General features: G+C 69.8%; 110 protein-coding genes, 3 tRNA genes and 1 pseudogene (1 of these 114 only partly in view). 46 read left to right on the forward strand and 68 right to left on the reverse strand.

The features are described from left to right. Positions 1-570: 570 nt before the first annotated feature. On the forward strand, positions 571-786 hold the full coding sequence (locus ACQ0O7_RS16485; protein ID WP_430782955.1) for a hypothetical protein: 216 nt from the start codon (positions 571-573) through the stop codon (positions 784-786). A 26-nt stretch (positions 787-812) separates the two neighbouring features. On the opposite strand, the gene ACQ0O7_RS16490 is transcribed toward ACQ0O7_RS16485, so the two are convergent. The 6 genes from ACQ0O7_RS16490 to ACQ0O7_RS16515 all read right to left on the reverse strand — a co-directional run bounded on the left by ACQ0O7_RS16490 (position 813) and on the right by ACQ0O7_RS16515 (position 6,257). Next, complete coding sequence (locus ACQ0O7_RS16490; protein WP_430782956.1) at positions 813-1,607, reverse strand: carbon-nitrogen hydrolase family protein; 795 nt, start codon at positions 1,605-1,607, stop codon at positions 813-815. Between the two features lie 173 nt (positions 1,608-1,780). Then, positions 1,781-3,073 (reverse strand): ATP-dependent Clp protease ATP-binding subunit ClpX, encoded by a 1,293-nt coding sequence (gene clpX, locus ACQ0O7_RS16495; protein ID WP_430782957.1) that lies wholly within the window; start codon positions 3,071-3,073, stop codon positions 1,781-1,783. Between the two features lie 217 nt (positions 3,074-3,290). Then, complete coding sequence (locus ACQ0O7_RS16500) at positions 3,291-3,947, reverse strand: ATP-dependent Clp protease proteolytic subunit (RefSeq protein WP_430782958.1); 657 nt, start codon at positions 3,945-3,947, stop codon at positions 3,291-3,293. A gap of 11 nt (positions 3,948-3,958) precedes the next feature. Continuing rightward, a complete protein-coding gene (locus tag ACQ0O7_RS16505) occupies positions 3,959-4,597 on the reverse strand; it encodes a ClpP family protease (RefSeq protein WP_430782959.1) in 639 nt (212 codons plus the stop codon). Between the two features lie 205 nt (positions 4,598-4,802). Next, positions 4,803-6,146 carry a trigger factor gene (gene tig, locus ACQ0O7_RS16510; RefSeq protein ID WP_430782960.1) on the reverse strand — a complete coding sequence of 448 codons (1,344 nt, stop codon included), beginning with the start codon at positions 6,144-6,146 and terminating at the stop codon, positions 4,803-4,805. A 37-nt stretch (positions 6,147-6,183) separates the two neighbouring features. After that, positions 6,184-6,257, reverse strand: a tRNA-Pro gene (locus ACQ0O7_RS16515). 130 nt (positions 6,258-6,387) lie between these two features. Between ACQ0O7_RS16515 and ACQ0O7_RS16520 the strand changes: the two genes are divergently transcribed. Beyond that, a tRNA-Gly gene (locus ACQ0O7_RS16520) sits at positions 6,388-6,461 on the forward strand. A 90-nt stretch (positions 6,462-6,551) separates the two neighbouring features. Here ACQ0O7_RS16520 and ACQ0O7_RS16525 read toward each other — a convergent pair. From ACQ0O7_RS16525 to ACQ0O7_RS16560, 8 genes are all read right to left on the reverse strand, one after another. Continuing rightward, a complete protein-coding gene (locus ACQ0O7_RS16525) occupies positions 6,552-7,172 on the reverse strand; it encodes a tyrosine-type recombinase/integrase (RefSeq protein ID WP_430782961.1) in 621 nt (206 codons plus the stop codon). A 49-nt stretch (positions 7,173-7,221) separates the two neighbouring features. Next, a complete protein-coding gene (locus tag ACQ0O7_RS16530) occupies positions 7,222-7,785 on the reverse strand; it encodes a DUF2637 domain-containing protein (protein WP_430782962.1) in 564 nt (187 codons plus the stop codon). Next, positions 7,782-9,188, reverse strand: coding sequence for an FtsK/SpoIIIE domain-containing protein (locus ACQ0O7_RS16535; protein ID WP_430782963.1), 1,407 nt, complete (start codon positions 9,186-9,188; stop codon positions 7,782-7,784). The genes ACQ0O7_RS16530 and ACQ0O7_RS16535 overlap by 4 nt, the downstream gene beginning before the upstream one ends. 223 nt (positions 9,189-9,411) lie before the next feature. Further along, entirely contained in the window at positions 9,412-9,636 is a 225-nt protein-coding gene (locus tag ACQ0O7_RS16540; protein ID WP_430782964.1) for a hypothetical protein, read from the reverse strand. A 100-nt stretch (positions 9,637-9,736) separates the two neighbouring features. Continuing rightward, complete coding sequence (locus tag ACQ0O7_RS16545) at positions 9,737-10,156, reverse strand: hypothetical protein (RefSeq protein WP_430783309.1); 420 nt, start codon at positions 10,154-10,156, stop codon at positions 9,737-9,739. A gap of 121 nt (positions 10,157-10,277) precedes the next feature. Further along, entirely contained in the window at positions 10,278-11,003 is a 726-nt protein-coding gene (locus ACQ0O7_RS16550; protein ID WP_430782965.1) for a GntR family transcriptional regulator, read from the reverse strand. A gap of 86 nt (positions 11,004-11,089) precedes the next feature. Next, complete coding sequence (locus tag ACQ0O7_RS16555) at positions 11,090-11,347, reverse strand: hypothetical protein (protein WP_430782966.1); 258 nt, start codon at positions 11,345-11,347, stop codon at positions 11,090-11,092. A gap of 30 nt (positions 11,348-11,377) precedes the next feature. After that, positions 11,378-11,575 (reverse strand): hypothetical protein, encoded by a 198-nt coding sequence (locus ACQ0O7_RS16560; protein WP_430782967.1) that lies wholly within the window; start codon positions 11,573-11,575, stop codon positions 11,378-11,380. Between the two features lie 485 nt (positions 11,576-12,060). Here ACQ0O7_RS16560 and ACQ0O7_RS16565 point away from each other — a divergent pair, with 485 nt between their 5' ends. Next, positions 12,061-12,825, forward strand: coding sequence for a GntR family transcriptional regulator (locus ACQ0O7_RS16565; RefSeq protein WP_430782968.1), 765 nt, complete (start codon positions 12,061-12,063; stop codon positions 12,823-12,825). Positions 12,826-12,834: 9 nt separating this feature from the next. Then, on the forward strand, positions 12,835-13,497 hold the full coding sequence (locus tag ACQ0O7_RS16570; RefSeq protein ID WP_430782969.1) for a YdcF family protein: 663 nt from the start codon (positions 12,835-12,837) through the stop codon (positions 13,495-13,497). A 15-nt stretch (positions 13,498-13,512) separates the two neighbouring features. Here ACQ0O7_RS16570 and ACQ0O7_RS16575 read toward each other — a convergent pair whose 3' ends face one another. From ACQ0O7_RS16575 to ACQ0O7_RS16590, 4 genes are all read right to left on the reverse strand, one after another. Continuing rightward, on the reverse strand, positions 13,513-15,045 hold the full coding sequence (locus ACQ0O7_RS16575; RefSeq protein WP_430782970.1) for a hypothetical protein: 1,533 nt from the start codon (positions 15,043-15,045) through the stop codon (positions 13,513-13,515). A 4-nt stretch (positions 15,046-15,049) separates the two neighbouring features. Continuing rightward, positions 15,050-15,796: a hypothetical protein gene (locus tag ACQ0O7_RS16580; RefSeq protein WP_430782971.1), complete on the reverse strand. Its 747-nt coding sequence runs from the start codon at positions 15,794-15,796 to the stop codon at positions 15,050-15,052. 250 nt (positions 15,797-16,046) lie between these two features. Further along, positions 16,047-16,400: a hypothetical protein gene (locus tag ACQ0O7_RS16585; protein ID WP_430782972.1), complete on the reverse strand. Its 354-nt coding sequence runs from the start codon at positions 16,398-16,400 to the stop codon at positions 16,047-16,049. Positions 16,401-17,043: 643 nt separating this feature from the next. Next, the gene (locus tag ACQ0O7_RS16590) at positions 17,044-18,000 is read right to left on the reverse strand and encodes a hypothetical protein (RefSeq protein ID WP_430782973.1); all 957 of its coding nucleotides are present in this window, start codon (positions 17,998-18,000) and stop codon (positions 17,044-17,046) included. 130 nt (positions 18,001-18,130) lie between these two features. On the opposite strand from ACQ0O7_RS16590, the gene ACQ0O7_RS16595 reads away from it, so the two are divergent. From ACQ0O7_RS16595 to ACQ0O7_RS16605, 3 genes are all read left to right on the forward strand, one after another. Next, positions 18,131-18,451: an ArsR/SmtB family transcription factor gene (locus ACQ0O7_RS16595; RefSeq protein ID WP_430782974.1), complete on the forward strand. Its 321-nt coding sequence runs from the start codon at positions 18,131-18,133 to the stop codon at positions 18,449-18,451. Further along, positions 18,448-18,954, forward strand: a complete 507-nt coding sequence (locus tag ACQ0O7_RS16600; RefSeq protein ID WP_430782975.1) for an SRPBCC domain-containing protein — start codon at positions 18,448-18,450, stop codon at positions 18,952-18,954. The genes ACQ0O7_RS16595 and ACQ0O7_RS16600 overlap by 4 nt, the downstream gene beginning before the upstream one ends. A gap of 145 nt (positions 18,955-19,099) precedes the next feature. Beyond that, complete coding sequence (locus ACQ0O7_RS16605) at positions 19,100-19,897, forward strand: SDR family oxidoreductase (protein WP_430783310.1); 798 nt, start codon at positions 19,100-19,102, stop codon at positions 19,895-19,897. 58 nt (positions 19,898-19,955) lie between these two features. Here the strand turns inward: ACQ0O7_RS16605 and ACQ0O7_RS16610 are convergent, their stop codons facing one another. Then, the gene (locus tag ACQ0O7_RS16610) at positions 19,956-20,612 is read right to left on the reverse strand and encodes a DNA-directed RNA polymerase II (RefSeq protein WP_430782976.1); all 657 of its coding nucleotides are present in this window, start codon (positions 20,610-20,612) and stop codon (positions 19,956-19,958) included. A 101-nt stretch (positions 20,613-20,713) separates the two neighbouring features. Between ACQ0O7_RS16610 and ACQ0O7_RS16615 the strand changes: the two genes are divergently transcribed. Then, positions 20,714-21,937 (forward strand): GNAT family N-acetyltransferase, encoded by a 1,224-nt coding sequence (locus ACQ0O7_RS16615; RefSeq protein ID WP_430782977.1) that lies wholly within the window; start codon positions 20,714-20,716, stop codon positions 21,935-21,937. Positions 21,938-22,304: 367 nt separating this feature from the next. Beyond that, on the forward strand, positions 22,305-22,592 hold the full coding sequence (locus tag ACQ0O7_RS16620; protein WP_430783311.1) for a hypothetical protein: 288 nt from the start codon (positions 22,305-22,307) through the stop codon (positions 22,590-22,592). Positions 22,593-22,919: 327 nt separating this feature from the next. On the opposite strand, the gene ACQ0O7_RS16625 is transcribed toward ACQ0O7_RS16620, so the two are convergent. The 4 genes from ACQ0O7_RS16625 to ACQ0O7_RS16640 all read right to left on the reverse strand — a co-directional run bounded on the left by ACQ0O7_RS16625 (position 22,920) and on the right by ACQ0O7_RS16640 (position 26,494). Further along, positions 22,920-23,405, reverse strand: a complete 486-nt coding sequence (locus ACQ0O7_RS16625; protein ID WP_430782978.1) for a ribose-5-phosphate isomerase — start codon at positions 23,403-23,405, stop codon at positions 22,920-22,922. A gap of 13 nt (positions 23,406-23,418) precedes the next feature. Next, on the reverse strand, positions 23,419-24,336 hold the full coding sequence (locus tag ACQ0O7_RS16630) for an alpha/beta hydrolase (RefSeq protein ID WP_430782979.1): 918 nt from the start codon (positions 24,334-24,336) through the stop codon (positions 23,419-23,421). Beyond that, positions 24,336-25,532 (reverse strand): DUF1015 family protein, encoded by a 1,197-nt coding sequence (locus tag ACQ0O7_RS16635; RefSeq protein WP_430782980.1) that lies wholly within the window; start codon positions 25,530-25,532, stop codon positions 24,336-24,338. Before ACQ0O7_RS16635 ends, ACQ0O7_RS16630 begins: the two co-directional genes overlap by 1 nt. 329 nt (positions 25,533-25,861) lie before the next feature. After that, positions 25,862-26,494 (reverse strand): disulfide bond formation protein DsbA, encoded by a 633-nt coding sequence (locus tag ACQ0O7_RS16640; protein WP_430782981.1) that lies wholly within the window; start codon positions 26,492-26,494, stop codon positions 25,862-25,864. Positions 26,495-26,594: 100 nt separating this feature from the next. On the opposite strand from ACQ0O7_RS16640, the gene pepN reads away from it, so the two are divergent. After that, positions 26,595-29,153, forward strand: coding sequence for an aminopeptidase N (gene pepN, locus ACQ0O7_RS16645; RefSeq protein WP_430782982.1), 2,559 nt, complete (start codon positions 26,595-26,597; stop codon positions 29,151-29,153). 82 nt (positions 29,154-29,235) lie between these two features. Further along, a complete protein-coding gene (locus ACQ0O7_RS16650; RefSeq protein WP_430783312.1) occupies positions 29,236-29,787 on the forward strand; it encodes a Uma2 family endonuclease in 552 nt (183 codons plus the stop codon). 1 nt (position 29,788) lies between these two features. Here ACQ0O7_RS16650 and ACQ0O7_RS16655 read toward each other — a convergent pair whose 3' ends face one another. Together ACQ0O7_RS16655 and ctaJ are read right to left on the reverse strand one after the other, a co-directional pair. Continuing rightward, positions 29,789-30,184: a DUF5130 family protein gene (locus ACQ0O7_RS16655; protein WP_430782983.1), complete on the reverse strand. Its 396-nt coding sequence runs from the start codon at positions 30,182-30,184 to the stop codon at positions 29,789-29,791. Beyond that, positions 30,171-30,413, reverse strand: a complete 243-nt coding sequence (ctaJ, locus tag ACQ0O7_RS16660; RefSeq protein ID WP_430782984.1) for an aa3-type cytochrome oxidase subunit CtaJ — start codon at positions 30,411-30,413, stop codon at positions 30,171-30,173. Before ctaJ ends, ACQ0O7_RS16655 begins: the two co-directional genes overlap by 14 nt. 231 nt (positions 30,414-30,644) lie before the next feature. On the opposite strand from ctaJ, the gene ACQ0O7_RS16665 reads away from it, so the two are divergent. After that, on the forward strand, positions 30,645-31,121 hold the full coding sequence (locus ACQ0O7_RS16665; protein ID WP_430782985.1) for a hypothetical protein: 477 nt from the start codon (positions 30,645-30,647) through the stop codon (positions 31,119-31,121). A gap of 11 nt (positions 31,122-31,132) precedes the next feature. Then, positions 31,133-31,942 (forward strand): class F sortase, encoded by an 810-nt coding sequence (locus ACQ0O7_RS16670; protein ID WP_430782986.1) that lies wholly within the window; start codon positions 31,133-31,135, stop codon positions 31,940-31,942. A 7-nt stretch (positions 31,943-31,949) separates the two neighbouring features. Here ACQ0O7_RS16670 and ACQ0O7_RS16675 read toward each other — a convergent pair whose 3' ends face one another. After that, complete coding sequence (locus ACQ0O7_RS16675) at positions 31,950-32,489, reverse strand: HNH endonuclease (protein ID WP_430782987.1); 540 nt, start codon at positions 32,487-32,489, stop codon at positions 31,950-31,952. Positions 32,490-32,737: 248 nt separating this feature from the next. Here ACQ0O7_RS16675 and ACQ0O7_RS16680 point away from each other — a divergent pair, with 248 nt between their 5' ends. The 3 genes from ACQ0O7_RS16680 to ACQ0O7_RS16690 all read left to right on the forward strand — a co-directional run bounded on the left by ACQ0O7_RS16680 (position 32,738) and on the right by ACQ0O7_RS16690 (position 35,500). After that, a complete protein-coding gene (locus tag ACQ0O7_RS16680) occupies positions 32,738-33,760 on the forward strand; it encodes a mechanosensitive ion channel family protein (RefSeq protein ID WP_430783313.1) in 1,023 nt (340 codons plus the stop codon). Between the two features lie 9 nt (positions 33,761-33,769). Continuing rightward, positions 33,770-34,171, forward strand: a complete 402-nt coding sequence (locus tag ACQ0O7_RS16685) for a globin (RefSeq protein WP_430782988.1) — start codon at positions 33,770-33,772, stop codon at positions 34,169-34,171. 63 nt (positions 34,172-34,234) lie between these two features. Continuing rightward, positions 34,235-35,500: a PKD domain containing protein gene (locus ACQ0O7_RS16690; protein WP_430782989.1), complete on the forward strand. Its 1,266-nt coding sequence runs from the start codon at positions 34,235-34,237 to the stop codon at positions 35,498-35,500. Positions 35,501-35,553: 53 nt separating this feature from the next. Here ACQ0O7_RS16690 and ACQ0O7_RS16695 read toward each other — a convergent pair whose 3' ends face one another. The 5 genes from ACQ0O7_RS16695 to ACQ0O7_RS16715 all read right to left on the reverse strand — a co-directional run bounded on the left by ACQ0O7_RS16695 (position 35,554) and on the right by ACQ0O7_RS16715 (position 39,639). Next, positions 35,554-36,144 (reverse strand): YbjN domain-containing protein, encoded by a 591-nt coding sequence (locus ACQ0O7_RS16695; protein WP_430782990.1) that lies wholly within the window; start codon positions 36,142-36,144, stop codon positions 35,554-35,556. 129 nt (positions 36,145-36,273) lie between these two features. Then, positions 36,274-36,933: a hypothetical protein gene (locus tag ACQ0O7_RS16700; protein WP_430782991.1), complete on the reverse strand. Its 660-nt coding sequence runs from the start codon at positions 36,931-36,933 to the stop codon at positions 36,274-36,276. Between the two features lie 16 nt (positions 36,934-36,949). Continuing rightward, positions 36,950-37,360 (reverse strand): acyl-CoA thioesterase, encoded by a 411-nt coding sequence (locus ACQ0O7_RS16705; RefSeq protein ID WP_430782992.1) that lies wholly within the window; start codon positions 37,358-37,360, stop codon positions 36,950-36,952. Next, positions 37,353-39,029: an energy-dependent translational throttle protein EttA gene (gene ettA / locus ACQ0O7_RS16710; RefSeq protein ID WP_430782993.1), complete on the reverse strand. Its 1,677-nt coding sequence runs from the start codon at positions 39,027-39,029 to the stop codon at positions 37,353-37,355. Before ettA ends, ACQ0O7_RS16705 begins: the two co-directional genes overlap by 8 nt. Before the next feature lie 97 nt (positions 39,030-39,126). Beyond that, the gene (locus tag ACQ0O7_RS16715; RefSeq protein WP_430782994.1) at positions 39,127-39,639 is read right to left on the reverse strand and encodes a hypothetical protein; all 513 of its coding nucleotides are present in this window, start codon (positions 39,637-39,639) and stop codon (positions 39,127-39,129) included. Positions 39,640-39,777: 138 nt separating this feature from the next. On the opposite strand from ACQ0O7_RS16715, the gene ACQ0O7_RS16720 reads away from it, so the two are divergent. After that, entirely contained in the window at positions 39,778-41,172 is a 1,395-nt protein-coding gene (locus ACQ0O7_RS16720) for an alpha,alpha-trehalose-phosphate synthase (UDP-forming) (RefSeq protein WP_430782995.1), read from the forward strand. A 68-nt stretch (positions 41,173-41,240) separates the two neighbouring features. Here the strand turns inward: ACQ0O7_RS16720 and cobA are convergent, their stop codons facing one another. From cobA to cobC, 3 genes are read right to left on the reverse strand one after another with little or no spacing between them, the layout of a single operon-like run. Further along, entirely contained in the window at positions 41,241-42,449 is a 1,209-nt protein-coding gene (cobA, locus tag ACQ0O7_RS16725) for a uroporphyrinogen-III C-methyltransferase (RefSeq protein WP_430782996.1), read from the reverse strand. Next, positions 42,446-43,498: a nicotinate-nucleotide--dimethylbenzimidazole phosphoribosyltransferase gene (gene cobT / locus ACQ0O7_RS16730; protein WP_430782997.1), complete on the reverse strand. Its 1,053-nt coding sequence runs from the start codon at positions 43,496-43,498 to the stop codon at positions 42,446-42,448. Before cobT ends, cobA begins: the two co-directional genes overlap by 4 nt. A 13-nt stretch (positions 43,499-43,511) precedes the next feature. After that, positions 43,512-44,564 (reverse strand): Rv2231c family pyridoxal phosphate-dependent protein CobC, encoded by a 1,053-nt coding sequence (gene cobC, locus ACQ0O7_RS16735; protein ID WP_430782998.1) that lies wholly within the window; start codon positions 44,562-44,564, stop codon positions 43,512-43,514. 84 nt (positions 44,565-44,648) lie between these two features. On the opposite strand from cobC, the gene ACQ0O7_RS16740 reads away from it, so the two are divergent. Beyond that, on the forward strand, positions 44,649-46,793 hold the full coding sequence (locus tag ACQ0O7_RS16740; RefSeq protein ID WP_430782999.1) for a transglycosylase domain-containing protein: 2,145 nt from the start codon (positions 44,649-44,651) through the stop codon (positions 46,791-46,793). Between the two features lie 247 nt (positions 46,794-47,040). Here ACQ0O7_RS16740 and ACQ0O7_RS16745 read toward each other — a convergent pair whose 3' ends face one another. Both ACQ0O7_RS16745 and ACQ0O7_RS16750 read right to left on the reverse strand, forming a co-directional pair. Next, on the reverse strand, positions 47,041-47,643 hold the full coding sequence (locus ACQ0O7_RS16745) for a TIGR03086 family metal-binding protein (RefSeq protein ID WP_430783000.1): 603 nt from the start codon (positions 47,641-47,643) through the stop codon (positions 47,041-47,043). Between the two features lie 189 nt (positions 47,644-47,832). Continuing rightward, entirely contained in the window at positions 47,833-50,958 is a 3,126-nt protein-coding gene (locus ACQ0O7_RS16750; protein ID WP_430783001.1) for a cobyrinate a,c-diamide synthase, read from the reverse strand. A gap of 137 nt (positions 50,959-51,095) precedes the next feature. Here ACQ0O7_RS16750 and ACQ0O7_RS16755 point away from each other — a divergent pair. Then, a pseudogene (locus tag ACQ0O7_RS16755) lies at positions 51,096-51,914 on the forward strand (SURF1 family cytochrome oxidase biogenesis protein); the annotation flags it as partial. A 280-nt stretch (positions 51,915-52,194) separates the two neighbouring features. Further along, positions 52,195-52,632 carry a hypothetical protein gene (locus ACQ0O7_RS16760; RefSeq protein ID WP_430783002.1) on the forward strand — a complete coding sequence of 146 codons (438 nt, stop codon included), beginning with the start codon at positions 52,195-52,197 and terminating at the stop codon, positions 52,630-52,632. On the opposite strand, the gene ACQ0O7_RS16765 is transcribed toward ACQ0O7_RS16760, so the two are convergent. From ACQ0O7_RS16765 to ACQ0O7_RS16805, 9 genes are all read right to left on the reverse strand, one after another. Then, entirely contained in the window at positions 52,601-54,148 is a 1,548-nt protein-coding gene (locus ACQ0O7_RS16765; RefSeq protein ID WP_430783003.1) for an ATP-dependent DNA ligase, read from the reverse strand. The genes ACQ0O7_RS16760 and ACQ0O7_RS16765 overlap by 32 nt on opposite strands. Positions 54,149-54,408: 260 nt before the next feature. Beyond that, positions 54,409-54,606 (reverse strand): hypothetical protein, encoded by a 198-nt coding sequence (locus ACQ0O7_RS16770; protein WP_430783314.1) that lies wholly within the window; start codon positions 54,604-54,606, stop codon positions 54,409-54,411. A gap of 182 nt (positions 54,607-54,788) precedes the next feature. Continuing rightward, on the reverse strand, positions 54,789-56,264 hold the full coding sequence (locus tag ACQ0O7_RS16775; RefSeq protein WP_430783004.1) for an FAD-dependent monooxygenase: 1,476 nt from the start codon (positions 56,262-56,264) through the stop codon (positions 54,789-54,791). A 14-nt stretch (positions 56,265-56,278) separates the two neighbouring features. Further along, positions 56,279-57,625, reverse strand: coding sequence for a dipeptidase (locus ACQ0O7_RS16780; protein WP_430783315.1), 1,347 nt, complete (start codon positions 57,623-57,625; stop codon positions 56,279-56,281). 57 nt (positions 57,626-57,682) lie between these two features. Continuing rightward, positions 57,683-58,762, reverse strand: a complete 1,080-nt coding sequence (locus tag ACQ0O7_RS16785; RefSeq protein ID WP_430783005.1) for a M48 family metallopeptidase — start codon at positions 58,760-58,762, stop codon at positions 57,683-57,685. 112 nt (positions 58,763-58,874) lie between these two features. Beyond that, a complete protein-coding gene (locus ACQ0O7_RS16790; RefSeq protein WP_430783006.1) occupies positions 58,875-60,401 on the reverse strand; it encodes a cobyric acid synthase in 1,527 nt (508 codons plus the stop codon). Beyond that, the gene (locus tag ACQ0O7_RS16795; RefSeq protein ID WP_430783007.1) at positions 60,395-61,342 is read right to left on the reverse strand and encodes a cobalamin biosynthesis protein; all 948 of its coding nucleotides are present in this window, start codon (positions 61,340-61,342) and stop codon (positions 60,395-60,397) included. The genes ACQ0O7_RS16790 and ACQ0O7_RS16795 overlap by 7 nt, the downstream gene beginning before the upstream one ends. 60 nt (positions 61,343-61,402) lie before the next feature. Then, positions 61,403-61,867: a hypothetical protein gene (locus ACQ0O7_RS16800; protein ID WP_430783008.1), complete on the reverse strand. Its 465-nt coding sequence runs from the start codon at positions 61,865-61,867 to the stop codon at positions 61,403-61,405. 308 nt (positions 61,868-62,175) lie between these two features. Further along, positions 62,176-62,781, reverse strand: a complete 606-nt coding sequence (locus ACQ0O7_RS16805) for a single-stranded DNA-binding protein (RefSeq protein WP_430783009.1) — start codon at positions 62,779-62,781, stop codon at positions 62,176-62,178. A 176-nt stretch (positions 62,782-62,957) separates the two neighbouring features. On the opposite strand from ACQ0O7_RS16805, the gene ACQ0O7_RS16810 reads away from it, so the two are divergent. From ACQ0O7_RS16810 to ACQ0O7_RS16820, 3 genes are all read left to right on the forward strand, one after another. Beyond that, positions 62,958-64,040, forward strand: a complete 1,083-nt coding sequence (locus ACQ0O7_RS16810; RefSeq protein ID WP_430783010.1) for an alpha/beta hydrolase — start codon at positions 62,958-62,960, stop codon at positions 64,038-64,040. Between the two features lie 13 nt (positions 64,041-64,053). Further along, positions 64,054-64,126: transfer RNA gene (locus tag ACQ0O7_RS16815), tRNA-Arg, on the forward strand. Positions 64,127-64,747: 621 nt separating this feature from the next. Continuing rightward, positions 64,748-65,719: a hypothetical protein gene (locus ACQ0O7_RS16820; RefSeq protein WP_430783011.1), complete on the forward strand. Its 972-nt coding sequence runs from the start codon at positions 64,748-64,750 to the stop codon at positions 65,717-65,719. A 4-nt stretch (positions 65,720-65,723) separates the two neighbouring features. Here the strand turns inward: ACQ0O7_RS16820 and ACQ0O7_RS16825 are convergent, their stop codons facing one another. Then, positions 65,724-66,614, reverse strand: coding sequence for a hypothetical protein (locus tag ACQ0O7_RS16825; protein WP_430783013.1), 891 nt, complete (start codon positions 66,612-66,614; stop codon positions 65,724-65,726). A 79-nt stretch (positions 66,615-66,693) separates the two neighbouring features. After that, on the reverse strand, positions 66,694-67,461 hold the full coding sequence (locus ACQ0O7_RS16830) for an SAM-dependent methyltransferase (protein WP_430783015.1): 768 nt from the start codon (positions 67,459-67,461) through the stop codon (positions 66,694-66,696). A 140-nt stretch (positions 67,462-67,601) separates the two neighbouring features. Between ACQ0O7_RS16830 and ACQ0O7_RS16835 the strand changes: the two genes are divergently transcribed. After that, entirely contained in the window at positions 67,602-68,537 is a 936-nt protein-coding gene (locus tag ACQ0O7_RS16835) for an aminoglycoside phosphotransferase family protein (protein ID WP_430783016.1), read from the forward strand. Positions 68,538-68,686: 149 nt separating this feature from the next. Next, positions 68,687-69,916 carry a phosphoglycerate dehydrogenase gene (gene serA, locus ACQ0O7_RS16840; RefSeq protein WP_430783017.1) on the forward strand — a complete coding sequence of 410 codons (1,230 nt, stop codon included), beginning with the start codon at positions 68,687-68,689 and terminating at the stop codon, positions 69,914-69,916. Between the two features lie 37 nt (positions 69,917-69,953). On the opposite strand, the gene ACQ0O7_RS16845 is transcribed toward serA, so the two are convergent. Together ACQ0O7_RS16845 and ACQ0O7_RS16850 are read right to left on the reverse strand one after the other, a co-directional pair. Then, on the reverse strand, positions 69,954-71,762 hold the full coding sequence (locus ACQ0O7_RS16845) for a hypothetical protein (RefSeq protein WP_430783018.1): 1,809 nt from the start codon (positions 71,760-71,762) through the stop codon (positions 69,954-69,956). An 84-nt stretch (positions 71,763-71,846) separates the two neighbouring features. After that, complete coding sequence (locus ACQ0O7_RS16850) at positions 71,847-72,521, reverse strand: response regulator (RefSeq protein WP_430783019.1); 675 nt, start codon at positions 72,519-72,521, stop codon at positions 71,847-71,849. Positions 72,522-72,729: 208 nt separating this feature from the next. Here ACQ0O7_RS16850 and ACQ0O7_RS16855 point away from each other — a divergent pair, with 208 nt between their 5' ends. The 5 genes from ACQ0O7_RS16855 to ACQ0O7_RS16875 all read left to right on the forward strand — a co-directional run bounded on the left by ACQ0O7_RS16855 (position 72,730) and on the right by ACQ0O7_RS16875 (position 76,418). Further along, positions 72,730-73,215, forward strand: a complete 486-nt coding sequence (locus ACQ0O7_RS16855; protein ID WP_430783020.1) for a hypothetical protein — start codon at positions 72,730-72,732, stop codon at positions 73,213-73,215. Positions 73,216-73,326: 111 nt separating this feature from the next. Then, positions 73,327-73,920 carry a class I SAM-dependent methyltransferase gene (locus ACQ0O7_RS16860; RefSeq protein ID WP_430783021.1) on the forward strand — a complete coding sequence of 198 codons (594 nt, stop codon included), beginning with the start codon at positions 73,327-73,329 and terminating at the stop codon, positions 73,918-73,920. Between the two features lie 60 nt (positions 73,921-73,980). Then, positions 73,981-74,454, forward strand: coding sequence for a MarR family winged helix-turn-helix transcriptional regulator (locus tag ACQ0O7_RS16865; protein ID WP_430783022.1), 474 nt, complete (start codon positions 73,981-73,983; stop codon positions 74,452-74,454). Then, positions 74,451-76,100, forward strand: a complete 1,650-nt coding sequence (locus ACQ0O7_RS16870) for an MDR family MFS transporter (RefSeq protein WP_430783023.1) — start codon at positions 74,451-74,453, stop codon at positions 76,098-76,100. Before ACQ0O7_RS16865 ends, ACQ0O7_RS16870 begins: the two co-directional genes overlap by 4 nt. A gap of 9 nt (positions 76,101-76,109) precedes the next feature. Next, positions 76,110-76,418, forward strand: coding sequence for an antibiotic biosynthesis monooxygenase family protein (locus tag ACQ0O7_RS16875; RefSeq protein WP_430783024.1), 309 nt, complete (start codon positions 76,110-76,112; stop codon positions 76,416-76,418). Positions 76,419-76,490: 72 nt separating this feature from the next. Here ACQ0O7_RS16875 and ACQ0O7_RS16880 read toward each other — a convergent pair whose 3' ends face one another. Next, positions 76,491-77,312: an ANTAR domain-containing protein gene (locus tag ACQ0O7_RS16880; protein ID WP_430783025.1), complete on the reverse strand. Its 822-nt coding sequence runs from the start codon at positions 77,310-77,312 to the stop codon at positions 76,491-76,493. Positions 77,313-77,632: 320 nt separating this feature from the next. Beyond that, positions 77,633-77,884 (reverse strand): DUF6158 family protein, encoded by a 252-nt coding sequence (locus ACQ0O7_RS16885; protein ID WP_430783026.1) that lies wholly within the window; start codon positions 77,882-77,884, stop codon positions 77,633-77,635. A gap of 84 nt (positions 77,885-77,968) precedes the next feature. Here ACQ0O7_RS16885 and ACQ0O7_RS16890 point away from each other — a divergent pair, with 84 nt between their 5' ends. The 3 genes from ACQ0O7_RS16890 (at position 77,969) to ACQ0O7_RS16900 (ending at position 80,047) form a co-directional block, all read left to right on the forward strand. Then, positions 77,969-78,397, forward strand: coding sequence for a hypothetical protein (locus ACQ0O7_RS16890; protein ID WP_430783027.1), 429 nt, complete (start codon positions 77,969-77,971; stop codon positions 78,395-78,397). A gap of 19 nt (positions 78,398-78,416) precedes the next feature. Then, the gene (locus ACQ0O7_RS16895) at positions 78,417-78,737 is read left to right on the forward strand and encodes a DUF3817 domain-containing protein (RefSeq protein WP_430783028.1); all 321 of its coding nucleotides are present in this window, start codon (positions 78,417-78,419) and stop codon (positions 78,735-78,737) included. A 386-nt stretch (positions 78,738-79,123) separates the two neighbouring features. After that, positions 79,124-80,047: an NlpC/P60 family protein gene (locus ACQ0O7_RS16900; protein WP_430783029.1), complete on the forward strand. Its 924-nt coding sequence runs from the start codon at positions 79,124-79,126 to the stop codon at positions 80,045-80,047. Positions 80,048-80,302: 255 nt separating this feature from the next. Here ACQ0O7_RS16900 and ACQ0O7_RS16905 read toward each other — a convergent pair whose 3' ends face one another. Next, positions 80,303-81,304, reverse strand: coding sequence for a sigma-70 family RNA polymerase sigma factor (locus ACQ0O7_RS16905; RefSeq protein WP_430783030.1), 1,002 nt, complete (start codon positions 81,302-81,304; stop codon positions 80,303-80,305). Positions 81,305-81,831: 527 nt separating this feature from the next. On the opposite strand from ACQ0O7_RS16905, the gene ACQ0O7_RS16910 reads away from it, so the two are divergent. Further along, the gene (locus tag ACQ0O7_RS16910; protein ID WP_430783031.1) at positions 81,832-82,521 is read left to right on the forward strand and encodes an SDR family NAD(P)-dependent oxidoreductase; all 690 of its coding nucleotides are present in this window, start codon (positions 81,832-81,834) and stop codon (positions 82,519-82,521) included. Here ACQ0O7_RS16910 and ACQ0O7_RS16915 read toward each other — a convergent pair. Continuing rightward, entirely contained in the window at positions 82,512-83,165 is a 654-nt protein-coding gene (locus ACQ0O7_RS16915) for a dTMP kinase (RefSeq protein ID WP_430783032.1), read from the reverse strand. The two genes, ACQ0O7_RS16910 and ACQ0O7_RS16915, sit on opposite strands and share 10 nt — an antisense overlap. A 139-nt stretch (positions 83,166-83,304) precedes the next feature. Between ACQ0O7_RS16915 and ACQ0O7_RS16920 the strand changes: the two genes are divergently transcribed. From ACQ0O7_RS16920 to ACQ0O7_RS16950, 7 genes are all read left to right on the forward strand, one after another. After that, positions 83,305-83,892 carry a nucleotidyltransferase family protein gene (locus ACQ0O7_RS16920; protein ID WP_430783033.1) on the forward strand — a complete coding sequence of 196 codons (588 nt, stop codon included), beginning with the start codon at positions 83,305-83,307 and terminating at the stop codon, positions 83,890-83,892. 1 nt (position 83,893) lies between these two features. After that, complete coding sequence (locus tag ACQ0O7_RS16925; RefSeq protein ID WP_430783034.1) at positions 83,894-84,142, forward strand: hypothetical protein; 249 nt, start codon at positions 83,894-83,896, stop codon at positions 84,140-84,142. After that, the gene (locus ACQ0O7_RS16930) at positions 84,139-84,882 is read left to right on the forward strand and encodes a metallophosphoesterase family protein (protein ID WP_430783035.1); all 744 of its coding nucleotides are present in this window, start codon (positions 84,139-84,141) and stop codon (positions 84,880-84,882) included. Before ACQ0O7_RS16925 ends, ACQ0O7_RS16930 begins: the two co-directional genes overlap by 4 nt. Positions 84,883-84,922: 40 nt before the next feature. After that, a complete protein-coding gene (locus ACQ0O7_RS16935; RefSeq protein WP_173476724.1) occupies positions 84,923-85,066 on the forward strand; it encodes a GPGG-motif small membrane protein in 144 nt (47 codons plus the stop codon). A 167-nt stretch (positions 85,067-85,233) separates the two neighbouring features. Beyond that, a complete protein-coding gene (locus tag ACQ0O7_RS16940; protein ID WP_430783036.1) occupies positions 85,234-86,175 on the forward strand; it encodes an MHYT domain-containing protein in 942 nt (313 codons plus the stop codon). A gap of 42 nt (positions 86,176-86,217) precedes the next feature. Then, positions 86,218-86,937 carry an HD domain-containing protein gene (locus ACQ0O7_RS16945; protein ID WP_430783038.1) on the forward strand — a complete coding sequence of 240 codons (720 nt, stop codon included), beginning with the start codon at positions 86,218-86,220 and terminating at the stop codon, positions 86,935-86,937. Between the two features lie 27 nt (positions 86,938-86,964). Beyond that, the gene (locus ACQ0O7_RS16950) at positions 86,965-88,572 is read left to right on the forward strand and encodes a glycoside hydrolase family 13 protein (protein ID WP_430783039.1); all 1,608 of its coding nucleotides are present in this window, start codon (positions 86,965-86,967) and stop codon (positions 88,570-88,572) included. Here the strand turns inward: ACQ0O7_RS16950 and ACQ0O7_RS16955 are convergent. The 5 genes from ACQ0O7_RS16955 to xylA all read right to left on the reverse strand — a co-directional run bounded on the left by ACQ0O7_RS16955 (position 88,480) and on the right by xylA (position 95,655). Further along, entirely contained in the window at positions 88,480-89,952 is a 1,473-nt protein-coding gene (locus ACQ0O7_RS16955; RefSeq protein ID WP_430783040.1) for an MFS transporter, read from the reverse strand. The two genes, ACQ0O7_RS16950 and ACQ0O7_RS16955, sit on opposite strands and share 93 nt — an antisense overlap. 124 nt (positions 89,953-90,076) lie before the next feature. Further along, the gene (locus ACQ0O7_RS16960; protein WP_430783041.1) at positions 90,077-91,519 is read right to left on the reverse strand and encodes an RICIN domain-containing protein; all 1,443 of its coding nucleotides are present in this window, start codon (positions 91,517-91,519) and stop codon (positions 90,077-90,079) included. A gap of 2 nt (positions 91,520-91,521) precedes the next feature. Further along, positions 91,522-92,937 carry a pectinesterase family protein gene (locus ACQ0O7_RS16965; protein WP_430783042.1) on the reverse strand — a complete coding sequence of 472 codons (1,416 nt, stop codon included), beginning with the start codon at positions 92,935-92,937 and terminating at the stop codon, positions 91,522-91,524. A 130-nt stretch (positions 92,938-93,067) separates the two neighbouring features. Next, complete coding sequence (xylB, locus tag ACQ0O7_RS16970; protein WP_430783044.1) at positions 93,068-94,468, reverse strand: xylulokinase; 1,401 nt, start codon at positions 94,466-94,468, stop codon at positions 93,068-93,070. A 2-nt stretch (positions 94,469-94,470) separates the two neighbouring features. Next, a complete protein-coding gene (gene xylA, locus ACQ0O7_RS16975; RefSeq protein ID WP_430783045.1) occupies positions 94,471-95,655 on the reverse strand; it encodes a xylose isomerase in 1,185 nt (394 codons plus the stop codon). 146 nt (positions 95,656-95,801) lie between these two features. Between xylA and ACQ0O7_RS16980 the strand changes: the two genes are divergently transcribed. Continuing rightward, the gene (locus ACQ0O7_RS16980) at positions 95,802-96,956 is read left to right on the forward strand and encodes an ROK family transcriptional regulator (RefSeq protein ID WP_430783316.1); all 1,155 of its coding nucleotides are present in this window, start codon (positions 95,802-95,804) and stop codon (positions 96,954-96,956) included. 54 nt (positions 96,957-97,010) lie between these two features. On the opposite strand, the gene ACQ0O7_RS16985 is transcribed toward ACQ0O7_RS16980, so the two are convergent. From ACQ0O7_RS16985 to ACQ0O7_RS16995, 3 genes are all read right to left on the reverse strand, one after another. After that, positions 97,011-98,723, reverse strand: coding sequence for a substrate-binding and VWA domain-containing protein (locus ACQ0O7_RS16985; RefSeq protein WP_430783046.1), 1,713 nt, complete (start codon positions 98,721-98,723; stop codon positions 97,011-97,013). Between the two features lie 248 nt (positions 98,724-98,971). After that, a complete protein-coding gene (locus ACQ0O7_RS16990) occupies positions 98,972-100,030 on the reverse strand; it encodes a lactonase family protein (RefSeq protein WP_430783047.1) in 1,059 nt (352 codons plus the stop codon). Positions 100,031-100,136: 106 nt separating this feature from the next. Beyond that, positions 100,137-100,925 (reverse strand): hypothetical protein, encoded by a 789-nt coding sequence (locus ACQ0O7_RS16995; RefSeq protein ID WP_430783048.1) that lies wholly within the window; start codon positions 100,923-100,925, stop codon positions 100,137-100,139. 145 nt (positions 100,926-101,070) lie between these two features. Here ACQ0O7_RS16995 and ACQ0O7_RS17000 point away from each other — a divergent pair, with 145 nt between their 5' ends. Continuing rightward, positions 101,071-102,642, forward strand: coding sequence for a BTAD domain-containing putative transcriptional regulator (locus ACQ0O7_RS17000; RefSeq protein WP_430783050.1), 1,572 nt, complete (start codon positions 101,071-101,073; stop codon positions 102,640-102,642). A gap of 64 nt (positions 102,643-102,706) precedes the next feature. Here ACQ0O7_RS17000 and ACQ0O7_RS17005 read toward each other — a convergent pair whose 3' ends face one another. The 4 genes from ACQ0O7_RS17005 to ACQ0O7_RS17020 are packed head-to-tail and all read right to left on the reverse strand — an operon-like array spanning position 102,707 to position 106,869. Beyond that, positions 102,707-103,306 carry a GTP-binding protein gene (locus tag ACQ0O7_RS17005; RefSeq protein ID WP_430783051.1) on the reverse strand — a complete coding sequence of 200 codons (600 nt, stop codon included), beginning with the start codon at positions 103,304-103,306 and terminating at the stop codon, positions 102,707-102,709. After that, a complete protein-coding gene (locus ACQ0O7_RS17010) occupies positions 103,287-103,655 on the reverse strand; it encodes a DUF742 domain-containing protein (protein WP_430783052.1) in 369 nt (122 codons plus the stop codon). Before ACQ0O7_RS17010 ends, ACQ0O7_RS17005 begins: the two co-directional genes overlap by 20 nt. A gap of 10 nt (positions 103,656-103,665) precedes the next feature. Then, positions 103,666-104,085, reverse strand: a complete 420-nt coding sequence (locus tag ACQ0O7_RS17015; RefSeq protein WP_430783053.1) for a roadblock/LC7 domain-containing protein — start codon at positions 104,083-104,085, stop codon at positions 103,666-103,668. Then, positions 104,086-106,869 (reverse strand): nitrate- and nitrite sensing domain-containing protein, encoded by a 2,784-nt coding sequence (locus ACQ0O7_RS17020; protein ID WP_430783054.1) that lies wholly within the window; start codon positions 106,867-106,869, stop codon positions 104,086-104,088. 335 nt (positions 106,870-107,204) lie between these two features. On the opposite strand from ACQ0O7_RS17020, the gene ACQ0O7_RS17025 reads away from it, so the two are divergent. Next, a complete protein-coding gene (locus tag ACQ0O7_RS17025) occupies positions 107,205-107,813 on the forward strand; it encodes a hypothetical protein (RefSeq protein ID WP_430783055.1) in 609 nt (202 codons plus the stop codon). Between the two features lie 13 nt (positions 107,814-107,826). After that, entirely contained in the window at positions 107,827-108,795 is a 969-nt protein-coding gene (locus tag ACQ0O7_RS17030; protein WP_430783056.1) for a hypothetical protein, read from the forward strand. Between the two features lie 135 nt (positions 108,796-108,930). Here ACQ0O7_RS17030 and ACQ0O7_RS17035 read toward each other — a convergent pair whose 3' ends face one another. Continuing rightward, complete coding sequence (locus tag ACQ0O7_RS17035; RefSeq protein WP_430783057.1) at positions 108,931-109,422, reverse strand: hypothetical protein; 492 nt, start codon at positions 109,420-109,422, stop codon at positions 108,931-108,933. 277 nt (positions 109,423-109,699) lie between these two features. After that, a complete protein-coding gene (locus ACQ0O7_RS17040; RefSeq protein WP_430783058.1) occupies positions 109,700-112,180 on the reverse strand; it encodes a M48 family metalloprotease in 2,481 nt (826 codons plus the stop codon). 89 nt (positions 112,181-112,269) lie between these two features. On the opposite strand from ACQ0O7_RS17040, the gene ACQ0O7_RS17045 reads away from it, so the two are divergent. After that, entirely contained in the window at positions 112,270-113,541 is a 1,272-nt protein-coding gene (locus ACQ0O7_RS17045; protein WP_430783059.1) for a cytochrome P450, read from the forward strand. Here the strand turns inward: ACQ0O7_RS17045 and ACQ0O7_RS17050 are convergent. Continuing rightward, positions 113,504-113,643, reverse strand: partial view of a family 20 glycosylhydrolase gene (locus ACQ0O7_RS17050; protein WP_430783060.1) — the 3' portion only. It continues 1,210 nt past the right edge of the window; 140 of the gene's 1,350 nt are visible here — the last part of the coding sequence; its start codon lies off the right edge, out of view — the gene reads right to left on this strand; the stop codon is at positions 113,504-113,506. The genes ACQ0O7_RS17045 and ACQ0O7_RS17050 overlap by 38 nt on opposite strands.

Below are 113,643 nucleotides of genomic sequence, written 5' to 3' on the forward strand. Positions count from 1 at the left end.
CAACAAAAAGTTGCCAAAGGAATCTCCAACCCATCCCGAAAGATAGGCCGGGGTATTGCCATAATTGGCACTGGCTTATCAAGCACCCTGTTGAGTTCTCAAAGAACAACCGCACATCAAATTTGAGCCGGTAAAGGCTCGCCTCTGAGGCAACCGCTCAAGTTTACCTGGTCGTTTTCGCCGCGCAAAGTTGAACCCCTGCGAGCAACGCCCAAGTTTGTTTCCCGCTAAGCGAGAAGTGGCTCTAGCAGAACCGGCCTTCGATCACTTTCGTAATCGGACCGCCCGGCTCCCTGCTGGCTTGACCACTCTAGCCGGTCAGCTTCGCGTCTGCAAATCCAATTTCTTGGATCTTTTGTCGCACCACCCGGTGTCGGGATCGAGCATAACTCGCTCTCGACTGCCTTCGTGTCAGCTTCGGGATTGTCGCTTTCGCGTCGTTCCGTACCGCTTTCCCGCTTGCAGAGAGAAAGTTACGCGACCCATGGGTGCGACCGCAAATCGACGTCCATGACCATCCGCGGCGGCGAGCCTGCACACGACGGAGCCGAGCCATGACAGAGTGGGTTCATGGCCACTCCCCCGGCGCTGGCGACCGACGCGGTTCTGAGCCTGATCGCCCCGCTCTGGCAGTGGGTGATCGGCCTACTTGTGCTGGTCACGGTCGTGTTATCAGCCCGCAAACTGCTGATGCGGGGCCCCTCCCGGATGGGCGGGGCCCTTCTCATGGTGGGTGGCGCGGTCGTCGCGCTGACCGCGATCACGTACCTGATCGAGAGTTTGTGACGCCGGATACAAAACGGGTTGCGTGCTCACAAACGCCGGTTGGCGAGGCTCGGAACCTCGGTACGGATCTTCTCCAGACGCTCCAGATCCAGGTCAGCGAAGGTGACGCCGGTGGTGTCCGGCGCCTGGGCCAGGACGGTCCCCCACGGGTCGACGATCATGCTGCGGCCGAAACACGTACGCCCCGGATCGTGGTCACCGATCTGCCCGGCCGCCAGGACGTAACACTGGTTCTCGATCGCCCGGGCCCGCAGCAGCACCTCCCAGTGGTCGCGCCCGGTGTGCAGCATGAACGCGGCCGGCACCACGAGGATTTTCGCGCCGGCGATCGCCAGACTCCGGTACAGCTCGGGGAACCGCAGGTCGTAACAGATGCTCAGCCCGGCCGGCACCCCGTCGACCTCGGCGACGACCGTGCGATCACCGGGCGCCACAGTGCGCGACTCCTGGTACGAGACCCGCCCCGCGATCTCCACGTCGTACAGGTGAATCTTGCGGTAGACCGCGACCCTCTCGCCGTCCGGTGCGAAGAGAAGCGTGGTGTTGAAGGTCCGCCCGGCGTCCGGCCCGGTCTCATGAAAGGAGCCGGCGTGAACCCAGATCCCGAACTCACGGGCCGCGGCGGCGAAGAAGGCGGCGAACTCGCCGTCCACCGCCTCCGGCTCGGGCGCGTCGGCGGAACGCCCGAGAAAATCGACATACTCGGGAAGCACCGCGAACGTCGCCCCACCGGCGGCGGCCCGCCCCAGCAGGTCACGAGCCACGGCGAGATTGTGGGCACGGTCGTCCCGTGAGTTCAGCTGGCAGACGGCGACACGCATCATTCGAGGGTACGGCTACCGAACGCCGCCCGTGACAATCGGCGGGCCGGCCAGGCGCGTCCCCGGGACCCCACCTGGCCGCCGGCTCATGCATGCCCCCACCGGGAAACGACGCTGCCGCCGCCCACAGTGGGCGGCGGCAGCGGACTGGCTGTCGGTGCGAGGGGCCGCTGTCAGGCGGACTTCTCTTCGCGCTCGGGACGACGGCGGCGGCCGACGAACTCGCGCGGGACGATCGTGGGGATCACGTTCTCCACGACGACCTCGCGGGTGATCAGGACCCGGGCGGCGTCCGGGTTGCTGGGCACCTCGAACATCACGTTCTGCAGGACTTCTTCCATGATGGCCCGGAGCCCGCGGGCGCCGGTGCCACGGAGCATCGCCTGGTCGGCGATGGCTTCGAGCGCGCCCTTGTCGAAGTCCAGTTCCACGCCGTCGAGCTCGAACAGGCGCTGGTACTGCTTCACATACGCGTTCCGCGGCTCGGTGAGGATCTTGATGAGTGCCTCACGGTCGAGGTTGCGGACTGTGGTGATCACTGGGAGACGGCCGATGAATTCGGGGATCAGGCCGAATTTCAGCATGTCCTCCGGCATCACCTTGCTGAAGATGTCGTCGGTGTTGCGCTCGGAGATGGAGCGCAGGCGGGCGCCGAACCCGACACCGCTCTGGCCGACCCGCTGCTCGATGATCCGGTCCAGGCCGGCGAACGCGCCACCCACGATGAACAGCACGTTGGTGGTGTCGATCTGGATGAACTCCTGGTGCGGGTGCTTGCGGCCACCCTGCGGCGGGACGTTGGCGACCGTACCCTCAAGGATTTTGAGAAGTGCCTGCTGGACGCCCTCGCCGGAGACGTCCCGGGTGATCGACGGGTTCTCGCTCTTGCGGGCGATCTTGTCGACCTCGTCGATGTAGATGATGCCCTGCTCGGCGCGCTTGACGTCGTAGTCAGCGGCCTGGATGAGCTTGAGCAGGATGTTCTCGACGTCCTCGCCGACGTAGCCGGCCTCGGTGAGGGCGGTGGCGTCCGCGATGGCGAAGGGCACGTTGAGCATGCGGGCCAGGGTCTGCGCCAGGTGTGTCTTACCGCAGCCGGTGGGACCGATCAGCATGATGTTGGACTTGGCCACCTCGACGTCGCTGCCCGCACCGGGCGCGCCGTTCGACTCGGCCTGAATCCGCTTGTAGTGGTTGTAGACCGCGACGGAGAGGGCCTTCTTCGCCTGTTCCTGGCCGACGACGTAGTTGTCCAGGAACTGGCAGATCTCCATCGGCTTGGGAAGCTCTTCCCACTTCACCTCGCCGGTCTCGGCCAGCTCTTCCTCGATGATCTCGTTGCAGAGGTCGATGCACTCGTCGCAGATGTAGACCCCGGGGCCCGCGATGAGTTTCTTGACCTGCTTCTGCGACTTCCCACAGAAGGAGCACTTCAGTAGGTCGCCACCGTCACCGATCCGTGCCACCTACGTTCTCCCGCCGTTCATTGGCCGGCCGTCGACCGGTCCTTGTACGAGGACTGATTGCCTCGTTGCCATCTATCGTCCGCCGACTCGCGTAACTGAGGCTGCGCACTCGACGTTACCCGCAAAGGGGCAGTTCTCCGACCCCCCAAAACGGGCGTGTCAGGGGTCGGCCAGTGTAGCGCTTACCGGCCGGCCCCCTGACACCGCGGACTCGACGTCAGACGCCGGCCGTCTGGAGGCTCTTCTTACGAGTCGCCAGGACCACGTCGACGATGCCGTACTCCTTGGCCTCGTCCGCCGTCATGATCTTGTCGCGGTCGATGTCCTTGCGGACCTTCTCCACCGGCTGGCTGGAGTGATGCGAGATCATCTCCTCCAGCTGGGTACGCATCCGCATGATCTCGCGCGCCTGGATCTCGATGTCCGAGCCCTGGCCGTAGCCGCCCTCGGTGGCCGGCTGGTGGATGATGATCCGCGAGTGCGGAAGCGCCATCCGCTTGCCCGGGGTGCCACCGGCGAGCAGCACCGCCGCCGCGCTGGCCGCCTGGCCGAGGCAGACCGTGCTGATGTCGGGCCGCACGTACTGCATGGTGTCGTAGATGGCCGTCATCGCGGTGAACGAACCGCCGGGCGAGTTGATGTACATCAGGATGTCGCGGTCCGGGTCGGTGCTCTCCAGCGTCAACAGCTGGGCCATCACGTCGTTGGCCGACGCGTCGTCCACCTGCACGCCGAGGAAGATGATCCGGTCCTCGAACATCTTGTTGTACGGGTTCGACTCCTTGATCCCCCACGAGGTGCGCTCGGAGAACGAGGGCAGCACGTAGCGGTTGTGCACCGGAGCGAACCCGGGAGGCATGGAAAGGTCGGTCATGGTTCAGCTCCTCAGTTCAGCGTTCCGGCACCATCCGGAACCTGCGTGGCCCCGGTGATCACCTTGTCGATGAAGCCATAGTCCTTCGCCTCCTCGGCCGTGAACCAGCGGTCCCGGTCGAAGTCGGTGGCGATCTGCTCCTGCGTCTGCCCCGTGTGGTGGGCGATCCGCTCCTGGAACATGCGCTTGGTGTAGAGCATCTGCTCGGCCTGGATGGCGATGTCGGCAGCCGTGCCACCCATGCCGCCGGACGGCTGGTGCATCATGATGCGCGCGTGCGGCAGGGCGAAACGCTTGCCCGGGGTGCCGGCGCAGAGCAGGAACTGCCCCATCGAGGCGGCCATGCCCATCGCGACGGTCTGCACGTCGTTGTCGATGAACTGCATCGTGTCGTAAATGGCCATACCCGAGTAGACAGAGCCGCCCGGCGAGTTGATCCAGAGGTGGATGTCAGCCTCGGGGTCCTCGGAGGAGAGCAGCAGCAGCTGCGCGCAGATGCGGTTGGCGCTCGCATCGGTCACCTCACTGCCGAGGAAGATGATCCGCTCGCGCAGCAGACGATTGAAGACCGAGTCGTCGAGGTTGCCACTCAGGGTGTCACCGCCGCCGCGCCGCGACACGGGCCCGGTAGGGATGTGGAGATCGGTCATGGCAGCCCTTCACAGCTTGCTGTGTCGGCCGAGGATCCGGCCGGCAGGTTGTCCGTCGTACGACCAACCTAACTGGTCGGATGCGCAACAGCTTCCCGCTCGGGCAGGTGTTCGCTGACAGCGCATCACGGGGCCGTACCCCAGAAAAGACAACGGCCACCGCGCATCCGAAACGGTGCGCGGTGGCCGTACCAAAGCAGTGGGGTCAGTGGTTGTGACCCGCGTGGTCGTCAGCGTCGCGAAGGTCGTCCAGCGACAGCGTGTTGTCGTCGGTGTCCTTCATCGTGACCTGCTCCATGACCGAGGCCAGCGCCTTGCCCCGGCGCACGTCGCCGAAGACGGCGGCCGCCGAGCCGGAGCGGACCAGCTGGTCGTAGTACTGCTGAGGCTGCATCTGGGCGCGCTGCGCCCGGTGCACGATCTCGTGACCGAACTCGTCGTCGGTGACCTGAACGTCCTCGGCGTCGGCGATCGTGTCGAGCAGCAGCTGGATCCGGACGCCCTCCTGAGCGGCCTCGGTCAGCTCCTGGTCGATCTGCTCCTCGGTCTTGTCCTCCGAGGCCAGGTAGTCGGCCAGGGTGGCGCCGATCCGCTCGAGCTGGTCGGTCATGGCCTGCTTGCGGCCCTCGACCTCGTCCTTCACGACACCCTCGGGCGCCGGGATCTCCGCCGACTCGACGAGCTGCTTGAGGGCCTCGTCACGGGCCGCGTAGATCTGCTCGACCTTCTTCGCCCGGGAGAGGCGGGTGCGCAGGTCCTCGCGGAGCTCGTCGAGGGTGTCGAACTCGCTCGCCAGCTGGGCGAACTCGTCGTCGATCTCGGGGAGCTGCTTGTCCTTGACGGTCCGGACGACGACCTTCACCTCGGCGTCCTGGCCGGCGTAGTCACCACCGACGAGCTGGGTGGTGAAGTTCGCCTCCTCGCCGGCGGAAAGGCCGACGAGCACCTCGTCCAGGCCGGGCAGCAGCTGCTTGCTGCCGACCTCGTGGGAGATGTTGGTGGCCGAACCGCCCGGGACGTCCTCGCCGTCGACAGTCGCGTTCAGGTCGAGCTGGACGTAGTCACCCTCGGCCGCGGCACGCTCGACCGTCTTCAGGGTCGCGAAGCGCTCACGCAGGCCGTTGATCTGCTCGTCGATCTCGCTGTCACCGATCTCCACGGCCGGAACCGTGACGGTGATGCCGGAGAGGTCCGGGACGGTGATCTCCGGGCGGACGTCGACCTCGGCCGTGAACTTCAGCGGCGCGTTGTCGGCGAACTCGGTGATCTCGACCTCGGGACGGCCGAGCGTCTTGACGTCGTGCTCCTGGACCGCGGCGAGGATCTGCTGCGGGATCGCCTCCTGGACGGCCTCGTTCAGCACGGCGCCACGGCCGACACGCTGGTCGATCACCGCCGCCGGAACCTTGCCCTTGCGGAAGCCCGGCACCTGAACCTGCGCGCCGATCTCCCGGTACGCCTTCTGCAGGCTCGGCTTGAGCTCCTCGAACGGCACCTCGATGGCGAGCTTCACCCGGGTCGGGCTCAGAGTCTCGACGGTGCTCTTCACAGGCGTACTCCTTGTTGCGCGGATAGTTGGTTATCAGTCGGGGTGGCGGGATTTGAACCCACGGCCCCTCGCTCCCAAAGCGAGTGCGCTACCAAGCTGCGCCACACCCCGTGGCGTCGGCCAGTGTATGCGGTCCGCTCGCCTGCGTGTGCGCTGGAGTCACCTGCTGGGGAATCCGGTTCGCGCGGACGGTAGATGATTCAGTAAGGTGTACACGAGCCCGGAGGTTTTCAGGGCTCACGCGGGCGTAGCTCAATGGTAGAGCCTCAGTCTTCCAAACTGATTACGCGAGTTCGATTCTCGTCGCCCGCTCCAACTACAACGGCCCAGGTCACGGGGGATTTTCCCCGGCCTGGGCCGCTGTGTTTCACCCTCTAGTGGATCTTGCGTGCCATTGACGTGCCATTAGCTGCGCTTCTTGGCCTTGCGGGGCTTGGCGCCCTTGGCGATGCGCTTGTCCATGGTGTCGGCGATCTCGCGGTCCCGATCGCTGGTCGCGTGCTGGTAGATCAGGGCGGCCCTCATGCTCGCGTGGCCCATCCGGTGCATCAGTTCGCGGGTGCTGGCACCGCTCGCGGCGGCGATGTTGTTCCCGGTGTGCCGGAGATCGGGGAAGTGGAAACCCTCGGGCATCCCGGCGTCGGCGAGTGCTGTGGACCACTTCACCGCTCGGCGAAAGTTACCAGTTCGTAACGGCGTGTCTTTATCTCCAGTGAAGATCAGCACTGCTGGGGCCCTCGCCGTGAACTTGTCCAAATGGGCGCCGAGAGCCCTCCGGGCAACTGCCGGAAGAGCCACAACCCGTAGCCCGGCGGCCGACTTCGGCGGGCCGAACTCCAGGCCCCCTTTCAGCGCCGCGAGCTTTCGGGGTACGCGCACAGTGCCGGCCTCCAGGTCGGCATCACAGCGCCGGAGGGCGACCAGCTCGCCCCAGCGCAGGCCAGAGAACGCCGCGACAGTGATCAACGCCACAAAGCGAGGCGGCATGTGGGCCGCGAGCGCGAGCACCTGGGCGACAGTCGCCACCGGGCGCTCCGGGGTGTGATAGCGGTCGTAACCAGGGATCCAGTGACGGTCACAGAGCGGCCCCACGTGGTCGAGTGGGAAACGCAGTGACGGGGACGGGCACCAGACCAGGGCGCGACGGAGCCTTGCCGGCCTTTTCGTCGGGCAGCGCTTCGATCGGCTCAGCCGGGACCGGTGGCACGGTCGGCACCGGAACCGGATTCGCGACCGGAGGCTGGGCAGTCACGGCGGGTGGCGTTGCCGGGGCACCAGCCAGGACGAGCTTGGAAAGGCCCAGGAAGGCCAGCGCCGGTACGGCGGACAGCAGCCAACCGGACGGGCCGGGCTTCGCGACGGCGAGCTGTGCCGACAGGGACAGGCCAGCCGCGCAGACGAGCAGGAACATCGGGTAGCCGACCGAGCCGCCGGTACACCGCCGCTGGCGGATCACCAACAGGGCCGCCATCGGGATCAGCTCGGAGATCACCGCATTGGCCCAGCCGAACCACTCCCCCGTACCGGCCGGGGAATTCGCCATCGTCCAGTCCTTGACGTGGGTGAACGACGCTGCGCCCGCGAATCCGCCGACGACCAGCAGGATGGCGACGAGTAGCAGCCCTTCAATCCGCTTCACAGGGCTGCTCCCCGTCCGTAGGTGGCCGCCAGGTCGGACACGTCGGTGTCGTCCAGGTAGGAGAAGCGGACCCGGACCGGTTCCCGGACGCCGTCGAGGACGACGTAACCGACGCCCGGCGAGGTCTCCGGAATCAGGTCGCACATCGCTCCCCGGTCGCGTGCCCCGTCGCCGAGGACCATGTCGGCCTGTTCCGGTTCGGTCATCCGCAGCGCGATCCGGGTCGGGAACAGGTCCCGGAACGGGAGCACGTCCTTGCGTGGGTCCTGCAAGGCTGCGATCACGTGGACGCCGACAGCGCGGCCCTGGGACAGCAGCAGGCCCAGCGATTCCCGGATCCGGTCGCGGACCTTCCGGTCGGTCAGGTAGGCGGTCAGCGCCGCCAGCTCGTCGACGACCACCACGATCAGCGGGTCATCGACCGTCGGCGTGTGCTGGCGAGTCACCCCGCGCAGCCGGGCGGCCCGCAGCCGCATTCGTTTGACGGCCTCTTCCAGGACGCCGGCCATGCTGTCGAGATCGTCGTAGGCGAACCGGGCGAACAGCGGTACGCCCGCCGCCAGCTCCATTCCGCCCTTCGGGTCGAACGCCCACACCTCGACCAGACCCGACGCGATGCCACCGGCCAGCGAGCGCAGCAACGACCAGAGCACCGAGCCCTTGCCCGAGTTCGTGGCACCGGCGATCAGCACGTGTGAGCCGGTCAGGCGTAGGCGATAGGCGGTGCCGTCCTCCCGTACGCCCAGTTGAAGATTGGACATATCCGGCGAAGCCGGGACCGGGAAGGGCTGGACCGTGCCGACCAGCGGATCCCGGCGGACGAAGTGCAGCACCATCCGATCCGGGCGATCCGTCGTGTGGGCTCGCGCTTCGGTCAAGGTGAAGGAGTAGGCGAGGCGCGGCGCCGCTTTAGCCCAGTCGTCCGGGTGCTGGCCGGGCAGGAGCCGGATCGTCACCAGGTCGCCCCATCGGTTGGAACGGACACCGAGCAGGCGCGGCACCCAACGCTCGCCGCCGTGGACGCCGACCAGGCCGCAGGCGGTCATCGCTGAGGTCCAGCCGCGCCGGTAGATCCAGAGTCGGCGGCATCGGCCGACCAGCGGGTACCAGCCGAATCGCAGCCAGGAGGCCGGATGTAGTCGCCACCAGGAGACGCCGCCAGCCACGAGACCCGCGATGACGCCCGCGAGCACCGGCCATCCGTGCTCATCGGCGAGCCACCAGGAGACCGCCACCGGGCCGGTGATCCACCAGTAGCGCGCCATCAACACCAGCGACCGGAACATTCCCCGGCCCAGCCAGACGAAGACGAGCAGCCAGCCGGGGACACGCCAGACCGGAAGCCGCGTGTTCAGAGGCGCGGTGGGGATCTTCTCGCCGGGGATGACGTTGATCAGCGGCATCCGCGCCACCGCCGACCAAGACGAGTGGACCGGCCGAGGGAGCCGACGCACTGACGACATGCCATATGGACGCGGTCGAAGCGACGCGGGGAAACCCAGACCTGACACCAGGAGCAGCGGTACGACCGGACAACAGCCAGGTCGGCCCGACCTGTCATCCAGCGCAGCGCGTAGACGATCTGGGCCGACAACCGGCTGAGCTTGCGGTCGATGCGGCGAGCGTTCATGCCGCGCCGCCCGCACGCAGGTCGGCTGCCGTCATCCGGGCGGCTGTCGCGAGTTCGGCCGCTTCCGAGTCGGTGGCGGCGATTCGCTCCAGCAGTTCGGCCTTGCGGTCGAACCAGTCGGCGCGTTCGGTCGTCGAGGTCTTCGCGTCGGGACGGTCGCGCAGCAGGGCGGATAGGTCGGCGGCGAAGGTGATCAGGTCAGCCTGAACTACGGTGGGCACCAGGCCCTCCTTCTTCGGTTTTGTCGAAGTGGAGCGAGGGTTGCCGCGCGGACGGGCCGGGACTCTTGGCGGGGAAACGGCCCGCCCGCGCGTTCTGTCGTCAGGCAGCGGCACCGACGACGGCCGGGCGGATCGAGGTCGCTCTGAGCGCGTACGCCATCCGGGCCTTGCAATTGCCGTTGGTCTTGCAGCGCTGGGAGTCGACGTAGGGCGTGAGCGTCAGCCCGTCGAACTCGATCGCGGGCGGATAGCCCGGCACGGCCGAGGCCGGGGGAACCGGCTGCTGCGGCGCGCAGATCTTGACCTTGACCTCGGTGGTGCGGCCGAACTTTCCGGCGGCCGGGTCGAGGTCGAGCACCCGGACCACCCAGACCCGTTCGCCGGTCTCCTTGTCGCGGACCTGGCTGTCCGGCTCGTTGCGGCGGTCGAAGTCGACAGCGGCCTCTACGCCCAGGCAGAGCACTCCGGCCGGGAACACGTAGTCGAACGGGACGGGGACTTTCAACGTCAGCGGGACCATCCGGACCTGACCTCCTGATCTCACGAACGTCAACGTGACATCCGCTTATGCTTACAAGTTAAGTCAGCTTGTAAGCACAGGCAATGGCCTATGTCCGAGTTTCAGATGGCGCAATGATCAATCAGGACAGCGGGTACGAGTCCTCGATCTCGTGGCGGCTCCCCGGCATCACGATCAGCGAGGTCATGATCGGCGCGCCGGACGACTGGTGAGCTGTGACGACGACAGAGAGAACGGCCTCGTCGACGGGCACGTCCAGGGCACCGGCTTCCGCCTCGTCGACTCGGCGGGCGGTCAGCCGTTCGGTGGCGAAGTCGGCGCGTAGGCGCTTCTTGGCCTTGATGTGGTCGAGCAGGCCGCCGGAGATCGGATCCGGCTTGGTCACGTCGGTGCCGACTGCGATGTCCACCGGCACGAACGTCGAGATCAGGTCAATCGGGCCGGACGCCGACACGGTGCGCCGCCGCCGCTCGTAGACCGGCGTTCCCTCCGGGATGTTCAGGGCAGCGGACACCCACGGAGCAGCCAGAACCGGGCCGACGTGCAAGATCTCGGTCTCGGCGGTCTCGTCCAGGTCGATGGCGTCCCGCGCGTACTGCGGCGAGGTCCGGCCGGACGGCGGACGACCCCGGACGAAGCTGCCCTTGCCCTGCTGGGATTCGATCCAGCCGTCCTGCTTGAGGATGCCCAGCGCTTTCAGAACCGTCGGGCGGGACACGTCGAATTCATCGCAGAGTTGACTCTCGGACGGAAGGCCGGCGCCGGGCGCGTACATCCCGTCCTCGATGCGGCCACGCAGCGCGTTCAGGACGCGCAGGTATTTCGGCGTCGGAATCTCGTACGCCATTGGGATCCACCCACCAGGGTCAGTTGACGATCTCAGCATGTGCTTACAGGACGATAAGGCTTGTCAGCACTACTGAACAAGATTGGTCAGCCGGTCGAGCCACCGAGCCATCCGGGCCAGGGTTTCGGAGTGCCGACCTGTTCCGGCCGTGAGGCACCGGGAGCGCGGCGCGGCAGTTGCCCATAGCGGGCGAACACATGCGCCGCCACCAGGCGAAGACTGCACGGATCGTCCTCACCGCAGGCGAGGCAGCGTCCGTTCCCGCTGTCGGCCGTGTGCCTGTCGATTTGAGACTGGGCGTAGTCGAGTTGTTCCTGGACAGCGGCGGTCACGAAGACACTCACCGGTAGCTCTCCCCTTGTCTGGGCGCCAGGTCATCGCGGGACGCGGCGTAGGCCCTCGTACTGGACAAAGATCTTTCGGCGCTCGATCGCGTTGCCATCGCGGTCGAGGACATATCCGGTGATCCAGGCCCATCCTTCGTAGGTCGGTTTCGCGCCTATCGAGATGACTCGGAAGACCAGCCCACGGCCCCCGCCGAACTGCACAGACGCGCGCCCGTCGACGATCACGACATCACCGGGACGCGGAATCACAGGACCCTCCACCACGCGGAGTCGAAGGGCACCGAGGCGAGCGGGCATCTGTATCCGGCACCCGCCCCGGTGCCGGCTTATGAGGCCGTCGCCACTCTCGTGCCGCGCCCTCCGCAGTCCATGCAGGAACGGCGAGCCATCAACCGCGCATCCCGGCAGGACTGGGCCACCATCCGCAGCGCGGTCCGGTGGGTCGAGTACTTCCACCCTCGGCCCGAACAGGAGCGACACTCGCCCGCCAGCGCAGAAGTGGTGTCCACCGACGGGACCGAGGATGATCCAGGAACATTTGGAACGTCCGTGGCACCGAGCGCTGGATCCCCCAAGCGACAGACATTAGAGCTAGCTCTATCTGACATGAGGGTGACCGAATCGTCAATAGAGCTAGCCCTAATGCGCAACCTTGGTGACACTGCCTGGTAGAAGATGGCCCAAGACGGCACATGGCTTGGAGGAACGAAGTGAGCATCGGGTACCGGGAGCTGGCCGCGCTCCTGCGCCAGGCCATCCAGCAGGGCGAGTTCCCCGAGGGGAGCACTCTCCCCAAGCAAGACGAGATCGCCACGACCCACGGGGTCAACATCAAGACCGTTCGCCAGGCCGTACGGATGCTCGAAGCCGAAGGACTCGTCACGCCTGTACGCCGTCGCGGCACCGTGATCCGCCCGCGCGTTGCGATGAAGCGACTCGGCACCGACCGCTACGCGAAGAGCAAATGGAAGTCAGGACTCGTCGCGTTCGCCGCCGACCGTGAAGCAACCGGCCGCGCGTGGACGCCAGGCGACCAGACCAACGAAGTCCGCAAGGTCGAGGCTGACGCCGAGATCGCCGAAGCACTCGGTCTCAAGCCCGGCGATGCCGTCTACGAGCGCGCCCGGCTGGTCAAGGAAGCCGACATCCCAACTCACACGCTCACGAGCTATTACCGCCCCGAGGATGTGGCCGGCACGATCCTCGTCGACCCGACGCCGGGACCGGCCGGACGTGGCGGAGGTTTCGCCATCCTGACTGCGCGTGGCTTGGAGCCGGACACGATCACCGAGACGATCCGCGCCCGGATGCCGAGTCCTGACGAAACCGAACTTCTTCAGCTACCCGCAGGCGAGCCCGTGATGGTGCTGCACCGGACAACGTTCACCAGCAGCGGCCGACCGGTCGAGTTCGCCCGCGGAGTCCACTCCGCGTCCCGCTTCACCTGGTCGTACACCTTCAAGATCCCCGACTGAAAGCAAACGATGACTACGACTCCCGCCACGATCCCGTTCGAGCACCGCGAAGACGTCGAACGCCTGTGGAGCTACCACAACATGGGTCACGAGCTCCGCCCGGCAGACGTCGGCATCGGCCTCGGAAGCCACGACCTAGGCGTAGCAAAGATCGCAACCGAGCTGTACTTCAAGAAGATGTACCCATGGCTAGTCTTCACCGGCGCCAACGCCCCCACAACCATCGAGAGGTTCCCCCGAGGCGAGGCCATTCACTACCGCGAGTATGCGATCGATAATGGCGTTCCCGCCGACTCAATCCTCGTCGAGACAGAGGCCAGGAATACCAGCCAGAACATCGAGTACACGCGAGCCATCCTGAAGGATCATGAGATCCAGGCGAATTCCATCATCCTCATGTCACGCCCTTACCAACAGCGCCGCGCTTACGCGACATGTAAGAAGATTTGGCCCAAGATTGATGTTATCTGTATTGCACTTCCAATTTCCCTGGAGGAATATGTAGCAAACATCGGCGATTCAAGGAAGGTTATCGACATGATTGTCGGAGATACTCAGCGGATTGAGGTGTACGCGAAACTTGGGTTCGCAATATCACAACACATCCCAGAAGATGTCAAGGCGGCATTCTCAAGACTAATTGAAGCCGGCTACACAAGTCGCCTAATCTAGCCGATGATGGGCCCACTACCTTTGTGCGCTTCTTGACTGTGGAATCGACCGGTGCTCTCTTCTGCGTTGGGCCCTTTCCTTACCACCTCCTCCGTCGGTCAGCATCGTACGAATAGGTTGCGATCTGCTCATGGCGCGTTGCACCAGGGGCGCAGAGCGAAGGTGGCGCCGTTCCCGCACCTGGTTCGGTCCTTTTAGCATCTCTCCCAGAAGCCGAGTTGCCTCCTTGTGGTCGTCCAAAAGGAGTGCCTTCGTTAGAGCGAAGAAGTTGCTGCCTCGCACATCCCATTCCTTGATTGCATGAGTCGTTGCCAAGTCGGTCGCATTGATTTCCTGCTTGCAGTACCATAGATTGGCCCTCACCATGGAAGATTCGTCAGTTTCTGAGGCGAAGCAATCCAGCGCCGTCTGCGCTACTCGAGCAGCCCCCGCCCAATCTCCCTGCTTCTCAAGCTTGACAATCCTATCGATAAGTTGAGGAAAGTCTGAAATTTGAAAAGGCCGCACTCTATAAGCCCACTTAAGCGCGACTATAACGGCAATGCGCTCCAAGCATAGCACCATTGAGTGAACGTAAAGGCTGTCACTCTGAATAACCTGCCCTACTTTAATTCCGGAACGCACAACGTTCGGAATACTGCCTAAATAATCTACATCTGCACGCCCAGACGAACGACCATATAGACCACTTCGGGCAACCACCTCCTGCAGCGATATCCAATCACTCTCCGCCTCTCGGATGTCGATACCACCCCACTGCAAGAAGAGATCTGCCCATTCAACTGGACCACCTGACGCAAAATCCTCAACACGACGATCAATCGCCCACCGTTCCAAATCCTCAGACTCTCCGCTGTACGCTCGAACCACCTCTATCGGAATAGGGGGAAGGTCTCCTAGTCGCTCCTCGGAGTTGACCAGCAAATCGTTGCGAACCAGGGCAGAGAGAAACTCTTCGAACGCCTTCACGATCATAGGAACCGCAGCACGAGCAATAAACGCTTCCCGACTCTCTGCAGGACCGGCACCAAGCAAGAAGGCTACGTAATACTGGATCGGCGATCCGTTATCAAACTTATTCAGGAAGCCAACATTAACAGCATCCTGAAGTTCACTGAAAAACGACCTTCCAATGGAAGCAACAAATTCGTCGGAATGCGGGTAGCGCGACGAATTATTTTCGAGCTTTTCAAGCCCATGCAAGTCTCCGTATGCTGACCACACGGATTCCATAACACTAGGCAGATCGGTCCAAAATTGATCTACAGCTTCCTCGGCAAACTCCCGTTCCTTGTTTGTTAGAACATCATGGTAGACATCCTGCCAGTCTGAATGCATTATTCGGCCTTCTTTGGCCTGAGGAAGCTTAGCGTCGACCATCAGTCGGCACTTGTCGAACGACGAGATCATGATCTGAAGCGCTGAGAACGTCGTAGAAACCTGAATCTGCTGGCGAACCGCTGGAACGCTTCCATCTATTTTGGGCAGAGGAAGGCGATCCAGCACCGACGCAATAATTTCTGGTGCAGAGAGTCGCGGAATCAACAAGGTCCTACATCCCTTCAGGCTTTCCTTGATCCGCAGTACCAGCGAGCTTCCCGAGGCATACTTGCCCAAAGCTGGTAAGCGACCAAAGATTCTCGTCGCCATAATGCATCGAACTAACAAGTCCAAGTGACTGCAATTTCGCGGCAATAGCCGGGAACGCCACAGAAAGTCCCACGTCTTTCTGGACTATCCTCTCTTCGGGCCAGTGCCTCAGAAGCTTTCGCCTCTCAGAGGCTGCGGTCCGCCAAACCGGCGAGCGATCCAAGAGAATCACTAGCATCCTGAGGTGTGGTGTTTCAAGTTGAGCGAGAGCATCCATTGCAAGAATTTCTTCATCAACGCTGGCGTCATCTTTCCTCAAGGCACCCGACGCGAGGACATTAGCCAAGAGAGCGATCTTTAGTAAGGTATTCGCGTTTGCCGCCGCATCCAAGGCGCGGGATAGGAGTGCCAAACGTGAAGGGTCATCAGATATTGCGGCTACTAATTCGTCTACCGAAATATCTCCTTGGATTGACGCAGACTCAATTAGCACTTGAGCCCTTCGTTCCTTAATACCAAGGAACTTCCGCAGCGCGAAGGATATTTCCTCACCCAGAGGTGCGGCCATCGCACCGATCGCGGCCCCCGACTCAGGCGAACCCGTGGCCTGCGTGACGTAAGTCGTGACGCCCGCGTTGGCAAGGTTTCCAATCAATCGGTCGAACGCGTTACCCGCACGCTCGTTCGCCTCACTCAGTTGATCATCCAACGTCGACTCAACTCTCAATTGCAGTGATAGAGCTAGCCAGCCAGGTCACTCTATCCTCAACATAATTCGCTTCGGTAGATGACAACTTGAAGACCTCTATCGTCCTACAGGAAGTTTCGTGCGCGTCCAGGATCTGCCGAATTGATCTCTTCTGGATCAAGGCGCCGCGCAAGCACGGCGCGGCCGGACGCGCTCGGCCTGCTGGCGGGCTCCGCCCGGCATCGGCCGGCGCACCGGCCGACTCGTTCAGTCAGGTGTTTCGTGCCAAGCAGGTCAGGATCCGATCGTTCTCAGCGCTCAGCACCACGATAAAGCGCATCTGCTCCACGACCGGCCCTCGCACGAACACCACGCCCACGTCTCCCGACTGTCGTTCGAGGGTGTCGAAGAAGTCCACCCATCCCCGCCACGAGTCTTGGAGCTCTCGATAGCAGTCGAAGCGGAAGCGCCAAACATCAAGGAAGCCCGCTGCGGCTAGGGATCCGAACTGAACCGTTGCATCGGGCGTACGGGCCAAGTAGTCGCGAAGCCCCCACGTCAGGCCGTCGAGCGATGCTTCTCGTGTTGCCGCGGTCGCCAGGTCCAGAATCTCGGCGTACTCCACGCTGTACCTCCACGTCGGGCGTACGGCCCTGGGCAGGGTAACGGAGTCGTCGCGGTGGTCGGGGGTCACGACTGTTAAGTTGCTGCCGCGCCGCTTCGCGGCTTGCCCTCGACTCCGGTGGTCGCTGTAGGCGGGGCACCGGGAAGGGGTCCAGGTTTGCGTGGACGTGCCAGCTACGTGCCATTAGGCCGTGCCACCAGCGGTTCCAAGCGGTCATGATCGGGCAACTGGTCACCGCTCCTGACCAGGCAATCCGGGCGGATCATGACAGCGGGCAGCGATCTTCCAAACTGATTACGCGAGTTCGATTCTCGTCGCCCGCTCCAGTTATGAAGGCCCAGGTCACCGGGGATTTTCCGGCGCCTGGGCTGTTGTGTTTCACCCTCTGGTGGATCTTGTCGGTGGTGTTCGGCGACCGTTGCGTGCCGGGACCGCGCCGAGTCGTTGTGGGGGAGACCCGGCGGGTGGACCGTGGCCCGGATCCGGTTCCGTGGCCCCCGCCGGCCGGGCTTCGGAGCCGGCCTCGCCACGCCGGGGCGCCGGATTCGCCCGCACGCAACCCGGCAGCGACCACAGTGATCAAAGCCACAGCTCCCTCCACATGCGGCCGGCCGCCCGCGGAGGGAGCTCCCGCACCGGGGACTCAGGCGCCGGCCTGCTCCGCCCGTACGAAATCGCGGATCTTCAAGAAGTTCGACATCGAATTCCACGGTGACCGGGTGATCCACTCGTCCTCGATCACGTCGAACAGGCTGGCCGCCGCCTCGTCCTGGCCGCCCAGCGCGAGGGCGTAGGCGAAGTGGTTCCAGGCGATCGGGGTCAGCAGGGTCTCCTGGTAGTCGTCGTGGAACACGGAGAGTTGCGACGCCTCCCAGATGTCGTCGACCACCTCGTCCTGCCGCAGATGTTCCTGCAGCTCCGCCGAACTCCTGCCGCGGCAGAGTTCGAGATGGGCCATCGGCACCAGCACCGGGATGTGGGTGGCGGGGCTGGCCGCGGCCCGGCTCCGGGCGAAGTCGAACATCGCCTCGTCGCTGCCGCCCCACTTACGCATCAGGCCCTCCTGCATCTGCCAGTGGCCGTAGTAGTGGTGCGGATCGGCTTCGATCAGCCCGGCGAACCGGCGGTGCAGTTCCTCCTGGGACAGCTGGCGCGCCCGGCCCAGGGTGATCAGATACCGCCAGGCCTCCGCCGATCCCGGCTCGCGTTCCACCACCTCGTCCAGGCAGTCCTCGGCCCGCCGCAAGCGGTTGAACCAGACTTTCCAGTCATCCTCACTCACCGTGTCCGAGGTGCCCGACCCGCGGGCCTCCCAGGCCCAGGAGACCATCCGGGCGCCCCGGATCAGGAGCGGCAGTGCCGAGTCCGGCTCGTCGCGGACCGGGCCGTCGATCCACTCCTCGACGCCCCTGGTGCCGGCCGCGACGATCAGGTAGTAGGAGCGTTCCTCGGGCGCCGCCCCGGTGAGGATCTCGCGGGAGGTCGCCCAATCACGTTTGATCAGGGCTTCTTCGAGGCGTTCGGCTTCTGGGTCGCCGAGGTGAGTGACGAATTCCGGCGTATCGGGAGCGGGTTCCCCGCTTTTCTTGAATGGCCACACGGCTGCCGAGCCTAGGCCCGCGCGCCCGCTCAGCGAAAGATCAATATCCATGACACCACCGCTTGCCGGTACGGGCGGCGAAGGCGTCCACGGCTTGACAGGTGACCAAATGGTCACCTAACTTAGTGTGATGACCGACGACGATCGGGTGTTCAAAGCTCTTGCCGACCCGAGCCGGCGTCTCCTGCTCGATCTGCTCTTCGCCCGGGACGGCCGCACCCTGACCGAGCTGGAGAGTGAGCTGGAGATGACCCGGTTCGGTGTCGCCAAGCACCTGCGAGTGCTCGAGGAGGCGGGTCTCGTCGTCACGCGCCGGTCCGGCCGGGAGAAGCTGCACCATCTCAACGCGGTGCCGATCAGGCAGATCCACGACCGGTGGATCGACAAGTACACCGAGAAGCACGTGACCACACTCATCGATCTCAAGCGAACGCTGGAGGAAGAGTCATGAGCGACACCCAGGTCTTCCGCATCTGGATCAAGGCACCGGCCGAGAAGATCTGGACGGCCATCACCGATCCGGCGTGGAACGAGAAGTACGCGTATGCCGCGCCCCAGTTCTACGAGCTGACCAAGGGCGGGAGGTACTACTCGACCGCCAACCAGGGGATGAAGGACTACGCGGCCGCCAACGGCTTCGACATGCCCGAGATCATCCTGGACGGTGAGGTGCTGGAGGCCGATCCGCCCCGGCGTCTGGTGCAGACCTGGCGGTTGCTGATGGATCCGAGCACCGCGGGCGAGCCGTTCACCACGCTCACCTACGAGATCGAGGAAGCCGGTCCCGGCGTGCAGCGGGTCACCGTCACCCATGACACCCCGGGCGCCCCGGCGACCGCCACGGTGATCCGCGGCAGTGCGAAGGCCGGCGACGAGAGTGGCGGCGGCTGGGCCTGGGTGCTCAGTGACCTCAAGTCGCTGCTGGAGACCGGCAAGGTCATGTCCGACGTGTAGCAAAGCCCGGTTAGCCGGTCCTGATCGGGGAATGCCGGTGTCATCCGTACCCCGATCAGGAGGAGACCACGTGAACCCCGTCGACCTGTACCCGAAGCCCGAACTCGACGGCGGCGACCTGCGGCCACCGGGCCTGACCTCGGACATGCCGGACCGTCCCGACCACGGCGAGGAGACCTACCGGGGCAGCGGGCGGCTGACCGGCCGCAAGGCGGTGATCACCGGTGGCGACTCGGGGATCGGCCGGGCGGTGGCCATCGCGTTCGCCCGGGAGGGCGCCGACGTGCTGATCTCCTACCTGCCGGAGGAGGAGTCGGACGCCGCCGACACCGCCCAGTGGATCGAGAAGGCCGGCCGTAAGGCGGTGCGGGTCCCGGGTGACATCCGGGACGAGGCGCACTGCCGGACGATCATCGACCGGGCCCGGACCGAACTGGGCGGGATCGACATCCTGGTGAACAACGCCGCCTACCAGATGGCCCAGCCGGGCGGGATCACCGAAATCAGCGACGAGCAGTTCGACCGGGTGATGAAGACGAACCTGTACGCGATGTTCTGGCTGTGCCGGGCCGCGGTGCCGCACCTGCCGCCGGGCGCGGGGATCATCAACACCGCGTCGATCCAGGCCTACCAGTCGTCGAGCGCTCTGCTCGACTACGCCACCACCAAGGGTGGCATCGTCGCGTTCACCAAGGCGCTGGCCGAGGACCTGGCCGAGAAGGGCATCCGGGTCAACGCGGTGGCGCCCGGCCCGATCTGGACCCCGCTGATCCCGGCCACCATGCCGGAGGAGAAGGTGAAGTCGTTCGGCGGCGACACCCCCATCGGACGGGCCGGGCAGCCCGCCGAGCTGGCCGCCGCCTACGTCCACTTCGCCAGCCACGAATCCAGTTACACCACCGGTGAGGTGCTCGGCGTCACCGGCGGCAAACCGGTCAGCTGACGGCCGGTTCGGGTGGCCATCCGCGGCTCGACGCGAGCCGCGGATGCCCCCACGGAATCTAGAAGCTGCCGGTCACCCAGTTCACCGCGGTCATCACCCAGTCGGTCTGGCGCAGGAAGGCGAACCCGACACCGGCCAGGAAGACGCCGGCGACCACGTGCGCGCCGCGGGCGGTGTGCCGGCGGCGGCCCATCCGCTGCTCCAGCACCAGCCGGCCGACCAGGCGGGCCAGGGCGAACACGCCCACCGCGACCAGCAGCGTCACCACGAAGATGATGAAGGCGCTGCCCAGGTCGCCACCGGACGACAGCGACCAGATGCCCCAGCAGACGAAGGCGAACAGCACCGCGGCGCTGCTCCACTCGCCGCCCCGGCGCAGATCGCTCAACTGGGCGCTGAGGCTGCGCGGCGGCTCCCGGTGCTCCTCCTCGGGCCAGCCGGTGCCGGTCGGCTCGTGGCGGCCGGTGAACTGGCCGGTGAACTGCTGGGTCCGCTGGGTGACCCGGGCCCGGCCCTTGCTGAAGGGCGACTGGTCCGGCTGCCCCTGGCCCTGCTCGGGGGCGGGCCCCGGCGACGTGGGGGCGCCGGCCGGCCCGGGCGAGGTGGGCGCGGCGGCGGTGCCGTCCGGCGTCACCCGGGAGGTCGGCTCCTCGGCCCACGGGTCTTGCGGTGGCATGTCGAGCGTCCGCTCGGACCACTGCGGTTGCTCCGGCATGTTTCCCCTCTCGGTGTGCGGTCGGCGACCGGCGACAGTTCGAGCGTAGCGAGCCAACAAATCGGTCGCCGCAGCCACACGCGGTCCGTTACACACAAGCCATGAAGGAAGAGATACGACTCCGCCCCGGCCGTGCCGACGATTTCGCGTCGATCTGCGATCTACTCGGCACGGTATTCCACGAGGACTACTCCGGCGATCTCCAGCAGCTGGAGGCCGAGGTCTTCGAGGTGGACCGGTCCCTGGTCGCCGACGACGCGGGGCTGGTGGCCGGCCATACGGTGGCGTACACCAGGGATCTGACCGTGCCCGGCGCGGTCGTCCCGGCCGCTCACGTCTCCTGCGTGGGGGTGCTGCCCACACATCGGCGCCAGGGCATTCTCACCCGGATGATGCACCGCCAGCTGCGCGAGATCGCCGGTGCCGGGCGGGAGTCGCTCGCGGTCCTCTGGGCCACCGAGACATCGATCTATCCGCGGTTCGGCTACGGCCCGGCCGCCTCCCGGCTCGTCCTGAACGTGATGAATCGTGAGGTTCGTCTCCCCGCCCCGCCCGCCGAGCCGTCCGGCCGGCTCCGGATGGTCGATCCGGCCGGGGCACTCGCCGACCTGACCAAGGTGTACGAGCAGCTCCGGCCGTCCCGGGTCGGCTGGTCGAACCGGGACGATCGGTGGTGGCGCTACGTCCTGGCCGACCCGAAGGACCACCGGGACGGCGCCACCCGGCAGTACGCGGTGGTGCGCGAGGGCCCGGACGGCCCCACCGGGTACGCGTTGTGGCGCGTCAAGCAGGGCTGGACCGGGCACGGGCCGAACGGCGAGGTGTCGGTCCGGGAGGTGGCCGCCACCGATCCGGAGACCTATCAGGCGCTCTGGCGGTTCCTGCTCGGCATCGATCTGGCCCGCAGCGTGACGTACCGGCTGGCCGCCCTGGACGAACCGCTGCTGCACCTGGCCGACGAACCCCGGCGCCTCGGCCCGGCCCTGGCGGACGCGCTGTTCATCCGGGTGGTGGACGTGCCCCGCGCGCTGGCCGCCCGGCGGTACGCGACAGCCGTCGACGTGGTCATCGAGGTCACCGACCCGATCCTGGCGGAGAACACCGGGCGCTGGCGGCTCACCGGCGGGCCGGACGGCGCGTCCTGTGCCCGGACCGATGACCCGGCCGACCTGGCCTGCTCGGTGACCGAGTTGGGGGCGGCCTATCTGGGCGCCACCTCGTTCGCCGCACTGGCCGCCGCGGGCCGGGTCCGGCAGCTGACCGGCAACGATCCGTCGGCGGCGTTCCGCTGGCACCGGCTGCCGTCCCCGACGGAGGTGTTCTGACCGGCCCGGCCCCGGCGGTACCGTCGGTCTCATGGACCAGCCCGAACGCCGTCGCCGCCGCGTGCGCCCCTCCTCCGGCGCCAAACCGCCGGTCCCGTCGCCGCCCCCGGGCCCGGTCCCCACTCCCCCACCGGCACCGCGGGCCACCCCGGCGCCGCCTGCCACCCCCGCACCGCCTGCTACCCCGGCACCGCCGGTCCCGACAGCTCCGCCGGTCCCATCGGCACCGGCAATTCCATCGGCACCGCCAGTCCCATCGGCACCGCCGGTTCCGTCCGCGCCGCCGGTTCCGTCCGTGCCGGTCCCCGGGCCTCCGGCGGGTGGAGCCCCGGCGGCGGCGACGCCGGCCGGGACGGCGAAGGGTGGGCTGGCGAAAGGGGGACCGGCGCCGGCCGAGACCGAGACGTCTCGGCCCCCGAGGGCCAATCCGTCGCGGCGGCCGAATGGCGGCAACGGGAACCACAACGACGACCGGGACTCCGAGCGCGGGCTGCGTGGTCTGGTCGGATCGGGTTCATCGCAGGTCAGCGTGGGCGCGGCGCTCCGGGCCAGGGACGCGTCCCGGCCATCGGACGACGACTTGGCCGAGGCGGAACGCAGCCTGACGATCGTTCGGCGCAACTGGCTCCCCCGCGAGGAATTGCCCCGCCGCTGACGGCCCGCTCGCTAAAAGTCACGAAAGCGGCCAAATTAGGGCGGCGAAATGAACGCGGCTGGACTGGGCAGCGCGGTCACGAGGCAGCGCGGTCAAGGATGGTCCGGGGAGATCGGACGCGCGGAAGACCAGGACGAGGAAGGTGAGCGCGGCCAGACTGCACTCAGGAGAGGTGGGAAAGCCGCGGCCGGCCGTCGGTGGACGGCCGGCCGGAGGTCGAGCGGGAGCAGTGGTGAAGCGGGCTGTGGGTGATCAGGCTGTGGGTGATCAGGCTGTGGGCGATCAGGCTGTGGGCGATCAGGCTGTGGGCGATCAGGCTGTGGGCGATCAGGCTGTGGGCGTGGACTCCGGGAGTTCGGGCAGTTCGCGGGCCACCTCGTAGTCGGCCAGCTGACCGATCCGGCGGGCGTGCCGCGGGTTGCCGGAGAACGGGGTGGCGATGAACGCCTCGACGAAGGCGGTGGCCTCGTCCAGGGTGTGCTGCCGGGCGCCGATCGCGATCACGTTGCTGTCGTTGTGCTGGCGGGCCAGCTCGGCGATCTCGGTCTTCCAGACGAGCGCCGAGCGGACGCCGGGGACCTTGTTCGCGGCGATCTGCTCGCCGTTGCCCGAGCCGCCGATGACGATGCCGAGCGAACCCGGGTCGGCGACCACCTTGGCACCGGTGTGGAAACAGAACGCCGGGTAGTCGTCCTCGGCGTCGTAGACGTGCGGTCCGACGTCCACCACATCGTGCCCCTGCTTGGCCAGGTGGTTCACGAGGTGGTTCTTCAGCTCGAAGCCGGCGTGGTCGGAACCCAGGTAGAGACGCATGAAATCAAGTCTTTCAGAAGGTCAGGGCCGAACGCAGGGCGGACGCCACCTGATCAGCCGCGGCCCGTGCGGCGTCGATGGTGGCCAGTTTGCGGGCGAATCCGTGGTTCACACCCATGTACCGGGTGTGCACCACCGGGACTCCCGCGCTGATCAGCGCGTCGGCGTAGTCGGCGCCCTCGTCGCGCAGCGCGTCGTACTCGGCGGTGATCAGCAGGGTGGACGGCATCCCGGACAGGTCGGCGACCGCGAGCGGCGCCACCTCCGGGGTGAGGCGGAGCATCGGCTCCGGGACGTAGGTCTCCCAGGCGAGCTTCATCGAGGCCCGGTCCAGGCCGTACTCCCCCAGCTCGTCGTACGACTCGGCGGAGGTGAGCGGGTCCAGAGCCGGGTAGATCAGCACCTGGAAGTCGAGCGGGGTGGCCGCGTCGCGCTGGCGCCGGGCGGTGACCGTGGCGATCTGGCCGCCCGCGCTGTCCCCGCCGATCGCCAGCCGGCTGGGGTCCAGGCCGAGGTCGGAGCCGGATTTGCGCAGGTAGCGCAGGACCGTCTCGGCGTCGTCCAGGGCGGCCGGGTGAACGTGCTCCGGGGCCAGCCGGTAGCCGACCGACACCACCGCGCAGCCGGAGCGTTCGGCCACCCGGCGGCAGAACCGGTCGACGGTCTCGATGCTGCCGTAGCACCAGCCGCCGCCGTGCAGGTAGACCAGCACCGGGACGTTCACCCGGGTGGCGTACAGCCGGCAGGGCACGCCGTCGGCGTCGAAGTCGGCGACCACCGGCAGCGGCAGTGCCGGGCCGGTCTCCGCCTCGTTCGACTCCTCCATCGCTGCGCGCACCCCGAGCAGCCGCTCGTACGGGCTCGCCGCCAGTTCCTCCGAAGACGGCCGCCGCCTCAGCTGGGCGGCGGCCGTGACCTGCGGGTGGAGCATCAGCGGGTTTCGGCCAGGACCAGCCCGCCGCGGGCCTTCGGGGTGAACCAGGTGCTCTTGCGCGGCAGTTTGAGCCGCTCCAGGTTCACCTCGACGAAGTCGTCGACGGTCACCGGGGCGATCAGGATGGCCAGTTCGGCCCGGCCGGCGTCGACCTCACCGCGCAGCCACTCGACCGGGTAGTCCCCGCCGATGTAGGAGATCCGCTTGTCGCCCGGGTCGAGTCCGAGCGAGTCCCGCAGCAGCACCCGTTCCACCAGGGCGTGGTCCAGGTTCTCCACGGTGCTGCCGGCCGGGTCCTCGGGGAGGCCCAGGGCGAAGGTGCGGCCCCCGGCGTACACCTCAATCGTCCCCTTGGGCGGAAGCTGCGCGGCGCGCGGCAGCTCGGTGACCGTCGCACCGGCCGCGCGCAGTCGCTCCAGCAGATCGTCGAGCGCTGCCGGAAGCTCACTGACCAGGCGATTGTAGGGCTGGATGAAAACCGAGGCCGGGGTGGTGACGACGGCCAGGAAACGCTCCAGGCCACCGGTCTGCGCGGCCAGGCTGCGGTGGTTGCCGTCGGCGACCACCAGCTCGCCGCCACCGGCCAGGGCCAGCAGCCGCTCCTGCGTCTCGCCGGGACCGAGCGGCCAGATCGCGTGGGTACGCCCGGCGGCGTCCACGTCGGTGGCGGCCGGCGCACCGGCGGCGTCGATCGCCTCGGCCAGCGCCGCGTGCAGTTCCTCGCCCCGCCCGGTCTGCAGCAGCAGCACCGGGGAGAGCAGGGTGCCGACCGCCTCGGCCAGCGCGACCCGCTCGCGGACCTTGCTGATGAACACGTCCTCGTTGCGGATGACCAGGCCCGGCTCGTCGGCGCTGGTGGAGATCTGCCCGGTCTCCACCAGGCCCCACAGCCCGAACGCCGGGGCCTCGCCGTCCGCGGTGATCCGGTAGAGCACCACGACGTGCTCGGCCTGCCGGTACTTCTCCTCGGCCTGATCACGCCGCAGTCGGACGACGGCGTCCGGCAGCGAGTCGAGGAAGGACTTCCCGAGCGATTCGGGCGCGAGGTGCGGCATCTCCACGGCCAGCGCGCTGTGCGGGTTGCCCTTGATGATGTCGGTGATCTCGGCGTCGTCGGCGAACTCGTCGTAGTTCTGGGCCCCGGTACCCCCGTTGGTGATCCAGGCCCGGTTGATCGGGTGCACGACCGTCATGGCAGGCAACTTACCCGGCGAACCTTCGGTGCCTACCCACCGGCATGTTCCCTCGTGACCTGCTCAACTGGGCCGTCCGGTGCGGGTTCACCGGCCGTTCGGCGGGACGTGCCGTGACGGTCACCGGAGGTGCGAGCATAACCGCCATGTCAGGGGGCAGATCGGCCCAGACGCCGCGCTGCACGCTGATGCTCGAACCGACCGATTCGCTCTCCGGCATTACCCGCCTCCGCGTTGGATGAGGTGTACGTCACCCCATCCAACGACGGATGCGAGGCCGAGCATCGGTTTTTCCGGTGACCGCCACCAAACGGCAACCGGAGAGTCTTTCAGTCGAAGATCGGGCCCAGGTCGCGACTGCGCTTGAGCTCGTAGAAACCGGGGGTGCCCGCGACGAGCAGGACGCCGTCCCACAGCTTGCCGGCCGCCTCGCCCTTGGGCGCCGGAGTGATCACCGGGCCGAAGAACGCGACGGTCTCACCCTCGTTCGGGCCGGGGGCGTGGATCACCGGGGTGCCGACGTCGGTGCCGACCGGTTTCATCCCGGCGTTGTGGCTGGCACGCAGCGCCTCGTCACGGCTGTCGGTGCCGGCCGCCTCGGCCAGAGCCGGGTCGAGACCGACCTCGGTCAGCGCCTCGGCGTACAGCTTGGGGTCCTGGATGTCGTATTTCTGGAGATGGATCCGGGTGCCCAGGGCGGTGTAGAGATCCCGGAGAACGGCCGGGCCGGCGGCCTCGGCGGCGGCGATGCAGACCCGCACCGGGCCCCAGCCCTTGGCGAGCAGTTCCTTGTAGTTGTCGGGGAGTTCGTCACGGCCCTCGTTGAGAACCGAGAGACTCATGACGTTGAAGCGGACGTCCAGCGGGCGGACCTTCTCCACCTCCAGCAGCCAGCGGGAGGTGATCCAGGCCCAGGGGCACAGGGGGTCGAACCACATGTCGACTGTTGCGCGCTCGGTCATTCTTCGATGATCCTCCCTTCCCGCGCCCGGTCGGGGTGAGTTACGTCGCGGTGTCCGCATAGGCTTCGGGAAAACGCAGTCAGCTCGAAGGAGAGTGCACGTGGCCGGTGTTCACAACCTGACCCAGGTCGAGGCTGCGGAACGTAGTCGTTTGCTCGAGGTGACCGGGTACGACATCACCCTTGACCTGACCGATGGGCACGGCAATCCCGGTCCCGACACGTTCCGGTCCACCACGGTCATCAACTTCCGGTGCGCCGAGCCGGGCGCTTCGACGTTCGTCGAGGCGGCCGCCGCGACGATCCACTCCGCGACGCTGAACGGCGAAGCGGTGGACCTCGGCGGCTGGTCCCCGGAGGCCGGTCTCCCGCTGTCCGGGCTCGCCGCCGAGAACACCCTGGTGGTGTCCGGCGACTTCAAGTACTCCGCCAGCGGCCAGGGGCTCCAGCGCAGCCTCGACCCGGTGGACTCCGAGATGTACCTCTACACCCAGTTCGAGACGGCGGACGCGCAGCGCGCCTACGTGTGCTTCGACCAGCCCGACCTGAAGAGCGTGTTCACCTGGCACGCCACGGTGCCCGCGCACTGGAAGGTCATCTCCAACATGCCGGTGGACTCCGAGGAGGAGTCCGGGGCGGGCGCCAAGACGGTGCACTTCACCACCTCGCCGAAGATGAGCACGTACATCACGGCGATCTGTGCCGGGCCGTACCATGAGGTCAGGTACTCCCATGACGGCATCGATCTGGGGTACTTCTGCCGCGCTTCCATGGCTCGTTACATGGACGCGGAGGATCTCAACCTGATCACGAAGCAGGGTTTCGACTTCTTCCACGAGAAGTTCGGCGTCCGCTACCCGCTGCCGAAGTACGACCAGCTGTGGGTGCCGGACTTCAACGCCGGCGCGATGGAGAACTTCGGCTGCGTCACGCACGCCGAGGCGCACTACATCTTCCGCTCGCAGGTCACCGACTACGAGTACGAGCAGCGCGCCAACACCATCCTGCACGAGCTGGCGCACATGTGGTTCGGTGACCTGGTCACCATGCGCTGGTGGAACGACCTGTGGCTGAACGAGTCGTTCGCCGAGTGGGCCAGCCACTGGTGCAACACCGAGGCCACCCGCTTCGGCGACGCCTGGTCGACGTTCCTGTCGATCCGCAAGGCCTGGGGGTACCGCCAGGATCAGCTCTCCTCCACCCACCCGGTCTACTGCGAGATGCCGGACCTGGAGGCGGTCGAGGTCAACTTCGACGGCATCACGTACGCCAAGGGCGCCAGCGTGATCAAGCAGCTGGTGGCGTACGTCGGTCTGGACCCGTTCCTGACCGGCCTGCGGGCGTACTTCGCCAAGCACGCCTGGGGCAACGCCACCTTCGACGACCTGCTCACCGAACTGGAGACGGCGTCCGGCCGGGAACTGCGCAAGTTCGCCGCCCAGTGGCTGGAGACCGCCCAGGTCAACACGCTGCGCCCGATCGTGGAGATCGACGCGGCCGGCGCCTACACCAGCGTGGTGGTGAGTCAGGAGGCCCCGGCCGGCTACCCGACGCTGCGCACCCACCGGATCGCGATCGGCCTGTACGACCTGGACGGCGACCGTCTGGTCCGGCGTGAGCTGATCGAGGCGGACGTGGCCGGGGAGCGGACCGAGATCGCCGCCCTGGCCGGGGTGAAGGCCCCGGACCTGCTGCTGCTCAACGACGAGGACCTGACGTACGCGAAGCTGCGGCTGGACGACCGGTCGCTGAGCACGCTGGTCGGTCACATCGCCGGGTTCGACTCGTCGCTGCCGCGGGCGCTGTGCTGGGCGGCCGCCTGGGACATGCTGCGGGACGCCGAGATGGCCGCCCGTGACTACGTGGCCCTGGTCTGCGCCGGGCTGCCCGCCGAGACCGACATCAACCTGGCCACCGCCACGCTGCGGCAGGCCGCGACGGCTCTGGCCAGCTTCGCCGACCCGCAGTGGGCGCCGCGGGGCTGGGCGCAGCTGGGTGCGCTGGCCGAGGCCCGGCTGGCGACCGCCGAGCCGGGCAGTGGCTGGCAGCTGACCTGGGCGCGGGCGTTCATCACCGCGGCCCGCACCCCGGAGCAGGCGGCCGTGCTGCGCGGCTGGCTGTCCGGTGCGGCCAAGCCGGAGGGTCTGGTCGTCGACACCGAGCTGCGCTGGTCGCTGCTGCAGGCGCTGGCCGCCCTCGGCGCGGCGGCCGAGTCGGAGATCGACGACGAGCTGACCTCGGACAAGACGGCCAGTGGTGAGCGGGAGGCGGCGATCGCCCGGGCGCTGCTGCCGACGGTGGAGAACAAGGCGCGGGTGTGGGCCGATCTGACCGGTCCGCAGGCGCCGCCGAACTGGCTGAACCGGTCGCTGCTGATCGGTTTCCAGAGCACCCGTCAGGTGGAGCTGACCGCCCCGTACGCCGCGAAGTTCTTCGACGTGGTGGCCGAGGTGTGGGCGCGGTCGGACAGTGAGCCGGCGCAGGAGTTCGCCACCATGGCGTACCCGGTCTACCAGATCAGCGAGGAGACGGTGACTCTGACCGATGCCTGGCTGGCCCGGGACGGGCACCCGGCGTCGCTGCGCCGGCTGGTCGCCGAGGGACGCGACGGTGTGCTGCGGGCGCTGAAGGCGCGGGCGAAGGACCAGTCCGCGGGCTGACGACGACGGTGAGAGGCCCGTTCCGCTCGATGCGGGACGGGCCTTTTCGCATGCTGGGGACGGGTAGTCTGAGCCGGTGACGATGCTGAGCCGGGGTTCCCCGGTGCGGTGGACCGCACCGGAGGGCCGGTGGACCCGGCCCGATCTGCGGCTGTTCCCGCCGGACGGGCATCGGTACGAGATCGTCGACGGCGGTCTGCACGTCACCCCGCCGCCCGCGCCACCGCACGACGCCGTGGTCGATTCGCTGGTGGCGGTGTTGCGCGCGGCGGCTCCGCCCGGCTGGTGGGTGTGCAGCCGGGCCGGCATCGCGATGGAGGCGAGCGATCTGGTGCCCGACGTGACCGTGTTACGGCCGCGCTCGTCCGGGTCGGTCTGGGTGGACCCGGACGACGTCGCGCTGGTGGTGGAGGTGGAGGCGGACGAGACCCGGTGGTACGACCGGCTGCTCAAGCCGGCCGTCTACGCGGCCGCGGGCATCCCCGGTTACTGGCGGGTGGAGTCCGGGCCCGTCCTGCGGGTGTGCGCGCTGGCGGGCGGCGCCTACCGCCCGGGCCGCGACATCGAGGCCGGGGAGCAGGTCACGCTGGACGCGCCGTTTCCGATCCGGGTGAGCCCGGCCGCCTGGCGGTGAGTCAGGCCCGGCCGGCGTGCGTGGCCAGCTGGTCGATCCCGATCATCAGGCCGCCGGCCAGGTCGCCGCCGGCGAACGAGGCGGCCATCGACAGGCCGGCCAGTTTGGCGTCCCGGTCGGTGACCCGCTTGCGCGCCTCGGCACCGGTGATGATCTCCAGCTTGCGCTGGTCCGGGGAGACGGCCATCAGGATCGAGCGGGCCGGGTCACGCGTCTGGGCGTGCAGTTTCTGCGCGGCCTCGCGGGGCGGGTCCGCCAGCGTGCCCAGATAGATGCTGAAGTGCAGCCCGGTCACCTGGTCGGCGATCCGGAGCGCCTCGTCGAGGTGACGCAGCTGACGAGTCGTGAACGGACCCTCGGCGGGCTGGTCGAGCGGGGTGACCTCACCAACTGTCACTTGCGCCTCCTGTGGAACCGGGGCGGACGGGTGCGCCGGTGCTGTCCTCGATGATCAGCCCGGTGTGGCCGGCCCCGGACGGGGCGACCTGCTGCGGTGTGGCGGTGAACCACATCGCCGGGAAGTCGAAGGGCCGGCCCGGGCGGTAGCGCCGCGACGGCTTGGACCGGTCGGAGCCGGCCAACACGAGTGTCGCGATCGTCCCGATGATCGCGGCCGGAATGATCACAAAGACCAGAACGGTACTGATTACTGACAACTGAACGCCCCCAGGCGCACGGTGATCCCACTTATTCCGAACATCAATCACCGTAGCCGAGCGCGTGTCGTCCCGGACCGTCGGGTCTCGAACCGGGGTCTCACGCCGTCGGGATCTACGCGGATCGTGTGCGCAGGTGCGAAAATCACCCTCACGCGCCGTCCGCGTACTTTCCGTCGCGAACGGCAGGAGGGGGATCCCATGCGTACATTCGTCCCCGCCGTCGTCGCGGGCCTGCTGTTCGCCCTCACGGGTGGCTCGCCGGCCTCGGCCGCGGCCGTGTTCGTCGAGCTCAACCCCAGCACGGCCCGGGCCGGCGACGAGATCGCCCTGCGCGCGTCGTGTGACGACAACCTCAAGGCGGCCACGGTGACCGGTGATCCGCTCGGTTCGGTCACCGTGGAGCCCGAGTTCGGGTTCCTGACCGCGACGGTCCGGGTTCCGGCCGGCACCGAGGCCGGGGACTATCCGGTCGCCCTGAGCTGCCCGGACGGCGGCACCGCCACCGGCACCCTGCACGTGGTGGCCAGGGTGGAGCCGAGTCGCGGGCCGGCCACCGGGGGCGGCGGCACCGCCCCGGGCGCGGCCGGGTCGCTGCTGATGGGTGGCGGGCTGGCCGCCCTGCTGGCCGGGCTGGTGCTCGGTGTCCTGACGGCACGCCAGCGGCGAGCGGGCTGAGGGGGCGCGGCGTGGCGAACCGAGAGCGCCCACCGTCCGGGCCGCGGGTGCCCGCGGCGGTCGCGCAGAAGCGTCCGGCCCAGGTGATCGTGGCGCCGCCGCCCGGCGCGATCACCGGGCCGCTGCCGGCCACCCCGCGGGTGCCGGGCCGGTCACCCTTCCGGATGTTCCTGTCCCGGCGGGTCCCGAAGCCGCGGCCGGTCCGGGGCCGGCGCGGCGGGGTGGCCGGGGGGATCGCGTTCGTGCTGGTCTTCCTGGGTCTGTTCGCGTTCGGCCTGGGCCTCGGGTTCGCCACCGGCTTCGACATCGGCGCCCTGTTCCGCGGGCCGGACCAGCCGCCGCCGCGAGCGTTCCCGGTGCTCGACCCGAGCCGCCCGGAGCGTCTGGAGATCCCGGCGATCCGGGTGTCCGCGCCGGTCCTGGAGGTGGGGCTGGCCGGCGACGGGTCGGTGGACGTGCCGCCGCTGAAACGGCACAACGAGGCCGGCTGGTTCGAGGGCGGGCCGACACCCGGCCAGTTCGGGCCGGCGCTGATCGTGGGGCACGCGGACACCCGGACCGGCCCGTCGGTGTTCCACCGGCTGGACGAGCTGAAGCCCGGTGCGGAGATCCGGGTGTCGCGGGCGGACGGGACGCTTGCCGTCTTCGAGGTCAACTCGGTGGAGACGTTCGACAAGAGCCGGCTGCCGGCGCAGCGGGTCTACGGCGATTACACCCGGCCGTCGCTGCGGTTGATGACGTGCGGCGGCAAGTGGCTGGGCGGCGACGAGGGTTACGAGGACAACATCGTGGTCTTCGCCTCGCTGGTCTCCTCGGCCTGAGGCCGGGTCACGCCGCCTCCAGGGTGGCGGCCGGCAGATCCAGCCAGTCCATCCACCGGGGGTCGGGGGTGCGGTGGCCGAGCACCCGCCAGGCCACCCCGCGCGGGGCGGCCGGCGCGGCGTGCAGCCGCCAGCCCAGCTCGGCCGGGGTCTTGTCACCCTTGCTGTGGTTGCACTTGGCGCAGGCGGCCACCACGTTGTCCCAGGCGTGCAGGCCGCCCCGGCTCTTCGGGAAGACGTGGTCGATGGTCTCGGCGGAGCCGCGGCAGTAGGCGCAGCGGCCGCCGTCGCGGGCGAAGATGGCCCGGCGGGAGAGGCCGACGTGCGTGCGGTACGGCACCTTCACATATCGCGTGAGGCGGACCACGGACGGGACCGGAAGATGGTGGTGGGCGCTGTGCAGGACGCCGTCGCCGTCGGAGACGCACTCGGCCTTGGCGGTCAGGAGCAGGATGGTCGCTCGACGCACCGATACGACGCACAGCGGCTCGTAGGTAGCGTTCAGGACTAACGCGGAAGAGCCAACCGTGGGTCGTATGTCAGGCATCGCGATCACCCTTCCGGTGTCAGTTGCTGTAAACCGCTCCCATAGCCCATGCGTGTGTGATGTGGGCCTCTGTGGAGAAGCCCCCGTGCGCCAATAGTCCCTGATGAATGACCGGATTGCCAGCAGAATCTGTGGCCGCCCGGTAAACGTCTGAGGTCTTCACCCAGCTGGACCCGGTACCTTCAATCCCCGTGTTCCTAGCCGCGCCGCCACCGACACCGACTCCGTCCGGATCGCCCGAGGTCTTCATCACCCCGGTCTGCGAGGACGACGCCCTCTGCACCCAGCTCATCGACTGGGGGTGGAACGAGTGGGCGGCCACCAGCAGCTACGTGATCCTGATCAAGCCGCTGCGGATCATCGCCATCATCGTGATCGCGATGCTGATCCGCTGGGCGCTGCACCGGGGCATCTCCCGGCTGGCCACCACCAGCTCGCGGGCCTCGATGCCGGCGCTGCTGAAGCCGCTGAAGGAGAAGGTGACGGTCACCGCCGAGGAGGGGACGTTCATCCCCGAGCGGCGGCGCCAGCGGGCCGAGGCGATCGCGTCGGTGCTGCGCAGCTTCGTCAGCGCGGTGGTCTTCACGATGGCCGCCCTGCTGGTGATGGGCGAGCTGGGCTTCAACCTGGCCCCGTTGCTGGCCAGCGCCGGCATCGTCGGTGTGGCCCTCGGTTTCGGCGCGCAGAGCCTGGTCAAGGATCTGATCGCCGGTCTGTTCATGCTGCTGGAGGACCAGTACGGGGTGGGCGACACGGTCGACCTGGGTGAGGCCACCGGCGTGGTGGAGAGCGTCGGCCTGCGGATCACCACGGTCCGCGACGCGCGGGGTGTGCTGTGGTACATCCGCAACGGCGAGATCATCCGGGTCGGCAACAAGAGCCAGGGCTGGGCGATGGTGGTGATCGACATCCCGATCGGCTTCGTCAACTCGGAGGAGGCGATCGCGGTGCTGAAGAAGGCCGCCGAGAAGGTCGCCCACGATCCCGAGCACGAGGCCGGCTTCCTGGAGCCGCCGGACGTGCTCGGGGTGGAGCAGCTGACCGTGGAGGGCGCGGTGATCCGGACCATCGCCAAGACCACCGCTGACAGCCAGATCGCCATCCAGCGTGACCTGCGGCGGGCGCTGACCGAGTCGCTGGAGACCAACGGGCTGTCCGAGCGGATCGCGGCGTCCCGGCTGGCGCCGCGCAGCGCGGTCCCGCCGGCCTGGATGGGCGGCCCCGAGGTCACCCCGCCGCCGGCCGACGAACAGCCCGGCGGCACGGCATAAGGTGGGACGGTGACGGCACCCACCAGCTTCTATGACGCCGTGGGCGGCGAGCCCACGTTCCGGCGTCTCGTCGATCTGTTCTACGAGGGTGTCGCGGGTGACCCGCTGCTCCGGCCGATGTATCCGGAGGAGGATCTGGAGCCGGCCGCGGACCGGCTCGCGCTCTTCCTGATGCAGTACTGGGGCGGCCCGACGACGTATTCCGACAACCGTGGTCATCCCCGGCTGCGGATGCGGCACGCGCCGTTCGTGGTCGACATCGCGGCCCGCGACGCCTGGCTGCGCCACATGCGGGTGGCGGTCGACGCCCTCGGTCTGGCGGAGCCGCTGCGGGTGCAGCTCTGGGACTACCTGGAGCGCGCGGCGTACTTCATGGTGAACCGGATGGATCCCGTCCAGCCTGATCAGTGACAGTGTCGGGCGGCGCGGTGGCTCGTTGATCGGATAGTCACTCACGATCCCGGGAGCCCATTCATGCGCCGTCGTCTGCTCGCTGCCGCCACCGTCGCGGCCGTCGCCGTATCGGCGCCGGCCGCGACGGTGGCGAAGGCCGACATCTACCACCCGACGGTGGTCTCCGCCAACCCGGTGGACTGGACTCCACACGTGCTGGACGGCACCGTGTGGTCGCTGGCAGTGGTCGGCGACACGGTGGTGGTCGGCGGCGCCTTCACCAAGGTGGCCGACGCGGGCCGGCGTAACACGTACGCCCGCAAGAACGTCTTCGCCTTCGGCCTGCGCGACGGGCAGATCCGGCCGTTCGCCCCGCAGGTGGACGGCGCGGTCTACTCGCTGGCGGCCGGGCCGGACCACTCGGTCTATCTGGGTGGGGCGTTCAAGCACGTCAACGGGACCGCCCAGCGCGGGCTGGCCCGGGTCTCGGCGAACGACGGCGGCCGGTACGGGTCGTTCGGCGCCAAGGTCGACTGGGGTGACGTCCGGGCACTGGCCGCCCGGGACGGCGCGGTCTACGCCGGTGGCACCTTCCAGGGGGTGAACGGGGTGAAGCGGGTCGGGCTGGCCCGGTTCGACGCCTACTCGGGCCGGGTGGACGAGGGCTTCGACGCGAAGCTGACCGGGCCGGGGCTGAAGCGGGTCCGGGTGGAACACTTCGACCTGTCCCCGGACGGCCGGAAGCTGATCGCGGTCGGCGCGTTCCTGCGTTCCGGTGGGGAGGATCGCACCCAGATCGCGCTCTTCGACACCAGCGGGTCCGGCGCGTCACTGACCGGCTGGTACACCGACGCGTTCAAGCCGACCTGCATGAAGGGCTTCGACACGTACCTGCGGCAGGTGAAGTTCTCCCCGGACGGGTCGTACATCGTGGTGGCGGCGACCGGGCGGGCGTCGTCGGCGCAGAAGCTGTGCGACTCGGCGGCCCGGTTCGAGACCCGGACCGGTGGGCGGCAGAACCCGACGTGGGTGCAGCGCACCGGCGGGGACTCGCTGTACGCGGTGGCGATCACCGGGCCGGCCGTCTACCTGGGTGGGCACCAGCGGTGGTTCGACAACCCGTACGGCTCGGACGGCAGCGGCCCCGGCCCGGGGGCGGTGTCCCGGCCCGGTATCGGCGCGGTCAACCCGAACACCGGCAAGGCCCTGGAGTGGAACCCGACCCGTTCGCGGGGTGTCGGGGTCCGCGCCTTCCTGGTCACGCCGGACGGCCTGCTGGTCGGCTCGGACACCGACCAGCTGGGCCGCGAATACCACGGGCGCCTCGGGATGTTCCCGCTGCGCTAGCTGGCTCCGCTTCGCTCCGCGGGCGATTGCCGGACGGCGGGGAGCTGTGGGAGCTAGAGCAAAGCGCCCTCGTCGTGGAGCCAGTCCACGAACGAGGTCGCCACGGCGGCACCGCAGTCGAGCAACTCGACGAGCAGGCTGTCGTGGACGCCCGCGGCGAGGGGGACCTGGAGTTCGGCGTAGATCGGGAGCTGACCCCGCTCGGTGGGGTCGCCCACATAGGCCTTGCAGAAGCGTCGTGTGTGGTTCCACTCGTTGACCACCCGGTACGCCCGGTCGGCCCAGTCCGGCGGGACCGTCGCGTGTGGCCTGGCCCGCATCACCAGGATCTCGTCGTCCGGCCCCTCCAGGGTGAACAGCACCGCGTGCCGCTCCCACATGGCCAGGAGGCTGCCGCCGCCGTCGGCCAGGAACCGGATGTCGAGCAGGTCGAGCGCCTTGCCGACACGGGCGAGCTGGACCGGCAGGATCGAATCGGACGATCCGGTCGCGGACAGTTCGGCCGGAACTCCGGTGCGGTTCGGCTCACGCTGGGCCGGGACTCCGACCCGGACCGTTCCCGGGTTCTGCACCGCCACCTCGCCACCGGTGTCCGACTGCTCGCTGCCCTCAGTCGTTCCCGGGCGCCATGACCACCACGGCATCGTGTGCACCTCACTCCCCAACAGACCCAGTGCCGGACGTTGCAGTGGATCCGAGGGCAGACGGTACCCGTACCGTTCCGGAAGGTCATCCCCCCAACGGGAGGGCGGGACCAGATGAATGATGCAAGGTCACCCTTTCGGGTTACCTACCATCGGCATAACAGTCAATTTGTGGACGCTTTGTCGCCACGCGACTCCATATGGTGCAGAAATTCCCACCCAGCCACCGGCGACGCGAACCCGCGCCTCCGCCGGGTCGGCGTCCCTCGGACCGAGGAAACCCATCCGGGCGACCGCCTGGACAAGCCGCTGGGAGATCTGCACGGGGGCGCCGGAGTCCGGTGTGACGACCAGGGCGACGTGATCGAGGAGCGCGTCGCGGACCGCCCGCTGCCCGACCACCCGGCCGGACATCCCCCCCGAGGCGATCTCCCGCAGGGTTCCGGCGGCGGCCGCGGCGAGCTGGGCGAGTTCGGTGCCCGAGATGGACTCGACGGCCCGGCTGGCGGGTGGCGGCAACGGCCAGCGCCACCGGGTGTCGCGCCGCTCCGGCAGGGCGGTACCGCTCGCGGCCAGAACGGCCAGCAGGTCACCGGCGGAGACCGTGGCGTCACCCGGTCCGGGGCCGGCCACCTCGCGGGTGACCAGGACGTCCCACGGAAGGTGGGCCCAGAGCGCGGTCCGGCCGCCGGACGATCGGAGCCGGACCGGTGCGGACGGGTCGAGCCGGGTGAGCCGCGCCAGGAACGCGCCTGCGTCGGGAACCCCGAGCAGGCCGTGCTCACTCATGACCGGTCAACTGTCATCAGGACACCTCGGTGTACGGCTGGAGGAAGTCACGCTCGGCGTCGGACAGCCGGCGCGGATGCCCCTTGGCCAGGTTGTAGGGCACGCAGACGGATTTGGCCCGGCTCGCCAGCACACCGTCGTCGAACAACTCGTAGGAGACGGTGAAGGCCGCGGCCCGCAGCTCGGAGATCCACATCTCGATGCGGACCGGATCGCCGAAGTCGACCGGCCGCACGTAGTCGATCTCGTGCCGGGCGATCACGATGCCCTCCTCGAACGAGGCCAGGCCGTGGGCCCGGGCCCCGACGAAGAACATCGCGACGCGCGCCTCCTCGTACAGGGTGAGGAAGCGCGCGTTGTTGACGTGCCCGTACGCGTCCATGTCGGACCAGCGCACGGGCACATCGAAGGTGAAACGCTCAGTCACGGGTGAGCTTGCGGTAGGTCACCCGGTGCGGCCGGGCCGCTTCGGCGCCGAGCCGGTCGATCTTGTTCTTCTCGTACGCCTCGAAGTTGCCCTCGAACCAGAACCACTTGTCCGGGTCCTCCTCGGTGCCCTCCCACGCGAGCATGTGGGTGGCGACCCGGTCGAGGAACATCCGGTCGTGGGAGATGACCACGGCGCAGCCGGGGAACTCCAGCAGCGCGTTCTCCAGGCTGGAGAGGGTCTCCACGTCCAGGTCGTTGGTCGGCTCGTCGAGCAGGATCACGTTGCCGCCGATCTTCAGCGTCATCGCGAGGTTGAGCCGGTTGCGCTCGCCACCGGACAGCACCTTGGTCGGTTTCTGCTGGTCCGGGCCCTTGAAGCCGAAGGCCGCGACATATGCCCGGGAGGGCATCTCGACCTTGCCGACCATCATGTGGTCGAGACCGTCGGAGACGACCTCCCACACCGTCTTGGCCGGGTCCAGGCCGGCGCGGCTCTGGTCGACGTACGACAGCTTGACGGTCTCACCGATCCGGACCGCGCCCTCGTCCGGCTTCTCCAGCCCGACGATGGTCTTGAACAGCGTGGTCTTGCCGACGCCGTTCGGGCCGATGATGCCGACGATGCCGTTGCGGGGCAGCGAGAACGACAGGTGGTCGATGAGCGTGCGCCCGTCGAAGCCCTTGACCAGGTCGTTGGCCTCGATGACGGTGTTGCCCAGGCGTGGGCCCGGCGGGATCTGGATCTCCTCGAAGTCCAGTTTCCGGGTCTTCTCCGCCTCGGCGGCCATCTCCTCGTACCGCTCCAGGCGGGACTTGCTCTTGGTCTGGCGGGCCTTGGCGTTCGACCGCACCCACTCCAACTCCTCGGAGAGGCGCTTCTTCATCTTGGCGTCCTTGCGGCCCTCGACGGAGAGACGCGCGGCCTTCTTCTCCAGGTAGGTGGAGTAGTTGCCCTCGTAGCCGATCGCCCGGCCGCGGTCCAGCTCGAGGATCCAGCCGGCCACGTTGTCCAGGAAGTACCGGTCGTGGGTGATCGCCAGGACGGTGCCGGCGTACTTGGCCAGGTGCTGCTCCAGCCAGTGCACCGACTCGGCGTCCAGGTGGTTGGTGGGCTCGTCGAGCAGCAGCAGGTCGGGCGCCTCGAGCAGCAGCTTGCAGAGGGCGACCCGGCGGCGCTCACCACCGGAGAGCTGGGTGACGTCGGCGTCCGGCGGCGGGCAGCGCAGCGCGTCCATCGCGAGTTCGAGCTTGGAGTCGACGTCCCACGCGTCGAGGTGGTCGAGCTCCTCCTGGAGCTTGCCCATCTCCTCCATCAGCTCGTCGGAGTAGTCGGTGGCCATCTGCTCGGCGATCGCGTTGAAGCGGTCGAGCTTGGCCTTCGTCTCCGCGACCGCCTCCTCGATGTTGCCGAGGACGGTCTTCTCGTCGTTGAGCGGCGGCTCCTGCATGAGCATGCCGACGGTGTAGCCGGGCATCAGCCGGGCCTCGCCGTTGCTCGTCTTGTCGAGCCCCGCCATGATCTTGAGCAGGCTGGACTTACCGGCGCCGTTCGGGCCGACGACACCGATCTTGGCGCCTGGCAGGAAGCTCAGCGTCACGTTGTCGAGCACGACCTTGTCGCCGTGCGCCTTGCGCGCCTTTTCCAGGACGTAGATGTACTGGGCCACGGTGTGCCCTACCTCCGAGATCGTGGATTGTCGGTGCCGAATTCAAAGGACAATCTTTCCAGGTGCGGTCGCCGTCGCGAACGGCAACCCCGGGCTGTCACTCCGGGACGACCAGTTGCTCTTCGAGCCGGCCGTCGGCGTGCATGATCAGCAGCCGCTCCGCGTCCAGCGTGAAGACCGCGCCGTCCGAGGCGGTGGCCTGGTAGCCGCCGTTGCCGTCGGGGGTGACCGAGTCCAGGAAGAGCGCGGTCTTCCCCTCCACCCAGACGGATCCGGCACTGCCTTTATTACCGTGATAATAGAAGGCTCCCGCGTCGTCCTGGCAGATCCAGGCCTCGGTCCTCTTCTCGGTACGAACCCGCAGGACCATCCGCAGTGTCCCGGTGGCCCCGGCCCGCCGGCCCATCCTCTGCGTCTCCGGCCGGCACGGATCGCCACCGATCAGGTCGGTGCCGGCGTCCGAGGTTTGAAACGGCCGCGGCTGGTCATCCCGTACCTCGGCCAGGAGATATCCGCCGACCATGCCGATGATCGTGAGCAGCACCGTGGCGATCACCACAGGATAGAACAACGGCTGCCGCTGCTGGGAATGATCATCGTGCGGGGTCACCGGCACAGGATGGCACCCCGCCCCCACCCGGTCCATCGCCGTCTGTTCCGGCGACGGGACGGAGGGGGATGAGAAAGCGAGAGCTTACGCACAGTAGGCTCACGTTGGGAACAGAAACCACTCGGAGGTGTACTCAGCGTGGCCCAACGAAGTTCCTTCGTCGTCGTCGCCAACCGTCTGCCCGTGGACGAGGTAACTACGCCGGATGGTGAAAAGCAGTGGCGGCCCAGTCCGGGCGGCCTGGTCACAGCCCTTCATCCCGTCCTCGTCGAGCACCGCGGCACCTGGATCGGGTGGGCCGGCGGGACCGGCGAGGCACCCGAGCCCTTCGATCTCGAGGGCATCCACATCCACCCGGTTCCGCTCAGCGGCGAGGAGCTGGAACGCTACTACGAGGGTCAATCCAACGCGACCATCTGGCCGCTCTACCACGACGCGGTCGAGACGCCGGTCTACAAACGGCGCTGGCGCGAGACGTACCGCCTGGTCAATCAGCGATTCGCGGAGGCCGCCGCGGAGGTCGCCGACGAGGGCGCCACGGTCTGGGTGCAGGACTACCAGCTCCAGCTGGTGCCGGCGATGCTGCGGGAGATGCGGCCGGACCTGAAGATCGGGTTCTTCCTGCACATCCCGTTCCCCCCGATCGAACTGTTCATGCAGATGCCGTTCCGGGCCGAGATCCTGCGCGGCCTGCTCGGCGCCGACCTGGTCGGCTTCCAGCAGCGGCTGGCCGCGCAGAACTTCGTCCGGCTGGCCCGGCACCTGCTCGGCCTGCGCTACTCCGGCCAGTCGATCCAGGTGGACGGGCGCGAGGTCAAGGCCGGCGCGTTCCCGATCAGCATCGACACCAAGGAGATGGAGCGGCTCGCCGCCGATCCGGCCGTGCAGGCGCGGGCCAAGCAGATCCGCGCCGAGCTGGGTGATCCGAAGACGGTGATCCTCGGCGTCGACCGGCTCGACTACACCAAGGGCATCGAGCTGCGGCTCAAGGCGTTCCGCGAGCTGCTCGCCGACGGCAAGCTGAACGTCGGCGAGGCGGTGATGATCCAGGTCGCCACGCCCAGCCGGGAGCGTGTCGAGCACTACCAGACCCTGCGGGTGAAGGTGGAGCGCGAGGTCGGCCGGATCAACGGCGAGTTCGGCCGGGTCGGCACCCCGGCGGTGCACTACCTGCACCAGTCGGTGGACAAGCAGGAGCTGGCCGCGATGTACGCGGCGGCCGATGTGATGATGGTCACTCCGTTGCGTGACGGGATGAACCTGGTGGCCAAGGAGTACATCGCCTGCCGCGGCGACAGCGGTGGCGCGCTGGTGCTCAGCGAGTTCGCCGGGGCGGCCACCGAGCTGCGGCAGTCCTTCCTGTGCAACCCGCACGACCCGGACGGGGTGAAGGACGCCCTGCTGCGCGCGGTCGCGGCCGAACCGTCCGAGCTCAAGCGGCGGATGCGGGTGATGCAGCGGCATCTGCGGACCCACGACGTGGCCCGGTGGGCGCACTCGTTCCTCGACGAACTCGGCGTCGGCGAGGCCTGAGGTCAGCAGAAGAGCGCCGGGTCGTCGTCGACCCGGCGCTCTTGCCTTCCCGATTGTGTACGGGCCGCTCAGCCCACCGCCGGGACGAACTCCCCGGCCACCGTGACCACGTCACCGATCACCACGACGGCCGGTGGACGGATCCCCGCCTCCGCCGTCTCCGCGGCCACCGACCCGAGGGTGCTGACCAGCGACCGCTGGTGGGCCGTCGACCCCTCCTGCACCACCGCGGCCGGTGTCGACGGCGACCGGCCCTCGGCGATCAGCCGCTCGGCGATCAGCGGCAGATTCTTCAGGCCCATCATCAGCACCACCGTGCCGCGCAGCCGGGCCACCGCCGCCCAGTCGACGAGCGACTCCGGGTGGTCCGGCGGGACGTGCCCGGAGATGACGGTGAACTCGTGGGTCACCCCGCGATGGGTGACCGGGATGCCGGCCAGCGCGGGCGCCGCGATCGAACTCGTCACCCCGGGCACCACCAGCACCGGGACACCCGCCTGCGCACAGGCCAGGGCCTCCTCGCCGCCCCGGCCGAAGACGAAGTTGTCGCCGCCCTTGAGCCGCACCACGAACCGGCCCTTCGACGCCCGGTCCACCAGGATCCGGTTGATCTCCGCCTGGGCGGCCTGCGGACCGTACGGGATCTTGGCCGCGTCGATCAGCTCGACCTCCGGCCGCAGCTCGCCGAGGAGCATGCCGGGCACCAGCCGGTCGGCGACCACCACATCGGCGGCGGCCAGCAGCCGGCGGCCCTTCACCGTGATCAGCTCCGGGTCGCCGGGCCCCGCCCCGACCAGGGCCACGCCCCTCAACTCCGGAGCGGCCGGCGGCGTCGTCTCCAGCACACCGGCCACCATGTCGCGCACCGCCATCGCCCGGCGCCGGTCCCCACCGTCGGTCACCGCCACGGTCACCTGACCGTGCCTGGTCACGGCCGGGGTCCACGCGGTGGCGGCATCGCGGTCGTCCGCCCGTACACAGAAGATCCGGTGTTGTTCGGCGGCCACGCTGACCCCGGCCGCCGCGTCCGGGTCGTCGATCGCGACATGGACCAGCCAGGCGCCCTCGACGTCGGCCGGCTCGAACCGCCGCGGCGTCCACACCGCCCGGCCGGCGTCGACGTGCCCGCGCAGCGTCGGAGTCAGCTCGGGCGACACGATCTCCACCCGGGCGCCCGCCGCGATCAGGGCCGGAACCCGGCGGGTGGCGACCGAACCGCCACCGACCACCAGCACCCGCCGATCCGCCAGCCGCAGACCCATGGGATAGATGCTCATTTCTCCGACACTCCCGCAGAATCAAAGGTCGCCACCTCGTGCAGCACCCGCACCGCTGCTGACACGATCGGCAGGGCCAGCACCGCGCCGCTGCCCTCACCCAGGCGCATGCCCAGGTCGAGCAGAGGCTCCAGGCCGAGGTGGGCGAGCGCGACACCGGCGCCCGGCTCGGCCGACCGGTGCCCGGCGACCATCGCGGCCACCGCGTCCGGGGCGAACGCGGCAGCCGTCACCGCGGCCGACGCGGCGATCACCCCGTCGATCAGCACCGGGACCCGGGCCGCCGCCGCACCCAGGATGAACCCGGTCAGCGCGGCATGCTCCAGGCCACCGACCGCGGCCAGCACCCCCAGCGGATCGGCCGGGTCGGGCGCGTGCCGGTCCAGGGCGGCGGTCACCACAGCGATCTTGTGGGTCAGGGTCTCGTCGTCGATGCCGGTGCCCCGGCCGGTCGCGACCTCCGCCGGGACCCCGGTGAACGCGGCGATCAGCGCCGCCGCCGGCGTCGTGTTGGCGATCCCCATGTCCCCGGTCAGCAGCGCCCGCGCCCCCTGCTCGACCAGCGCCTCGGCGACCCGGATGCCGACCTCGACCGCCGCCGTCGCCTCCTCGCGGGTCAGCGCCGGGCCGGCCGTCATGTCCCGGGTGCCCCGGCGCACGTTCGCGTCCAGCAGGTTGGGGCCGCCGTGCAGCGGGATCGCCACCCCGACGTCGACCACCATCACATCGGCGCCGGACTGCCTGGCGAACGCGTTGACCACCGCGCCACCGGCCACGAAGTTCGCCACCATCTGGGCGGTGACCTCCTGCGGCCACGGGCTCACCCGCTGGGCGTGCACCCCGTGGTCACCGGCGAACACCGCCACTGTCGCCGGCTCCGGCAGCGGCGGCGGGCACACCCCGGCCAGCCCGGCCAGGCGCACCGACAACTCCTCCAGCGCACCCAGCGAACCGGCCGGTTTGGTCAGGCGCGCCTGCCGGTCACGGGCATCGGCCATGGCCCGCTCGTCGGCGGGCCGGATGGCCGCCAGGGTGGTCTCCAGCGTCACGGTCGCTCCTCGATCAATTCCCTGCCTCGATCAATTCCCGCAGAGTCTGCACGAATCCGTCTGTGGTGGCAGTGTCGCGCACCGCAATCCGGAGCCAGTCCGGGCCCATCCCCGGAAAGGTGTCGCCACGACGCACGGCATAGCCACGTTTCCGCAGTTCAGCGCGGATGTGGTCGGCGTTCGGGAGGCGTACCGCAATAAATGCCGACGCCGGCTCACCGGCAACCGTGACGCTCGGCACTCGCCGCAGCCGGTCCACCAGGTGGTCCCGCTCCACGGTGAGGCGCGCGGCGATCTCGCGCTCCGCGGCGACCGCGACCGGTGAGGCGCACGCCGTCGCCGCGGCCAGCGCCGGAGTGGAGACCGCCCACAGTGGCTGGGCGGCGGCCAGGCGGCGCAACAGATCGGCCGGGCCGAGCGCGTAGCCGATCCGCAGACCGGCCAGCGCCCACGTCTTGGTCAGGCTGCGCAGCACCACCAGGCCGGGCAGGTCGCGGCGCTCGGCCAGCGACTCCGGCTCGCCGTCGGCACCGGATCGCCAGGTGGTGTCGGCGAACGCCTCGTCGACCACCAGCACCCGGCCGGGTCTGGCCAGTTTCGCCAGGTCGGCGGCGGGGTGCAGGACTGAGGTGGGGTTGGTGGGGTTGCCGATGAAGACCAGGTCGGCATGATCGGGGATCAGGGCCGGGTCGAGGCGGAAGCCGTCCTTTTCGCTGAGGACGACACGCTCGACCTGGTGGCCCGCGTTGCGCAGGGCTGCTTCCGGCTCGGTGAATTGTGGATGCACCACTACCGGGTTCTTCGCGTCCCTCAGTGCTTGGGCGAGCAGTACGAACGCCTGAGCGGCACCGGCGGTGAGGAGCACTTCCCCTTCACCCCTTTGATGCCTATTTTGTACGCTTTTCGTGGCTTTATCGGCATTGGGGTACGCCGACAGCGTGGCCATCGACTCCATGATCGGCCCCGACAGCCAGTCCGGCATCGGCTGGTGGCGTACGTTGACCGCGAGATCGATCAGGCCCGCCTCCACCTCGGCGTCACCGTGATGATCGAGGTCGAAACTCATGGGCCCCAGCATGCCGGACCGTGCGGCACACCACATCTCGGCCGTTCCGTCCGAACATGAGCGGTTTTGTCCTACCGTCAAGGGGTGACGAGCCGACGCCTGACCGTAGCCGGACGTGTCGCCCTGCTGATCCGGGCCGGGCTCATCGCGGGCCTGGTCCTGACCGGGCTCACCTACCCCTTCGCCGCCCTCACCGGGATGGGCATCAAAGCCGGCACCGAAGCCCTGGAGAACCTGCCCGAGCAGCTCACCGAGACACCGCCGGCCCAGTCCACCTACGTCTACGCCAAGGACGGCAAAACACTGCTCACCATGTTCTACGAGGAACACCGCAAGTTCGTCGGGCTGGAATCCATGTCGCCCTACATCATCAAGGCGATCGTGGCGTCCGAGGACAACCGGTTCTTCGAACACCACGGTGTCGACGCCAAAGGGGTGGCCCGGGCGTTCGTGGCCAACCAGAAAGCCGGCGGCGTCTCCCAGGGCGCGTCCACCCTGACCATGCAGTACGTGCGGATGGCCCTGCAGAACAGCGCCCGCACCCCGCAGGACGCGCTGGAGGCCACCGAACAGACCGCCGCCCGCAAACTCCGCGAGATGCGGCTCGCCATCGAGGTCGAACAGCGGCTCAGCAAAGAGGAGATCCTCGAGCGGTACCTCAACGCCGCCTACTACGGGCACCGGGCGTACGGGATCTACGCCGCCTCGCAGATCTTCTTCTCCAAACTGCCCCGCGACCTCAGCCTCACCGAGGCCGCCCTGCTCGCCGGGCTGGTCAAGGCGCCGTCCGCGTACGACCCGGCCACCAAGGACCGCAAAGCCGCCACCGACCGGCGCAACTACGTGATCGAACAGATGCTCAAGATGAACGCGATCACCAGGGAACAGGCCACCACCGCCCGCCGCGCGAAGATCAAGCTCAAGCTGTCCACCCCGCCCAACGACTGCGTCTCCGTCGCCGCGAAACACAACGACTGGGGCTTCTTCTGCGACTACTTCAAAAGCTGGTGGCGGGAACAGCCGGCCTTCGGCCGCAACCCCCTCGAACGCGAGGAGAACCTGCGCCGGGGCGGCTACCGGATCGTCACCTCACTCGACCCGAAGATCCAGCGGTACGCCATGAAACACGTCCTCGCCAAGGAACGCCGCGGCAGCCCGTTCGCCCACGGACAGGTCGTCGTCCAGCCCGGCACCGGGCGGATCCTCAGCATGGCCGTCAACCGGCGGTACTCCCTCGACCAGGACAAGAACGGCCGGCACAGCGACTGGCGGCAGGACCGCGACGTCAAAGGCAACTACCCCAACACCGTCAACCCACTGCTCGGCGGCGGCGACATGGCCGGATACCAGGCCGGCTCCACCTTCAAGATCTTCACGGTGCTGGCCGCCCTGGAGAACAAGATGCCGCTGTCCACCACCTACTACTCCCCCCAGCGGTACGTCTCCCGCTACATCACCGCACCCGGCCCCGCCACCTGCGGCATCCACTGGTGCCCGAAGAACTCCAGCGAGTCGATGACCGGCAACCAGACCATGTGGAGCGGCTTCGGCAAATCCGTCAACACCTACTTCGTCCAGCTCGAACAGCGCGTCGGCGCGGAGAAGGTGGTCGGCATGGCGGAACGGCTCGGCCTGCGCTGGCGCACCGCCATCGACAAGAAACTCGCCTCCAAGGAACACGCCTCCGGCTGGGGCGCCTTCACCCTCGGCGTCAGCGACGCCACACCCGTCGAGATGGCCAACGTCTTCGCCACCCTGGCCGCCGAAGGCAAATACTGCGAGCCGCTGCCGGTGGTCAGCATCCGCAACCCCGACGGCCGGCACGCGCTCTACCAGAAACGGCTCATCGCCTCCCCCCGCTGCCGCCAGGAGGTCAAGGTCAACGTGGCCCGCGCCGCCACCGACGCGGCCCGCTGCGTCACCGGATACGGCTCGGCCCGCGGCGGCTGCGGCGGCTGGGGCACCTCGGAGATGGTCTACGGCACGCTGGGGCGCCCGGTAGCCGGCAAGAGCGGCACCACCGACGGCAACAAGACGGCGTGGTTCAGCGGTTACACCCCGCAGCTGGCCGCCGCCGCCTTCGTCGCCGACCCCGACAACCCCGAACACGTGGTCGGCTCCGGTCGCTCCACCATGTCGAAGTTCACCGTCGCGCAGACGTTGCGGGACGCGCTCAAGGGCGAACCCCGCAAAGACTTCAAACCACCCACTGACAAGTACGTCTGGTAGCCGGCCCGGCGTCCTGCCTTCCGGGTTCACGTCGCCCCACACGCTGGGCCTTTTATGCGCTGAACTGGAATGGCCTTTGATGCGCTGACCGTGAATGCGCTGACCTTTTATGCGCTCACCCGTGATTCGCCGGCCCTTTTATACGCCGGCCTTCCGCACGCTGGGCCTTCCCTCGCGCGCTGATCGCTTCTCCTCTCCCGCGCGCTGATCTTCCGGACTTTCTTGTCGTGTCGCCGCCCCGCCCCGCTCAGGCGGCCGACGGCTGGCGCCGCGGCGGGCGCCAGAACGGGTCCCGCCCGGCCAGAGCCAGCGCCTGCGGCAGCAGATCCTCGCCGGGAGCGAACGGGAGCCGCGGCCCGAACATCCCCGGACTGCCACCCGGCGGGCTCTGCGCCAGGAACTCGACCAACGGCTCCAGCGCCCGCGGATCGGCGGCGAAATCCTGGCCGGTGGCACGGGCCAGATCCCAGCCGTGCATCACCAGCTCGTTCATCACCACCGTGCCCATCGCCGTAGCCGGCATGGTCACCCCACCGGCCCGGGCCGTCCCGGTCCAGGCCGACGGCTCCTTCCAGGCGATGGCCAGATCGGCCAGCAGCACCGGAAGCCGGCTACGCCACTGTGGCGACAACCGGCCCACCGACGGCTCCGGCGCACTGTCACCGCCCGCCCGTTTCCGGGCGGTCAGAGCGAACGCGACCGCCAGCCCCATCAGATGATCGAGCAGGGCCGCAACCGGCCAGTCCGGACACGGCGTAGGAGCACCCAGGTCATGACTGTCGACACCCAGCAGCAGAGCTCTGATCTGACGAACCGGCGGGTCGAAATCCAGCGGCACACGATCGGCCACGATCCTCCTCCTTCGGTTTGTCGTACGTCTCACGTTACGAGGCGGGTACGACACTTTCCGGACACCGAATCGCCCTTTCGCACGCAGGGACTTTTCCGGCGGCCCGGAGACCGAAGAAGGAGGCGGCAGGCTAGCTCAGCGAGCCGTCCGGAGCCCGCAGGACCTCCGCCACAGACGAACCGTTCAGCCTCACCGAACCGGCAGATCCGGCGAGTGGGTGTCCGAGGCACCGGGCCCGGACGGATATCCCGGGCCCGCCTGCATCCCTGGTCCAGACGGCATACCAGGCCCCGCCTGCATCCCGGTACCGGACGACATCCCCGGACCGGACGACATACCCGGCCCCGACTGCATACCCGGACCCGACTGCTGCCCCGGCCCCGCCGGGAAGCCAGGCCCGGACTGCTGCCCCGGACCCGCCGCGAAGCCAGGCCCGGACTGCTGCCCCGGACCGGACGGGAACCCGGGCCCCGACGGCATACCGGGCCCGGCATTGGTGGCCGGCCCCTGACCACCGGACGTCAGCTGACCGGCCCCCGGGCTGGTCGGCAATCCATGGAACGGCATCACCTGCGTCGGCATGCCCTGAAGCGAGCTATCCGATCCCGATCCAGGAATCCCCGAACCCGGCATGCTCCCGCTCAACCCAGGCCCACCCGTCCCGTGACCACTCTGCCCAGCCCCGCTCTGTCCCGACCCGCCGGAAGAATGAACGTTCTGTCCAAGGCCACCGCTCGGACCATAGCCGTTCTGTCCGGACCCGCTGGAAGAACGAACGTTCTGTCCAGGAGCGCTGCCCGAAGAACGAACGTTCTGTCCGGGGCCGCCATTGGAAGACAGAACGTTCTGCCCAAGGCCGCCGCCGCCGGGAGAAAGAACGTTCTGTTCGGGGCTGTTTGGACCGTGGCCGTTCTGGCCCGGGCCTCCCGGACCGTGGCCGTTCTGACCCGGACCTCCCGGACCATGGCCGTTCTGACCCGGACCGATCGGGCCGCGGCTGCTCTGACCAGATCCGCTGGGACCGCTCGGGCCGTGGCTGTTCTGACCCGAGCCGCTGGAGCCGCCGGGGCCGCTCGGGCTGTGGCCGCTCTGGGCGGGATCGTTCGGACCGCGGCCCGGGTAGCCGACCGGGCCACCCGGGGACTGGTCGAAGTAGTCCTGGGCGGGGCCGTTCGGGTCCGGGTAGCCGGGGCCGCCGTTGTCGTGCGGAGCGGCCCGGTGGAACTCCGGGAACTCGGCGTCAGCCCGGTTGAACTCGGGGAACTCCGTGTCGGCCCGAGTGAACTCCGGGAACTCGGCGTCGGCTCGGGCGAACTCCGGGTACTCCGCGTCGGCCCGGTTGAACTCTGGGAAGTCCGAGGCGGTTCGGTTGGCGTCCGGGAACTCGGGGCCGCCGTTGGCGTTGGGTGGGAAGTCAGGGCCTGACCGGCCCGTACCGGAGAAATTGGGGTTTGACCCGTTCTGCGGTGAGAAGTCAGGGCCGGAGAAGGCCGGGCCGGGGTTGTTCTGGTCGGTGAAGTCCGACCCCGGCGTACCGGCGAACTGGGGGTTGGCCTGGGTCGGGAAACCCGGGCCCGGACCGGGGAACGCCGGGCCGGACGTCGGCTGACGGGTGAAGCCGGGCGGCGGGCCGGGGAAGCTGGAGACCGGGTTGTTCGGGCCCGCGAAGCTGGACACCGGGTTGTTGGGGCCCGCGAAGCCGGAGACCGGGCCGTTCGAACCGGGGAACGCCGGGCCGGAGTGACCGCCGGAATGACCGCCGGATTGACCGCTGGGGTGTCCACCGGAATGACCGCCGGGCCTCGGGCCGGACATCACCTCACCGGAGACGATCTCGCCGGTGATCACCGGGCCGGGGGCGCCCTGCGGCTGCACCGCCGGCGACTGCTGCGTCGGGCCGTGACCGGCGGGGACGCCCGGCGGAGGCGGCGGCATCGCACCGTTCGGCGGGCTGGACGGGCCCTGCGACGGCTGGGCACCCTGCGGGCCGGCGTGTGCGGCGGCCACCACCCGGCGGGCGATCTCCGGGGCGGCCGCCCAGTGCAGGCCCAGCTGGGAGGCGTGCACCTGGCGCCAGACGAAACCCTCGGGGTTGCCGCCGGACCAGGTCCAGGCCGGGTTGGCGCCGGAGCGCGGGGCGACGACCGCCCGGTGCTGCTTGTATCCGGTGATCCGGGCGCCGGCCGGGGCCAGCACCGACGAACCCGGCGCGGTGGCCTCCCGGTACCCGGCGACGGTCTGCTCGCCGGTGCTGGCGGTGGCGTCGAGCACACCGCACATCGGGCGGCCGTCCAGTTCGTGGCCCAGCCACGGCAGGGCGATGCCCTCGGCGATGACCGGCCAGCCGTCCCGGGCGAACTGGGCGACGGCGGCACAGAGGCGCCGGTTCGCGGAGAGTTCCTCGGCGTACCCCTCGGGCAGCCCGGCGCCCACGATCAGCCCGCGGGTGCCCGGAGGCAGGGCCTCGTCGCGCAGTGGATCGACCACGGCGACGTCGGCGCCGGCCGCGGTGAGCAGTTCGGCGGTCTCCACATAGGTGTACGGCGCGCCCTGCCCACCGGCCAGCGCGATCACCGGCCGCTGGTCGAACGGGACGTCGCCGGCCGCCTCGGACGGTGTCCACAGCGGGCCGGGGACCGGCGGCGCGGAGTTGGCGAGGGCCATCAGCCGGTCCATGTCCAGTGAGCCGGAGACCGCCTCGCCGAGACGGCGGACCGCCCGGCCGGCCTCGACGGTCCGGTGCGCGACCGGGACCAGGCCGTGGGTACGGGCCGGCAGCACGTTGGGGAGGTCACCGCGATGCAGGGCGCCGAGGACCGGCATGCCGATGTCGTCCATGGCGCTGCGCAGCATCTGCTCGTGCCGGTCGGAGGCGACCCGGTTCAGGATCACCCCGCCCAGGTGCACCATCTCGTCGAACATCCGGAAGCCGTGCACCAGCGCGGCCAGCGAGTGGCCCATCGCGGCGACGTCGACGACCAGGATCACCGGGGCGCGCAGCGCGGCCGCCACCGAGGCGGTGCCGTCCACCTCGGGCTGGCCGGTGAGGCTGTCGAACAGGCCCATCGCGCCTTCGATCACCGACACCTGGGCGCCGGTGGCCCCGTGCGCGAAGAGTGGGGCGACTCGCTGGGCGCCGACCAGGCGTGGGTCCAGGTTGCGGCCGGGGCGACCGGCGGCGAGACCGAGGTACGCCGCGTCGGTGTGGTCCGGGCCGACCTTGAAGCCCGCCGTGGGGATGCCACGGCCGCTGAGCGCGGCGAGCAGGCCCACAGCGATCGCTGTCTTGCCATGGCCCGACGACGGCGCGCTCACGACCAGACGAGGCTGGGCGGTGATCAATGTCTCCCCCGAGGTTTCCGCAGGCGGCCGCCACGTGTTCTTCGACTGCCGGATGTCGCAGACTACCTGGCTGCGGTGGGAACCACCGGGTGGCCGGGTAGCCTCAGGGGGTGTACCGGTTCCTGTTGACCTCTCGCTGGCTGGGTGCGGCCGCGCTGACGGTCGTCGCCTCGGTGGTCATGGTCATCCTCGGCAACTGGCAACTGGACCGGTATCGGGAGCGCACCGGCATCAATGACCGGGTCGACGCGGCCGCGGCCGTGGATCCGGTGCCATTGACCACGGTGATGTCCGCGCCGACCCAGGCCGGGACCGCCGGGCCGAACGCCAACAAGTCCGTGGCCTGGACAAAGGTGACGCTGAGCGGGCGGTACGACACCGCCAACGAGATTCAGGCCCGTGGGCGCACGGTGGCCAGCAAGGTCGGCTTCGAGATCCTCACCCCGCTGATCCTCGACGACGGGACAGCGGTGCTGGTCGATCGGGGCTGGGTGCCCGCTCCGGCCGGTGGTGCCCGGGTGTCGCCCGAGGTCCCGGCCGCCCCGGACGGCCGGGTGACGGTCGTCGGGCAGATCCACCTGTCGGAAAGCCGACCCGCTCCGGTGGAACGGCGTGACGGTCGTCTCGATACCCGCCGGGTCAACCTGCCGCGGCTCGCGACCGAACTTCCCTACCCGGTGTACGGGTCGTACGTGCTTCTGACCGAGCAGAGCCCCGCGGCCGATCCGGCGTTCGTGCCGATCCCGATCCCGCACGAGGACGCCTGGCAGAACGGCGGGTACGCGGTCCAGTGGTGGATCTTCGCGGGCATGGTCTACGTGCTGTTCGGCTGGCAGGCTCGCCGGGAGGCTTTGGAGCGGGTGGGCGGGCCGACCGCCGGCACCGTCCGGGCCGACGAGGCGGACCGGCCGGTCGACCGGGTCGCGGCCGCCGACGCCCGGGCCGCCGCGGCGAGCGCCCGGGCCGCCGCGAAGACCCGCGACCGGGCCGCAGCCGCCTCCGGGGACCGGGTGTCCGACGCCGACGCCCGGAGCCGGAAGATCGATGGAGACCGGGTGTCCGACGCGGACGCCCGGAGTCGAAGGACCGCTGGAGACCGGGTGTCCGACGCGGACGCCCGGGACCGGGACGCCGAGGCGGCGACGGCGGGTTCCGGAGGCACCGAGCGTCGCCTCGCGGCGCAGGACGACGCCGGTTAATGTCACGGGCATGACCTTTCCGCAGGGTGATCCGTGGGGTGCGCCCACGCCCCCTCCGGAGCCCGGGACCCCGGGTTCCCCGGTGCCGTCGGCGATCGGACCGGTGATCGTCGAGATCGCTGAGATCCAGGTCACCTCGACGGTGGTCCGCACGCCGGTGGGCGATCTGCCGCTGGCCGGTTCCCGCTGGCAGGTCTCCGACCACTGGATCTCCCAGCGCCGGACACCCACCTGGGCGAAGATCGTGGCGTTCGTCGCGATCTGCCCGACCGGTTTCCTGAGCCTGCTGCTCCTGCTGGTCAAGGAGACGGTCCCGCAGGGCACGATGCATGTGACGGTGACGAGCGGCCAGCATCAGTACGTCGCTCGCATCACCCTGCACCACGAGGACGACGTCGCCTCGATCAATCAGCAGGTCAACTATGTCCGGAGTCTGGCCGCTCTGTAGGGCCGTGCAGCGCGCGGACCGCGTCGATGGTGTCCGCCTCGGCGGCCGGTTTGTCGTCGCGGTACCGGACCACGCGGGCGAACCGCAGCGCGACCCCACCCGGATAGCGCGGTGAGGTCTGCACCCCGTCGAAGGCGATCTCCACCACCTGCTCGGGCCGGACCCGCACCACCCACCCGTCGTCGGCGACGGCCAGCTCCTGGAAACGCTCGGTCTGCCAGCGCAACAGCTCGTCGGTCAGGCCCTTGAACGTCTTGCCGAGCATGACGAACCCGCCGGTTGCCGGATCGCGGGCGCCGAGGTGCAGGTTGGACAGCCAGCCGCGGCGCCGGCCACTGCCCCGTTCCACGGCGAGGACCACCAGGTCGAGGGTGTGCCGCGGTTTCACCTTCACCCAGGCGGCGCCCCGGCGGCCGACGTCGTAGGGGGCGTCCGGCGCTTTGATCACCACACCCTCCTGGCCCGCGGCGAGGGCCGCGGCGAACACGGCGGCCGCCTGCTCCTCGGTCTCCACCTCGGTCCGGGCGACGGTCAGGGCGGCCGGGACCACACCGGACAGTGCGGCCCACCGGGTCCGGCCCGGTTCGTCCAGGAGGTCGGTGCCGTCCAGGTGCAGGAGATCGAAGAAGTACGGCCGGAGCCCGCTCACCGGCGCGCCCCGGGTCGCCGCACGGCTGGACGTCTCCTGGAACGGCCGGGGCCGCCCGGACTCGTCGACGAGCATCGCCTCACCGTCCAGAACCGCCTCCCGCAGCGGCAGCTCACGGACCGCGGCGACCACCTCGGGCAGCCGGGCGGTGATGTCGTCGAGGCTGCGGGTGAAGACGGTCACCTCGTCGCCGGAGCGGTGCACCTGGATCCGGATGCCGTCGAGCTTCGCGTCGGCGACCGCCGGAACTCCGGTGCCGAGCAGCGCGGTGGCGACGTCCGGGGCACTGCCGGCCAGCATCGGGCTCAGCGGCGTGCCCACCCGCAGCTGGATCCCGGCGAGCGCGTCCGCCCCGCCGGTCAGCGCGGCGAAGGCCACCAGCTTGAGATCGCCGGAGAGCAGCAGGGCCCGGCGGACCAGGGTGGACGGCACCTCGGCGGCGGAGGCGACCGCCTCGGCCAGCAGCCCGGCCTGGGCGCCCTGCCGCAACTCGCCGCTGAACAGGCCGGCCAGCAGCATCTGCTCGACCTCGGTGGCGGCGCCGAAGAGCGCGCCGAGCAACTGCCGGCGCCGGGCCTGGGAGCCGGTGCCGGCCACGGTGGCGATCTCGGCGACGGCCTGGTCGACGGCACCCACGGTCAGAGTCGCCTCAGCTGCCGGTGGCGGGCGGTCCCGCAGAGCGGCATAACCCACACCGGTCTGCCGTTGCCGCAGCTCACCGGCCAGGTAGGCGGCCCCGGCGACGATCTCACCGGGGTCCAGGCGCCGAAGCGTGGCGGCCAGCAGCTCGATCTTGGCCTTGCGGCCCGAGGTCGCGGTGACGGCGGCCGAGGTGGCAGCGATGTCGAGGAACCGCACGATCCCCATCCTGTCAGCAGGTCACGAGTTTCGCGGCCCCGGCCCGAAGCGTCCCCCGATCGCGACATTTCGCCCTGGTCGAGCCCGCGAGGAGCCACGACGCCCGAGAGCGTGGGCCAGCGAAAGGCCGGGCCGCCGAAAGACCGGGCCACCGAAGGACCGGTGACCAAGCCGGCGGCGAGGCCGGGCGGCAAGGTCGGCAAGGTCGGCGGCGAGGCTGGGTGGCCAGGTCGGCGGCGTGGACCGGACGCCGGGCCGGGGAGGGCCGGTCATGCCGCCCTCGGCTCCTCGATGCGGAACCCGCGGGCGCGGACCGCGTCGGCGACCCGGGCCAGCTCGGAGTCGAGGTTGCAGAGCACCTTGGAGAGGTCGTCGAGATGGTCGGTGAGGGTGTCGTCGTCCCACCCGGAGACGTCGACGTCACCCAGCGCGCGGGCGGCGGCCCGGAGCCGGGCGATCGACTCGATGCGGTCACGGGTGCGGAGGCGGTCGAGCGAGTCGCGCGTGCCGGGGGTCACCCGGGCCGCCCGAGGCGCGCGACTCGCGAGCACAGCCGAGAGGGTCGGTGCATTTATCGAACGCATGTACGAATCCTACATGGAATGATCGCTCCCGCCACCCCCTCGAACCACCCTGTGGACAACCGATTTCACCTGGCCATGGCGTGCTGGAAGAGGGTGGCCGCCTCCCCCGGATCGGCCCGGGAGGCGACGAATCCGTCCGGTCTCACCAGGTACAGCAGACCGGGCCGCAGCGTGGTTCCGGGAGCCGCCGGGAAGACGTGCACGGGCAGCCCCAGGTCCGGCACATCGTCGGCGGACACCTCGCCGTACGCGTGGATCTGCCAGCAGGCGGCCCGCAGCGCGGTGTGGTTGGCGCCGGCCCACGGCAGCCGCCGGCCGATCACCGGATCACGGCGGCGGCCCGGTGCGGGAGCACCCGGTTCGAGCGGATAGTGGACGCGGATCTGGGCGACGTACTGGAAAAGCCGTGATCCTCCGGCGGTGCGGGGCAGCACCCGGACCGCGAGCGGGGCGATCAACGGCACCGCGATCCGGCGCAGCAGGCGGATCGGCGGACGGGTCGAGGTGACCGCGTTGAAGACCCGGTCGGTGGTGGCGACGAGTTTGCGGGCGACCGGGCGGCGTTCCGCCTCGTACCGGTCCAGCCAGCGGTCCTTGCGGGTGCCGTGCAGCACGTCGGCCAGTTTGAAGGCGAGGTTGTGGGCGTCCTGGAGCCCGGTGTTCATGCCCTGGCCGCCGACCGGCGAGTGCACGTGGGCCGCGTCGCCGGCCAGGAAGAACGGTCCGTCCCGGAAGGCTGCGGCGACCCGGTGGTGCACCCGGTAGGTGGCGAACCAGCGGGCCCGGTCGTAGGTGACGCCGTACGTCCGGCGCATCCGCTCGCGGGCGTCGTCCTCGTCCAGATCGCCGTCGCCGTCGGTGTCGCGGACCAGGCCGATCAGCCGCCACGCGCCCTCGCGCATCGGGAAGGCGAGCAGGAAGTCGTCCCGTTCCGGGCGGACGTTGACCGCGCCCTCGATCAGGCCGGCGGCGCCGGCCGCGTCCAGCACGAAGAAGCGGTGCGGGTTGGTGATCCCCTCGAAGGCGATCCGCCGCGACTTGCGGACCACCGAGTTGGCGCCGTCACAACCGACACAGAACCTCGCGCGTACGGTGTCGTTGGCGACCTTCGCCTCGATGCCGTCGTCGGTCTGCACCACGGCGGTGACCGGCGACTCCCAGAACACCCGGCCGCCGAGTTTCTGCAGGTTCTCGTAGAGGATCTCCTCGTTGCGGCTCTGTTCGAGGATCTCGATGAACGGGTACGCGGTGAGCCCCTCACCGAGCGGGCCCAGCGGGATCCGGCCGAAGACCCGCGCACCGAAGCCGGGAGCGAGTGCCCCGGCCCGGTGCGCCGCCTCCAGAACCTGGTCGCCGATGCCGAGCTGGTCGTAGATCTCCAGGCTGCGCGCCTGCACGACGAGCGCCCGGGACTCGCGGGTCGGGCCGTCCTTGCCGTCGGCCACGATCACCCGCACCCCGAGCCTGGTCAGCCAGTTGGCGAGCATCAGCCCGGTCGGGCCGGCGCCCACCACGAGGACGTCACAAGTCAGCTCGGCCATCAGCCACCCCGTTTCTACTTCGTCAGAGTCTCCGCAACGTTCTTGAGCAGCAGTGCCTCGGCGACACACACCCGCTCGAACTCGCCCAGGTGCAGGCTCTCGTTCGGGCCGTGCGCCGCCGCGTAGGGGTCCTCGACACCGGTCACCAGGATCGCCGCCGACGGGAACAACTCCTGGAAGGTGGCGATGAACGGGATCGAGCCGCCGACACCCATGTCGACCGGGTCGGTGCCGTCCCAGGCGGACCGGAACGCGGCGCGGGCCGCGTCGTACACCGGGCCGGTGGCGTCGATCACGCAGGGCGCGCCGTCGCTCTCCAGCGTGACCTCCAGCTGGGCGCCCCACGGCACGTTCTTCTCCAGGTGGGCCCGGACCGCCTCGAACGCCGACTTCGGGTCCTCACCGGGCGCCAGCCGCACACTGATCTTGGCTTTGGCGGTGGGCTGCAGCGCGTTCGCCGCGACCAGCGTGCCGGGGGCGTCGATGCCGAGCACCGAGATCGACGGCTTGGTCCAGATCCGGTCGGTGATCGTGCCCTTGCCGATCAGGCCGACACCGTCGAGGATCCCGGCCTCGTGCCGGAAGCGGTCGGCCGGATAGTCGACGCTCGCGCCCTCCCGGCCCACCAGGCCCTGAACGGCGACCTCACCGTCCTCGTCGTGCAGGGTGGTGAGCAGGCGGGACAGGGTGATCAGCGCGTCCGGGACGGGACCGCCGAACATGCCGCTGTGCACCGCGCTCTTCAGCACCCGCACCTCGGCGAACAGGTTGACCAGGCCGCGCAGCGAGGTGGTCAGGGCGGGCCGGCCGATGTCCCAGTTGCCGGAGTCGGCGATCACGATCACGTCGGAGCGCAGCTCCTCCAGGTGCTCGTGGATGATCGTGTCGAGGGAGTCGGAGCCGTACTCCTCCTCGCCCTCGACGAAGACGACCACGCCGACCGGCAGCTGGTCACCGAACGCGCGCAGCGCCGCCACGTGGGCCATCACACCCGCCTTGTCGTCGGCGGCACCGCGGCCGTACAGCCGGCCGTCGCGCTCGACCGGCTCGAACGGGTCGCTCGCCCACAGCGCCGGGTCGCCGGCGGGCTGCACGTCGTGGTGCGCGTAGAGCAGCACGGTCGGGGCGCCGGCCGGGGCCGCCTTGCGGCCGATCACGGCGGGCTGGCCACCGTGCCGGACGATCTCGGTGTCGAGCCCGCACCCGCGCAACAACTCGGCGACCGCCTCCGCGGACCGCTCGACGTGCGAGTGGTCGAAACCTTCGAAGGCGACGCCCGGGATCCGCACCAACCGCTCCAGGTCGGCACAAACACCGGGCATCTCACGCCGGATCGCGGCATGCAGATCGGATTCACTCAGGCTCATGCCGCCGATCGTAGGCCCGCGATGTGACATCGGTCCGGCCCGGCCGGTGGATCATGCGTCCGGCGTACCCTCTCCGCCGTTGTCCCGACGACCCCGCCGGGCCGCGTCGGTCGCCCAGTTGTACGCCTTGCCCGCGGCGGAGCCGGCCAGGTCGGCCGCGCCGCCACCGAGCCGGCGCACCAGGCCGACCAGCGGATCCTGTGAGTTCTCGAAGTCCTCCCGGTACGCCTTGGCCGCAGCCTTCACGTCCTCGGTGACCGAGGCGTCGCCGTCGGTGTCACGGCGCGGGTAGTCGCCGCCGATGATCCGGGCGTAGTCACCCGAGTCGATCCACTTGCGCAGCTCGGCGGCCCGGGCCACCGGCACCGGGTGGCTGCTCCAGGCGGTCAGGCCGATCTTGTGGATGCTGTCGCGCAGGTCGCCGCCGCTCTCGTACTCCGCGGCCTGCTCCAGGAACGCCGCCGTGTCGATCTGCGAGAGGTCGCCACCACCGGCCAGTTTCATCAGCAGGCGCAGCGAGGCGGCCGGGTCCTGGCCGGCGAGCAGACCGGCCCGGTCGGCGGACAGCTCCGCCTTGCGCCACCACTCATACATCGCCGCGATGATCGCCCGCAGCGCCATCACACCCACCGGCAGCCAGCTGATGTTGGCCAGCCAGCCGGTCAGGATCTGCATGATCGTCTTGTAGACCGCGTGGCCGCTGCGCACGTGGCCGATCTCGTGCCCCAGCAGCGCCCGCAGCTCGTCGTCGTCGAGTTTGTCCACCGCGCCCGTGGTGATCACGATGAACGGCCGGTCCAGGCCGATCGCCTGACCGTTGATGATCGGGTTCTGCGAGACGTACAGCTCGGGCAGCTCGGCCACGTCGATCGTGCTGGCCGCCTCGGTGAACCGCTGATAGACCCTGGGATACTGCCGGTGGTCGACGCGGATCGCCCCGGCCAGGAACTGGAGGCGGAAGCCGCGCTCGTTCCACATGCCGAAGAACGTCTTCACCACGTCGTCGAACCCGCGCAACTCCCGCAGCGCGGACAGCGCTCCGCGGTCGGCGGGGTGCTCCCAGGCCCGCGAGCTGATGCCGGTCAGCGTCACCCGACGGCGGGCCGGCCGGTTGTCGTCCTCGGTCGTCATCTGCACCACCCGTTCTCACCGCTGCCGCGGCGCCGGCGCCGCGCNCGCTTCCGGGCCCCAACGTACGCCGCTCACGCAACGGATGTCCCCGCTCGCGACCCGGAGAAGTCCCCTACGGGGCACCCGGGGGCAGGAACGGCATCCCCTTCGGCGGCCCCTGCTCGATCAACCGGAGCAGCGCAGCCGTGTCCAGATGCTCGGCCACCAGGTCGCCGAGCACGTCCAGGGCCCGCTCCCGGACCGCCGCGAACCGGGTGTCCGGAGCCGGCGTGAACCCGTGCCGCCCGGCCAGCCGCGCCGCCTCGGCCAGGAACCGGCGGCGGAACCCGTCGGACTCGAAGGCGCCGTGCCAGTGGGTGCCGAAGACGTTGCCGGCCACCGCGCCCTCCGGACGGCCGTCGGCATAGCGGATCAGCGGTTCCGGGGTGCCCGAGGAGACGAAGCCGTGATGGATCTCGTACCCGCTGACCGGCACGCCCATCGCCGAGCCGGACGGGCGGGACAGCGTCTTGCGGGCGGCGAAGGTGATCCCGGCCGGCAGGAGGCCGAGGCCGGGGACCGTACCCAGGCCGCTCTCGACCTCGTCGTCGATCGTCTCGGCGAGCATCTGGAACCCGCCACAGATGCCGAGCAGCGGTCTGCCGGCCGCTGCGTGGGCCTGGATCGCGCCGGCCAGACCGGTCCGGCGCAGCCAGGCGAGATCGCTCACGGTGGCCTTCGACCCGGGGATCACGACCAGGTCGGCGTCGGCGATGTCGGCCGGCTCGACGGTCAGATGGACCCGGACACCCGGTTCGGCGGCGAGCGCCTCGGCGTCGGTGGCGTTCGAGATCCGTGGGAGCCGGACCACCGCGACACGCAGCCAGGCGGTCCCGTGCGGAGGCCCGGGACGGCCCAGGACGCGGCCGTACGCCAGGGAGTCCTCGGCGTCCAGCCAGACGTCCGGGTGGAACGGGAGAACTCCGTGCACCGGCCGCCCGGTCGCCTCGGTGATCATGTCCAGCCCCGGGCGGAGCAGGCCGAGGTCGCCCCGGAACTTGTTGATCACGAAGCCGGAGACCAGCGCCTGGTCCTCCGCCGAGAGCAGCGCCAGCGTGCCGAAGAACGCGGCGAACACCCCGCCCCGGTCGATGTCGCCGACCACCACGGTAGGCAGGCCGAACCGCCGGGCCAGGCCCATGTTGACGAAGTCGCCGGCGCGCAGGTTGATCTCGGTGGGGCTGCCGGCGCCCTCACAGATCACCGCGTCGTACTCGGTGCGCAACTCGTCCAGCGCCGCGAAGGCGGTCTCGGCCAGCCGGGGCCGCAGCGCCCGGTAGTTGCCGGCGGTCACCGTGTCGACCGCCTCCCCCAGCAGCACGACCTGGCTGGACCGGTCGCTGCCCGGTTTCAGCAGGACCGGGTTGAACCGCAGGTCGGGTGCCAGGCCACAGGCCGCCGCCTGCATCGCCTGCGCCCGGCCCAGCTCACCGCCGCGGCCCTCGGCGGTGACCACCACCGCGGAGTTGTTGGACATGTTCTGCGCCTTGAACGGGGCCACCCGGACGCCGTTGCGGTGCAGCCAGCGGCAGACCCCCGCGGTCAGCACACTCTTGCCGGCGTCCGATGTGGTGCCGGCGATCAGCAGGCCGCTCACCACGCGCGCCGGGCCGCCGCCACCGCGGCCGCCATCGTCACGGCCACCGCGCCGACCGCGCCGGACACCCGGGCCGCCCGGCGCAGGTGTTTCGCCGACGGTTTCGGGCCGTCGCCCAGGAACGGCCGGGTCTCGCTGCGCCCGAAGTAGACGTTGCGGCCGCCCAGCCGCACCCCGAGCGCGCCCGCCATCGCCGACTCGCACTGCCCGGCGTTCGGGGACGGGTGGTCGGCGCGGTCCCGCCGCCAGACCCGCCAGGTCTCCCCCGGCGTGCCGCCCGCGATCGGCGACACGGCGATGGTGAGCAGCCCGGTGAGCCGGGACGGCACCAGGTTGAGCAGGTCGTCGAGCCGGGCGGACGGGGTGCCGAACCGCGCGTACCGCTCCGAACGGTGCCCGACCATGGCGTCCAGGGTGTTGGCGGCCCGGTAGCCGAGCAGCCCGGCCGGGCCGAGCAGCGCTCCCCAGAACAGCGGGGCGACGAGGGCGTCCGAGGTGTTCTCGGCGACCGACTCGACGGTGGCCCGGGCCAGCTCCGGCTCGTCCAGTGCGGACGGGTCGCGCCCGCACAGGTGGCCGAGCCGCCCACGGGCGGCCGGCAGGTCACCGGCCTCCAGGTGGCGGGCCATCACCCGGGCCTCGCGGCGCAGGGTCCGGCCGCCGAGCACGGTCCAGGTCGCCGCGGTGGTGACGGCGAACCGGGCCACCGGATGGTTCCGGGTGGCCCGGCCGGCGGCGAGGCCGGCCAGCACGGGCACCCCGACGGCGACGGCGGTGAAGACCGCCCCGGCCCGCCGGTGGGGCCGGTGGACCCGCCGTTCCAGGGCACCCGCGGCCGTGCCGAAGCCGGCGACGGGGTGCAGGCGCCGCGGATCGCCGAACGCCGCGTCGAGCAGATATCCGGCGACGAGGCCGGCCGCGTCCGCGGTCCACCGTGGTGGCACTGGATGTGATCCTTTGCAAGTGGAGCCGCAGTCGGCCTCAACGGCCGAACGCGGCCGGCCTCAGCGGCCGAACGGTGTCAGGTCGAAAGCCCAGACCGCGAGGGCCGGGGGCTCGTCGTTCTCCGGATAGGGGACCGGCTCGAGTTCGCCCCAGACGATCGAGCCGGGGGCCCGATCCTCCAGGAACTCGACCACGATGGCCCGCAGATCCTCGGTTATCCGGTAGTCGTCGCTGAACGGGAGATCACTGGGTTTTCGGGTGCCCGCCGAGCAGCGCAGCTGCCCGGCCACGGCGTCGTGCCAGACGTAGAACGTGGCGGTGCCCCGATGCCCGGCGCCGGCCACGATCGTCCGCAGCCCGGCCGCCGTCTCCTCGAACGCGGTCACGACCTCGTCCGCGGACAGGCCCATACGCTCGTGGGGCGGCGCGCCGAACCAGTTGGTGTTGGCGTTCTCGGCCGTCTGGTCCTCCGGCGATAGCACCACCGTCTCGGTCACGATGGCGCGGATGTCCTTCAGCAGCACTGGTCCAGTTTGCCGGGTGACGACGCGTCCGGCCCACCCGGGCCGCTCCGACGGCCGGGCGATTCGCCCGGCACGATCGGCCCATCCCGATCGAAGGAATCGATCACTGTGAGCCGGAGATCCGTTGAAGTCCTGATCTTTCCTCCTTTCGAGTGACGGCTGGGGCCGGTGGTGGATCCGGTCCCAGGGCCGCGGCGGCCCGGCCCGTCGCCTCTCGCCGGTGAGGGCGGGCCGGGCCGCCGGGCACCGCCACACCCCGGGGCTCCTCAGGGGTCGGAACCGGGGCCGGTGGCGGTCTCCGGAAGGTCTCAGGCGGCGATCGGCTCCCGGCGGTCCGGCACCGGCGCCACGGGCTCCGCGCCGGTCTCCGTCACCGTCTCGGCGACCTCGTCGACGATCTCGGCGACGACCTCCAGGAAGGTCGGCTCGATCCCGTCGGGCAGGCCGTCACCGAACTCGACAGGTGATTCACCGGCCGGCAGCGGCTCGGTGTGCTCGCCGCGGACGACGGCCTCGGCGTCGGCCCCCTCGATCGTGCTGTTCGGGGCGGGCTTGTTGCGATGGAACCGGGCGCGCCCCCGGGCCAGGTCGTGGCCGACGGCGATCGCCTCCATCTCGTAGGAGACCCGGTGCTTGTTGTCGTCGTCGACCCAGTCACGGGTGAAGATCCGGCCGTAGACGACGACCGGGTCACCGACGGTGATCGAGGAGGCGACTCCCTCGGCGAGACGGCGCCAGGCGGTGACCCGGATGCGCAGCATGTCGCCGTCGGTCCAGCGGTTGTTGTCGCGGTCGAACCGGCGGGCGGTGGAGGCGATCCGGAAGTTGGCGACGAGCTGGTTGTTGGTGGTGGTGCGCCGCCACTCGGGCGCGGTCAGAACGTTGCCGACGACGGCGATGTTGGTCTCGAACACGAGCGTTGTCTCCCTCTGCGGGGTGGGTGGTGCCTCGGTCGGGTTCGAGATTGCGTCACCGGCGATGATCTTGCGGCCACGGATTGTGGACAACGGCGAACTGTGGATGAAGACCGGTGTGCGATCGGCGATCTGGTATGGCGCAGCAGGCAGTACCCATGGGTAACCTTGGGGGCGTGGAGACCGACGTCCTCGGGATGCCGTACGAGCGGCACACCATCGAACTGGGCAGTGACGACGAGGGCCCGGTGGTGGCGACCCTGGTCCGGCGCCGGGCGGCCACCCCGTCCCGACGGGCCGTGCTGCACGTCCACGGGTTCGTGGACTACTTCTTCCAGACCCACATGGCCGACTTCTTCGTCGAGCGGGGCTGGGACTTCTACGCGCTGGACCTGCGCAAGTACGGCCGCAGCCTCCTCCCGCACCAGACCCCGAACTTCGCCCGCAGCATGCGCGACTACTTCCCGGAGCTGGACGAGGCCGCCCGGATCATCCGCGAGCAGGACGGCCACGACCAGCTGCTGGTCACCGGGCACTCCACCGGCGGCCTGATCACCTCGCTGTGGGCGCACACCCGGCGGGGCCGGGGCCTGATCGACGGCCTGTTCCTGAACAGCCCGTTCTTCGACTTCAACCTGCCCTGGGTGGTTCGGCGGCCCCTGATGTCGGTGGTGCTGGCGGTCACCGGGCGTCAGCCGTACCGCAAGATGCCCGTCGCGAATCTGGGTCTTTACGGCCGGAGTCTGCACAGCGAACACGACGGTGAGTGGAATTACGACCTGACCTGGAAACCGATCACCGGGTTCCCGGTCACCATGGGCTGGCTAGAGGCGATCCGGCAGGGGCAGCTCAAGCTGCGGTCCGGCCTGTCCATCGACGCGCCGGTCCTGGTCGCCTGCTCGACCCGGACGTTCCGCGGCCGCCAGTGGCACGACGACGTCCGGGTCAGCGACTCGGTCCTCGACGTGGATCACATCACCCGCTGGGCCCCCGGCCTGGGCCGGCGGGTGACGATCGCGCAGTTCGACGGTGGGATGCACGACCTGACCCTCTCCGGCAAGGAGGTACGGGCCGAGGTGTTCCGCGAGTTGGGACGCTGGGTGGACGCCTTCCTGCCCGCGCCGGGTGCCCCGGATGTGGAGATTCCCCCCGCCCCGGAGGACCAAGCGGGCAAAACGGCGGCCCTGAGGGCGGCCGAGGCGACGGTGGAAAGCCGGACTGCCGACGAGGCGGACGACAAGTCCGACGCGACCGCCTAGTATGTGCTGGCCAGCGCTCGTAGCTCAGCGGATAGAGCAACGGACTTCTAATCCGTCGGTCGCAGGTTCGAATCCTGCCGGGCGCGCATTCTGAGCAGTGAAGGTTCGGCCTCCGGGGCTCGCCCGGAGGCCGTTTCCGCACCCGGCAGCAGTACCGTGACGTCCAGGCCGCCCTCCTCCCGGGAGTCGGCGTGCAACCGGCCACGATGAGGCGCCGGCCACCGCACGGACGATGGACAGGCCCAGCCCGGTGCCGGAGAGCCGTTCGGTGCCGTACCGGCGGAACGGCTCGAACAGGCCGGGCACGAGGCGGTCCGGGCGCTGCTCGCCGCCACCGCCAACCCGGAGAACCCGGGCCAGGTGGACGTCTCCAACCCGTCCGACGCGCCGCCAGCGGGCCACCGCCGGCACCTTCACCGCGTTGCCGCTCGGCGGCATCGGGGTGGCCGGCCGTCGTACCACTGTGGGCACTCGCCGGCGGTGCGGCGCGACCCTGCTGAGGCGCGACCCTGTTGAGGCGCGACCGCGCTGAGGCGCGACCAAGCTGATCGGGGCGCTGGCCGGCCTGTACCCGGCGATCCGGGCCGCCCGCCTGGCCCCGGCCGAGGCATCGGCCTGATCTTTCCGGTCCGATGTTGATCCATCCTGGGAGCGTTCCCGTACCAATCAGGGAAGGTTCCATCGCGTATCGGGGAAGTAGCAGGTCAATGCGCCGAAAACTGGTCATCACCTCCGGACTCGCCGCCACCATGGTGGCGGCCGGAATCGGTGTCGCGACGGCTGCCGAAGCCGCCGTGCCGACGGTCAACTGTCCACAGGTCACCGTCACCGTCAACGTTCCCGCTCAAGCCCAGGCGGAGGTGGACAACAACCTTCGGCTCCTCGATCAGCAGATCAACGAGGCGAACAACCGGATCGCCGCCACCCTCGGCCAGGGCGGGGCCAACTTCATCCAGAACGCGATCCTCGGACCGCTGAAGGACAAGCGGTTCGCGGTGATCAACCGGATCGAGACCGCGATCTCCCGCAACGCCGCCCGGCCGGACCTGAAGGCCGAGCAGCTGTCGGTGTGCACCCTCAACGAGGACGGCGCGGCGCCGGTCGTCACCACGCCGCCGGCCGCCGAACCCGGCAACAACCTGGGCATCCTCACCAACACCTGCGAGACCAGCGGGCTGGAGCCGCACACCGGCTTCCAGCTCGGCAACAAGTGTGTCTCCACCGAGTTCGGTGAGGTCGGCGCGGCCGCCAACAACGCCACCCTGCTGATCACCCGGGCGCCCACCCAGGTCCGCCGTAACCAGGCTTTCACGCTGCAGATCAGCACCCGCAACCTGATCCGCGACCGGTTCCTCGCGGCCGGTCAGGGCGGCTACTACGTGGAGAGCTCGGTTCTGCAGAACGGCCTGGTCCGCGGTCACTTCCACACCGCCTGCCGGATCCTGGACAGCACCCGCCAGGCGCCCGCGCCCGAGCCGGTGCCGGCGTTCTTCGTCGCCACCGAGGACAGCCGCGGCAACGCCACCCCGGACACCGTCGCCATCCAGGTGCCCGGTCTGGCCCAGTCCGGCACCTTCCAGTGCTCCGCCTGGGCGGGCGACGGCTCGCACCGCATCCCGATGATGGAACGCGCGAACCAGACGCCCGCCCTGGACTCGGTCCGGATCCGGGTCCGCTGAGGTTCTAGCCGGCCCGCCCGGTCTCCACCGGGCGGGTCAGCGACACCGAGTTACCCATGCACAGACCGGGCTCCTTGCCCAGCTTCTCGGCGATCTGCAGACAGCGGGCCACCTGGTCGACACTCGCGTCGGTCTTGGTGATCTCGGCGCGGGTCTTCGCGTTCGCCCGGTCGATCTCCAGGTTGCGGGCCTCCAGGATCTTCTGGCCGTACGCCGCGATCGCCTGCGTGGTCGGCTCGTCGTACTGCGGCGACTCGAACGCCACCGACTTCACCACGATCTCGTCACCCAGCTCGGCGTTCAGCGCCTGGACCAGGGTGTCCTTGTAGGTCTTGTTCAGATCGGGCGCCGGCGCGTCCCCACTGGTCGGATCCACCGAACCCAGCGGGTCGAAAGTCGCGAAGATCGACGTCATGGCGCCGTTGATCTGCGGGTTCACCCGCCGCTCGATGAACACCTCGAAGCGCGACTTGCTGCCCACCTCCCGGTAGGCCGCCCAGTTCTCCGGCGCCTTCTCCGCCTTGGCCGACCACTCGATCTGCACCGGGATGCAGGCCCGCCGCTGCGCCGCGATCGTCACCCACACACACTCGTCACCCAGGTGCGAGTAGGTCTGACCGGACGCGTCCCACTCGTCGATGCCCTCCCACGGCAGGGTCCACTGCAAACCGGCGCCGGTGGTCCGGCCGGTCGGCTTGTTCCAGGCCGTCACGATGCCCACGTTGCGGGTCGGCACCACCGTGATGCTCGACGTGACGATCACCGCGATCGACAGGATCAGACCGCCACCGAACGCCAGGAAAGCGTTGCGCCGCACCGAGGGAACCTTGGACATGACACCGGTCAGCAGCGCGATAATCGCCAGACCGAATAGAAGAACACCGAAGACGAACATGCTGTGACGATATGGCAACGAGGCAAGTTGCCGCAGGTCAGGGCATTTCTATGACTATTCTGTGACTGTTGGGCGACAGTCACACGACCTTTTTGGCGACCGCCCCGTACGCGTCCAGCCACTCGGTCTCACCGTCCGGCCGCCACTCGGTGATCTGCACCAGGCCCGGCTCCACCGGCTCCAGTCCCGCGAACAGCCCACCGATCTCCTCCGGACCGCGCAGGATGTACGGCACCCCACCACTCTGCGCCAGCCGGTCCGCGCCCTCGACCACCGACGGCGTGGTGTTCGTACCGTCCCACAGAACCAGGTAGCTGCCCGTCGGAACCGCCGCCATCACCCGGTCCACGATCTTCTTCACCGTGCCCAGATCCGGCTCGTAGCCCAGCACACCCATGAACATGACACCGATCGGCCGGTCGAAGTCCAGCACCTTCCGCGCCTCGTCCAGGATCCGGTCCGGGTCGTGGTAATCGGCGTTCACGTGCACGGTGCGGTCACTCTTGTCCATCAGCGCACGAGCGTGCACCAGCACCAGCGGATCGTTGTCCACATAGACGACCCGGGCGTCCTCACCGGCCACCTCGTGCGTGTTCTGCATCGTCGGCAGACCGGTGCCGATGTCCAGGAACTGCTTCACGCCGGCCTCGTCGGAGAGGAACCGCACCGCCCGGATCAGGAACTGCCGGGAATGCCGCGCCATCAGCACGATCTCCGGATAGACCTGGGCGACCGCGTCCCCCGCGGCCCGATCCGACGCGAAATTGTCCTTGCCACCCATCCAGTAGTTCCAGATGCGCGCCGCGTGCGGAATCTCCGGCCGAAGCTCGTCACTCGTCGATGCCATGCGCACGTTCTACGGCAGTGCGCCCGCCGGCACAAGAGGTGATCAGGATGAGTCGGTCATTCTCCGCACTCGGCTGCGCGTGCCGGCCGGACCGGGAAAATCGGTGTCGGTGGGTGGGTGGGAGCTGCCACGATCCCGGCATGGTGCGGGCGGGTGGCGTGCGGATCGGGTGGGCGGACATCCCCGCCCCGGTCCGGCTGGACATCGAGGCGATCATCGGTGGCGGGCCGGTGGTGGCCGCCGCCTCCCAGCCCGGCGGGTTCTCACCGGGCACCGCCGACCGGGTCCGCACCGTGGACGGCGCGCGGGCGTTCGTCAAGGCGGTCACGCCGGCGCTGAACGAGCAGTCGGCGGTGCTGGCCCGGAATGAGCTGCGGATCACCGCCGCGCTGCCGGAGCACGCCGCGGCGCCGCGTCTGCTGGGTGGTTTCGACACCGGCGACTGGGTGGTGCTGGTCCTGGAGGACGTCGAGGGCACCCATCCGGGCACGCCGTGGGCGGCTCACGAGATCCGGGCCGCGGCGGCCACGCTGCGGGGTCTGGCCGAGGCGCTGACCCCGGTGCCGGTGGCCGGCCTGCCGACCGCGTCGGAGAAGTACGGCGCGGAGTTCTCGCGCTGGGACGCCCTGGCCGCGGACCGCCCGGACGACCTGGACGCGTGGGCGGCGGCCCATCTGGACGAGTTGCGGGCGGCCGCCGACCGCGGGGTGGCCGCGCTGGCCGGTGGTGGCACGCTGGCGCACACCGATCTGCGCGCCGACAACATCCTGATCCGGGCCGACGGCAGTCTGGTGCTGGTGGATTGGCCGCATGCGTGTGCCGGCCCGGCCTGGCTGGATTCGGTGCTGCTGGCGATCAACGTGATCGTGCACGGCGGCGATCCGGCCCCGCTGTTGGACGGTGTCGACGCCGATGTGGTGACCGGGGTGATGGCCGGGGCGGCGGCCCTGTTCCAGCATCGTTGCCGGCAGCCTCCGCCGCCGGGTCTGCCGACGGTCCGGGCTTTCCAGCGGTTCCAGGGTGATGCCCTGCTGCCGTGGCTCCGGACCGCCCTGGGGGAGCCGAAACGGGGCTGAACCACACCCGGTGCGCCCCCGTAACAGTTATGGGGTCGACCGGTAGATGGGACCTCAAGCACACCGCACCGGGCCCGGTACGCCGGGGGACTAGGCTTGATGCCCGTGAACTGGGCTTCGGCGTGGCGGCCCGGGCGCCCAACCGAATCATGGAACGGAAGATGATGACCGACCAGCCCAAGGTGCGAGTCCTGCTTCTGGAGAGCATCCACCCCGACGCGGTTTCCCGCCTCGAGGAGGACGGCTTCCAGGTCGAGTCCCTGCGCAACGCGCTCGACGAGGTCGAGTTGATCGACCGCATCTCCGGAGTGCACCTGCTCGGCATCCGGTCCAAGACCCAGGTGACGGCGAAGGTTCTGGAGGCCGCCGACAAGCTGGTCGGCATCGGAGCGTTCTGCATCGGCACCGACCAGATCGATCTGGCCGCCGCCTCGGCCGGTGGGGTGGCCGTCTTCAACGCCCCGTTCTCCAACACCCGTTCGGTGGTGGAGCTGGCGATCGCCGAGATCATCGCGCTGACCCGGCGGCTGACCGAGAAGAACGCGTCGATGCACGAGGGTGTCTGGGACAAGTCGGCGGACGGCGCCCACGAGATCCGCGGCCGCCGTCTCGGCATCGTGGGGTACGGCAACATCGGCACCCAGCTGTCGGTTCTCGCGGAGAACCTGGGCATGTCGGTCTCGTTCTACGACACCGCCGACAAGCTGGCGCTGAGCAACGCGCACCGGTGCGCCAGCCTGGACGAGCTGCTGGAGTCGAGTGACATCGTCACGCTGCACGTCGACGGCCGGCCCGGCAACGCCGGTTTCTTCGGCGCCGAGCAGTTCGCGAAGATGCGGGCCGGCAGCCTGTTCCTGAACCTGTCCCGGGGCCTGATCGTGGATCACCTGGCGCTGCGGGACGCGTTGCGGAGCGGCCGCCTGGCCGGTGCCGCGGTGGACGTGTTCCCGAAGGAGCCGAAGGGCCGCGGTGACGAGTTCCTGTCCGAGCTGCGTGGCCTGCCGAACGTGATTCTCACCCCGCACATCGGCGGTTCGACCGAGGAGGCCCAGTCCGACATCGGCGGCTTCGTGGCGAACAAGCTGGCGAAGTTCGTGACCGAGGGCAACACCACGCTGAGCGTCAACCTGCCCGGTGTGACCCTGCCCGATCTGCCCGGCATGCACCGCATCGTGCACATGCACAAGAACACCCCGGGTGTGCTGGCCCAGGTCAACCGGATCCTCGCCGAGCACAACGTCAACGTCGAGGGTCAGATGCTCAGCACCCGCGGCGAGTACGGCTACCTGATCACCGACATCGCCCGCGGCTACCCCGACGTGGCCCTGGACCAGCTGCGTGCCATGGAGCAGACGGTCCGCCTGCGTGTGCTGAACTGACGTTTCGTGGAGGGCCGCCGGTGCGGCCCTCCACCGGTCAGGACGGCGCCGAGGTCTCCACCTTCAGCAGGGTGACCGGGGCGATCGCGTCCACGTCGTACCGGTTGCCGCTGGTCCAGTCCCGCGGTGTCAGCGTCGAGCCTGGTGCCACGTCCTTGAGCGTCTTCGCTCCGGCGGTCACGGTGCCCGCGCCGCCGCCCACCTTGATCCGCACCGGGCTGCCGGTGGGCGCCCGCAGGATGAGTTCCTCGACGCCGCCGGTGATCCGCATCGGCACCGTGCCGGAGGCCTGGGCCAGGTTCATCTCGGCCCGGCGGGTGCCGCCGACCAGTTCGATGCCCTTGATCCGGCCCTGGCTGAGGTCGACGATCCGCTCGGCCGAGTAGCCGGAGAAGCGGATGGTCCAGCGCACTTTCGCGGTCAGTACCACCTCGACCTCGCCGCCGGTTCCGGCCGTCTCGCGGGTCAGGTCGACCCGCAGCCGGTCGTCGCGTAGTTCGGCGCTGGGCCGGACGCCGCTGCCTTCCGGCGAGCTGATCCGGTAGAGGTCCTCGCCCAGGTCGTCGATCCGCAGCCGGACCCGGTCGGTGGCGGCCATCAGTTCGAAGGTCGCGATGTTCATGTCGTTGATCGGCCCGCTGGCCACCTGCTCGTTCGTACCGCCGAGCTGGAGCATGTCGCGGATCTGGTTGTCGTCGCCGGTGTAGTAGACGACGCCGGTGAGCGCGATGGCGGCCAGCGCCACCACCCCGAGCACGGCCATGCCGACGGTCACCAGGCGGGACTGCCGGGGCGGTTCGGGGCGGCCCGGCGGGGGCGGGGTGTCGCCGAACACCACCGGTTCCCGTGGCGTGCCGGCCGCCGGCCAGGAGGAGGCGGTCTCGAAGGTCGCGCCGTCCGATCCGGACGGTCCGGATTCGAACGAGGCCGGCCACGGCACGCCGGCGCCGGCGCTGTCGTCCGGGGCGGGGTAGGCGCCGGCCGGGGACGCGGGCGAGAAACCCGGGTAGGCGCCGGGAGACGCCGGCGACCGACCTTCCGGTCCGTCCGTCCCATTTCCCGATTTACGTACGACCGGCAAGCCGTCTGTTCCGGGGTCTCCCCCACCGGATCGTTGCCGGGTCGGCTCGCCGCTGCCGGTGTCGGGGTCGGCTCCCGAGTTCCAGCCGCCGCGCCGCCGGGACGAGGTGTCGTCGGCCGGTTCGTCGGCGCCGTAGCCGGGGTTCGCGCCGATGATCACGCTCGGGTCGCGCCGTGAGGGGAAGGCTCCGGACGCCGTGGTGAGCGAGCCCATCGTCCCGCCGGCCCATCCGGCCGGTTTCGGCAGACTGCCGGCGCCGGTGTCGCCGCTCTGCCGAGGCAGGCCACCGGTGTCGCCGCTCTGCCGAGGCAGGCCACCGGTGTCGCCGCTCTGCCGGGGCAGGCTGCCGGTGTCGCCGCTCTGCCGAGGCAGGCTTCCGGTGTCCTCGCGGCCGCGGGGCGGGCGGACGCCGCCGATCGGCCCGTCGCTGAACCCGAACGAGACCCGTCCCGGCCCGGCGGGCGAGGCCGGCCCGAACTCGGGCGGCGACGAGACGGGCTTCGGTGCCGGCGGCGCGGACGTCGGCGGGACGGCCGGGCTGGACAGGGCGGAAGGTGAGGAAAGTGGTGAAGTGGGAGAAGACGCGGATGCCGCAGCGGGTGAGGAGAGCGACCCGGTGTCCGACGGTTTGTCCCCGCCGAACCACGAGACCGGATCCCCACCGATGTCCGGACGGTTGGCCTGCGGCCGGCGTCGCGGCAGCCGTCCGCCCTTCAACCCGTCGTCTGGATCGGACGTGTCGCCGACAGCGGCGGTACGGTTCACGATTCCTCCCTGCACAGCGCACCCACGTGTGTCCCCCGGTAGGAGTACGTACGGAATCGCTTCTCGGATGAGTGACCGCAGGGTTTACCGCGGGTCAGGTCGAACAAGACCTCGCCGGGTGGCGATCGCGACCGCCTCCAGCTGACTGTGCGCGCCCAGTTTGGCGAGCACCGCCTTCTGGTATCCGCGGCAGGTGTGCACGCTGATGCCCAGCCGGCGGGCCACCGCGCGGGCGTCCAGACCGGCCGCCATCAGCTGCAGCACCTCGTCCTCACGGGCGGTCAGGCCACCCGGGGCGAGCACGCTGCCGCGCGGTCCGGCCACCGTGGGCGTGGTGCTGCGCAGCAGCCGGGCCAGGATGTCGGTGGAGACGGTCATACTGCCGCGATGGGCGGTACGCAACGCGTTGAGGACGTCACCGAGCGCGCCGTTCTTAGAGATGAATCCGGCGGCCCCGGCGGTCGTCGCGCGGCGCACCAGGGTCTGGTCCTCGCTGGCCGTGAGGATCACCACACGTGAGTCGGGCTGGCGCACCCGGATCAGTTCGGCGATGGCGATGCCGTCCGCATCGGACAGTTCCGGATCCATCACGATCACGTTCGGCGACAGCTCGGCGGCGAGGCGTATCGCCTCCGCGCCGGTGCCCGCGTGCCCCACACAGTGCAGGTCGGGCTGACCTGCGAGGGCGTGTCCCAGCAGCTCGGCGAAGGTCTGGTGACCGTCGACGACGAGCACAGTGATCGTCTCGCCGCTGTCCATACGTCACCCTTCCTCAATCCGGCCCCCGACGGGCTCCGCGCAGTCTAAGGATTACCCGACGGACTGCCTTCCCTACCAACAGGCTGCCCACCGGAACGCCCGACGGACAGTTGCCTCCGAGCGGACGTGATGACCAGTCGTTCGGCCGAGACACCCCCTCGCTTTGGGGCTTGTCGACACCGGCCTCCGGACAGCACAGTTCTCGATCATGCACGACATCCAGCTCTTCGGCCGTCTCGAGGTCCGCACCCGCGGCATTCGCCTGACCGGTGACGATTTCGGTGGCGCCCGCCCCCGCCAGCTCCTCGCCCTGCTCGCCCTGCGCGGCGAGTGGTCTCTTGTGGAGCTGGCCGACACGCTGGGTGTCCCCGCCGCTACCCTCACCTCGGATCTGGGCATCCTCCGGGACCGGCTGGAGCCGGGTGTGCACCGGCGCGACTCGGTGATCACCACCCACCGCGGCCGGGCCCGGCTGGTCGCCGACCGGGTGCACGTCGACACCGCCACCTTCGACCAGTTGCTCGCCAGCGCGGCCGGCCGCCCGGCCGCCCGGGCCGCCCGCCCGCTGGCCGCCGCCGCCTTCCTGGCGTCCCGCCCGCTGCTGGAGGAGGAGGACGCACCGTGGGCAGCCGAGGCCCGTGCCGAGTACCGGGCGAAACTGATGATGGCGGGCGACCCGCAGCCGATCGGCTGACCCCCGGACGGTGAACCTTTCTCGACCTGTCATCGAGCCCGGCACGCCCGGCCGGCGAGCCGCCGCCGGGTAGGTTCGGCCTCGCCACGTTGAAAAAGGTTCAATCAGGGGGTGTTCCCCACCGCCCTGACTCCGGTGCCGTTCGCCCCGGAGATCTCCCTGCACCTCGTCACCCAGCCGCTCGGGCTCTTCGACCTGACCGGCGGTGAGTTCCACAGCGATCAGCCGCCACCGTTCTGGGCCTTCGCCTGGGCCGGTGGCCAGGCCCTGGCCCGTCACCTGCTGGATCGTCCGGCACAGGTGGCGGGCCGTCGTGTGCTCGACGTCGCGACCGGCTCGGGTGTCGCCGCGGTCGCCGCCGCGCGCTGCGGGGCCGCCGCGGTGGCCTGCACCGACGTCGACCCGGCCGCGGTCGAGGCGGCCCATCGCAACGCCTCCGCCAACGGGCTGTCGCTCGTCGCCCGGCTGGACGACCCCGAGGTGGTGCTGGCCGGCGACGTCTTCTACAGCCCCACGGTGGCGCCGAAGATGGTCGCCACGCTGCGCGCCTTCCGCAAGAACGGCGCGACTGTGCTGGTCGGCGACCCGGGCCGGGGCTTCTTCCCCGGGCGTCTCTTCGAGCTGGTGGCCGAGTATGTCGTGCCGGTCCCCGCGCATCTGGAGGAGACCGAGGCGCTCACCACGGGCGTCTGGCGCATGAAGTGACATGCATTCATCACGCAACAAGTTGTAGCCTACATGCACATTGATACCCGGAGGCCCATCGTGCACGAACAGGAATCCACCCGGCTGGCCGAGGAAATCACGCGGTTGGTCCGGATGGGCGCCCGATTCCGGGGCATGCTCAAGACCGGAGACCTCGGCGCTGAGTTCTCCGCGCTGATGCTGCTTCCTCCGTTGCGTGCGATGGGTCCGATGCGAGTCACCGACCTGGCCGAGATCAAAGGGGCGGATCCGTCGACGGTCAGCCGTCAGGCCGCCCAGTTGGTGAAGGCCGGTCTGGCCCGCCGGGAGGCGGACCCGGCTGACGGCCGGGCCTCCCGCCTGGCCGTGACCGAGGCCGGCGTGGCCGCCTGCGAGCGGGTGCGCCAGGCCCGGGTGGCGATGCTCACCCAGGTCCTGGCGGACTGGCCGGCCGACCGGGTGGGCGCCTTCACCGATCTTTTCGAAGAGTTCAACGACGCGGTCGAAGCGCACCTGCGCTCCGACACGGGAGCACCTCCACGGGAGACTTCGTGAGCCACCCCGCCCCATCGGCGCCCGCGCCGGTGGAATTCACCCACCGCCAGATCCTGACGATCCTCGGCGGCCTGATGATGGGCATGTTCCTCGCCGCGCTGGATCAGACGATCATGGCGACCGCGACCCGGACCATCGCCGACGACCTCAACGGCTTCAACCTGCAGGCCTGGGCCACCACCGCGTTCCTGATCACGTCGACGATCGCCACCCCGCTGTACGGCAAGTTGTCCGACATCTACGGCCGCCGCCCGTTCTTCCTGCTCGCGATCGGCGTCTTCATCGTCGGCTCGTTCCTCTGCGGCCTGGCCGGCGACATGTGGCAGCTGGCCGGCTTCCGGGCCATCCAGGGCCTCGGCGCCGGCGGCCTGATGTCCCTGGCCCTGGCCATCATCGGCGACATCGTCCCGCCCCGCGAGCGCGCCAAGTACCAGGGCTTCTTCCTCGCCGTCTTCGGTACGGCGAGCGTGCTCGGCCCGATCCTGGGCGGCTTCTTCGCCGGCGCCGACGAACTGCTCGGCACGGCCGGCTGGCGCTGGGTGTTCTTCATCAACGTGCCGATCGGCCTGGCCGCGATGGCCGTGGTGGCCAAGGTGCTGCACCTGCCGCACCACCGGGTCGACCACCGCATCGACTGGCCCGGCGCGCTCACCCTGGTCATCGCGCTGGTGCCGCTGCTGACCGTGGCCGAGCAGGGCCGGGAGTGGGGCTGGGACTCCGGCCGCTCGATCGCCTGCTTCGTGGTCGGCGGCATCGGCCTGATCGGTTTCGTGCTGGCCGAGCGCGCCTACAAGGACGAGGCGCTGCTCCCGCTGAGCCTGCTGGGTAAGCGCACGGTGGCGGTCGGGGTGACCGCCAGCACGATCCTCGGCATGGCGATGTTCGGCGGCCTGATGACCGTCCCGCTCTATCTGCAGATCGTGAAGGGGTCCACCGCCACCGAGGCCGGCCTGCAGATGATCCCGTTCGTGGTGGGCATCATGACCGGCTCGATCATCTCCGGGCAGCTGATCTCGCGTACCGGCCGGTACCGGATCTTCCCCATCGTCGGCAGCGTCTTCATGGTCATCGCGCTGTTCCTGTTCTCCCTGGTCGGCGCGGACACCCCGCTGTGGCGCACGATGCTGGTGATGGTCCTGATGGGCCTCGGCCTGGGCAGCAACATGCAGCCGATGATCACCGCCGTGCAGAACGCGGTGTCGCCCCGGCAGATCGGCACCGCCACCGGTGCGGTCACCTTCTTCCGTTCGATGGGTGGCACGCTCGGCACCGCGGTCTTCCTGTCGGTGCTGTTCAACGTGCTGCCCGCCAACATCGAGAAGGCCTACGGCTCGGCCCAGCAGACGCCGGCGTTCCAGCAGGCGCTGGCCGCCGACCCGGCCCAGGCCGAGATCCTGCGGACCGCGACCAGCGGCGCCGGGCTGAGTGACACGTCGTTCCTGAGCAAGCTCTCCGACACGGTCTCGCACCCGTTCAAGGTCGGGTTCGCGGACAGCGTGCACGTGGTCTACCTGATCGCGTTCTTCATCATGATCATCGGCTTGATCGTGGTGCTGTTCCTGCCCGAGATCCCACTCTCCCAGCGGTCCGCCCAGCAGGCGCGCGCCGAGGCCGCCCACGAGGAGGAGACCCGCAAGGCGCAGTAGCGTGACCACATGGCTGTTGTGAAGATCAACGCGATTGAGGTCCCCGAGGGCGCCGGCCCCGAACTGGAGAAGCGGTTCGCCGCCCGCCACGGCGCGGTGGAGAACTCGCCCGGCTTCCTCGGGTTCGAGCTGCTGCGCCCGGTGGCCGGCGACACCCGCTATTTCGTCTACACCCGCTGGGAGACCGAGGAGGACTTCCAGAACTGGTCGAACGGCCGCGCCAAGGAGGCCCACGCCGGCGAGCGCGCCAAGCCGGTCGCCTCCGGCGCGAGCCTGCTGGAGTTCGAGGTCGTCCAGTCCGTCGAGAATCCCAGCTGACGCCAGACCGTGTGCCGATCCGTGGCTCGATCCGAGCCACCGATCGGCACACGACCGGAGAGCCCAGCCGACCTACTCGGCGTTGCGGGCGGCAGCGGCCACCAGGCGTTTGGCCACCGTACCGCGGTCCAGGCCGAGGCGCTGGGCGCTCTCCTGGAGGATCGCGTACGCCTCCTGCACCCCGCAGCCGCGCTGCGCGATGATCACGCCGACCGCCCGGTCCACCTCGGCGCCCTCGGTCAGAGCCTCGCGCCGGTGCAGCTCGCCGAGCAGCACCTCGGCCTGCCCGGCCAGAGCCATCGCGGTGACCAGCACCTCCGGGTCCAGGCCGCCGGCCCGCTCCGGGTAGACACTGACCGCACCGACGGCGGTACGACGTACGTCGAGCGGGATGACCGCGACGGCGCTCAGCCCGTCGGTACGGGCGGCCGCCCACAGCTCCGGCCATCGCTCGTCGGCGCACAGATCGTCGGCGGTCACCAGGGTGCGGGTGCGGGCGGCCTCCAGTCCGGGGCCGGTGCTCCCCTCGTACTGAAGCCGGTCGAACGTCTCCCCGGCCGGCCCGGCGGCGGCCTCGGTGAGCGGCCCGCCCTCGCCGATCAGGACGACCGAGCAGCGGATCACCCCGGGCAGGGCCGCGGTGGCGCCGGCGAGCCGGTCGAGAGCCTGGGTGAGGGAGTCCGCGGAGAGCAGGCGGACGGTGAGTTCGTGCAGGTGCCCGGCGATCTCCACCGCATGTGGCCCGGGGACCGCCGTGGAGTGCCGGGCGGTGCCGCCACCCCGGCCACCGGAGGGGCGACGCGGGAAGGCCGGGGACGTGCCGTTGTCAGGGGTGCGCCGGGTCAACCGGGCGCCACGCTGCGCGGCCGGGACTCGACGTTTCGGGGCAGACACTCGACGGATATTGCCACGTCTATCCGCAATCATGCGCGACGAGGTGCCCCTATCGGGGGGTGTTGACCGGATAAACCCCGGTCCGCGACATTCACCGGGAAGCCGGGAAAGCACTGCGCCGCCCCTCGGAGAGTCCGAGAGGCGGCGCGAACGCCGGTGTGCAGGTCGCCTCGCGGCGAGTGGCTCAACACGGCTCCAGCCGAACGGTATTCCGTGCAGGCGATGGGTGAGGCCCGGGGACACTGGGCACACCGGCATTCGTTGTCAACCGTCGGCACCCGCCCATGATTCCGTGAGCTTATGTGACCTGGGTTACACCCCTAGAGCTCCCGGGAGAGACGGCCGGGATCGACCTCACGCCCGGGATGACGCGCCATGTACTCGGTCTCCAGCTCGGCGGTCCGCTTGAAGTGGTTGTCCAGCGCCGGGTCCGGCCCGTGCCGCAAGGTGTCCAGCCGAGTCCGGTAGAGGCTGGCCAGCTCACGGAAGAGATCCTCGTCAGACAGACCGGCCGGGTCCACACCGGTGTCGAAGGCCACCGCCCCGCCGTTCTCGCCATGCATCCGCACCATGATCCGTCTCCATTCGTCACGAGATGGCTCACCTGCGGGCTTGCCCCCGTGGGGCCGCGGCAAACCCGCCGGTAGTCTCAAGGCATGAAGGGGCTGTGGACGCCGTCGTGGATGGCCCGCCATCTGCTCGCGATCGTGATGACCGCGACCTGTCTCGCGCTGGGCTGGTGGCAGTTCAGCCGCGCCGCCGACGGCAATTCGGTCAGTTACGGCTACATGTTCCAGTGGCCGGTCTTCGGTGGATTCGTGGTCTTCATCTGGGTGCGGGAGATGCAACTCGCCCGCCGCAAGGCCGCCGGCGAGCCGCTGACCGAGCCCGAGCCCGCGCCGCGTACCGCGAGCACCCCCGGCGCGCCGGTGACCCTGGGCCGCCCGGTCCGTGTCGCGGTCACCCCGGCCGGCGACGGCGGGCCGGACCCGGAACTGGACGCCTACAACGATTACCTGGCCTGGCTCACGGAGCACCCGGGCGCCCGCCCGTCCGACTATCCGGGCCGCGTTCCCCATAAATAGCTAGAAGGAGTCACCGACCGTGCAGGGAGCCCTCACCCGCTACCGGATCATCGCCTGGATCGTCGGCGTGGTCCTGATCGCCCTCGTCGTCGTCGGCATGCCCCTGAAATACGGCCCCACCCACAACCCGGTCGTGGTCGAGGCGGTGGGCCCGTTCCACGGTTTCCTCTACATGGTCTACCTGGTGCTCGCCTTCGACCTGGCGCGCCGCGCGAAGTGGGCGTTCAGCCGGATGATCCTGGTGATGCTGGCCGGAACCATCCCGTTCTTCTCGTTCTGGGCCGAGCGCCAGGTGACCCGGCACTGGATTCCGGCAAGCGAACCAGCGCTGGCCAAATAGTCCGAAAACCCGGCGCTGAATAACGCACAGCGGCGGTCGGATAACGGCCCGTTATCGGGATTATTGGTTCAACCCAGACCATTGGGAAAAATCACTCGGCAAGGTCTTGATTTCTTTTCTTCCGTCGATAGGTTAATGCGGTTGGTTCGGTCCGCAGCCACAACCCCTCGGGTGGCGCCGGCCAACGCCGCCGATCAATACGTGGCGATCCGCCGTCCCGACCCCGGGGGCGGCGGTCGTTTCGTGATCCGGGCCGGGACAGCCGACGTGGACAGGGCCTCTCTTCCAGCCCCACCGTCCCGCCGACCCGGTAGGCGGCCAGCGGAAGAAAGGCCCCTGACCAAGTGCGACACCCCCGAAACAGGTTCCGGGCGCTCGTGGTCGCGATGACGGCTTTCGCGATCACCCTCTCGGGCGGGACGGCAGCGAACGCCGCCCCCACCGAGAAAGAGCTCAAGAAGAAGATCGAGGTGGCCTCGGAGAAACTCGAGGACGTCACCGAGCAGTACAACAAGCTGCGCCTGGACATCAAGAAGACCAAGGCCGACGGCGTCAAGCTGGAGGCCTCGCTGAAGCCGGCCCAGGAGGCCCTGGACAAGGCCACCGAAAAGGTCGGCACCATCGCCAAGACCACCTACATGCAGGGTCGCACCGGCCCGATGACGGTGCTGGTGAGCGGTGACTCGGAGAACCTGATGGAGCGCCTGGCGTTCCTGGAGCAGATCACCCGCTCCAACCAGCAGGACATCGACACGTTCCGCGAGACCACCCAGTCGTTCGCGGACCGTCAAGAGGCGCTGGCGTCCACGCTGAAGAAGCAGAACGCCCAGTCCACCGAGCTGGTGAAGACCAAGAAGAAGATCGAGGGCGACCTCGAAGACCTGTACGACATGCGGGAGACCGTCTACGGCAGCCCCACCGAGGGTGGCAACGGCTCCTACACCGGCAAGATCCCCAACATCGCGGGGTCGGCCGGCGTCGCGGTCACGTTCGCGTTCAACCAGATCGGCAAGCCGTACGGTTTCGGCGACGCCGGCCCGAACTCGTACGACTGCTCCGGTCTGACCTCGGCGGCCTGGGCGAAGGCGGGCAAGTCACTGCCGCACAACGCCGCCGCGCAGTACAGCGCCACCGCACGGATCAGCAAGGCCGACCTCCAGCCGGGCGACCTGGTGTTCTACCGGAACAACGCGCACGTCGCGATCTACGTCGGAGGCGGCAAGATCATCGACGCGCCGTCGGCCGGCCGGGACGTACTGCACCGAACGGTGAACATCATGACCCCGAACGGCTACGGCCGAGTCAAGTAACCCCTCCTCCCGCAAGCACCCCCCTCTTCCCGGCTAGCCGTACCTCAGACAGGTTATGAAGGGTCGATTACCTATCTGAGGTACGGCCGGGCAGGCCGAGCTGTACGTCAGACACCGAATACCCCCTCCATAACCTCGCTGAGGTACGGCTAGCCGAAGATCAGCGGTGAAGATCAGCGGGGTTGTGGGGTGGGACGTGACTAGGCCGGTGCCCCCTCATCAGGGGGGCACCGGCCTAGGTCGTTTGTGGGACTGTCAGGCGGCCTGCAGGCCCTCGGCGCGGGCCAGCTCGCGGAGCCGGCCGAGCGCCTGGATCTCCAGCTGGCGGATCCGCTCCCGGCTCAGCGAGAAGCGGGAGGCCACCTCGGTGAGCGAGTGCTCCCGGCCGTCCTCCAGCCCGTACCGCGCCCGCATGATGCCGGCCGAGCGGTCGTCCAGGTGGTTGAGCAGGCCCTCGATGCGCTGCCGCTCGAGCGCGTTGAGGACGATCTCCTCGGGGCTCGGGGCGTCGCTGTCGGCCACCAGGTCACCGAGGTTGGTGTCGCCGTCGTCGCCGACCGGGGTGTCCAGGGAGACGGTGTCCTGCGCCCAGCGGGTGAGCTCGTTGACCCGCTCGACGGTGACGCCGAGCGCGGCCGCGACCTGCTCCGGCTCCGGGTCGCCGCCCAGCTCGCGGACCAGCTGGCGGGTGACGTTGCGCATCCGGTTGACGTCTTCGACCAGGTGCACGGGGAGCCGGACGGTGCGCTCCTGCTGGGCGATGGCCCGGCTGATCGCCTGGCGGACCCACCAGGTGGCGTAGGTGGAGAACTTGTAGCCGCGCTCGTAGTCGAATTTCTCGACCGCGCGGACCAGGCCGGTGTTGCCTTCCTGGATGAGGTCGAGCATCGGCATGCCGGATCGGACGTAGCGGCGTGCGATGGAGACGACGAGCCGGAGGTTGGCCCGGATGAACAGGTCTTTCGACCGGCGGCCCTCGGTGACGACGCGCTCCAGTTCCTCCCGGCTGATGCCGCGCCGGACCTCACCCGTCTCGAGCAGGTGCTCGGCGTAGAGGCCCGCCTCGATCGCCTTGGAGAGCTCGACCTCCCGCGCGGCGTCCAACAGCGGCGTCCGGGAGATCTCGTGCAGGTAGACTCCGACGAGGTCGCGCTCTTCGGCGACCTGGTCGGTACGCATCACGGTGTTCTTCTCCACGTTGCCCACGGTCCCCTCATTGCCGTCACTAACCCTGTTACGGGCATTACCTGCGTCCATCAGCCCTCTCCCGTAACGTCCGCAGCTCGTGCATTGCGGTTGCTGACATCCACATAACAAATTGCTGGTCGCACTGATTCCAGCTGGTGGGTCGAAAGTGTCACGAATGCCTGGGTGGTACCTGAGAGCCCAGTGCGCGATCCCTGAGTGCGGCATCTTCGCGACCGTCGTGCTGACGGTCGGATACCCTTTGCGCGCCTCATAACACCATCGGCCTCTCATCGTCACAGCGACGGGCATCACCCTGGGCGACGCGATGTCCGTCACCCCCGAGTACGTGTTTCGTGCCCGTGGGGTTCATGTGCAGGATCGGCCGGGCACGAACAGGCCTGAAACAAACGCCCCGCGAAAAGATCCGGAATCCGCGCGCTGAACGGGACCATCGGTCACAATGCGCCTTGCCACGCCGTATCTCACTCGCCCGCACGGGTGACGCTCGGCGCGCGGGGAACATTCCCAGGTGACGGCCAGTTTCGACGGGCGAGTGAGGAACAGCACAGCCACGACGGTGTGACAGGCTGCATCTCATGACCTCGACTCGGACCGCCCTGGTGACCGGCGGCACAGGTGGACTCGGCACGGCCACGATCAGCGCTTTCCTGGCCGCGGGGTGGCGTGTGGTGGCGCCGGTGCGGCCCGGGAGCACCGCGTGGCGACCCGAGGGAGCGGTCGTGGTGGAGGCGGACGTGATGGTCGAGGCGGACGTGCGGGCGGCGGTCGGGGTGGCCGCCGGCGACGAGCGGGCCCCGCTGCGGGCGGTGGTCAATCTGGTCGGCGGGTTCGCCAGCGGCGGTCTGATCGCCGACACCCCGGTCGAGGACTTCGAGGCGATGCTGGCGCTGAACCTGCGGCCCACCTACCTGACGACGGCGGCGGCTCTGCCGTACCTGATCGGTGCCGGGGGTGGCTCGGTGGTCGGGGTCTCGTCGCGGGCCGCGGTCTCGCCCTTTCCCGGTGCGGCCGGGTACGTCACCGCCAAGGCCGCGCTGCTGGCGTTCGCGGCGGCGGTCGACGTCGAGTACCGCAAGCGGGGCGTGCGCTGCAACACGGTGCTGCCCAGCGTGATCGACACGGCGGCGAACCGGGCCGCGATGCCGGACGCCGATCACGGCAGCTGGGTGAGCCCGGCCGCGATCGCCGAGACCATCCTCTATCTGGCCTCGGACGTGTCGGCGCCGGTCAGTGGTGCGCGGATCCCGGTTTACGGTCAGGCCTGACCGCCTTCGAGTTCGGTCCGGATGGCCTTGGTGACCTGCTCCGGGGTGCCGTTCGCGTCGATCACCACGAAGCGGGGGTATTCCGGGAGCGAGCGGTAGGCGGCGTCGGCGGCCCGCAGGTAGTCCATGGTCTCGGTGTCGTAGCCGCGCCGCTCGATCCGGTCCTGGGCCACCTCGGGGTCGACGGCCAGGAAGAACGTCACGTCCGGCTGGGGGAAGAGGCGGTAGGCCAGACGGGCCCGGCGCTCGGCGGACGGCCGGGCGCCATGCGCGCGGAGGCTGGCGAACTGGCACACGGCGTAGCGGTCCATCACCGCGATCTCCCGGCGGACGGCCCGGCGCAGCAGGGTGCGGGCGATGGCGAACCAGCGGAGCACCGACTCCACGGCGAGTGTTCCGCGCCGGCCGAACAGGGCCTCGGCGTCGGGTCTGCCGATCATCACCGCGATCCGGCCGAACCAGTGGCGGCCTCCGGCGTTCTGCCGGTACGCGGCTGGGAACCCGGCGGCGGCCAGCTCGGCGGCGACGGTGCGGGCCTGGGTGGTCTTTCCGGAGCCGTCGATGCCGACGAGGGCGATCGTGCGCGGCATCCGGCTGGGATATCGGGGGTCCACGACCGGGTTCGACTGCGCCATGAGAGCCATACCAACCCACGGTAGCGCCGCCCCGCACACCGCGTTCCGCACCGCGGGACGTGAACGGTCCTCCAGAATGAGCCCAGGGGTTCAAGGTGCCGCGACTCCGGGTAGTCGTGAACGACCGGACACGGGACAGGAGGTCGGCATGCCACATCGTGTGGACGAGGGTTTGGCCATCACCTTGAAGCGGGTCGCGTCGATTCTCAAAGGCGCTGACATCCCCTTCGCATTGGGCGGAAGCTTCGCGGTCTATGCCCGCGGAGGCTATTCCAGCGATCACGACGTGGACTTCCTGATCCGCGAGCAGGACAAGGAGCGGGCGCTTCAAGAATTGTCCAGCGCGGGGTTCGAGACGGAGCAGCCCCCGGAGGACTGGCTGGTCAAGGTCTATGACGAGGGCCGGATGGTGGACCTGATCTATCGGCCGGTGGAGTCGCCGGTGGACGACGCGACGCTCGCGGACACCGAGCAGATCTCGGTCGAGGCGATCTACATGCCGGTGCTCTCCGCGAGCCGGCTGATGGTGCACAAGCTGCTCAGCTACAGCCAGCACTACTGCGATTTCGCGACCGGGCTGCCGGTCGCCCGGTCGCTGCGTGAGCAGATCGACTGGGAGCGGGTCCGCCGGGAGACCGGTGACTCACCGTACGCCGAGGCGTTCTTCGTACTGCTCGACCGGCTGGACGTGGTGCCGCACCCGGATGGGCGGGAACTCAAGGTTGTCGGAGGATGAGATGACGGTTCACATCGATCTCGAAGCCGAGATCCAGCGCCTGCTCGCCGAGCACGAGCGCATCGCCGAGCAGGGCATCACCGTGCAGCGCCGGGAGAACATGGTGGTTCTCGGCGGTGAGGTGGAGAGCGCGCAACGGCGCGACGAGATCTGCCGGCAGATCTCCGGCCGGTTCCCGGAGATCGAGATCACCTGCGACATCGGCATCACCCGGGCGCAGGCGCCGATCGAGGTGGAGGAGATTTCATGATCCGGATCGCCGCTGTGGGCGACGTCCACGTGGACAAGGACGTGGTGGGCCGTTACCGGCCCGCTCTGGAGGAGCTGCCGGACCGGGCCGACGCGCTGCTGGTCGCCGGTGACCTGACCCGGCACGGGACGGTGGACGAGGCGAAGTGCTTCGCGACCGAGTTCGGCGGCCTGGCCGTGCCGGTCGTGGTGGTGCTCGGCAACCACGACCATCAGAGCGACCAGCAGGACCAGGTCACCCGGGTGCTGACCGACGCCGGGATCACCGTGCTGGAGTGCGAGTCGACGGTGCTGGAGATCCGCGGGCACCGGCTCGGGATCGCCGGGGCGAAGGGTTTCGGCGGTGGGTTCGCCGGGGCGTGCGCCAGCAACTTCGGTGAGCGCGAGATGAAGAACTTCGTGGGTGTCACCGAGGACATCGCGGCCCGGCTCGGGGAGGCGCTGCGTTCGGTGCGGTGCGACGCCCTGGTGGCGCTCACCCACTACGCGCCGGTGCCGGAGACGCTGGCCGGTGAGCCGCTGGAGATCTATCCGTTCCTGGGCTGCTACCAGCTCGGCAACGCGATCGACTCGGCGCCGACCGCGCTGGCCCTGCACGGGCACGCGCACCACGGTTCCGAGCGTGGGCGTACCCCTGGCGGGGTTCCGGTCCGCAACGTCGCGCACCCGGTGATCAAGCAGGCGTACAACGTGTACCAGTTGCTGTCCGAGACGGTGGATTCCGAACTCGTACCGGCGTAGTCGAGGTTTCCGTTTTGGAGGGTCCGGGTATCGACTGGACATGGACCTCTTGCTTTGGATTCTCGCCGTTGTTCTCGTGGTCGCCGGTGTTCTCGCGCTGTTCCGGCGGCAGATCCTGTGGGGCGTCGTGCTGATCATCGTCGGTCTCCTGGTGGGTCCCGGCGGCGTCAGCATCTTCACCTGATCCCCCGTCGGCAACCCCTGACGAGCCGCTCCCCCGACCCTGAACCGGGGTCGCCGCGGATGGGTCCGATTCGGACACGTCCTCGGTGACCCCGGTTCCATCTCTTTCGGGCACCGCCGCACACAAGGTGCGATGTACGACCGCTGATATCTGACTCAATCCCCGGCGTGGCCGATGTTCATCACTTCACCTATGGCGCCTACAACCCGATCGCGGCATATCTGCTGGCGTTCCTCGGCTCGTTCCTCGGCCTGCTCTGCACCGGCCGGGCCCGTGACGCGCACAGCCGCAGCCGCCGCAACCGCTGGCTGCTGATCGCCGCCTTCTCGATCGGCGGGGGCGGGATCTGGCTGATGCATTTCGCCGCGATGCTCGGCTTCGACGTGCCCGCCAGCCCGGTCCGCTACGACCTCGGCCTCACCCTGCTCAGCCTGCTGTTCGCCGTACTCACGGTGGGTGTGGGTCTTCTTCTGGTCGGGCACGGGCGGCGCAGCGTCGGCAAGACCCTGGGAGCCGGTGTGCTCACCGGCGCCGGCGTGATCGCCATGCACTACACCGGGATGGAGGGGATCCGGCTCGCCGCGGACATCCGCTACTCCCCCGTCCTGGTCGTCGCCTCGGCCCTGATCGCCATCGCGGCCTGCACCATCGCGCTGTGGTTCGCGGTCTCGGTGCGCGGCTGGGCCAAGGTCACCGGGGCGGCCGCGGTGATGGGTGTCGCGGTCTGCGGCATGCACTACACCGGGATGGCCGCCATGTCGATCGAGCTGCATCCGGCGGGCGGGCCGCCGGCCGCCGGGATCCGGCCGCTGACCATGCTGGTACCGATCATCCTGATCACCACGGCCACCATCGTCGGTGTGGCGCTGAGCGCGCTGCAGGCGATGACCGAGGAGGAGTTCACCGACGGCGCCGGCATCCCGAAGCGCGGGGTGCACGCCGAGACCGCGCAGCCGCGCCCGGTCCGGCAGTCGTCGCTCGGCGCGATGCGGATGACTCCGGCCGCCCGGGCGGTGGCCACCGGGCGGGCCGCCGGCCGTCCCTCTCCCGGGCCCCGGCCGTCACCCTCACCCGCGCCGACCGCGCCACCGGCGACATCCGGGAGCTGATCGAAACCCATCCCCGCCCGTGATCCGGTATATCTGATCGACATGGCGCCACGGATGCTGCTCTCGATGCCACTGCACGCCATCACCGAGGTGTACGGCGAAGCCGGCCTACGTGACCGATTCGCACTCGAACTGGAGTCCTTCGCCGACGACGAGCGCAAGACACTGACCGAGGCCCTCGACCTCGCCTCCGAACTGCACGCCGAGGACCGCCGGGTGCGCGAGCCCTACCTGAACCACCTGCTGCGGGTGGCCATCCGGATCATCCGGTACTACCGGGTGCGGGACGTCGACGTGCTGGTCGCGGCACTGTTGCACGACGCCGCCGAGGATCACCCGGCGGAGCTGGGCGGGGTGGATCCGGAGCTGTCGCACACCGAGCTGACCGAGGCTGCCCTGGCCGAGCTGGCCCGGCGGTTCAACCCGCGGGTCGCCGACCTGGTCCGGTCGGTCACCAATCCGGAGTACGACCCGAAGCGCGACAAGAACGAGCAGTACCGGACGCACGTGGCGGAGAAACTGGACCGTGACCCGTGGGCCCGGGTGATCAAGATTTCCGACTTCACCGACAACGGGGTGGGCGTGATTCACACCACGCTCGACAAGGCGTACCGGTCGGCCGGCAAGTACCGGCCGCTCGTGCCCACCCTGCGTGAGCTGGTCGGACGTCCGGACACACCGCTCTGCACCGAGGCCAAGGAGCACATCCTGGATCAGCTCGACCTGGCCGAGGAGCGATTCGCCGCGATCCTGGACGGCTGACCCCCGGGGCCGACCTATCGTGGGGCCATGGCTACTGACGCTTGGTGGCGGGACGCTGTCATCTACCAGATCTACCCCCGTTCGTTCGCTGACGGGAACGGTGACGGCATGGGCGACCTGCCCGGCATCACCGCACGGCTGCCCCAGCTCCGCGAGCTGGGTGTCGACGCGGTGTGGCTCTCGCCGTTCTATCCGAGCCCGCAGCACGACGCCGGCTACGACGTGGCCGACTACCGGGGCGTGGACCCGCGGTTCGGTTCGCTCGGGGACGCCGACAAGCTGATCGGCACCGCCCACGACCTGGGCCTCAAGGTGATCGTCGACCTGGTGCCGAACCACACCTCCAGCGACCACGAGTGGTTCAAGGCGGCGCTGGCGGCCGGGCCGGGCAGCCCGGAGCGGGAGCGCTACATCTTCCGGGACGGCGACCAGGCCCCCAACTCCTGGCAGAGCGTCTTCGGTGGCTCCGCGTGGCAGCAGTTGCCGGACGGCCAGTGGTTCCTGCACCTGTTCGACGTCTCCCAGCCCGACCTCAACTGGGACCACCCGGAGGTCCGCGCCGAGTTCCTCGACATCCTGCGGTTCTGGCTGGACCGGGGCGTCGACGGCTTCCGGGTCGACGTGGCGCACGGTCTGATCAAGGACGCCGAGCTGACCGACTGGAGCGCCCCGTCGGTGATCCTGGGCGGTCTGGAGCCGGTCGGCCCGCCGCCGCCGATGTGGGACCAGGAGGGTGTGCACGAGATCTACCGGCAGTGGCGTGCCGTCCTCGACGAGTACGAGGGCGGCCGGATCCTGGTCGCCGAGGCGTGGGTGCAGCCCGAGGAGCGGCTGGCCCGGTACGTCCGGCCGGACGAGATGCATCAGGCGTTCAACTTCCCGTACCTGGAGGCGCCCTGGCTGCCGGCCGAGCTGCGCGCGGTGATCGACTCCTCGCTGGCCGCCAACGACGCGGTCGGCGCCACCACCACCTGGGTGCTGTCCAATCACGACGTGGTCCGGCACGCCTCCCGGCTGGGTTTCCCGGCCGGGACCAAGCGGATGCCCGGGATCGGTGTCGGCGACCCGCAGCCGGACCAGGTGCTCGGCCTGCGACGGGCCCGCGCGGCCACCCTGCTGATGCTCGGCCTGCCCGGCTCGGCATACCTCTACCAGGGTGAGGAACTGGGGCTGCCGGAGCACACCCAGCTGCCCGACGAGTACCGCGAGGACCCGGCCTGGGAGCGGTCCGGGCACACCGAGCGTGGCCGGGACGGCTGCCGGGTGCCGATCCCGTGGGAGGCCGACGCCCCGTCGTACGGCTTCGGCCCGGCCGAGGCGAGCTGGCTGCCGCAGCCGCCGATCTGGGCCGAGTACGCCCTGGACCGTCAGGTCGACGTGCCCGGATCGACGTACGAGCTGTACCGCTCCGCGCTGGCCGCCCGCCGTGAGCACGAGCTGGGCTCCGGTGAGCTGGTGTGGCTGGCGTCCGACACCGACGCGCTGGCCTTCCGCAACGGCGGCGTGACCGTGGTGACGAATTTCGGGGCCGAGCCCGCCGCGCTACCGGACGGCGCCCGGGTCCTGCTGAGCAGCGAGCCGCTCGCCGACGACGGCCGGATCCCCACCGACGTCACCGTCTGGGCCGTCGTCTGACTCCAGTTTCTCGGCTACCGCCAGCAGGGCGGCGTGCGTGTCGGCCATGTCCCGCGCGACCGTCCTGCTGGCCAGCCAGTACATGATCCCGGTCGGTACGAAGAAGAGCACGAACGCGGCCAGCCCGGCCGAATAGTTCAGCGGCGGCGGGAAGATCGCCGCCAGACCGGCGAAGGCCACCCCGACCAGCACGTTGCCGCCGGCCCGGCCCACCCCGTTGACCAGGTTGCCGAGGCTGTAGACGGTGCCCCGGTGCTGCGGCGGGTTCACGTCGGCGATCATCGCGAACCAGTTCGGCGAGTTCGCCGACGTCAGCATCAGCGCGAACACCGCGATCACCAGGCAGATCCCGACCGTCGGCTCGGTCACCAGGTTGCTCAGCACGCCCCGGATCACCTCGGCCGTGCCGGCGCCGTCCGGCACCGTGATCGTCATCGGGACGAAGAACAGGACCACATAGAAGGGCACGGCCGCCAGTACGCCCACCGAGGCGACGAGTGCCCGGCCCCGGGGGGTACGCCGCTGCAGACGGTCACCGGCCAGCCCACCGAGGATCGACAGCGCCGCACCCAGCTGGAAGATCGTCGCGAAGACGCTGCCGACCAGCACCGCCGTACCCACGCTGTAGCCCTGGTCGAGAGCCCGTTCACGGAACAGCACCGGCAGCCACACCAGCGACCCGAAGGCGATCTGCGCGGTCCCGCCCTGCAGGATCAGCCACACGTTGGTCCGGCGCTTGAGGATCACCGGGATGTCCTCGTGGCGGATCCGCTCCTCGTAGTCCACCCCGGCCAGCTCCGGCTGGCTGTCACCGCGCGGCACGTCGTAGGTGAGCAGGTAGGCGACCGTGGCGACGGCGCCCACCGCGGCGGTCACCAGGAACGGGCGGCGCCAGTCCTCGTGCCCCAGCAGGCCTCCGACCAGGGTGCCGGCCAGGGTGCCGAGCCCCTGCGACAGCCCCCAGAAACTCATCACCAGCCCGCGGCGCCGCGGCGAGATCAGGTCGCTGACCACCGCGAAACTGACTGAGGCGACCCCGCCCAGCCCGAACGCCGCCAGCACCTGGGCGGCCAGGAACCACCCGTAGGTCCCGGCCAGGCCCGACCCGGCGGTGCCGAGCACCCACAACACCGTGCCGGCGATCAGCACCGGCTTGCGGTCGGTGCGGTCCCCGACGTACGCGAAACCGATCGCCGCGACCGCGCTGACCAGGAACATGATCGTGGTCGCCAGGGCGATGTGCCCCTCGGACACCTCGAGGTCGGTGCCGATGCTGCCGTAGAGCGGCGGCACCAGCCCGATCGCCACGTTGTCCAGGGCAGCGAGCACCACGAACACGACCACGCTGTACACGCGGTGCGCGGCTCCGCCCCTGCCCATCACGCGGTAGAGGTTATCCGCAGATCGGCGTCCCGAACCCCTTGTCCCCGGTCTCGTCGATCTTTCGCCGGTGAGGGGCGGTGCTGTCCGTGGCCAGCACCGCCCCTCGTACCCCCGGTGGTGATCAGTTGCCGATGTCGGCCTGCGGGCCGGCGTACTTCGCCAGCAGGGCCGGGACATCGGCGGCCGGGTCCAGGGTGTACGGGTAGAAGCTCTTCGGGTCGAAGGCGGCGCCGTTGGTCTGCTGCTTGCCCGAGGAGTTCGTCACGATGCTGCCGCTCTGTTTCAGCTGGGCGGCCGACGTGTCGTTGTAGTACGGGTTCTTCACGTTGTCGAAGTAGCTGTTCTCCAGCACCATCCTGGTGGCGCCACGGGACAGGTTGCCGTACGACGTGATGTTCTGCATGTGGTTGTTGTAGAGGTGGGCGTACGCCACGTTGTCGGTGCTGGGGTTGCGCTGGCTGGTGTTGCGGATCCAGTTGTGGTGGATCGTCATACGCGCGGTGACGTTCTCGGTCCAGCCGATGCCGAAGGCCTTGTTCCCGGTGTCGAGGAGATTCCAGGACACCGTGAGGTACGAGGTGTCCTTACGGCTGTCGATCATGCCGTCGTTCATCCGGGTGATCCTGTTGTGGTCGATCCAGATGTGGTCGGCGGTGTCCATCTGGATGCCGTCGTAGTCGTAGTCCTTGTCGTCCGGGTCGTCCTCGACCATCTGGGTGTCGCGGATGGTCAGGTTCCGGATGATCACGTTGCGGACGCCCGCGCCGAGGAAGAAGCCGCCGCCGACGATCTCGCCCTTGGTGCCGGCGCCGACGATGGTCTTGTTCGACTTGACCTTGAGTTCGGTGCCCTTGGGGGTGATCGTGATCGGGCCGCCCACCCGGATCACGTACGGCTCGGTCGCGGTGACGTACTTCGTCAGGTCGGCCAGGGTGGTGACGGTGACCGTGGCTCCGGCCGCACCGCCGGTGGTGCCGCCGCCGGTGGAGGCGAACCCGTCCGGGGTGGACGGCCAGGTCCGGCCCGTGGAGCCGCCGGAGACCGGGGTGAACGCCCACTGCTTGTTGGAGTTCGCGGTGCACGTCTCCTGGATGATCGACGCGCCGTTCGCGGTCGAGGCGCCCTCGTCGGAGACGCACAGACCGTTACCGGCATTGATGATCTGGTACGTGTCCGTGCCCGACGCCGCGAGCCGCCACTGCTGATTGGCCTGCGAACCGACGCACGTGTACTGCTGCAACCGGGTGCCGGAGGTGGTGGACGCGGCGGGCACGTCGACGCACTTGCCGCTGTTGACGTTCTGGATCAGGAAGTTCGAGCCCGACGCCACCAGCCGGAACTGCTGCCACGTGGAGTTCGCGGTGCAACCCCACTGCTGGAGCAACGCGGCGTTGTCCTTCGACGCCGACGGCACATCCAGACACTTGCCACTCTTCTTGACGATCAGCTGGTAGGTGGTGCCGGCGGCCGGGGCGGCGGCCGCGTCCGACGGGAGGATCGACCAGCCGACGATCGCGACCGGTACGGCGAGGACGATCGCCGCGAGCGAGATGCGCTTCTTCATGATCAACCCACCGGGTTCCAGTTGTCGGTGCCCGCCAGGTATCTCTGCGGGGTGTGGTTCGCGGCCTGCGCGTCGGAGAGCTGCTTGCGGTTGCTGTTCACGGTGGCGCCCGCGCCGGTGTTCTTGTATTCCGCAAACCGCGCGTTTTGCCAGATATTTCCGGACATGTCGGTCCAGGGCTGCGCGGTCTTGATCGTCGCGCTCAGGTTCGACTCCCGGAACAGCACCTGAGCGTCCGGCCCCCACGGACGGCCGAGCTGCGTGGTGTTGGCAGTGGCGCCGGTGATCGTCGACTTGTAGATCAGGAAACCGTACGCGTTACCGGGATCGGTGCGCGCGGCCGTGATCGGCCCACCGGTCGACCGCTTCTGGTGGATCCTCGTGCCGTTGAAGACCGCGGTCCCGGACCCGAAGATGAAGTCCACGGTCCCCTCGACATAGCCGCCCTTGACGTACGACCGCCCGCTGTTGACCAGCAGGGTGTCCTGCGCGCCCAGGAACCGTACGTTGTCGAAGATCAGCCTGTCGGCGTTGAGGTTGGCGGCCACCGCCTGCGAGCCCTCACCGTAGTCGTTGGAGATCGTCAGGTTGGTGGCGGCGAACTCCCTGCCGTTGGCGAAGAGGGTCGCGCTGCCCGAGGTGCCGTACCCTCCGGCGTTGCTGCGGTTGTTGACGATCACCACGTCGTCGTTGGAGTCGCCGCCGCCCTGCAGGGTGACGAACGGCTTGGTGTTCGGGATGGTGACGATCTCGCGGTACGTACCCGGCTTGATCGTGATCGTCTTCCGGCTGGTGTTGCCGGTGCCGATCGCGTCGATCGCGGCCTGCACGGTCCGGTAGGTGCCGGTGCCGTCGGCGGCCACCGTGAAGGTGCCGGTGCTGCCGCCGGAGACGGGTGTGAACGCCCACTGCTTGTTGCTGTTGGCGGTACAGGTCTCCTGGATGATCGCCGCACCGTTGGCAGTCGAGGCCCCCTGGTCGGAGACGCAGAGACCATTACCGGCATTGATGATCTGGTACGTGTCCGTGCCCGACGCCGCGAGACGCCACTGCTGATTCGGCTGAGCCGGCGCGCAGCCCCACTGCTGGAGTTGCTGACCCGAGGTCGCCGACCCGCCCGGCACGTCGACGCACTTGCCGCTGTTGACGTTCTGGATCAGGAAGTTCGAGCCCGACGCCACCAGCCGGAACTGCTGCCACGTGGAGTTCGCGGTGCAACCCCACTGCTGGAGCAACGCGGCGTTGTCCTTCGACGCCGACGGCACATCCAGACACTTGCCACTCTTCTTGACGATCAGCTGGTAGGCGACACCGGCCGTGGGGGCGGCCGCCGCGCTCGACGGGAGCACCGAATACGCGATGAGCCCGGCCGGGACGACGAGGGCGGCCACCGCTCCGATCAGTCTTCTCTTTGCCACTGCGGTCCTTTCACGTGCCTTGGGGATGACACGTAGATGCCGCGGCGGTCCGGAGATAACAGAAAAAGCCGGCTCCCACCGCCGTCCCGGGATCACCGGTGACGGCTGTGGGAGCCGGCCGTGGCGCGCGTCAGCGGGTGCGGTCGATCACCGCGTGCTGAGCGGCCGCGTACTGCTCGCGGATCAGCGGGACGCTGTCGTCCTCGTACACCGCGGGGGTGTCCGCCGACCAGGCCGGCGGAGTGTCGCCGCCGAGCGACACCCAGGCCGCCTGGCGGGCCGCGCCGTCGGCGACGTACTCGCCGGGCGGCGGGACCAGGACCGGCTTGCCGAAGAGCGCGGGCGCGATCCGGCGGACCGCCTCGCTCTTCGCCCCGCCGCCGACCAGCACGATCCGGTTCGCCTCGGCGCCGGTCGCGGTCAGGGCGTCCAGTCCGTCGGCGAGCGCGCAGAGCATGCCCTCGACGGCCGCCCGGGCCACGTGCGCCGGGGTGGACGTCTTGAGCGTGAGCCCGTGGATCGCGCCGGTGGCGTCCGGCCGGTTGGGGGTGCGCTCCCCTTCCAGGTAGGGCACCAGGACCAGGCCGTCCGCCCCGGCCGGCGCCGACAGCGCGAGCTTCGACAGCTCGTCGTGGCCGACGTTCAGCATCTTCGCGGCCGCGTCCAGGACCCGGGCCGCGTTGAGGGTGACCACGATCGGCAGGAACCGGCCGGTGGTGTCGGCGAAGCCGGCCACCGTTCCGGTCGGGTCGTTCGGCGCCGCCTCCGAGGAGGCGAACACCGTGCCGGACGTGCCGATCGAGACGATCACGTCGCCGGGCAGCGCGCCGGTGCCGAGGGCGGCCGCCGCGTTGTCACCGGCGCCCGGGCCCAGCGGGGCGCCGTTGGGCAGGTGCCCGGCGATCCCGGTGGGGCCCAGCACCTCGGGCACGATCAGATCCCGCCCGAACCCGAGTTCCAGCAGGTCGCGGCGGTACTCGTTGGTCTTGGCGGACCAGTAGAGCGTGCCGCTGGCGTCGCTGCGGTCGGTCCGCAGATCACTCAGCGAGGTGGATCCGGACAGCTTCCAGGTCAGCCAGTCGTGCGGCAGGCAGACCGCGGCGACCCGGGCCGCGTTCGCCGGCTCGTTGCGGGCCAGCCAGCGCAGCTTGGTCAGGGTGAAGCTGGCGACCGGCACGATGCCGACCGCGTCCGCCCACTTGTCGCCCCCGCCCAGCTCGGTGATCAGGTCGGCGGCCGCGCCGGCGCTGCGGGTGTCGTTCCACAGCAGCGCCGGGCGGACCACCGCACCGGACTCGTCGAGCACCACCATGCCGTGCTGCTGCCCGGCGACCGAGACGGCGGCCACGTCGTCCAGGCCACCGGCTTCGGCGATCGCCTGCTGGAGCGCGGCCCACCAGGCGTCCGGGTGCACCTCGGTGCCGTCCGGGTGGGCGGCCCGGCCCTGGCGGACCAGCTTCCCGGTCTCGGCGTCGCGGATCACGACCTTGCACGACTGGGTCGAGCTGTCGATCCCGGCAACGAGAGCCATGCTCAGCGCGCCCGGAGCAGGTGGTCGATCGCCAGCTGGTTGAGCTTGACGAAGCCGAAGCCCTTGGCGCCGACGGCGTCCGCGTCGTAGTCCTCGAACGCGGTGCGGTCGTTGAGCAGCTCCTGGTAGCCCTCGCCCGGGTTGAGGGTGGGGGTGCGCAGCTCGGCGACCTTGGACTCGGCCAGCGCGGCCTGCACCTCGGGGTCGGCGCGGAAGGCCGCGGCCCGCTCCTTGAGCAGCAGGTACATCCGGATGTTGTCCTTGGCCGACTCCCACACACCGTCGAAGTCCTCGGTGCGCGACGGCTTGTAGTCGAAGTGCCGCGGGCCGTCGTAGGCCGGGGCGCCGTCCGGGCCGTTCTCCAGCAGGTCGACCAGGGAGAACGCGTTGAGCAGGTCGCCGTGGCCGAAGACCAGGTCCTGGTCGAACTTGGGGCCGTGCTGGCCGTTCAGGTCGATGTGGAACAGCTTCTTGTGCCACAGCGCCTGGGCGATGCCCTGGGTGAAGTTGAGGTTCGACATCTGCTCGTGGCCCGTCTCCGGGTTGATGCCGAACAGTTCGGGACGCTCCAGCTCCTGCACGAACGCGATGGCGTGGCCGGCGGTCGGGAGCAGGATGTCGCCGCGGGGCTCGTTCGGCTTCGGCTCGATGGCGAAGCGCAGGCCGTAGCCCTTGTCCTCGGAGTACTGCGCGAGCAGGTTGAGGGCCTCACGGTAGCGGTCGAGGGCGGCGCCGACGTCCTTGGCCGAGTCGTACTCGGCGCCCTCGCGGCCACCCCACAGCACCAGGGTCTTGGCACCCAGCTCGGCGCCGAGGTCCATCTGGCGCAGGACCTTGCGGATCGCGTACCGCCGGACCGAACGGTCGTTGCTGGTGAAGCCGCCGTCCTTGAACACCGGGTGGGTGAACAGGTTGGTGGTGACCATCGGGACGATCAGGCCGGTCTCGTCGAGGGCCTTCTTGAAGCCGCCGATGATGCCGTCACGGGTCTGCGCGTCGGCGCCGAACGGGACCAGGTCGTCGTCATGGAAGGTGATGCCGTAGGCGCCGATCTCGGCGAGCTTGTGCACCGCCTCGACCGGGTCGAGGGCCGGGCGGGTGGCGTCACCGAACGCGTCGCGGGCCTGCCAGCCCACGGTCCAGAGGCCGAAGGAGAACTTGTCAGCGGGTGTGGCCTGGAGAGACACGGGGTTACCTCCACGAAACGATGTGTAACGACGGGGATTTGTTTAGTGGTTGAATTATTTGACTCGCCTATGGCACTGTCAAGGGCGTGTTGACCGCCCCGACCACACCGGTTCGTCAGGCCGGCGTGCGCGCCCATAATCTCGCGCTGGTGCTGCACACTGTGGCGAACAGCGCAGATCGGCCATCTCGGGCCGGTGTCGCGGCGGCCACCGGACTCACCCGCGCGACCGTTTCCGCCCTTGTCGACGATCTGGTGGCCGGCGGCCTGCTGGCCGAGGTCGCACCGCCGCCGCGCACCGGCGCGGGCCGTCCCGCGGTCGGTCTCGCGCTCAACGCGGCCGGCCCGGCCGGGCTCGGGCTGGAGATCAACGTCGACTATCTGGCCGCCTGCGTGGTCGATCTCACCGGCGCCGTCCGGCAGCGCTGGGTCGAGCACGCCGACCAGCGCCCGGCCGACCCGGCGCAGTCGCTGGCCGCCCTCGGTGGCCTGGCCGCCCGCGCCCGGCTCGCCGCCGAGGCCGACGGGCTGACCGTGGCCGGCGCCGCGATCGCCGTGCCCGGCCTGGTGGCCGGGGGCGGGCTGGTCCGGGTCGCCCCCAACCTGGGCTGGCAGGACGTGGACGCGGCGGCCGCCCTGAGCGCCGTCCCCGAACTGGCCGGCCTGCCGGTGACGGTGGACAACGAGGCCAACCTGGCGGCCCTCGGCGAGCTGCGGGCGACCGGCGGAGGACCCACTGCGAACTTCTTTCCATCCGACATCGAGCAGCGCGGTGCCGGGTCGCCGGACGGCTCCGGGTCGGACCGGCCTGGCCGGGTTGAGAAAAGTTCGTTCCTCTACGTCTCCGGCGAGGTCGGCATCGGCGCCGGGCTGGTGCTGGACGGCGAGCTCTATCGGGGGGTGCGCGGCTGGAGCGGCGAGATCGGCCACATGACGGTCTTCCCGGACGGCCGGCCGTGCCGCTGCGGGGCGAGTGGCTGCCTGGAGCAGTACGCCGGCCAGGAGGCCCTGGACGACGACGTGCCCCTGGCCGCGGCCGCGCTGGGCATCGCCCTGTCCGCGGTGGTCAACCTGCTCGACGTGCCGGTGATCGTGCTGGGTGGGGCGTACGCGCCGGTCTTCGCCCCGCTCCGGGACGGCATCGAGACCGAACTGCGCCGCCGGGTGCTGACCGCGGGGCTGGCGCCGGTGGCGCTGCGGCCGGCGGCGCTGGGCGCGGACGCCGCGATGCGGGGCGCCGCGGACACGGTGATCCGGGCGGTCCGTGAGGATCCGGCGGCCTGGCTGCGCCGGGGCGCATGACGACGGCCGCCGCCCCGGGGGACGACGGCCGTCACGGCACCTGCGATCAGGGGATCACTTCACGCCGGTACGCGAACCGATCGCCTGCGCGAAGATCGTGGTGATCTTCGTCGGGTCCTTCGCGATGAACACACCGACGTTCTTCTCGTCGACGTTCTGGATCGCCTTCAGCTCGGATTCGCTGACCCCGTCGCCGATGCCGATGAGGATCACCCGGATCGGCTTGGTCGGGTCGACCTCCTTCTCGAACTGCGACAGGAACTGGTCGTCGCTGAGACCGTCGCTGAACTCGTTCTTGCCGTCGGTGAAGAGGATGACCGAGTTGATCTTGTTCTTGGTCCAGCCCTTCTTCACGTGCTTGTAGCCGGCGAGCAGCGAGTCGTACAGACCGGTGCCGCCGTTCTGCTTCGGCGTCAGGTCGTCGATCGACGCCTGGAGCTCGCTGCGCGAGGTGCTCAGCGACTTGATCGGCACCAGCTCGCGGTACGGCAACCCGCCGTTCTCACTGGTCGAGAACCGCCACACCCCGACCGACCACTTGTCACTGAACAGGCCCAGACCGGTCCGGGCCGCGGCCTGGGTGACCTGGGCACGGGTCTTGTTACCCGCGGTCGGCACCGGGTCCCGCATCGAGCCGGAGGTGTCGAAGATCGTCAGGGCCCGGCCGGGCGTGGTGATGGCGATCCAGCTGCCGACCACGGCGCTCAGCGCGGCGCCGGTCTCGGCGGCGGCCGCGGTGCCGCCGCTGGCCGCCTTGTCGGCCGGGTTGGCGACGGCCGGCGACGCCTGGGGCGCGCCCATCGGCGCCGCGAAACTGGCGCCGTAGGTGCCGTCCGGGGAGCGCAGGCCGACGGCGGCCAGCGCGTCCTTGCCACCACCGGCGGAGAGCTGTCCGAGCAGCGCCTTGGCGGCGGCCGACTTCTGCTGGTCCACCACCTGCGGCATGATCGTGTACGGGTAGTCCAGCGGGGGCGGGCTCGGGTCCAGGTACATCGCGGCGAGCGGCACGCCCGGACGCTGGGCGTTGTACGCCACCACGTCCTCCTCGGACACCGGCGCGATGCTCACCGCGTCGGTGGCGCCCAGGTCACCCTCCGACTTGGGGAACTTGGCCAGCAACTCGTCGCGCAGGTTGTACTTGTTGTTCGCCAGCACGGTCAGCGCGCGGGTCTTGGCCTGGTTCGCCTCGGCCGACGCGGTGCCGACCGACTGGCTGATCGCCAGCAGGCTGCTGAGACCGGACGAGTCCATGGTCGGGTTCATGATGCCGACCGACAGCGGCTCGTCGGAGCTGAAGTTGCCGAGCAGGTCGGTCCAGCCGATCTTCTTGTTCGGCCAGCCCATCCGCTCGGCGATGGGCTCGGGCGCGGCGAGGACCAGTGGGCTCTGCGCCACCGAGGAGACCGCACTCGGCAGGAAGCCGGCGGCCTCGGTCTGCAGGCGCATCAGCCAGGTCGAGGAGTCCGGGATCCACACGTCGGGGACCTGGACGGCGTCGGGGGCCTTGTCCAGGCCGACCAGCGTGACCGAGTGGTCGCGGGAGACCGCGCCGGCGATCGTCGCCGAGTTCACCGCCTCGACCGCGACGGAGACACACGTCCCGTCGACTCCGGTGCCCGCTTGGCTCCACTGCGCGGCTACCTGCTCGACGGCAGGCTTGATCTCGGGAGACGCCGCGACGGTCAGGTTCACCGAACCGGTGCACGAGTTGTCGGCGAACTGCTGATAGCCGAGGTACGTACCGGCGACTACGACGACGAGCGCCATCGCACCTCCGACGACGCTCGCTCCCTTTGAGTTGAAGTTCCTACGATGGCGGCCAGACACGCGCTCAATAGTGCGCATGTCCGAAGCTGAATGCCATATACGTTCGGTCGAAAATTACTCAGATTGGCGCTTCTGGATCTAGAAAATACCGAGCGTGATGACGCCGTTCCGATGGGTGCCTGGGAGGGCCGGTGACGCGCCGGGTTGGCCCGGGTACGTCACCGACGCGCCACAATGTCCGATCTCCCCTATGACCTGATCATCGGCGGATTCCATCGGAGCAGACAGGTCGGTGTCGGCTCTCCGGTCGGTTCGCCTTGCCGTCCGGGGATTCCGGTATCCGGATCGATGCGGAAAACGGTCACGTTGTGTGAACGCTGATTGGTCACGTAGAGGTGATCCCCGAGCAGCACCATGTGCCGCGGCCACACCCCGCCGGTCGGCACCTCGGCGATCAGGGTGGCGCTCTCGCCGTCCCAGGCGAAGGCCGACACGGTGTCCGGGCCGCGGTTGGCCACATAGACGAACCGGCCGTCGGGGCCCATCGCGATCTCCGACGGGTAGACCGGGCCCGGCAGCGTGCTGGACGCGGTCTCGCCCCACGACTCGAGCGTGGGACCACCGGCCGGGCGGTACCAGGAGAGCGTCCCGGTCAGCTCACCGGCGAGCAGCAGCGCGCCGTCACCGGACAGCCGCAGGTGCCGCGGGCCGGTGCCCGCCTTCGCCCGCACGGCCGGCTCCGGGGCGCCCAGCCGGCCCGTGTTCGGATCGAGCCGCGACCGCCACACCCGGTCCGAGCCCAGGTCGGAGATGAGCACGTCGGCGCCGTTGCGGTCCGGAACCACCTGGTGGGCGTGCGGCCCGGCCTGACGCTCCGCGTCCGGACCGGATCCGGTGAGGGTGAGCAGGTCGCTGCGATCGCCGGGCACCCCCTCGGCGTCCAGCGGGTGTACGGCCACCGACCCGCTCGCGTAGTTCGCCACCAGCAGGTGCCGGCCGTCCGCGGTGGCGGCGAGGTGACACGGGTCCGATCCGCCGGTGGAGCGGGTGGTCAGCGGGATCAGCGAGCAGTCCGGGGCCACCGAGAAGGCGGTGACCGTGCCCTGGTCCAGTTCGTTCACCGCGTACAGGACCGGAAGGGTGGGGTGTTGTGCCAGGAACGAAGGGGACGGGGTGCGCGCCGCCAGCCCGAGCCGGGTCAGGTCGCCGGTGGACGGGTCGCGCCGCAGCAGCGTGATGCCGTCCCCCTCACCTCCCTTGTCCCCGGTGTAGCAACCGACGAAGACGTATTCATGGCTGGAACCCATGCCCCGATCCCACCACAGAACACCGGAAAGCACGGCAGCACACCGCCGACGGCATCGCGGACCCCCGTTTGACCCGCGATGCCGTCGGCGGTGTGCCGTCGGCTGCCTATCCGTTGAGCAGCTCGTAGACGTCCTCGGTGGCGGCGACACCGTCGGCCGGAGCCGTCACCGGGGTGGCGCTGCCGTACTGGTCGTAGACGACCTCGTAGGTGGCGGCCCCGGCCTTGCCGGCCGCCGGGATCTCGACGAGAGCGGTCGTGATCCGGCCCTCGGCGTCCAGGGTCAGCTCCAGCGGGACCGCCTTGGCCTTCTCTCCCAGGGCGGTGAGCACCTCGGACTCGACGATCTCGGCCTCGGTCGACCGGGTCAGGTCGGTGGTGCCGGCGTACGTCCGCTCGCCGGTCTCCTTCAGGTCCGCCGAGGCGAGCAGCAGCGAGCTCACGAAGCCCGGATCGGTCTCGCCCTGGTAGGTGAGGTCCTCGGCCGAGTCCGCGGAGAGCTTGCCGGAGTCCAGCTTCATCCACTTCTTCGGCAGCTTCGGCAGGCCGGAGCCGGACTTCGCGCCGTCGAACGAGATCCTGGTCCACGCCTGATCCCCGATGACCAGGAACTTCATCGACAGGGTGAGACCGGCGTCCGGGATCTTCTCGTTGATCTCGGTGGTCATCGACTTGTTCGGGGCGTCCACCACCCCGGCGAGCGGCTGCACGCCGCCCTTGATCCTGTAGTGGAACACCGGTGTCCCGGCGTTCGGCAGGGCCTTGGTCAGTGTGGTGGCCGCGGAGACCTCGCCGGCCACGTCCTTGACGGCCTCGCCCACACCGCAGGCGGCCAGCAGGGTGGTGGTGATCAGCAGGGCGCTCGAACCCACCAGGCGTTCGGTGAAAACGTTCATCGCTTCGGTTTCCTCACGGGGGCGGTGATGCGTTGATGGGGAGAAGCCTCCTGACGACGGCTGCCGATGCGCTGCGGCTATGCTGCCGTCGGCTGCGGTTCCGCTGCCGTCGAGAGAAACTGCTGGTCGACATGGGGGTGTCGGGGTGACGGACCCGCCGCGGTTCGAGTTGCTGGGCGCCGTCCGGGCGTTCCGCAACGGGCTCCCGCTCGACCTCGGCCCGGCCAAGCAGCGCGCCGTCCTCGCCGTGCTGCTGCTGAACCTCGGCAAGCCGGTCCCGGTGCACCGGATCGTCGCCGCGGTGTGGGGCGACGATCCGCCGGAGAACGGCCCGAACGTCGTCCAGAAATACGTGGCCGGCCTGCGCCGGGTGCTCGACCCGGACCGCTCGCCGCGCACCCCCGGGGAGCTGCTCGCCCTCACCGACGGCGGCTACGTGCTGAGCACCGGCGCCCTCGACACCGAGGAGTTCCGCAACGGGCTGGCCCGCGCCGACGCCGAACGGCGGGCCGGGAACCTGGAGGAGGCGGCGCGGGCCGCCCGGACCGCCCTGGACCTGTGGCGGGGCGAGGCCCTCGGCGGGCTGACCGGATCGATCTTCGAGGCCGCCCGCACCCGGCTGCACGAGGAGCGCGCCAGCGCCTGGGAGCTGTGGGCGGAGATCGAACTGTCCCGCGGCGGCTTCGCCGGGCTGGTGTCCGAGTTGTCGCGCCTGGTGGAGGAGTTCCCGCTCCGGGAGGGTCTGCGGGCCCAGCTGATGATCGCGCTCTACCGCAGCGGACGGCAGGCCGAGGCGCTGGCGGCGTTCCGCGACGCCCGGGAGTACTTCCTCGACGAACTCGGCGCCGAGCCGGGCGAACGCCTCCAGGAGACGCACCGGCAGATCCTGCGCAACGAGCCGCCGGCGTCGGCGCCAGCACCGGTCCCGGCGCCACCACCGCTCCCAGCGCCATCACCGCTCCCGGCCCCGCCCTCGCCCGGCCCCCAGCCGATCTCGCCGGGCCCGTACGCGACCGCGGTCCCCGGCTGGGGATACGGTCCGATGGGCGCCGCCGTGCCGCTCACCCCGCGCCGCGACGCCGGCGTCTGGGCCGAGGTCATCCTGGCCGCGATGGTGCCGACGATGACCTGCTCACTGGGCAGCTGGGGATACTTCGCCTACGCGGCGGTCCAGCGGCGCAGCCTGCGCGAACTGCTCTCCACGATCGGCTACCTGATCGCGGTGGGTCTGATGGTGTTCTTCTGGCTGGTCGACCCGAGCGCCCCGGAAGCCGAGATCGGATCGGACGCGGAGGCCGTCGGGCTGATCCTGGCCATCGGGATCATCGCGCTCGCCTCGGTGCACGGCGCGGTCCTGGCCTACCACCCGGGCGACTCCGGCCGGGCCCGGACCCAGCGGCAGATGGCCCGCCAGTACGCCTCGTTCAATCCGGCCGGCGCCCGCCAGTACGCCATCGGGCGGCCCGATCTGCCGCGCCACTACGACGACGGCGGGCTGGTCGACCTCAACCACGCGCCCGAGCACGTGCTGGCCGGACTGCGCGGGATCAACCTGGTCGAGGCGCACCGGATCGCCGTGGACCGGTACGAGAACGGGCCCTACCGGACACCCGAGGATCTGGTGCACCGGGGCCTGCTGACGCCGAGGACACTGCGCCGCCTGTCATCCTGGCTGATCTGCGTGCCACCCCAGGCCGAGGCCGAAGCCCAGCACTGAACAGTTCGTGTGCCGATTTCCGGCTCGGATCGAGCCGGAAATCGGCACACGAACTGACCTCGTGTCAGCGGTGGCCGGCGGCGGTCAGCTGACGGCGGGCCACGTACTCCACCAGCTCGATCAGCACGTTGCGGGCGGCCACCTGGTCGCGGGCGTCGAACAGGACCACCGGCACACCCGGGTCCAGGTCGAGAGCCCGGGCCACCGCGTCCGGCGCGAACCGGTGCTCGGTGTCGAAGCAGTTCACCGCGACCACGAACGGGGTCCCGCGCTGCTCGAAGTAGTCGATGGACGGGAAACAGTCGGCCAGCCGGCGGGTGTCGGCCAGCACCACCGCGCCCAGCGCGCCCTGGGACAGCTCGTCCCAGAGGAACCAGAACCGGTCCTGCCCCGGCGTGCCGAAGAGGTAGAGCTGCAGATCCTCGGTGATGGTGATCCGGCCGAAGTCCATGGTCACCGTGGTGGTGGTCTTCGCCTCCACTCCGGAGACGTCGTCCGCGCCCTCGGCACCGGTGAGCACTTCCTCGGTCTGCAGCGGCCGGATCTCACTGACCGATCCGACCATGGTGGTCTTGCCCGCCCCGAACCCCCCGGCGATGAGGATCTTGAGAGCGACGGGGATGCGCGACGAGCCGCCGTTGCGGTCAGAGCGCACGGAGTCCATTGACAACCGCCTTGAGTACGTCGACGTCGTGCGGCTGCGTGGCAGCCGGGGGTTCGTACAGCGAGATCAAGCCCGCTGAGCGTAGATCACCGAGGAACACCCGGACGACGCCGATCGCCAGGTCGAGCTGTGAGGCCAGCTCGACCACGGAGATCGGCTCCCAGGCGGCCGCCACGATGGCATGGTGCTCCGGCTGCAGCTGCTGACCCGAAGCCAGGTCAGGCACCGTCGCCACGACGAACGCGACCAGGTCGAAGTCGCAGTCCGCCGGGGCGACACGGCCCTGGGTCATCGCGTACGGACGAACCACCGGCCCCGCATCGTTGTCCAGCCAATCGTGTGGGGTCATACGCGGCTTCTCAGAAGACGTCGGACGGTGTCAGCACCGACCGCTCGGGGGCCGCCATGGTCTGGCCGACCCGGGTGACCAGCATCGCCATCTCATAGGCGATCAGTCCCAGGTCGGCGTCGGCGGACGCGAGCACGGCCAGGCACGCGCCCTGGCCGGCGGCGGTGACGAAGAGGAAGGCCTCCTCCATCTCCACCACCGTCTGCCGGACCGCGCCCGCTTCGAAATGCCGGCTCGCGCCCTTGGCGAGGCTCTGGAATCCGGCCGCCATCGCCGAGAGGTGCTCCGCGTCCTCGCGGCTCAGCCCCGCGGAGGCGCCGAGCATCAGCCCGTCGGCCGAGAGCACCACCGCCTGATTGGCGGTCGGTACCCGTTCGATGAGGTCGTCCAGGAGCCAGGTGAGGTTCGCGCTCTGCTTCGTCTGTGCCACTTATGCGTCCTTCTCCAGCAAGAGGTTCTCCCCGGGTCCATCGACGTGGTCGCCGTCCACGCCGGCCTCCGGCCCGGATGGTGCGTTCACTCCCGCCGTCGTGGACGCCGCGCGCGCGGAATCCCCGAGGGCCGGGAAACTGACGGTAGCGGCATTGTCGAACGTCGCGTCCACAGGCTCGGCCGCCCCGAGCCCCGCCGTGGCCGACTCCTCGCGGGCCGCGTCCACACGACCACGGCGAGTGCCGCTCTGTAGTGCGCTCATCAGACTGCGGGCCTGTTCCGGGCTGCGGGCCGGGGCGTTCGGCTCCGGGTCCACGACCGGCTGGCGCAGCTGCGGAGCCAGGTTGGCCTGCCGCACACGGCGGGGCAGACCGTCATCACCCTCCGAAACCAGCGGTGGTACGTCATCGACCGGCACCAACGGCTCCGTCGGCGGCTCGGTCTCCACCGGCGCGGCGGGCGCCGAGTTGCGCGGGACCGACCGGGCCACACCGGCCGGCAGGCCCGCCGCGATCTCGTCGAGCATCGACAGGTCGAACGTCTGATCCGGCGCCGGCCCGGCGTCCACCGGCATGGACACCCCGGACCGCGGGCCGGTGAACTGCTCGCCCTCGGCCGGCTGCTCCACCGTCTTGCGGATCCGCTTGCGCTGGACCAGGCCCTCGGCGCTCAGCTCGGCCGCGACCACACTCGGCGCGGGTCCGTTGGGGCTCTCCACCGGGGTCTTCGGACCGGAGATCACCGGTACGTCCATCGTCGCGCCGTTGATCGGCACCCGCACGTCGTCCAAGGCGGTCAGGCTGCCGTTCGCGGTGATCTGCCGCTGCTCGGCGCCGTTGCGCCGGGGCTGCGAGCCCGACAGGTCACGGGACGACTCCCCGGCCGGACGGCCGCTGCCGCCGCCGGGCACGATCGCCACCAGCTCGCCCGGGACCAGCACGATCGCGGTGATGCCGCCGTACGGTGAGGTGCGCAGCGACACCTTGATGCCGTGCCGGTGCGCCAGCTGGGCCACCACGAACAGACCGAGCCGGGCGCTGTCCGCCGGATCGAAGTCCGGTGGCTCGACCAGACGCCGGTTCGCCTCCGCCATGTCCGGCTCGGCCATCCCCAGGCCCCGGTCCTCGATCTCGACGGCGTACCCGTTCGGCAGCAGCTGCCCGCTGACCTGCACCCGGGTGTGCGGCGGCGAGTAGGACGCCGCGTTCTCGATCAGCTCGGCGAGCAGGTGGATCACGTCACCGACGGTCCGGCCGACCAGGGCGGCGGTGGCGACCGCGCGGATGTCGACCCGCTTGTAGTCCTCCACCTCACTGATCGCGCCCCGGACCACGTCGATCACCGGCACCGGGTTGCGCCAGCCCCGGCCGGGGGCCGCACCGGCCAGGATGACCAGGTCCTCGGCGTGCCGCCGCATCCGGGTGGCCAGGTGGTCGACCCGGTACAGGTCCTCCAGCTCCTGCGGGTCGGTCTCCCGGCGCTCCATCTTGTCCAGCAGGGAGAGCTGCCGGTGCAACAGCGTCTGGCTGCGCCGGGCGATGTTGAGGAAGACCTCGTTGATGCCCCGGCGGACGTTCGCCTCGTCCACTGCCGACTGCACGGCCGTACGCTGGACCTCGGTGAACGCCCGGCCGAGCTGGCCGATCTCGTCCTGCCCGTACTCCAGCGGCGGGGTCTCCATCTGCACGTCGACACTCTCGCCGTGCCGGAGCCGCCGGACCACCGACGGCAGCTGCGCGGAGGACAGCTCGATGGCGTCCCGCCGCAGCCGGATCAGCCGGCCGACCAGCGAGCGGCCCAGGCGGACCGACACGTAGACCGACAGGCCCAGCGCGACCAGGCCGAGCAGCGCGGCCGCGATCAGCCGGGCGATGATGTCGATGGCCAGCGGCGTCGCGTCCTCGGCGATCTCGTCGACCACCCGCATGCCGAAGGACCGCAACTCCTGCGCCACGTAGTCGTAGGTGGGCTGCCAGTCCATCCCGGACACCGGCGGGGGCCCACCCACGTACCCCTGGGCCAGCATCTTCTTCTTCAGGATGTCGAGTTCGACGAAGCTGGAGTGGGTGATCAGGCTGGCGTACTCACCCTGCGACCTCTCCGGCATGTCCTCGACACCCGAGCTGATCAGGTAGTCGGCCGTACCGATGGAGAGGATGATCTGCTCGCGGACCGCGGCGTCGATGCGGCCCTGCGCGTTGGCGCCGGCCAGCAGAGCGTCGATCCGGCTCAGATACTCCAGGCCACGGAACGCGGAGATCAGACCACGGCTCTCCCGGTCGACCCGGCCCTGGATGAACACCGCCGCGGTCCGGGAGACCTCGAAGGTGGCGTCGATGATCCGGTCGAAGTCCTGCACCGAGTAGAAGTAGCTCCGCTTGCGATCGTCCACCTCCTGGCGGATCTGCGGCAGCCCGTCCAGCTCGGCCAGCAGCTCGGTGACCCGGGCCCGGACCTCGTCGTTGGGTTCGGCCTCACCGGCCGACCGGCGGAACTCCTCGATGATCTGGTCGGTGGTGGACCGTTCCCGGGTCAACTCGGTCTTCGACGGACGGGCGGTGCCCTGGTAGATGGCCGAGAAGTGCCGCTCGCGCTGGAGCTGGGAGATCAGCCGGAGGCCGGGCTCCCCCAGCTTCACCACCGAGTCGCGGGCCTCGATCAGGTTGAGGGCGGGGCCGGCGGTCACCGTGGTGGCGAAGACCCAGAGCGCGAGCACTGCGGAGAGCGGCACCGCGACCATCGCGATGATCTTCGAACGGATCGACCAGTTACGGCTCTTCATCAAGCTCCGCCCGAGGGGTTCGGCAGGAAACGATCAGCATGTCCGTCCGTACTTCCGGCCGTTGGGGGATGACGACCGGTACGCCGTGACAAGCGCTTGCGGAAGAATACGTAATGACGTCCGTCTCAGCTAGTTCCCGCCCGAGCCGGATCGCCCCTCGCCCTCCTGTTTGTCCAGCCAGAACGGCACGCGATCTTTTTGAGAGATCGTCGGGCTTACGACAGTCCGTCCCGCATGCTGTCCGAATCACACCCTGGCACGCCTTTACCGGGCCGGAGGGGGATTGGCGCGCGGTAGTGGATGGGAATACAGGCGGTGGAAGAAGGAGGAACCTGATGTCCCCCACCGCCACCATCGTCCTGATCGTCGCCGTCCTGCTGATCCTGGCCGCGGTCGTGTTCGGTGTCCAGGCCGCCAAACGCCGGCGGCTGCGTCAGACCTTCGGCCCCGAGTACGACCGTGTGGTCGCCGACACCGGCAACCGCGCCGAGGCCGAGAAGGAGCTGACCGAACGCACCAAGCGGCACGCCCAGCTGGAACTCAAGCCCCTGTCCCCGGAATCCCGCTCCCGCTACGCCACCGCCTGGGAAGAGGTCCAGATCCGGTTCGTGGACAGCCCGGCCGAGGCCGTCGCCACCGCCGATGAGCTGGTCACCCGGCTGATCGCCGAGCGGGGCTACCCGACCGGCGACTACGACGAGCGGCTCGCCGACCTGTCGGTGGAGCACGCCGCCACCCTGGAGCACTACCGCGAGGCGCACGAGATCAGCCGCCGCAGCCGGGACGGCGAGGCCGTCACCGAGGACCTGCGCCAGGCCCTCGTCCACTACCGCGCCCTCTTCGCCGACCTGCTCGGCGAGGACCCGGTCGGGCGCGCCACCCCGGCGCCGCGACCGGCCACCGGCGACACCACCGCCACCCCCACCGAACCCACCAGCCGCTGAGGAGTCCCCCACCATGCGTTTCTTCTCCAACGAGGCCAAGGACAACGTCGACGAGCAGGAGAACACCGGCACCCCGGTGCCCCAGCAGCGGGCCGGCTCGCCCTGGCACACCCGCTCCGACGAGCCCGGCACGGTGGCCGGCTCCGCCCCGGCCCGGCCGGCCGACACCGACGACGACCCGGACCGGACCACCGCCCTGCCCGGTTCCTCCACCACCGGCTCCTCCTCCTCATCGTCCGATCCGGACCGCACGGTCGCCTTCGACGACGGCACCCACCGGGCCGAGCCCGTGCAGGTCAACCCGGCTCCCACCCCGGTCTCCCCGATCGACCGGGACCGCGACGGCAAGGACGACGTGGACCTGTCCCTGGACGACCGCTCCCCGGGCGACCGCTCCCTGGACGACCGCTCCCCGGATGACCGCTTCCTGGACGACCGCGACTCCGCCGGCGACCCGCACGCCACGCAGGTGGTCCACACCGGCACGCCCCGGGACGTCGACGACAAGGACGGCGACGGCGTTCCGGACGCGGCAGACAAGAAGGACGACAACGATTTCGGTACGACCGGCAAGCTTTCCGGTACGCCGGACAGCACCGTCGACGACAAGTCGTTCGGCGCCACCGATGTCACGGACAAGACCGACGCCGACGACCGGGACGAGGTCACGGACCGGGACGAGCCGCTGATCCCGCCGGCTCCGGTGACCGAGACCACCCCCACCGGCCCGGTGGCGTTCTTCCCGGCCGCCGACACCCAGCCGCTGCGGGACCGCTGGCGCGACGTCCAGCTCCGGTTCGTCGACGACCCGAAGGGCGCCACCTCGGACGCCTCCGGCCTGGTCGACGAGGCGGTCGACAAGCTGGCCGCCGCTTTGCGCGACCACCGGGGCTCGTTCAGCAAGGGCTCCGACGACACCGAGGCGCTGCGGGTCGAGTTCCGCAGCTACCGCGACATCCTGGACCGGCTGCTCGGTCTCTGAGCGGGACTTCTCGCCGCACGAACGAAAAGGGAGGGGAGCATCCGGCTCCCCTCCCTTTCGTCATCGCCTTCTCGCCACGGCCTCGCTCATCGCCTTCTCGCCGAAGGCCTCTCCCGTCATCGCCGCGCGGGCTCGTCACTGCTGGACGGGCACCGGTTCCGTGCTGGACACCGGCACCGGCACCGGCGGCACCGACTCGGACGGGGTGACGCTCGCCGACGGATCCGGGACGGCCGGCGGGGTCGCCGACTGGCTCGCGGACGGCGACGCCGAGAACGCCGGGATCGACGGCAGCACGATCGGCGGAACACTCCGGGACGGCAGCGGACTCGGGGCGGCCGAGGTGGCCGAGGCGGCCGGCTCGGTGCGCGGCGTGCTGGAGGTGGCGGCCGGCGGAGCCACCGGCTGATACGAGTACGGGCTGAACGACGCGCCGTCGGCGGGCATCTCCCCCGCGCCGGCGCCACCGAAATTCATGTCGACACCCGGGAACTGTCCATCGATCGGGGCGGGACGCTGACCGGGCGCGAGATCGACCGCGCCCAGTTGGGCGCCGAGCCAGAGCGCCGGCCCGACACCGACCGCCACGATCGCCCCGAAGAGTGCCAGTGGACCTCGTTGTTCCATTGTGGTCCCTCCCCCGCTTCCGAGACGATCGTCACTCCCCATCCGGCACCCCTGCTACCCATTTCGGATGTGGATGAAGCGAACAATCACTGAGGTTATTGTGACCTAAAGTGACGTACCGGTTGCAGAATCGTCGGACAGGCGACTGCCTTCACTTTCGAGTACGGAATCAACCCTTGACAGGTTCACTCCGTCATCACATCGAGTAGCCGGAAAACACCATCGGACCCCGGCAACAAGTGCCGGAGTCCGAAATGGATCATCCAATAGGAAAGGGTCAGCGAGTTCCGGCGAGGAACGCCACCGCCTCGTCCCAGGCCGCCCAGCCACCGGGAAGCTCGTCGGCGTCCAGAGCCGGCCGCAGGGTCAGCTCCCCGCCGTCACGCAGCCCGATCGCCCATCCCTTGCGCAGGCCCGGCAGCGTGGTCACCCCGGCCACATCCGCGAACGACACGAACCGCCCGCCCCTGGGCAGAACCCCGCCGGAACCCGCGGAACCACCGGTGGTGCCGCCGGTGGAAGCGTGCCGGGAGGCACCCGCGGAACCGCTCGCGGAGCCACTCGCCGGAGCGTCCGGCAAACCGCCGGCCGAAGCGCCTGGAGAACCACCTGCCGAAGCTCCCGGCAAACCGCCGGCCGAAGCGTCCGGCCGACCGCTCGCGGCATCGCCCACGGAGGAACCCGCAGCGCCGCCCGCCGAGGACCGGCCCGTCGCCGCGGGGGCCGATGCCGGCTGGTCGGCGCCGGGGCCGGCGCCGGCCCCGGATCGGGGGCCGGCGGGTCCGGGACCGGGACCGGCAGAACCGGAACCGCCGGGACCCGAACCGGCAGAACCGGAACCGGCGGGCAGGAGCGCGCCGGCCGGGATGCCGTCGGCGGCGATCCGGGTGAGGCGGCGCTTCGACTCGTGACGGCGGTTGCGGGGCAGGCCGGGGACCAGCAACAGGCCCAGATCGGTGATCAGGACGTCGGTGTGGGAGCCGTCCGCCGACAGGTTGACCAGGCCGCCGAGCACCTGGGCCCGCGCCGACCCCGACTCGGCGGCGGACGCCGACAGGTCGACACCGGCCTGGGTCAGGTAGGCCCGGACCGCCTCGGTCGTCTCCGGATCGGCGGCCGCGGCGGCCAGTTCGGCGAGATCCAGGTAGCCGCCGTCGACCGCGACCACCTCGGCCGCGCCGGTCCAGCTGTGCCGCCAGCGGGCCACCCCGCTGCGCAGCGCGGCGAGGGCCAGCATCAGCGCGAGGAGTTCGACGATCCGCGAGGTGGCCTCCTCCGGCGGCGCGTCCGGGAAGAGGGTGGTCGCGGCGGCCCGCAACCGCCCGTCCGCGGCCAGGGTGAGCAGGTGCGCGGCGTCCGGGACACCGGCCCCGACGGCCCGGGCGATCGCCGCCAGCGCGGCCTCGGCCTCCCGCTCCATCTCCGAGGTGCGCGCCACACTCAGACAGTCGTCCCAGCTCACCACGGTCCGCCCGCGCGGCGGGAAGGCGACGGCTTGCAGCGTCCGCCCGAGTCCTGGCAGATCGGGCACCAGTTCCCGGTTCGGCACCGGTGCCTGATCGGGCACCGATTCCCGGCCGGGCTCGCCTCCGGTGTCGGCGCGCCTGGCCGATCCGGCGGGCGACGTGGCGCCACCGACGGCGACCTCGCCGGCACCCACCTTCGCGAGGGCTTCATCCACAGCGTTATCCACAGGGGACGATTTGGATGAATCCGACGAATCACCGACGGCACGGGCGGAATCCGCGGGACCGGCCGCCGATTCCCGGCCGGACGCGGCAGAGCCGGACATGGCAGAGCCGGATGGCTCGGCACCGGTGACCACGGAATCGGTGGCGGTCAGCGCCGCGATCCGCTCCGGCAGCGGTGGGTGGGTGTCCCAGGGGCCGGACGGCTCCGGGTCCCGCGCCCGCAGCATCGCCATCTCGGTGGTCCGGGCCGCCAGCACCCGGAGCAGCCCGCCGAACACGTCGTCCGGCACGTATCCGGCCTGCCAGCCGGGCCCCACGTACTCGGCGTGGAACAGCCGCTGCATCCCGGCCAGCGCGGGCAGGTCGCGCAGTGCGGCGACAGCGGCGGCGGTTCCGGCGTGGGCGGCGGCGATCCGGTCGGCGTTGAGTTCCTGCGCGCGGCTGAACGGGGCGTCCAGGCGGCGGTAGACCCCGGCGTACGCGCGAAGAACCGCCCCGGCCACGTTGCGCCGCGCGATCCGCGGGATGGTGCGCCCCACGGCGACCCGCCCCCGGTACGCCATCGGCGCCCACCGTCCGAGCGTGGGCGACCCGTGGCCGAGTTCGTGCGCGACGATCGCCGCCAGCCGGTCCGGTTCGAGTGCCTGGAGCAGCGGCAGCCCGAGGTAGAGGTCACGCCGCCCGCCGATCAGCCCGAGCAGCCGGGTGCGCTCGCCGAGGGCGGCGGTGGCGTCGGCGACCACGGTCACCCCGGACGGCGCGGGGACCCGGGCGGCGGCGGCCGCGGCGTCCACCATCTCCCACAGCCGGGGGGCCTGGTCGCGGCTGACCGCGACCCCGGCCGGAACCCGGTGGCGGGTGTGCAGGGCACGCCAGGTGGCATAGCCGAGCGCGCCGATCGTGGCGATGCTCAGCGGCACGCCGATCCGCAGGGCGAAGCCGCCGGGCAGCGCCCGCAGCAGCAGCCCCAGGGCGATCAGCACCACCGCGAGTTGCAGCCCCGCGACGATCACGAACCCGGCCAGCGCGGCCGCCGATCGCGCGGCGGCCGGTGCACCCTTGCTCAAAACCCGTTCTCCTCCCCGATGACGAACCAGAGTAGGGCCAAAACCGTGGGTAATCGTTTCGCGCCCGTTCAGGGGGTTATACGGATGGCATGGCTGACGTCGATCAGACAGTTGCGGTAGCTCTCAAGGGTTACGCGTGGTTACCGGATCTGCGCCGGAGGACGGGTGGCGGCCCGGTGCGGACGCGGGTGCTGGGGCAGCCGGCGGTGGCGGTCTGCGGGCCGGACGCGGCCCGGTTCTTCTACGCGAACGACATGGAGCGCCATTCGGCACTGCCGGGGCTGGTGGTGCGCACGCTGTTCGGCCGGGGCGCGGTGCACACCCTGGACGGGGCGGCGCACCGGCACCGGAAGGCGCTGTTCACCGCACTGCTGCTGGACGGGGACGGCGCCGTCCGGCTGGCCGAGCTGGCCGGGCGGGAGTTCGACGCGGCGGCGGCACGGTGGCGGGGTGGCCCGCCGGTGCGGCTGCTGGACGAGTCGGCCCGGGTGATCGCGGCCGCGGTGTCGCGCTGGGTGGGCGTACCGGATGCTGATCGTGACGTTGACGCCCTGGCCCGGGACTGTCTGGCGATGGTCGACGGGTTCGCGACAGTCGGTCCGCGGACAGTGCGCGCGCTGCTGGCCCGGGAGGTTCAGGAGCGGCGGCTGGCCCGGCTGATCACCGAGGTCCGGGCCCGGCCCCGCACCGGGAGCCCGCTGTCGGTGATCGCGCACCACCGGGACGACGGCGAGCTGCTCGAACCCCGTACGGCGGCGGTGGAGCTCTTGAACGTGATCCGGCCGGCGATCGCGGTGGCGTGGTTCGTGGCGTTCGCCGGGCACGCGATGGACATGTGGCCGCGGCTCCAGTCCCGGTTGCGCACGGGTGATGACGAGGACGCCCGGGCGTTCGCACACGAGGTGCGGCGTTTCTATCCGTTCGCGCCGTTCCTGGGCGCGCGGGCGACCCGGGACCTGTTCTTCCAGGGTGAGCCGATCCCGGCCGGGACGCTGGTGCTGCTGGACGTCTACGGGCAGAACCACGATCCGCAGGTGTGGCCGGATCCGTACACCTTCGATCCGGATCGTTTCCTGGGCCGGGAGATCGGCGAGTTCGAGCTGATCCCGCAGGGTGGGGGTGATCCGCGGACCGGGCATCGCTGCCCGGGTGAGCAGGTGACGGTCGCGTTGCTGGGCACGCTGAGCCGGCGGCTGGCCGAGTTGGATCACTATCTGCCGCCGCAGGACACCACCATCGACCTGTCCCGGATCCCGGCCCGGCCCCGGGAGGGCATCGTGCTGGTGGTCCCGGAGGGCCGGCCGGCGGCGGCACCGGCCGAGGTCAGTGCCAGTCGATCTCCGGTGAGCGGTGGTAGTTGATCCCGGCCGCCGTCCAGACCGGCCCGAAGGCGGCCAGCCGTGCCCGGAACGACTCCCAGTCCCGCCCGGCCTGCGGGGTCCAGGCGACCTCGGCGACCGCGG

Origin of the sequence: Actinoplanes sp. G11-F43, assembly GCF_050589265.1 — a bacterium.
Lineage (GTDB): Bacteria > Actinomycetota > Actinomycetes > Mycobacteriales > Micromonosporaceae > Actinoplanes.

Coding starts and splice junctions, on each gene's coding strand:
- ACQ0O7_RS16485 (WP_430782955.1), top strand. CDS start 571: ATGGCCACTCCCCCGGCGCTGGCGACCGACGCGGTTCTGAGCCTGATC.
- ACQ0O7_RS16490 (WP_430782956.1), bottom strand. CDS start 1,607: ATGCGTGTCGCCGTCTGCCAGCTGAACTCACGGGACGACCGTGCCCAC.
- ACQ0O7_RS16500 (WP_430782958.1), bottom strand. CDS start 3,947: ATGACCGACCTTTCCATGCCTCCCGGGTTCGCTCCGGTGCACAACCGC.
- ACQ0O7_RS16505 (WP_430782959.1), bottom strand. CDS start 4,597: ATGACCGATCTCCACATCCCTACCGGGCCCGTGTCGCGGCGCGGCGGC.
- ACQ0O7_RS16535 (WP_430782963.1), bottom strand. CDS start 9,188: ATGCCGCTGATCAACGTCATCCCCGGCGAGAAGATCCCCACCGCGCCT.
- ACQ0O7_RS16545 (WP_430783309.1), bottom strand. CDS start 10,156: ATGGTCCCGCTGACGTTGAAAGTCCCCGTCCCGTTCGACTACGTGTTC.
- ACQ0O7_RS16550 (WP_430782965.1), bottom strand. CDS start 11,003: ATGGCGTACGAGATTCCGACGCCGAAATACCTGCGCGTCCTGAACGCG.
- ACQ0O7_RS16570 (WP_430782969.1), top strand. CDS start 12,835: ATGACTACGACTCCCGCCACGATCCCGTTCGAGCACCGCGAAGACGTC.
- ACQ0O7_RS16595 (WP_430782974.1), top strand. CDS start 18,131: ATGACCGACGACGATCGGGTGTTCAAAGCTCTTGCCGACCCGAGCCGG.
- ACQ0O7_RS16600 (WP_430782975.1), top strand. CDS start 18,448: ATGAGCGACACCCAGGTCTTCCGCATCTGGATCAAGGCACCGGCCGAG.
- ACQ0O7_RS16605 (WP_430783310.1), top strand. CDS start 19,100: ATGCCGGACCGTCCCGACCACGGCGAGGAGACCTACCGGGGCAGCGGG.
- ACQ0O7_RS16610 (WP_430782976.1), bottom strand. CDS start 20,612: ATGCCGGAGCAACCGCAGTGGTCCGAGCGGACGCTCGACATGCCACCG.
- ACQ0O7_RS16615 (WP_430782977.1), top strand. CDS start 20,714: ATGAAGGAAGAGATACGACTCCGCCCCGGCCGTGCCGACGATTTCGCG.
- ACQ0O7_RS16625 (WP_430782978.1), bottom strand. CDS start 23,405: ATGCGTCTCTACCTGGGTTCCGACCACGCCGGCTTCGAGCTGAAGAAC.
- ACQ0O7_RS16630 (WP_430782979.1), bottom strand. CDS start 24,336: ATGCTCCACCCGCAGGTCACGGCCGCCGCCCAGCTGAGGCGGCGGCCG.
- ACQ0O7_RS16635 (WP_430782980.1), bottom strand. CDS start 25,532: ATGACGGTCGTGCACCCGATCAACCGGGCCTGGATCACCAACGGGGGT.
- ACQ0O7_RS16640 (WP_430782981.1), bottom strand. CDS start 26,494: ATGACCGAGCGCGCAACAGTCGACATGTGGTTCGACCCCCTGTGCCCC.
- ACQ0O7_RS16650 (WP_430783312.1), top strand. CDS start 29,236: ATGCTGAGCCGGGGTTCCCCGGTGCGGTGGACCGCACCGGAGGGCCGG.
- ACQ0O7_RS16665 (WP_430782985.1), top strand. CDS start 30,645: ATGCGTACATTCGTCCCCGCCGTCGTCGCGGGCCTGCTGTTCGCCCTC.
- ACQ0O7_RS16675 (WP_430782987.1), bottom strand. CDS start 32,489: ATGCCTGACATACGACCCACGGTTGGCTCTTCCGCGTTAGTCCTGAAC.
- ACQ0O7_RS16690 (WP_430782989.1), top strand. CDS start 34,235: ATGCGCCGTCGTCTGCTCGCTGCCGCCACCGTCGCGGCCGTCGCCGTA.
- ACQ0O7_RS16695 (WP_430782990.1), bottom strand. CDS start 36,144: ATGCCGTGGTGGTCATGGCGCCCGGGAACGACTGAGGGCAGCGAGCAG.
- ACQ0O7_RS16700 (WP_430782991.1), bottom strand. CDS start 36,933: ATGAGTGAGCACGGCCTGCTCGGGGTTCCCGACGCAGGCGCGTTCCTG.
- cobA (WP_430782996.1), bottom strand. CDS start 42,449: ATGAGCATCTATCCCATGGGTCTGCGGCTGGCGGATCGGCGGGTGCTG.
- cobC (WP_430782998.1), bottom strand. CDS start 44,564: ATGAGTTTCGACCTCGATCATCACGGTGACGCCGAGGTGGAGGCGGGC.
- ACQ0O7_RS16760 (WP_430783002.1), top strand. CDS start 52,195: ATGACCTTTCCGCAGGGTGATCCGTGGGGTGCGCCCACGCCCCCTCCG.
- ACQ0O7_RS16765 (WP_430783003.1), bottom strand. CDS start 54,148: ATGGGGATCGTGCGGTTCCTCGACATCGCTGCCACCTCGGCCGCCGTC.
- ACQ0O7_RS16775 (WP_430783004.1), bottom strand. CDS start 56,264: ATGGCCGAGCTGACTTGTGACGTCCTCGTGGTGGGCGCCGGCCCGACC.
- ACQ0O7_RS16785 (WP_430783005.1), bottom strand. CDS start 58,762: ATGACGACCGAGGACGACAACCGGCCGGCCCGCCGTCGGGTGACGCTG.
- ACQ0O7_RS16820 (WP_430783011.1), top strand. CDS start 64,748: ATGCGCCGAAAACTGGTCATCACCTCCGGACTCGCCGCCACCATGGTG.
- ACQ0O7_RS16825 (WP_430783013.1), bottom strand. CDS start 66,614: ATGTTCGTCTTCGGTGTTCTTCTATTCGGTCTGGCGATTATCGCGCTG.
- ACQ0O7_RS16830 (WP_430783015.1), bottom strand. CDS start 67,461: ATGGCATCGACGAGTGACGAGCTTCGGCCGGAGATTCCGCACGCGGCG.
- ACQ0O7_RS16835 (WP_430783016.1), top strand. CDS start 67,602: ATGGTGCGGGCGGGTGGCGTGCGGATCGGGTGGGCGGACATCCCCGCC.
- serA (WP_430783017.1), top strand. CDS start 68,687: ATGGAACGGAAGATGATGACCGACCAGCCCAAGGTGCGAGTCCTGCTT.
- ACQ0O7_RS16850 (WP_430783019.1), bottom strand. CDS start 72,521: ATGGACAGCGGCGAGACGATCACTGTGCTCGTCGTCGACGGTCACCAG.
- ACQ0O7_RS16855 (WP_430783020.1), top strand. CDS start 72,730: ATGCACGACATCCAGCTCTTCGGCCGTCTCGAGGTCCGCACCCGCGGC.
- ACQ0O7_RS16875 (WP_430783024.1), top strand. CDS start 76,110: ATGGCTGTTGTGAAGATCAACGCGATTGAGGTCCCCGAGGGCGCCGGC.
- ACQ0O7_RS16885 (WP_430783026.1), bottom strand. CDS start 77,884: ATGGTGCGGATGCATGGCGAGAACGGCGGGGCGGTGGCCTTCGACACC.
- ACQ0O7_RS16890 (WP_430783027.1), top strand. CDS start 77,969: ATGAAGGGGCTGTGGACGCCGTCGTGGATGGCCCGCCATCTGCTCGCG.
- ACQ0O7_RS16900 (WP_430783029.1), top strand. CDS start 79,124: ATGACGGCTTTCGCGATCACCCTCTCGGGCGGGACGGCAGCGAACGCC.
- ACQ0O7_RS16905 (WP_430783030.1), bottom strand. CDS start 81,304: ATGGACGCAGGTAATGCCCGTAACAGGGTTAGTGACGGCAATGAGGGG.
- ACQ0O7_RS16910 (WP_430783031.1), top strand. CDS start 81,832: ATGACCTCGACTCGGACCGCCCTGGTGACCGGCGGCACAGGTGGACTC.
- ACQ0O7_RS16915 (WP_430783032.1), bottom strand. CDS start 83,165: ATGGCTCTCATGGCGCAGTCGAACCCGGTCGTGGACCCCCGATATCCC.
- ACQ0O7_RS16920 (WP_430783033.1), top strand. CDS start 83,305: ATGCCACATCGTGTGGACGAGGGTTTGGCCATCACCTTGAAGCGGGTC.
- ACQ0O7_RS16925 (WP_430783034.1), top strand. CDS start 83,894: ATGACGGTTCACATCGATCTCGAAGCCGAGATCCAGCGCCTGCTCGCC.
- ACQ0O7_RS16930 (WP_430783035.1), top strand. CDS start 84,139: ATGATCCGGATCGCCGCTGTGGGCGACGTCCACGTGGACAAGGACGTG.
- ACQ0O7_RS16935 (WP_173476724.1), top strand. CDS start 84,923: ATGGACCTCTTGCTTTGGATTCTCGCCGTTGTTCTCGTGGTCGCCGGT.
- ACQ0O7_RS16945 (WP_430783038.1), top strand. CDS start 86,218: ATGGCGCCACGGATGCTGCTCTCGATGCCACTGCACGCCATCACCGAG.
- ACQ0O7_RS16950 (WP_430783039.1), top strand. CDS start 86,965: ATGGCTACTGACGCTTGGTGGCGGGACGCTGTCATCTACCAGATCTAC.
- ACQ0O7_RS16955 (WP_430783040.1), bottom strand. CDS start 89,952: ATGGGCAGGGGCGGAGCCGCGCACCGCGTGTACAGCGTGGTCGTGTTC.
- ACQ0O7_RS16960 (WP_430783041.1), bottom strand. CDS start 91,519: ATGAAGAAGCGCATCTCGCTCGCGGCGATCGTCCTCGCCGTACCGGTC.
- xylB (WP_430783044.1), bottom strand. CDS start 94,468: ATGGCTCTCGTTGCCGGGATCGACAGCTCGACCCAGTCGTGCAAGGTC.
- ACQ0O7_RS16985 (WP_430783046.1), bottom strand. CDS start 98,723: ATGGCGCTCGTCGTCGTAGTCGCCGGTACGTACCTCGGCTATCAGCAG.
- ACQ0O7_RS16990 (WP_430783047.1), bottom strand. CDS start 100,030: ATGGGTTCCAGCCATGAATACGTCTTCGTCGGTTGCTACACCGGGGAC.
- ACQ0O7_RS16995 (WP_430783048.1), bottom strand. CDS start 100,925: ATGAACGTTTTCACCGAACGCCTGGTGGGTTCGAGCGCCCTGCTGATC.
- ACQ0O7_RS17005 (WP_430783051.1), bottom strand. CDS start 103,306: ATGGACTCCGTGCGCTCTGACCGCAACGGCGGCTCGTCGCGCATCCCC.
- ACQ0O7_RS17010 (WP_430783052.1), bottom strand. CDS start 103,655: ATGACCCCACACGATTGGCTGGACAACGATGCGGGGCCGGTGGTTCGT.
- ACQ0O7_RS17020 (WP_430783054.1), bottom strand. CDS start 106,869: ATGAAGAGCCGTAACTGGTCGATCCGTTCGAAGATCATCGCGATGGTC.
- ACQ0O7_RS17025 (WP_430783055.1), top strand. CDS start 107,205: ATGTCCCCCACCGCCACCATCGTCCTGATCGTCGCCGTCCTGCTGATC.
- ACQ0O7_RS17030 (WP_430783056.1), top strand. CDS start 107,827: ATGCGTTTCTTCTCCAACGAGGCCAAGGACAACGTCGACGAGCAGGAG.
- ACQ0O7_RS17035 (WP_430783057.1), bottom strand. CDS start 109,422: ATGGAACAACGAGGTCCACTGGCACTCTTCGGGGCGATCGTGGCGGTC.
- ACQ0O7_RS17045 (WP_430783059.1), top strand. CDS start 112,270: ATGGCTGACGTCGATCAGACAGTTGCGGTAGCTCTCAAGGGTTACGCG.